This is a genomic window from Brevibacillus sp. JNUCC-41 (genome assembly GCF_014844095.1).
GTDB lineage: Bacteria > Bacillota > Bacilli > Bacillales > DSM-1321 > Peribacillus > Peribacillus aracenensis.
The window spans coordinates 3,790,933-3,906,275 of record NZ_CP062163.1; the positions used below are offsets into that span (position 1 = coordinate 3,790,933).

101 protein-coding genes and 15 pseudogenes (1 of these 116 running past the window's edge) are annotated in these 115,343 nt (G+C 37.6%); 75 read left to right on the forward strand and 41 right to left on the reverse strand.

Going from position 1 to position 115,343, the window contains the following annotated elements; all coding sequences use genetic code 11:
• Positions 1-374: 374 nt before the first annotated feature.
• Positions 375-1,241, forward strand: coding sequence for a YitT family protein (locus JNUCC41_RS18520; protein ID WP_192204265.1), 867 nt, complete (start codon positions 375-377; stop codon positions 1,239-1,241).
• A 77-nt stretch (positions 1,242-1,318) separates the two neighbouring features.
• On the opposite strand, the gene JNUCC41_RS18525 is transcribed toward JNUCC41_RS18520, so the two are convergent.
• Positions 1,319-1,465, reverse strand: a complete 147-nt coding sequence (locus JNUCC41_RS18525) for a BH0509 family protein (RefSeq protein WP_192204266.1) — start codon at positions 1,463-1,465, stop codon at positions 1,319-1,321.
• Positions 1,466-1,775: 310 nt separating this feature from the next.
• On the opposite strand from JNUCC41_RS18525, the gene JNUCC41_RS27125 reads away from it, so the two are divergent.
• Positions 1,776-1,955 carry an ATP-binding cassette domain-containing protein gene (locus JNUCC41_RS27125; RefSeq protein ID WP_286182421.1) on the forward strand — a complete coding sequence of 60 codons (180 nt, stop codon included), beginning with the start codon at positions 1,776-1,778 and terminating at the stop codon, positions 1,953-1,955.
• 1,033 nt (positions 1,956-2,988) lie between these two features.
• Here the strand turns inward: JNUCC41_RS27125 and gucD are convergent.
• The 3 genes from gucD to JNUCC41_RS18545 all read right to left on the reverse strand — a co-directional run bounded on the left by gucD (position 2,989) and on the right by JNUCC41_RS18545 (position 6,144).
• Complete coding sequence (gene gucD / locus JNUCC41_RS18535) at positions 2,989-4,386, reverse strand: alpha-ketoglutaric semialdehyde dehydrogenase GucD (RefSeq protein WP_228467368.1); 1,398 nt, start codon at positions 4,384-4,386, stop codon at positions 2,989-2,991.
• A 23-nt stretch (positions 4,387-4,409) separates the two neighbouring features.
• Positions 4,410-5,303 carry a fumarylacetoacetate hydrolase family protein gene (locus JNUCC41_RS18540; protein WP_192204268.1) on the reverse strand — a complete coding sequence of 298 codons (894 nt, stop codon included), beginning with the start codon at positions 5,301-5,303 and terminating at the stop codon, positions 4,410-4,412.
• 73 nt (positions 5,304-5,376) lie between these two features.
• Complete coding sequence (locus JNUCC41_RS18545; protein WP_192204269.1) at positions 5,377-6,144, reverse strand: IclR family transcriptional regulator; 768 nt, start codon at positions 6,142-6,144, stop codon at positions 5,377-5,379.
• Between the two features lie 645 nt (positions 6,145-6,789).
• Here JNUCC41_RS18545 and JNUCC41_RS18550 point away from each other — a divergent pair.
• From JNUCC41_RS18550 to JNUCC41_RS27355, 8 genes and pseudogenes are all read left to right on the forward strand, one after another.
• Positions 6,790-8,778, forward strand: a complete 1,989-nt coding sequence (locus tag JNUCC41_RS18550) for a YjhG/YagF family D-xylonate dehydratase (protein ID WP_192204270.1) — start codon at positions 6,790-6,792, stop codon at positions 8,776-8,778.
• Between the two features lie 277 nt (positions 8,779-9,055).
• Positions 9,056-10,507, forward strand: a complete 1,452-nt coding sequence (locus tag JNUCC41_RS18555) for a GntP family permease (protein WP_192204271.1) — start codon at positions 9,056-9,058, stop codon at positions 10,505-10,507.
• 770 nt (positions 10,508-11,277) lie between these two features.
• The gene (locus JNUCC41_RS18560) at positions 11,278-12,756 is read left to right on the forward strand and encodes a spore germination protein (protein ID WP_192204272.1); all 1,479 of its coding nucleotides are present in this window, start codon (positions 11,278-11,280) and stop codon (positions 12,754-12,756) included.
• 20 nt (positions 12,757-12,776) lie between these two features.
• Entirely contained in the window at positions 12,777-13,871 is a 1,095-nt protein-coding gene (locus JNUCC41_RS18565; RefSeq protein ID WP_192204273.1) for a GerAB/ArcD/ProY family transporter, read from the forward strand.
• Entirely contained in the window at positions 13,868-14,944 is a 1,077-nt protein-coding gene (locus JNUCC41_RS18570; RefSeq protein ID WP_192204274.1) for a Ger(x)C family spore germination protein, read from the forward strand. Before JNUCC41_RS18565 ends, JNUCC41_RS18570 begins: the two co-directional genes overlap by 4 nt.
• A 562-nt stretch (positions 14,945-15,506) precedes the next feature.
• Positions 15,507-15,734, forward strand: a complete 228-nt coding sequence (locus tag JNUCC41_RS18575; RefSeq protein WP_192204275.1) for a helix-turn-helix domain-containing protein — start codon at positions 15,507-15,509, stop codon at positions 15,732-15,734.
• Between the two features lie 75 nt (positions 15,735-15,809).
• Entirely contained in the window at positions 15,810-16,097 is a 288-nt protein-coding gene (locus JNUCC41_RS27350) for an IS3 family transposase (RefSeq protein ID WP_192204276.1), read from the forward strand.
• 376 nt (positions 16,098-16,473) lie between these two features.
• Positions 16,474-16,566: pseudogene (locus JNUCC41_RS27355) on the forward strand (IS3 family transposase); the annotation flags it as partial.
• Positions 16,567-16,738: 172 nt separating this feature from the next.
• Here the strand turns inward: JNUCC41_RS27355 and JNUCC41_RS18590 are convergent.
• The 3 genes from JNUCC41_RS18590 to hxlA all read right to left on the reverse strand — a co-directional run bounded on the left by JNUCC41_RS18590 (position 16,739) and on the right by hxlA (position 18,805).
• Positions 16,739-17,455, reverse strand: a complete 717-nt coding sequence (locus tag JNUCC41_RS18590; RefSeq protein ID WP_063593819.1) for a 3-ketoacyl-ACP reductase — start codon at positions 17,453-17,455, stop codon at positions 16,739-16,741.
• Positions 17,456-17,592: 137 nt separating this feature from the next.
• Entirely contained in the window at positions 17,593-18,150 is a 558-nt protein-coding gene (hxlB, locus tag JNUCC41_RS18595; RefSeq protein WP_192204277.1) for a 6-phospho-3-hexuloisomerase, read from the reverse strand.
• Between the two features lie 7 nt (positions 18,151-18,157).
• Entirely contained in the window at positions 18,158-18,805 is a 648-nt protein-coding gene (hxlA, locus tag JNUCC41_RS18600) for a 3-hexulose-6-phosphate synthase (RefSeq protein WP_192204278.1), read from the reverse strand.
• 222 nt (positions 18,806-19,027) lie between these two features.
• Between hxlA and JNUCC41_RS18605 the strand changes: the two genes are divergently transcribed.
• The 4 genes and pseudogenes from JNUCC41_RS18605 (at position 19,028) to JNUCC41_RS18620 (ending at position 22,231) form a co-directional block, all read left to right on the forward strand.
• Positions 19,028-19,393, forward strand: coding sequence for a winged helix-turn-helix transcriptional regulator (locus tag JNUCC41_RS18605; protein WP_098186912.1), 366 nt, complete (start codon positions 19,028-19,030; stop codon positions 19,391-19,393).
• Positions 19,394-19,866: 473 nt separating this feature from the next.
• Positions 19,867-20,276 (forward strand): annotated as a pseudogene (locus JNUCC41_RS18610) (DJ-1/PfpI family protein).
• Between the two features lie 99 nt (positions 20,277-20,375).
• Positions 20,376-21,116 carry an SDR family oxidoreductase gene (locus JNUCC41_RS18615; protein ID WP_192204279.1) on the forward strand — a complete coding sequence of 247 codons (741 nt, stop codon included), beginning with the start codon at positions 20,376-20,378 and terminating at the stop codon, positions 21,114-21,116.
• 224 nt (positions 21,117-21,340) lie between these two features.
• Entirely contained in the window at positions 21,341-22,231 is an 891-nt protein-coding gene (locus JNUCC41_RS18620) for an aldo/keto reductase (protein WP_228467369.1), read from the forward strand.
• A gap of 294 nt (positions 22,232-22,525) precedes the next feature.
• On the opposite strand, the pseudogene JNUCC41_RS27455 reads toward JNUCC41_RS18620, so the two are convergent.
• Positions 22,526-22,636 (reverse strand): annotated as a pseudogene (locus JNUCC41_RS27455) (recombinase family protein); the annotation flags it as partial.
• Positions 22,637-22,777: 141 nt separating this feature from the next.
• Between JNUCC41_RS27455 and JNUCC41_RS18625 the strand changes: the two are divergent.
• Positions 22,778-23,212 (forward strand): OsmC family protein, encoded by a 435-nt coding sequence (locus JNUCC41_RS18625; protein WP_192204280.1) that lies wholly within the window; start codon positions 22,778-22,780, stop codon positions 23,210-23,212.
• A 257-nt stretch (positions 23,213-23,469) separates the two neighbouring features.
• On the opposite strand, the pseudogene JNUCC41_RS27460 reads toward JNUCC41_RS18625, so the two are convergent.
• A pseudogene (locus JNUCC41_RS27460) lies at positions 23,470-23,544 on the reverse strand (6-phospho-3-hexuloisomerase); the annotation flags it as partial.
• Between the two features lie 489 nt (positions 23,545-24,033).
• Between JNUCC41_RS27460 and JNUCC41_RS18630 the strand changes: the two are divergent.
• The 6 genes and pseudogenes from JNUCC41_RS18630 to JNUCC41_RS27130 form a co-directional block, all read left to right on the forward strand.
• A complete protein-coding gene (locus tag JNUCC41_RS18630) occupies positions 24,034-24,357 on the forward strand; it encodes an ArsR/SmtB family transcription factor (RefSeq protein ID WP_192208221.1) in 324 nt (107 codons plus the stop codon).
• A 20-nt stretch (positions 24,358-24,377) separates the two neighbouring features.
• Positions 24,378-25,343: a TIGR03571 family LLM class oxidoreductase gene (locus JNUCC41_RS18635; protein ID WP_192204281.1), complete on the forward strand. Its 966-nt coding sequence runs from the start codon at positions 24,378-24,380 to the stop codon at positions 25,341-25,343.
• Between the two features lie 29 nt (positions 25,344-25,372).
• Positions 25,373-26,374 carry an LLM class flavin-dependent oxidoreductase gene (locus JNUCC41_RS18640; RefSeq protein ID WP_192204282.1) on the forward strand — a complete coding sequence of 334 codons (1,002 nt, stop codon included), beginning with the start codon at positions 25,373-25,375 and terminating at the stop codon, positions 26,372-26,374.
• A 161-nt stretch (positions 26,375-26,535) separates the two neighbouring features.
• Positions 26,536-27,561 (forward strand): LLM class flavin-dependent oxidoreductase, encoded by a 1,026-nt coding sequence (locus tag JNUCC41_RS18645; protein WP_192204283.1) that lies wholly within the window; start codon positions 26,536-26,538, stop codon positions 27,559-27,561.
• A gap of 280 nt (positions 27,562-27,841) precedes the next feature.
• Positions 27,842-27,979 (forward strand): hypothetical protein, encoded by a 138-nt coding sequence (locus JNUCC41_RS18650; protein WP_192204284.1) that lies wholly within the window; start codon positions 27,842-27,844, stop codon positions 27,977-27,979.
• Between the two features lie 269 nt (positions 27,980-28,248).
• Positions 28,249-28,359: pseudogene (locus JNUCC41_RS27130) on the forward strand (SDR family NAD(P)-dependent oxidoreductase); the annotation flags it as partial.
• A gap of 74 nt (positions 28,360-28,433) precedes the next feature.
• Here the strand turns inward: JNUCC41_RS27130 and JNUCC41_RS27465 are convergent.
• Positions 28,434-29,081: pseudogene (locus JNUCC41_RS27465) on the reverse strand (IS3 family transposase); the annotation flags it as partial.
• 531 nt (positions 29,082-29,612) lie between these two features.
• On the opposite strand from JNUCC41_RS27465, the pseudogene JNUCC41_RS18670 reads away from it, so the two are divergent.
• Both JNUCC41_RS18670 and JNUCC41_RS18675 read left to right on the forward strand, forming a co-directional pair.
• A pseudogene (locus JNUCC41_RS18670) lies at positions 29,613-30,737 on the forward strand (IS3 family transposase).
• 654 nt (positions 30,738-31,391) lie between these two features.
• On the forward strand, positions 31,392-33,332 hold the full coding sequence (locus JNUCC41_RS18675) for a PhoX family protein (RefSeq protein WP_192204287.1): 1,941 nt from the start codon (positions 31,392-31,394) through the stop codon (positions 33,330-33,332).
• A 644-nt stretch (positions 33,333-33,976) separates the two neighbouring features.
• On the opposite strand, the gene JNUCC41_RS18680 is transcribed toward JNUCC41_RS18675, so the two are convergent.
• Both JNUCC41_RS18680 and JNUCC41_RS18685 read right to left on the reverse strand, forming a co-directional pair.
• Positions 33,977-34,711: a glucose 1-dehydrogenase gene (locus JNUCC41_RS18680; protein WP_192204288.1), complete on the reverse strand. Its 735-nt coding sequence runs from the start codon at positions 34,709-34,711 to the stop codon at positions 33,977-33,979.
• A 113-nt stretch (positions 34,712-34,824) separates the two neighbouring features.
• A complete protein-coding gene (locus tag JNUCC41_RS18685; RefSeq protein ID WP_192204289.1) occupies positions 34,825-35,454 on the reverse strand; it encodes a TetR/AcrR family transcriptional regulator in 630 nt (209 codons plus the stop codon).
• A gap of 798 nt (positions 35,455-36,252) precedes the next feature.
• Here JNUCC41_RS18685 and JNUCC41_RS18690 point away from each other — a divergent pair.
• A pseudogene (locus JNUCC41_RS18690) lies at positions 36,253-36,447 on the forward strand (ABC transporter substrate-binding protein); the annotation flags it as partial.
• Positions 36,448-36,665: 218 nt separating this feature from the next.
• On the opposite strand, the gene JNUCC41_RS18695 reads toward JNUCC41_RS18690, so the two are convergent.
• The 4 genes from JNUCC41_RS18695 to JNUCC41_RS18710 all read right to left on the reverse strand — a co-directional run bounded on the left by JNUCC41_RS18695 (position 36,666) and on the right by JNUCC41_RS18710 (position 41,116).
• The gene (locus tag JNUCC41_RS18695; protein WP_192204290.1) at positions 36,666-37,256 is read right to left on the reverse strand and encodes a hypothetical protein; all 591 of its coding nucleotides are present in this window, start codon (positions 37,254-37,256) and stop codon (positions 36,666-36,668) included.
• A 103-nt stretch (positions 37,257-37,359) separates the two neighbouring features.
• Complete coding sequence (locus JNUCC41_RS18700; RefSeq protein ID WP_192204291.1) at positions 37,360-38,682, reverse strand: CitMHS family transporter; 1,323 nt, start codon at positions 38,680-38,682, stop codon at positions 37,360-37,362.
• A gap of 401 nt (positions 38,683-39,083) precedes the next feature.
• Complete coding sequence (locus tag JNUCC41_RS18705; protein ID WP_192204292.1) at positions 39,084-40,208, reverse strand: AbrB family transcriptional regulator; 1,125 nt, start codon at positions 40,206-40,208, stop codon at positions 39,084-39,086.
• A 41-nt stretch (positions 40,209-40,249) separates the two neighbouring features.
• Positions 40,250-41,116: a LysR family transcriptional regulator gene (locus JNUCC41_RS18710; RefSeq protein ID WP_192204293.1), complete on the reverse strand. Its 867-nt coding sequence runs from the start codon at positions 41,114-41,116 to the stop codon at positions 40,250-40,252.
• 268 nt (positions 41,117-41,384) lie between these two features.
• Here JNUCC41_RS18710 and tcuA point away from each other — a divergent pair, with 268 nt between their 5' ends.
• Positions 41,385-42,896 (forward strand): FAD-dependent tricarballylate dehydrogenase TcuA, encoded by a 1,512-nt coding sequence (gene tcuA, locus JNUCC41_RS18715; RefSeq protein WP_192204294.1) that lies wholly within the window; start codon positions 41,385-41,387, stop codon positions 42,894-42,896.
• Positions 42,897-43,728: 832 nt separating this feature from the next.
• Here tcuA and JNUCC41_RS18720 read toward each other — a convergent pair.
• The gene (locus JNUCC41_RS18720; RefSeq protein WP_096340736.1) at positions 43,729-44,856 is read right to left on the reverse strand and encodes a 2-methylaconitate cis-trans isomerase PrpF family protein; all 1,128 of its coding nucleotides are present in this window, start codon (positions 44,854-44,856) and stop codon (positions 43,729-43,731) included.
• A gap of 148 nt (positions 44,857-45,004) precedes the next feature.
• Here JNUCC41_RS18720 and JNUCC41_RS18725 point away from each other — a divergent pair, with 148 nt between their 5' ends.
• A complete protein-coding gene (locus JNUCC41_RS18725) occupies positions 45,005-45,868 on the forward strand; it encodes a LysR family transcriptional regulator (protein ID WP_076368767.1) in 864 nt (287 codons plus the stop codon).
• Between the two features lie 250 nt (positions 45,869-46,118).
• On the forward strand, positions 46,119-47,429 hold the full coding sequence (locus JNUCC41_RS18730) for a CitMHS family transporter (protein WP_192208223.1): 1,311 nt from the start codon (positions 46,119-46,121) through the stop codon (positions 47,427-47,429).
• Positions 47,430-47,522: 93 nt separating this feature from the next.
• Here the strand turns inward: JNUCC41_RS18730 and yyaC are convergent, their stop codons facing one another.
• The 3 genes from yyaC to JNUCC41_RS18745 all read right to left on the reverse strand — a co-directional run bounded on the left by yyaC (position 47,523) and on the right by JNUCC41_RS18745 (position 50,338).
• Positions 47,523-48,053 carry a spore protease YyaC gene (gene yyaC, locus JNUCC41_RS18735; protein WP_192204295.1) on the reverse strand — a complete coding sequence of 177 codons (531 nt, stop codon included), beginning with the start codon at positions 48,051-48,053 and terminating at the stop codon, positions 47,523-47,525.
• Between the two features lie 376 nt (positions 48,054-48,429).
• A complete protein-coding gene (locus tag JNUCC41_RS18740; protein WP_192204296.1) occupies positions 48,430-48,849 on the reverse strand; it encodes a hypothetical protein in 420 nt (139 codons plus the stop codon).
• Complete coding sequence (locus tag JNUCC41_RS18745; RefSeq protein ID WP_192204297.1) at positions 48,836-50,338, reverse strand: FTR1 family iron permease; 1,503 nt, start codon at positions 50,336-50,338, stop codon at positions 48,836-48,838. Before JNUCC41_RS18745 ends, JNUCC41_RS18740 begins: the two co-directional genes overlap by 14 nt.
• A 786-nt stretch (positions 50,339-51,124) precedes the next feature.
• On the opposite strand from JNUCC41_RS18745, the gene JNUCC41_RS18750 reads away from it, so the two are divergent.
• The 4 genes from JNUCC41_RS18750 (at position 51,125) to JNUCC41_RS18765 (ending at position 54,396) form a co-directional block, all read left to right on the forward strand.
• Positions 51,125-51,478, forward strand: a complete 354-nt coding sequence (locus JNUCC41_RS18750; protein WP_192204298.1) for a hypothetical protein — start codon at positions 51,125-51,127, stop codon at positions 51,476-51,478.
• A 61-nt stretch (positions 51,479-51,539) separates the two neighbouring features.
• On the forward strand, positions 51,540-52,043 hold the full coding sequence (locus JNUCC41_RS18755; protein ID WP_192204299.1) for a hypothetical protein: 504 nt from the start codon (positions 51,540-51,542) through the stop codon (positions 52,041-52,043).
• 244 nt (positions 52,044-52,287) lie between these two features.
• A complete protein-coding gene (locus JNUCC41_RS18760) occupies positions 52,288-52,521 on the forward strand; it encodes a hypothetical protein (RefSeq protein WP_192204300.1) in 234 nt (77 codons plus the stop codon).
• Positions 52,522-52,707: 186 nt separating this feature from the next.
• Positions 52,708-54,396, forward strand: a complete 1,689-nt coding sequence (locus tag JNUCC41_RS18765) for a hypothetical protein (protein ID WP_192204301.1) — start codon at positions 52,708-52,710, stop codon at positions 54,394-54,396.
• 621 nt (positions 54,397-55,017) lie between these two features.
• Here the strand turns inward: JNUCC41_RS18765 and JNUCC41_RS18770 are convergent.
• The 3 genes from JNUCC41_RS18770 to JNUCC41_RS18780 form a co-directional block, all read right to left on the reverse strand.
• Complete coding sequence (locus JNUCC41_RS18770; RefSeq protein WP_192204302.1) at positions 55,018-56,376, reverse strand: IS1182 family transposase; 1,359 nt, start codon at positions 56,374-56,376, stop codon at positions 55,018-55,020.
• Positions 56,377-56,680: 304 nt separating this feature from the next.
• Complete coding sequence (locus JNUCC41_RS18775) at positions 56,681-56,950, reverse strand: hypothetical protein (protein ID WP_192204303.1); 270 nt, start codon at positions 56,948-56,950, stop codon at positions 56,681-56,683.
• A 271-nt stretch (positions 56,951-57,221) separates the two neighbouring features.
• A complete protein-coding gene (locus JNUCC41_RS18780; RefSeq protein WP_192204304.1) occupies positions 57,222-58,439 on the reverse strand; it encodes a cytochrome P450 in 1,218 nt (405 codons plus the stop codon).
• A 539-nt stretch (positions 58,440-58,978) separates the two neighbouring features.
• Between JNUCC41_RS18780 and JNUCC41_RS18785 the strand changes: the two genes are divergently transcribed.
• The 4 genes from JNUCC41_RS18785 to JNUCC41_RS18800 all read left to right on the forward strand — a co-directional run bounded on the left by JNUCC41_RS18785 (position 58,979) and on the right by JNUCC41_RS18800 (position 63,209).
• Positions 58,979-60,040, forward strand: a complete 1,062-nt coding sequence (locus JNUCC41_RS18785) for an ABC transporter substrate-binding protein (protein WP_192204305.1) — start codon at positions 58,979-58,981, stop codon at positions 60,038-60,040.
• 27 nt (positions 60,041-60,067) lie between these two features.
• Complete coding sequence (locus tag JNUCC41_RS18790) at positions 60,068-60,883, forward strand: ABC transporter ATP-binding protein (RefSeq protein ID WP_192204306.1); 816 nt, start codon at positions 60,068-60,070, stop codon at positions 60,881-60,883.
• Between the two features lie 20 nt (positions 60,884-60,903).
• Positions 60,904-61,728 (forward strand): ABC transporter permease, encoded by an 825-nt coding sequence (locus tag JNUCC41_RS18795; RefSeq protein WP_098372876.1) that lies wholly within the window; start codon positions 60,904-60,906, stop codon positions 61,726-61,728.
• A gap of 584 nt (positions 61,729-62,312) precedes the next feature.
• Positions 62,313-63,209: a DMT family transporter gene (locus JNUCC41_RS18800; protein ID WP_192204307.1), complete on the forward strand. Its 897-nt coding sequence runs from the start codon at positions 62,313-62,315 to the stop codon at positions 63,207-63,209.
• A 178-nt stretch (positions 63,210-63,387) separates the two neighbouring features.
• Here JNUCC41_RS18800 and JNUCC41_RS18805 read toward each other — a convergent pair whose 3' ends face one another.
• Positions 63,388-65,175 (reverse strand): laminin G domain-containing metallophosphoesterase family protein, encoded by a 1,788-nt coding sequence (locus JNUCC41_RS18805; RefSeq protein WP_192204308.1) that lies wholly within the window; start codon positions 65,173-65,175, stop codon positions 63,388-63,390.
• 436 nt (positions 65,176-65,611) lie between these two features.
• Between JNUCC41_RS18805 and JNUCC41_RS18810 the strand changes: the two genes are divergently transcribed.
• Together JNUCC41_RS18810 and JNUCC41_RS18815 are read left to right on the forward strand one after the other, a co-directional pair.
• Entirely contained in the window at positions 65,612-66,373 is a 762-nt protein-coding gene (locus JNUCC41_RS18810) for a class I SAM-dependent methyltransferase (RefSeq protein ID WP_192204309.1), read from the forward strand.
• A 148-nt stretch (positions 66,374-66,521) separates the two neighbouring features.
• Positions 66,522-67,091, forward strand: a complete 570-nt coding sequence (locus JNUCC41_RS18815; RefSeq protein WP_192204310.1) for a GNAT family N-acetyltransferase — start codon at positions 66,522-66,524, stop codon at positions 67,089-67,091.
• Between the two features lie 365 nt (positions 67,092-67,456).
• Here JNUCC41_RS18815 and JNUCC41_RS18820 read toward each other — a convergent pair.
• Positions 67,457-67,782 (reverse strand): annotated as a pseudogene (locus JNUCC41_RS18820) (antibiotic biosynthesis monooxygenase family protein).
• Positions 67,783-68,067: 285 nt separating this feature from the next.
• Here JNUCC41_RS18820 and JNUCC41_RS18825 point away from each other — a divergent pair.
• The 7 genes from JNUCC41_RS18825 (at position 68,068) to JNUCC41_RS18855 (ending at position 73,999) form a co-directional block, all read left to right on the forward strand.
• Entirely contained in the window at positions 68,068-68,844 is a 777-nt protein-coding gene (locus JNUCC41_RS18825) for a nucleotidyltransferase domain-containing protein (protein ID WP_228467370.1), read from the forward strand.
• Positions 68,845-68,904: 60 nt separating this feature from the next.
• Positions 68,905-69,456: a dihydrofolate reductase family protein gene (locus JNUCC41_RS18830; RefSeq protein WP_192204311.1), complete on the forward strand. Its 552-nt coding sequence runs from the start codon at positions 68,905-68,907 to the stop codon at positions 69,454-69,456.
• A 186-nt stretch (positions 69,457-69,642) separates the two neighbouring features.
• Complete coding sequence (locus JNUCC41_RS18835) at positions 69,643-70,608, forward strand: alpha/beta fold hydrolase (protein WP_192204312.1); 966 nt, start codon at positions 69,643-69,645, stop codon at positions 70,606-70,608.
• Positions 70,609-70,626: 18 nt separating this feature from the next.
• Positions 70,627-71,298, forward strand: a complete 672-nt coding sequence (locus JNUCC41_RS18840) for a response regulator transcription factor (RefSeq protein ID WP_192204313.1) — start codon at positions 70,627-70,629, stop codon at positions 71,296-71,298.
• Positions 71,295-72,293: a sensor histidine kinase gene (locus JNUCC41_RS18845; protein ID WP_192204314.1), complete on the forward strand. Its 999-nt coding sequence runs from the start codon at positions 71,295-71,297 to the stop codon at positions 72,291-72,293. Before JNUCC41_RS18840 ends, JNUCC41_RS18845 begins: the two co-directional genes overlap by 4 nt.
• 206 nt (positions 72,294-72,499) lie before the next feature.
• A complete protein-coding gene (locus JNUCC41_RS18850) occupies positions 72,500-73,369 on the forward strand; it encodes a cation diffusion facilitator family transporter (protein ID WP_192204315.1) in 870 nt (289 codons plus the stop codon).
• Between the two features lie 435 nt (positions 73,370-73,804).
• Positions 73,805-73,999 carry a P-loop NTPase family protein gene (locus tag JNUCC41_RS18855; RefSeq protein WP_192204316.1) on the forward strand — a complete coding sequence of 65 codons (195 nt, stop codon included), beginning with the start codon at positions 73,805-73,807 and terminating at the stop codon, positions 73,997-73,999.
• 248 nt (positions 74,000-74,247) lie between these two features.
• Here JNUCC41_RS18855 and JNUCC41_RS27375 read toward each other — a convergent pair whose 3' ends face one another.
• The gene (locus JNUCC41_RS27375) at positions 74,248-74,355 is read right to left on the reverse strand and encodes a hypothetical protein (RefSeq protein ID WP_353618272.1); all 108 of its coding nucleotides are present in this window, start codon (positions 74,353-74,355) and stop codon (positions 74,248-74,250) included.
• A 439-nt stretch (positions 74,356-74,794) separates the two neighbouring features.
• Here JNUCC41_RS27375 and JNUCC41_RS18860 point away from each other — a divergent pair, with 439 nt between their 5' ends.
• Complete coding sequence (locus JNUCC41_RS18860; protein ID WP_192204317.1) at positions 74,795-75,214, forward strand: VOC family protein; 420 nt, start codon at positions 74,795-74,797, stop codon at positions 75,212-75,214.
• Between the two features lie 334 nt (positions 75,215-75,548).
• Here the strand turns inward: JNUCC41_RS18860 and JNUCC41_RS18865 are convergent, their stop codons facing one another.
• Positions 75,549-75,815, reverse strand: a complete 267-nt coding sequence (locus JNUCC41_RS18865) for a ribbon-helix-helix domain-containing protein (protein WP_192204318.1) — start codon at positions 75,813-75,815, stop codon at positions 75,549-75,551.
• 358 nt (positions 75,816-76,173) lie between these two features.
• Here JNUCC41_RS18865 and JNUCC41_RS18870 point away from each other — a divergent pair.
• Together JNUCC41_RS18870 and JNUCC41_RS18875 are read left to right on the forward strand one after the other, a co-directional pair.
• A pseudogene (locus tag JNUCC41_RS18870) lies at positions 76,174-76,314 on the forward strand (PTS lactose/cellobiose transporter subunit IIA); the annotation flags it as partial.
• A gap of 178 nt (positions 76,315-76,492) precedes the next feature.
• Positions 76,493-77,395, forward strand: coding sequence for an aldo/keto reductase (locus JNUCC41_RS18875; RefSeq protein ID WP_192204319.1), 903 nt, complete (start codon positions 76,493-76,495; stop codon positions 77,393-77,395).
• A gap of 548 nt (positions 77,396-77,943) precedes the next feature.
• Here JNUCC41_RS18875 and ftsZ read toward each other — a convergent pair.
• Positions 77,944-78,894 (reverse strand): annotated as a pseudogene (ftsZ, locus tag JNUCC41_RS18880) (cell division protein FtsZ); the annotation flags it as partial.
• A 586-nt stretch (positions 78,895-79,480) separates the two neighbouring features.
• Here ftsZ and JNUCC41_RS18885 point away from each other — a divergent pair.
• The gene (locus tag JNUCC41_RS18885) at positions 79,481-80,767 is read left to right on the forward strand and encodes a M14 family zinc carboxypeptidase (protein WP_192204321.1); all 1,287 of its coding nucleotides are present in this window, start codon (positions 79,481-79,483) and stop codon (positions 80,765-80,767) included.
• A 498-nt stretch (positions 80,768-81,265) separates the two neighbouring features.
• Here the strand turns inward: JNUCC41_RS18885 and JNUCC41_RS26840 are convergent.
• A pseudogene (locus JNUCC41_RS26840) lies at positions 81,266-81,386 on the reverse strand (succinyl-CoA--3-ketoacid-CoA transferase); the annotation flags it as partial.
• 478 nt (positions 81,387-81,864) lie between these two features.
• On the opposite strand from JNUCC41_RS26840, the gene JNUCC41_RS18890 reads away from it, so the two are divergent.
• The 5 genes from JNUCC41_RS18890 to JNUCC41_RS18910 all read left to right on the forward strand — a co-directional run bounded on the left by JNUCC41_RS18890 (position 81,865) and on the right by JNUCC41_RS18910 (position 86,891).
• Positions 81,865-82,458 (forward strand): nucleotidyltransferase family protein, encoded by a 594-nt coding sequence (locus JNUCC41_RS18890; RefSeq protein WP_192204322.1) that lies wholly within the window; start codon positions 81,865-81,867, stop codon positions 82,456-82,458.
• Between the two features lie 128 nt (positions 82,459-82,586).
• Positions 82,587-84,746, forward strand: a complete 2,160-nt coding sequence (locus tag JNUCC41_RS18895; protein ID WP_192204323.1) for a xanthine dehydrogenase family protein molybdopterin-binding subunit — start codon at positions 82,587-82,589, stop codon at positions 84,744-84,746.
• Complete coding sequence (locus JNUCC41_RS18900; protein ID WP_192204324.1) at positions 84,743-85,210, forward strand: (2Fe-2S)-binding protein; 468 nt, start codon at positions 84,743-84,745, stop codon at positions 85,208-85,210. The genes JNUCC41_RS18895 and JNUCC41_RS18900 overlap by 4 nt, the downstream gene beginning before the upstream one ends.
• Entirely contained in the window at positions 85,204-86,070 is an 867-nt protein-coding gene (locus JNUCC41_RS18905) for an FAD binding domain-containing protein (RefSeq protein WP_192204325.1), read from the forward strand. Before JNUCC41_RS18900 ends, JNUCC41_RS18905 begins: the two co-directional genes overlap by 7 nt.
• A 26-nt stretch (positions 86,071-86,096) precedes the next feature.
• Entirely contained in the window at positions 86,097-86,891 is a 795-nt protein-coding gene (locus JNUCC41_RS18910; protein ID WP_192204326.1) for an XdhC family protein, read from the forward strand.
• 352 nt (positions 86,892-87,243) lie between these two features.
• On the opposite strand, the pseudogene JNUCC41_RS18915 reads toward JNUCC41_RS18910, so the two are convergent.
• Positions 87,244-87,336, reverse strand: a pseudogene (locus JNUCC41_RS18915) (IS6 family transposase); the annotation flags it as partial.
• Positions 87,337-87,433: 97 nt separating this feature from the next.
• Between JNUCC41_RS18915 and JNUCC41_RS18920 the strand changes: the two are divergent.
• Complete coding sequence (locus JNUCC41_RS18920; protein ID WP_192204327.1) at positions 87,434-88,546, forward strand: DNA alkylation repair protein; 1,113 nt, start codon at positions 87,434-87,436, stop codon at positions 88,544-88,546.
• 141 nt (positions 88,547-88,687) lie between these two features.
• Here the strand turns inward: JNUCC41_RS18920 and JNUCC41_RS18925 are convergent, their stop codons facing one another.
• Positions 88,688-89,242, reverse strand: a complete 555-nt coding sequence (locus JNUCC41_RS18925) for an HPP family protein (protein WP_192204328.1) — start codon at positions 89,240-89,242, stop codon at positions 88,688-88,690.
• Positions 89,243-89,363: 121 nt separating this feature from the next.
• Entirely contained in the window at positions 89,364-89,948 is a 585-nt protein-coding gene (locus tag JNUCC41_RS18930; protein ID WP_192204329.1) for a CGNR zinc finger domain-containing protein, read from the reverse strand.
• A 366-nt stretch (positions 89,949-90,314) separates the two neighbouring features.
• On the opposite strand from JNUCC41_RS18930, the gene treP reads away from it, so the two are divergent.
• From treP to JNUCC41_RS18950, 4 genes and pseudogenes are all read left to right on the forward strand, one after another.
• Positions 90,315-91,766, forward strand: a complete 1,452-nt coding sequence (gene treP, locus JNUCC41_RS18935) for a PTS system trehalose-specific EIIBC component (RefSeq protein WP_192204330.1) — start codon at positions 90,315-90,317, stop codon at positions 91,764-91,766.
• A gap of 80 nt (positions 91,767-91,846) precedes the next feature.
• The gene (gene treC, locus JNUCC41_RS18940) at positions 91,847-93,517 is read left to right on the forward strand and encodes an alpha,alpha-phosphotrehalase (protein ID WP_192204331.1); all 1,671 of its coding nucleotides are present in this window, start codon (positions 91,847-91,849) and stop codon (positions 93,515-93,517) included.
• Between the two features lie 30 nt (positions 93,518-93,547).
• Positions 93,548-94,261, forward strand: coding sequence for a trehalose operon repressor (gene treR, locus JNUCC41_RS18945; protein WP_192204332.1), 714 nt, complete (start codon positions 93,548-93,550; stop codon positions 94,259-94,261).
• 175 nt (positions 94,262-94,436) lie between these two features.
• Positions 94,437-94,634 (forward strand): annotated as a pseudogene (locus JNUCC41_RS18950) (IS1595 family transposase); the annotation flags it as partial.
• A 34-nt stretch (positions 94,635-94,668) separates the two neighbouring features.
• On the opposite strand, the gene JNUCC41_RS18955 reads toward JNUCC41_RS18950, so the two are convergent.
• From JNUCC41_RS18955 to JNUCC41_RS18965, 3 genes are all read right to left on the reverse strand, one after another.
• Entirely contained in the window at positions 94,669-94,893 is a 225-nt protein-coding gene (locus JNUCC41_RS18955; RefSeq protein WP_192204333.1) for a hypothetical protein, read from the reverse strand.
• Positions 94,894-95,034: 141 nt separating this feature from the next.
• Positions 95,035-95,382 (reverse strand): DMT family transporter, encoded by a 348-nt coding sequence (locus JNUCC41_RS18960; RefSeq protein WP_192204334.1) that lies wholly within the window; start codon positions 95,380-95,382, stop codon positions 95,035-95,037.
• Positions 95,383-95,407: 25 nt separating this feature from the next.
• Positions 95,408-95,734 carry a DMT family transporter gene (locus JNUCC41_RS18965; RefSeq protein WP_286182152.1) on the reverse strand — a complete coding sequence of 109 codons (327 nt, stop codon included), beginning with the start codon at positions 95,732-95,734 and terminating at the stop codon, positions 95,408-95,410.
• Positions 95,735-95,998: 264 nt separating this feature from the next.
• On the opposite strand from JNUCC41_RS18965, the gene dnaN reads away from it, so the two are divergent.
• Both dnaN and JNUCC41_RS18975 read left to right on the forward strand, forming a co-directional pair.
• Positions 95,999-97,129: a DNA polymerase III subunit beta gene (gene dnaN, locus JNUCC41_RS18970; protein ID WP_192204335.1), complete on the forward strand. Its 1,131-nt coding sequence runs from the start codon at positions 95,999-96,001 to the stop codon at positions 97,127-97,129.
• 769 nt (positions 97,130-97,898) lie between these two features.
• Positions 97,899-98,042, forward strand: a complete 144-nt coding sequence (locus tag JNUCC41_RS18975) for an exosporium protein G (protein WP_192204336.1) — start codon at positions 97,899-97,901, stop codon at positions 98,040-98,042.
• A 439-nt stretch (positions 98,043-98,481) separates the two neighbouring features.
• Here the strand turns inward: JNUCC41_RS18975 and JNUCC41_RS18980 are convergent, their stop codons facing one another.
• Positions 98,482-98,838: a hypothetical protein gene (locus tag JNUCC41_RS18980; protein WP_192204337.1), complete on the reverse strand. Its 357-nt coding sequence runs from the start codon at positions 98,836-98,838 to the stop codon at positions 98,482-98,484.
• A 246-nt stretch (positions 98,839-99,084) separates the two neighbouring features.
• On the opposite strand from JNUCC41_RS18980, the gene JNUCC41_RS18985 reads away from it, so the two are divergent.
• On the forward strand, positions 99,085-99,546 hold the full coding sequence (locus tag JNUCC41_RS18985; protein ID WP_192204338.1) for a GNAT family N-acetyltransferase: 462 nt from the start codon (positions 99,085-99,087) through the stop codon (positions 99,544-99,546).
• A 68-nt stretch (positions 99,547-99,614) separates the two neighbouring features.
• Here JNUCC41_RS18985 and JNUCC41_RS18990 read toward each other — a convergent pair whose 3' ends face one another.
• Together JNUCC41_RS18990 and JNUCC41_RS18995 are read right to left on the reverse strand one after the other, a co-directional pair.
• Entirely contained in the window at positions 99,615-99,917 is a 303-nt protein-coding gene (locus JNUCC41_RS18990) for a CotD family spore coat protein (protein ID WP_192204339.1), read from the reverse strand.
• A 135-nt stretch (positions 99,918-100,052) separates the two neighbouring features.
• Positions 100,053-100,973, reverse strand: coding sequence for a phosphotransferase family protein (locus tag JNUCC41_RS18995; RefSeq protein WP_228467371.1), 921 nt, complete (start codon positions 100,971-100,973; stop codon positions 100,053-100,055).
• Between the two features lie 159 nt (positions 100,974-101,132).
• On the opposite strand from JNUCC41_RS18995, the gene JNUCC41_RS19000 reads away from it, so the two are divergent.
• Positions 101,133-101,363: a hypothetical protein gene (locus JNUCC41_RS19000; protein WP_192204340.1), complete on the forward strand. Its 231-nt coding sequence runs from the start codon at positions 101,133-101,135 to the stop codon at positions 101,361-101,363.
• A 405-nt stretch (positions 101,364-101,768) separates the two neighbouring features.
• Positions 101,769-102,458, forward strand: a complete 690-nt coding sequence (locus JNUCC41_RS19005; RefSeq protein WP_192204341.1) for an N-acetylmuramoyl-L-alanine amidase family protein — start codon at positions 101,769-101,771, stop codon at positions 102,456-102,458.
• Positions 102,459-102,822: 364 nt separating this feature from the next.
• Here the strand turns inward: JNUCC41_RS19005 and JNUCC41_RS19010 are convergent, their stop codons facing one another.
• On the reverse strand, positions 102,823-103,461 hold the full coding sequence (locus tag JNUCC41_RS19010; protein ID WP_192204342.1) for a LexA family protein: 639 nt from the start codon (positions 103,459-103,461) through the stop codon (positions 102,823-102,825).
• Positions 103,462-103,596: 135 nt separating this feature from the next.
• Between JNUCC41_RS19010 and JNUCC41_RS19015 the strand changes: the two genes are divergently transcribed.
• Both JNUCC41_RS19015 and JNUCC41_RS19020 read left to right on the forward strand, forming a co-directional pair.
• The gene (locus tag JNUCC41_RS19015) at positions 103,597-103,824 is read left to right on the forward strand and encodes a helix-turn-helix transcriptional regulator (protein ID WP_192204343.1); all 228 of its coding nucleotides are present in this window, start codon (positions 103,597-103,599) and stop codon (positions 103,822-103,824) included.
• An 878-nt stretch (positions 103,825-104,702) separates the two neighbouring features.
• A complete protein-coding gene (locus tag JNUCC41_RS19020) occupies positions 104,703-106,235 on the forward strand; it encodes an esterase/lipase family protein (protein ID WP_192208228.1) in 1,533 nt (510 codons plus the stop codon).
• A 335-nt stretch (positions 106,236-106,570) separates the two neighbouring features.
• Here JNUCC41_RS19020 and JNUCC41_RS19025 read toward each other — a convergent pair whose 3' ends face one another.
• The gene (locus JNUCC41_RS19025) at positions 106,571-106,858 is read right to left on the reverse strand and encodes a hypothetical protein (RefSeq protein ID WP_192204344.1); all 288 of its coding nucleotides are present in this window, start codon (positions 106,856-106,858) and stop codon (positions 106,571-106,573) included.
• Positions 106,859-107,233: 375 nt separating this feature from the next.
• On the opposite strand from JNUCC41_RS19025, the pseudogene JNUCC41_RS27380 reads away from it, so the two are divergent.
• Positions 107,234-107,389 (forward strand): annotated as a pseudogene (locus JNUCC41_RS27380) (glucosaminidase domain-containing protein); the annotation flags it as partial.
• Positions 107,390-107,770: 381 nt separating this feature from the next.
• Here JNUCC41_RS27380 and lexA read toward each other — a convergent pair.
• Positions 107,771-108,394, reverse strand: coding sequence for a transcriptional repressor LexA (lexA, locus tag JNUCC41_RS19035; RefSeq protein WP_098372919.1), 624 nt, complete (start codon positions 108,392-108,394; stop codon positions 107,771-107,773).
• Positions 108,395-108,549: 155 nt separating this feature from the next.
• Here lexA and yneA point away from each other — a divergent pair, with 155 nt between their 5' ends.
• From yneA to trxA, 9 genes are all read left to right on the forward strand, one after another.
• The gene (gene yneA / locus JNUCC41_RS19040) at positions 108,550-108,861 is read left to right on the forward strand and encodes a cell division suppressor protein YneA (RefSeq protein ID WP_192204346.1); all 312 of its coding nucleotides are present in this window, start codon (positions 108,550-108,552) and stop codon (positions 108,859-108,861) included.
• Between the two features lie 19 nt (positions 108,862-108,880).
• Complete coding sequence (locus tag JNUCC41_RS19045; protein WP_141995055.1) at positions 108,881-109,537, forward strand: YneB family resolvase-like protein; 657 nt, start codon at positions 108,881-108,883, stop codon at positions 109,535-109,537.
• A 65-nt stretch (positions 109,538-109,602) separates the two neighbouring features.
• A complete protein-coding gene (locus JNUCC41_RS19050) occupies positions 109,603-109,836 on the forward strand; it encodes a DUF896 domain-containing protein (protein ID WP_076368840.1) in 234 nt (77 codons plus the stop codon).
• Between the two features lie 234 nt (positions 109,837-110,070).
• A complete protein-coding gene (gene tkt, locus JNUCC41_RS19055; protein ID WP_192204347.1) occupies positions 110,071-112,074 on the forward strand; it encodes a transketolase in 2,004 nt (667 codons plus the stop codon).
• Positions 112,075-112,372: 298 nt separating this feature from the next.
• Positions 112,373-112,813, forward strand: a complete 441-nt coding sequence (gene sirA / locus JNUCC41_RS19060) for a sporulation inhibitor of replication protein SirA (RefSeq protein WP_192204348.1) — start codon at positions 112,373-112,375, stop codon at positions 112,811-112,813.
• Between the two features lie 84 nt (positions 112,814-112,897).
• The gene (locus JNUCC41_RS19065) at positions 112,898-113,113 is read left to right on the forward strand and encodes a YneF family protein (protein ID WP_034312934.1); all 216 of its coding nucleotides are present in this window, start codon (positions 112,898-112,900) and stop codon (positions 113,111-113,113) included.
• A gap of 987 nt (positions 113,114-114,100) precedes the next feature.
• Complete coding sequence (locus JNUCC41_RS19070) at positions 114,101-114,520, forward strand: RrF2 family transcriptional regulator (protein ID WP_192204349.1); 420 nt, start codon at positions 114,101-114,103, stop codon at positions 114,518-114,520.
• A 100-nt stretch (positions 114,521-114,620) separates the two neighbouring features.
• A complete protein-coding gene (locus tag JNUCC41_RS19075; RefSeq protein ID WP_192204350.1) occupies positions 114,621-115,007 on the forward strand; it encodes an IDEAL domain-containing protein in 387 nt (128 codons plus the stop codon).
• Positions 115,008-115,054: 47 nt separating this feature from the next.
• A protein-coding gene (gene trxA / locus JNUCC41_RS19080) for a thioredoxin (RefSeq protein ID WP_098372925.1) crosses the window boundary here: on the forward strand, positions 115,055-115,343 show its 5' portion. Its footprint extends 26 nt past the window's final position; 289 of the gene's 315 nt are visible here — the first part of the coding sequence; its start codon is at positions 115,055-115,057; its stop codon lies beyond the right edge, outside the window.

Sequence of the window (115,343 nt, forward strand, 5' to 3'; positions counted from 1 at the left end):
TGCAAAATATAGTTTAACTATGTAGTTTATCGGAGACGTTCAGAACATAAATAATACTTACTTGTTCCTCAGATTTATGATGAGGATTAATTTTTGATGCCATGATTGCAGTAATACCATCAATGGTAGTTAATTTTAAATGATTTGTCAGAAGAGGTAAATAAGGTTCTGGTTCGTTGATAAAGCATTCAAACTTGGATATGCTGATACAATTACTCAAAGGGGTGTACAGTGTAGAAAACCAACATTTGTTATAATCATTATCAACCTGACCTTATTTACCCAAATAAGTTTACTTTATCGTATTTAATCCCGTTGCACGTAAATAACATGGATTTTATGGTGTCAAATTTAACCGATTGCAGGAGGCTCAAATGTTTAAAGGTTTAAAGGTCACAAATGTCTTTTTTATATTGATTGGTTCAGCTATTTTTGCCTTCGGGCTAATTAATTTTAATATGCAAAATAACTTAGCAGAAGGCGGCTTTACAGGGATCACTTTGCTTTTATATTTTTTATTTACTTTTGATCCTTCCATTACAAACCTAGTCTTAAACATTCCGCTGTTTTTGGTCGGCTGGAAGCTGCTTGGACGCATATCTTTTTTCTATACGATGTTCGGTGTATTCAATTTATCCCTATTTATGTCAATATTCCAGCGCTACCCGTTGAAAATGTCATTACAAGACGATATGATACTTGCTTCGTTGTTTGCAGGCCTGTTTATCGGCATCGGTTTAGGGATTATTTTTCGAAACGGTGGTACAACAGGCGGTGTTGACATAATTGCTCGTCTAGTACAAAAGTACATGGGATGGAAAATAGGAAAAACTATATTTTTATTTGACCTTGCTGTCATAGGCCTTTCTTGGATATTATATCTCGACTATAGAGAAGCAATGTATACACTTTTGGCTGTATTTGTGGGGGCCAAGGTAATCGACTTTATGCAAGAAGGGGCATATTCTGCTAAAGGTGCTACGATTATGTCGAACCGAAATTCTGAAATTGCTGAAAATATTATGAAAGAGATGGAGAGAGGAGTGACCATTTTAAAAGGGAAAGGCTCTTTCTCTAAACAAGAGTTGGACGTCTTGTACTGTGTGGTAAGTCGGAACGAAATCTTTCATTTAAAACAAGCAATAACTTCTATTGATCCCCATGCTTTTGTATCTGTAAGTGATGTACATGATGTGATGGGAGAAGGTTTTACACTAGATGAAAATAAAATGCCCATTTGAAAGAAAAAAACTAAAGTAAAAGCGGGAAACCCTGAATTATCAATGTTTTTCCCGCTTTTTATCATTTTATATTTGAGTTACATATAATCATAAACAGAGTCATCAAAATAGAGCCAGTGATAATATTCAATCTGTGAATCTGTCATCCTGGAAATTTCTTTCTCATTGAATTTTTGTTGCTCAATTAATTTCTGCAATTTGGAATTTCTTTCTACTTGGCTCATCTTAAATCCTCCTTATAGTATGAGAAGTAACGAAGTATTTAAATATTGAAAACGCTTTCTTTTCTTATTTTTATTATATATCTCAATGTGAGATTAAACAAATATCAAATATAGATGAATTTTCAGGAAATAATATAGAAATGTTATTTATCTATCTACTTTGAAGCAGTTAAAGAGGCAAGGTCTAATTGCCGAAGCCTGAGTTTTGTTAAGGATTAGGGATTTGATTCAATAAGTTGGACACAAAAAAGTGGGGATTATGCTGCTTTTAGAGTTTGACCAGCGAAAGCTTAGGGAGTCAGCGTAATTCATCCACACACTCTCTCAAGGTAAAAATAGAAAAGTAATGATTGCAAGGGCCCTCATGTCTTCACCACAATTATTAATCTTAGATGAGCCTTGCAATGGAATGGATATTTATTCTAAAGAAGAGCTGTTAACATCTGTTGAAGAGATGTTTGCTGCACCGAACGGCCCAACCATTTTATAAGTTACTCATCATATTGAAGAAATTGTACCATCTATAACCCATGCTATGTTAATCAATTCGGGGAACGTTATGGATAAAGGAGAAAAAAGGGACGTATTAACCGAATCATTATTGGAAAAGACCTTTCGTGTCCCAGTCAAAGTAGTATGGGAGAATGAGCGTCCCTGGATCCGTTTTAAATCCCTGTTATTAACTGAAAAAAAATAAACCTAGTATGTTGAAAAGTAAAGCAGAGCAGTCGTAATGGTCTACAAGATGGATATAGATTGCTTTCCATTGGAGGGCTTAATTAAATAACTTAATATAGCTAGTCATAATACTGATAGCAACAGTAAACAAATTATCACGAACTAACCTAATGAATAATTTGAAAATTATTTATAACCAAAAAATATAGCATTTAAATAAAGTAGGGAACTTGGCGATGGATGTATAGATTATAGATGAGGGTGATGCTTCAATAATGGTAAAAAATATTCGTTGTGCAGTTTTAGGGTTAGATTAGGTTAGGTGCATGCAAAAAATATTGCGACACAAGTAGAGGGAGCTTCTTTAACTAGTGTAGTTGATCCAATCCCTGGTCTAGAAAACAAGTAGCAAGAGAATTTGAGGTTGAGAATACGCAAAACGTGTATTTGCTTTTCCTCAAAACCCCCTTAGCCTTAAGTTGGATAACTTTTAACCTGGATTCCGCTTCCTAAGAAGAGCGATAAGAGTTAAATTCTTTTTCTGATTTCACACCCTTTTATCCTATTAATTCGATAACATTGGAGGAGAATGGATGTAAAGGGGGTGAGTTTATGACAGCTATTATACGCCTTATTTTTTTATTTATGCAGGTTTTTATACACTTTGATTTAGCAAGCTTTGTTCTATTCTCCACTATAAAAAGTGCATAAGAGCTATAGCTCTTATGCACTTTTCTAAGTATCAATTATAAGTTTTTGAGAGTACGTTTTTTAATTAGGTTTAGTTCATGAGAACATCATTAATAGCTAGAACATATCTGGTATATACTCTTCTAAACATTCATTTATGCCTTTACAAAAACGGTTTTAATAGAAGTGAAAAACTCAATTGCAGCTTCTCCTTGCTCACGAGAGTGGGAGCTAGATTGTTTCATTCCCCCGAATGGGGCTTGCAGTTCAACTCCCGCAGATTCAGCATTAATACGTACGAGACCAGCATCCATCTCATTAATAAAAGAGAGCATGTGACCAATATTTTTAGTGAAAATAGAAGCACTTAGTCCAAATTTCACGTCGTTTGCAATTTGTAATGCTTCTTCTAAAGTCTCAACTTTGATAAGGGCAAGCACTGGTCCGAAAATTTCCTCTTGGGCAATAGACATTCTATTACTTACATTTTCAAAGACAGTAGGTTCCATAAAGAATCCATTGACTAATTCATCTTCCTCCAAACGTTTACCGCCATAAATCAATGTCGCGCCCTCTTCAATTCCTTTCTTTACGTAAGAAAGTACTGTATTCAACTGGTTCTCACTTGCACATGGCCCCATCCATACATCTTCTTTTAAACCATTCCCAATTTTTATTTCCTTTATCTTTTCAATAAGTTTATTTTTGAACTGCTCGTAAACTTTACTTTGTACGATTACACGACTTGTAGCTGTACATTTCTGACCCGTAGAACGGAGGCCTCCACTAATAGTTGCTTCTACTGCCTCTTCTAAATCGGCGTCATTGGCTACAATGACAGGATTCTTCCCACCCATTTCTAACTGATATTTAGCACCACGCTTTAGAGCTCCTAGTCCAATTAATTTACCAACCGCATCAGATCCAGTGAATGTAATTCCATGAATATCCGGGTGATTAGTAATCGCTTGACCAATGACAGACCCAGGGCCTGTCACCATATTAATAGTACCCATTGGAAGCCCTGCCTCGTCAAAGCATTCTATTACTTTGGCTGCGGTTACTGCGGCTTCTTGAGCTGGTTTAAGAATAACAGTATTTCCATAGATGAGTGCCGGCGCTATTTTCCAGATGGGGATTGCCACTGGGAAATTCCAAGGGGTGATAACACCTACAACTCCAAGGGGAGTACGAGTAGTGAACATTAGTGCTTCGGAATCCGATGAAGGAATCACATCACCTATTTTTCTCATTCCTTCTCCTGCATAATAACGAAGGATAGCGACACCTCTAGCTGTTTCCCCTTTTGCTTCCAGAAATGTTTTTCCCATTTCACGAGTCATCGTTTCCGCAATTTCATCAATACGTTGCTCGAGTGCATTCGCGACCTTATACAAATACTCTCCACGGGCAGCACCAGATAGCTTCCCCCAGAAAAATTGAGCATCCTTCGCAGCAAGAACAGCGTTATTTAAATCTTCTTTTTCAGACTGTTGTACATAACCGATGATTTCATGACGATTGGCTGGATTGATACTAGTATCTTTTTGCATGATTAGTGTGTTATCGGTTTTACTCAAACTAATATGTGTTTTGGTAACTTTACACTATTTTTTAAGACACCAATATTAGAGACTTCAATTTCAATCTCATCGCCATCTAATAAGGTAAAGTCATTTGGTGGAATTATACATGTACCAGTCAATAATACAGTACCGTCAATAATTTCATTGTCGCGTATGAGGAAAGATATTAATTCATCAAATTTTCTTTTTAATTGGTTAGTATTCGCTTTTCCCTCTACTTTAAGCTCGTCATTGCGGTAGATTCGACATGTGATGTCAAAATTGTAGGGGTCTTCCACGGACTCTGCAAGGAGAATGGCAGGTCCAATGGAACAAGAATTTTTCCACATTTTTGCTTGTGGTAGATAAAGAGGGTTCTCTCCTTCAATGTCACGACAACTCATATCATTTCCAATCGTATATCCAAGGATTTGACCATCTCGATTAATAACAATGCCCACTTCTGGCTCAGGAATTTGCCAATTAGAATCACTACGTATGTAAACGTCCTGTCCTGGACCAACCGTACGGGCAGCCGTAGACTTAAAGAAAATTTCTGGCCGTTCAGCCTCATATATCTTGTCATAGAAAGTGGTTGCATCAAGCTTTCCACCCGTTGCTTCATAGTTACGTGCATCGCGACTACGCTCATATGTAACACCGGAAGCCCATACTTCTTCAGCTACGATAGGAACAAGTAACGATAAATCTTCTACAGAGTATGGAATGGGCTTTGAATTGGAAATAGTAAATTCTACAAAAGAGAGGGGAGATACATTTTGTTCGTTTGCCTGTTGGATTAATTCAATCAATCCTTCTTGAGGAAGAGGGTATACTTTTCCCTCATTTGTAACAGCTGCTAGAGTTGCTTTTGAATGCTCATTTAAATATCGGATAATACGCATAAAAATAGCCTCCTGGTGTTTTATATTATAAAACTGAGTTTTTATATATAGACAAAAGAGAAGGGAACCATCTCTATGAAATTGGTATCCCATTTCCCATTTGTTCTGATAATTGGAAAGCTGCCTGTTTCAGTTGTTCAATAAAAATGTCTAGCTGAGCCTCATCTATACGAGCTATAAGTGTAGAAAGGCTAATAGCGGCAACAACTTTGTTCTCATGATTTCGAATGGGTGCTGCAATACATCGAACACCTGGCTCGTTTTCCTGATTATCAACTGCGTACCCTTGAGATTGAACTTGTTGAAGCTCACGCAAAAATTCAGATTCACCTGAAATGGTAGATTCAGTTTGTTTAAAATAGACATATCCATTTAGAATTTTTTTAATTTCTTCTTGATCTTTAAAAGCTATTAAAGCTTTACCAACAGCGGAGCAGTGAAGTGGGATTCGTTTCCCTATTTTTGAATAAAGAATAACAGCCATAGGACCTTCAACTTTATCAATATAAACTCCCTCTTTGCCGTCTAGTATAACCAAGTGGGCAGTCTGTCCGGTTTTTACCGATAAATCCATTAAGAATTTTTTTGATAACTCTCTAACGTCTAAAGACTGAATGACATAGTTTCCTCTTTCAAAGAGCTTCATTCCCAATCCATATTTCCCATTCTCAGGATTTTGACTGATATAGCCATGAATTAAAAGCGTTTTCAATAAAGAATGAACAGTGCTTTTGTGAAGTCCTAACTGATTACTTATATCTGTTATTTTCAATTCTGCTGTATGTTCGTCAAACAAATCAAGAATACGAATAGCACGATCTACTGATTGAATAACAGGCATGAATTTCACCTACTTGTTTTAAATTATAAAATCCGTTTTTACTATTACAAACATTCTTACAATTCAAATATAATACTAGTTTTTTTAAAATGTCAAGAAACATATAAATACATGGATATCTTTTGTCCAAAGATAAATTATAAAGAATTTATTTATCATTCTCATTCTACAAAGCGAAGTTATTAAGTCATACAATTATCTACGTAAGATTTATAGGAGTTAATATCTTGTACAAAAACTAGTATTTTTTTAGAATTATACCCTCTGTTTAGATTCCTTACGTAGATATAAGTAAAATATAGAGGTTTCTTGTATATAACATGAAATCCTACTCTAAAATTGGCTTTGGAAAGTTGATTGACTTTTCAGAAAAAATATGATTATTTTAAATGGCAACCAAAGTTCAATATAGATAAACTCAGTTTTATAATATAAAACTATAGGAGGGATTTTTATAGTGAGTATTCAAAGATAAACAGTCCTAAAAATATTCAATATTTCAGATGATAAAAATTGAAATAGCAATAAGCAAGCATGATAGTAATTGCTATAAATTCAGGTCAAAAATTAGCAGTTAATTATGTGAGCAACATAATTATATTTCTTTTTTTGAAATAAAAAAATCTTATTAACGGAGGAATACATATGTCATTGCAATCGATATTTGGCGAAGAGGATGTATCTTTTTACAAAGTTCAAACTCATTCAAAAGGGGCAGATGGTTCACTCCCACTTACATCAGAAATGTTGCTAGATTCACCAAGTGGTGACCTTTTTGGATTATCCCAAAATGTTGGAATGGGATGGGCACCTTCAAACCTCCTTGGAAAACAAGTTCTAATCCTCGGTACTCAAGGTGGAATTAGGAATCATGATGGTACTCCCATTGCATTAGGCTATCATACTGGCCATTGGGAAATAGGTTTATTAATGAAGGCGTCAGCTGAAGAGATTAGTAGACAAGGAGGGGTTCCTTTTGCAGGATTCGTAAGTGATCCATGTGATGGTCGTTCTCAAGGAACTACCGGTATGTTTGATTCCCTTCCTTTTCGAAACGATGCAGCTATAGTTTATCGAAGATTAATTCGATCATTGCCTACGCGTCGTGCAATTATTGGGGTAGCTACGTGTGATAAGGGTCTTCCAGCAATGATGGTAGCTCTAGCGTCAATGCACAACTTGCCAACTATCATTGTCCCTGGAGGTGTTACTCTTCCACCTACAAATGGAGAAGACGCAGGAAAGATTCAAACAATAGGGGCAAGATACGCAAACAACGAAATTACTTTACAAGAAGCTGCTGATCTCGGATGTCGTGCTTGTGCTACACCGGGAGGAGGATGTCAATTTCTTGGTACAGCTGGCACCTCCCAAGTAGTTGCTGAAGCCATTGGAATGGCCTTACCTCATTCGGCACTAGCACCTTCAGGTCAGCCAATATGGATGGAGATGGCTAGGCAATCAGCACGTGCAGCTTTAGAGTTGGAGAAGAAAAAGATATATACCAAAGATATTATTACGGATAAAGCGATAGAAAATGCTATGGTGATTCACGCAGCTTTCGGAGGTTCAACAAATTTATTACTTCATATCCCAGCAATTGCTCATGCAGCTAATTGTAAGATACCCACTGTTGAAGATTGGACTAGAATCAATAAGAAAGTTCCTCGCTTAGTCGATGTACTACCAAATGGTCCTGTTGGTCACACAACCGTTAAGGTATTCCTAGCAGGTGGGGTTCCAGAGGTTATGCTTCATCTAAGAAAATTAGGTGTCTTGCATGAAGATGTACTAACCGTTACCGGAGAAACCCTTGGTGCAAACCTCGATTGGTGGGAAAAATCAGAAAGACGTACAATGATGAAAAAGCAATTGTTGGAAATCGATGGAATTAATCCTGATGATATTATCATGGATCCAGTCAAAGCAAAAGAAAAAGGTCTAACTTCTACTGTTACATTCCCGAAAGGAAATATTGCTCCTGAAGGATCAGTAATAAAATCAACCTCCATTGATTCATCTGTAGTAGGAGAAGACGGAGTGTATCGACATACAGGAAAAGCTAAAGTCTTCACTTCAGAAAAGACAGCTATAAAAGCTATTAAAACAGGGGGCATTGAAGCAGGAGATATAATGGTTGTTATGGGCGGTGGTCCTTCAGGAACCGGGATGGAGGAAACATATCAACTAACATCGGCTTTAAAACATTTGTCTTTTGGCAAACATGTCTCCCTGATTACAGATGCGCGTTTTTCGGGTGTTTCTACTGGCGCATGCATTGGACATATTGGACCTGAGGCATTGGCTGGGGGAGCAATTGGGAAATTGCGTGATGGAGACGTTATTGAAATCATTGTTGATCGCAATCAGTTAGTGGGTTCCGTTAATTTTGTTGGAACTGAGAATGAAAGACTTTCTTTAGAAAAGGCAACTAAAGTCTTGAATGAACGTGACCTTCATCCAGACCTCAAACCGGATCCTGGTCTTCCAGATGATACTCGTTTATGGGCTGCGCTTCAATCAGTAAGTGGAGGAACCTGGCGCGGAAATATCTATGATACAGATCGAATTATTGAAGTTCTAAATGCGGGAGTAAAAGCATTAGGTGAAGAAAAAACACTAGTTCAAAATTAATCTATAATTGTACAACTTTAAAGCACATTTATGACCTTACTTTTTAAACTTAATCGTTTATTCTCCCATTTTATTAAATAGTAGTGCACGCTAAATTTTGTAATTGCTTCAAATGAAAGCGATTACTATATTTCGTTTTTTCAAATATCTACACTTTATGACTAGTAAACAAAATAGCATAAGCATCCTAGAGTTACTTACTAATTAAAATATAGGTTCGGTATTTTTGTGAGTTGAGCAAATAGAAATATTTTAATTATTTTTTTGGAGGTTTATTATGCCATTACTTATCGTAGCGATTGGGATTATCCTGTTGCTAATTTTGATTACTGGATTCAAATTAAATACATTTGTTTCATTAATTATTGTATCTTTTATTGTATCTTTAGCACTAGGAATGCCACTTGAAAATGTTGTTGCATCAATTGAAGGTGGATTAGGAGGTACACTTGGTCATATAGCTTTAATATTTGGACTTGGTGCAATGCTTGGTAGGTTAATTGCTGATGCAGGGGGGGCCCAGCGTATTGCAATGACCTTAATTAATAAATTTGGAGAAAAAAGAATTCAGTGGGCTGTTGTAGTTGCTTCGTTTATTGTGGGCATAGCACTATTTTTCGAAGTAGGGTTAGTTTTATTAATTCCAATTGTATTTTCAATTGCGAAAGAATTAAGAGTTTCTATTTTGCACCTAGGTATTCCTATGGCTGCAGCCTTATTAGCAACTCATAGTTTCTTACCCCCACATCCAGGGCCAACAGTAATAGCTGGTGAATATGGTGCAGATATTGGATTAGTTTTACTTTACGGTATTATTGTCGCAATACCAACCGTCATTATAGCAGGCCCTCTATATACTAAGCTGGCTAAAAAAGTTGTACCTGATGCATTCAACAAAACAGGTAATATAGCTTCTTTAGGAGAACAAAAAACATTCCAGCTTGAAGAAACACCAGCTTTCGGTATAAGTGTATTGACTGCAATGTTCCCCGTTTTATTAATGGCTATATCTACAATTGTTGATATGATTCAAAAATCAATTGGATTTGAAGGGAATACATTATTAGAAATTGTTCGTCTTATAGGAAACCCTTCGTCTGCAATGTTAATATCTTTATTGCTTGCATTCTATACAATGGGAATAGCAAGAAATACTCCAATAAAAGAAGTGATGGATTCTTGTACGTCATCAATTGCTGCAATTGGTATGATGCTATTAATTATTGGAGGTGGGGGTGCTTTCAAGCAAGTACTAATTGATGGTGGTGTTGGGGATTATGTAGCAGAATTATTTACAGGAACTTCGATGTCACCTATCATACTTGCTTGGTTAGTTGCTGCGATTTTACGGATATCTTTAGGATCAGCCACAGTTGCAGCTATGTCCACTGCAGGATTAGTTATTCCAATGTTGGCTCAATACGATGCAAACTTAGCCTTAGTAACTCTTGCAACTGGAGCAGGCAGCTCTATTTGCTCGCATGTTAATGATGCAGGATTTTGGATGATTAAAGAATATTTTGGGTTAAGCATGAAGGAAACATTTTCAACATGGACAATACTTTCCACTATTACTTCTGTAGCAGGATTAGGGTTTATTTTATTATTAGATGCATCCTTAATTATCTCGGGAGCAGTAATAATTCTTATTAGTTTAGTAGCAATATATCTCAGTATGTTTGACCGATCTAAGGATAAAAGAAACGCTTTGGGGGATATAAAGGCATAAAACCTTCTGGAAAACTGGGGAGGGTTTGAGACCAGTGATACAGTCTATTTAATTAAGAAAGGGAAGTTGATAACCTACGATAATAATGTAAGATGGGGGAGGAAATGCTCGTAGTGATTGAAGAACAGCGAAATAAATTTATAAAGCTCGTCCAATAAGATCTGCTCGATGAACAATTTCCGGGAGATTTACATAAGAGTAGTTTTTTCGAGGCCTTCATTGTGAGGGCTTTTTTTGTTGCAAATAAAACGCTCAATTCTAGGAATTTTGGACGAAATGAGCGTAATAGGGCGCATATTCGGAATAAGGATTAGCGTCCTTTTTTGCATGAAGGGGCAGATTATTGAATAACACTGGGTTATATTTATGTGAAAAACGTAATCCCGCTTCCCCGTTTTTTTGATAGTTTTCTAATACAAATAAGGAATGCTTAGTTTAATGGGCCTTTTTGAAAATTATTAAAGAAAAAAGGGGGCTTTTAAACAGCCCCATGGATTGGAAAAGGTATTAATTTTGATATTTCCATTTAGGTCCAACCTTTTTGGCTGATTTAGCTGCATGATGAAGGGCAGCATGGGACGAAGTCGTTGAGCCATCAAATGCTACTAAGATTAAAATACATATCTTCCTTTCATGTGTAGTTTACCTAGGCAACTCGCCCTTATTGTTATTCAACATTGAGAAGTGTATAAGTTTTGTTTGCTATACCCATATTAAAATTATTGAATTACTTTTCCCTAGAGTAATATCAAAGGGAGGTTAAATTTCCAATGCGGAAAACAGATTCAGCTTTTCAAAAAAGCGAGCTTGCCAAGCTTTTAACAGCGTGCGGAGAGTCATCAGACTTTCTTACTTTCAGGCTTCATGAAAACTCTCCCTTTTTCATTGCCTATTTTAAAACTTTAGTTAAACAAGAGATTATTCACCACGATATTCTCCCTGCAGTTAAAGAAGGTGAGCTTTATACTTTAGGAGAAATAAAAGAAAAGCTATCAATCGAGGATCTTTCAATTACGGACAATATACCGGATATTCAAGATAAATTAATGACCGGAAATTTGATTTTTTACAAGAAAGAAGGGCAGCCTGTCTGCCTGCCAGTTCCGGCACTAGCCGTCGAAAAGCGGCAAGTAGCTAGTCCGGAAACGGAATACTCAGTGGTTGGGCCGAAGGAAGCTTTTGTTGAATCACTCGATACAAATTTAAATCTTGTGCGTAAACGCCTGCCGATTCTCGAGCTGCAGGTAAAAGAACTGATGGTCGGAAAGTTATCAAAAACCCGGGTCGCGGTCGTCTACGTGAATGGAATCGCTGACCCGGAAAACGTGAATACGGTCATCCAGCGGATTCAAGGGATTGAATACGATGAAGTTGCCGACAGTTCGTTTCTCAGCCAAATGATCACCGATAATAAAAACTCGCCATTCCCACAGTTACTTGACACAGAGAGGCCTGATCGGCTTGCCGCAGTACTAGCTGAAGGGAAAGTTGCCATCTTTTCGGACGGATCGCCCACAGCGATATCAGGTCCCGTATCATTAGTTACATATTTCGCGGCATTTGAAGACTATCTTTCCATTTGGAATGTCGCATCCGCTTTCCGGCTTCTCCGGCTCTTTTCGGTTATTTTCTCTGTTTTAGCCTCATCTACTTATGTAGCCGTTTTAACTTATCATTATGAAATGATCCCCCGGGATGTCCTGAGCTTGCTGATTACATCAAGGGGCAGTATTCCGTTTCCACCCTTTTTGGAAGCTATTCTTCTTGAATTGGCGATTGAGCTTTTGCGGGAGGCAGGCGCTCGGCTGCCGACAAAGATTGGCCAAACGATTGGGATTGTAGGCGGAATTGTGCTCGGAACAGCAGCTGTTCAAGCAGGTTTGACAAGTAATGTACTTCTTATTGTCGTGGCCACAGGCGCGCTTGCTTCTTTCACTACGCCAATTTACCAGCTCAGCAACGCGATCCGCTTGATTCGCTTTCCATTTATCCTGCTTGCCCAGCTGCTAGGCCTTGTTGGAGTCGCCGTCTGCTTTGCTTTTCTTATGTCTCATTTATTAAAGCTGACTTCTCTCGGTCGTCCTTTTCTTGAGCCGATCTATCCTTTGCGCGTGGAGGATTTCAAAGACTCTATTATTCGACTGCCGTTCAGTAAGCAAGCACTACGTCCCCTCCAAATAAGAGCAAAAGACCGTGTGAGATTTCAGCAGGAGGCTCCGCAAAAAAAAGAATGGGATATTGACGACTAATTTGCATATGGAGGTGCTGTATGCTGCCTTTACCGCCGGAGAGCCGGAAAGTCTCTCCTTTCTTTGTTTTTTATCTTATCGTCGCGGCGCAATTTGGCTTGAGCGTTTTCAGCTTTCAACGGTATATTGTTCAAGCCGTGGGCAATGATGCCTGGATTGCTGTTATTATCGCCGGTCTCTCGATTCACATTGTCTTGTGGATGATTTATCAAATATTAAATAAAGGATCGAATGATATTACTGTTATCCACAAGGAACTATTTGGGAAAGGGCTTGGAGGGCTCCTCAGTTTGGCTTTGATTGTTTATTTGCTGACTTTGGCCGTCTCTGTGTTCCGTAATTATATCGAATTGATTCAAGTCTGGATCTTTCCGCAATTGGAAACGTGGTATATGGCCCTGATTCTCTCTTCGCTCGTTTATGTATATGTAATCGGAGGCTTTAGAGTCGTTGTTGGGATTTGCATCCTCAGTTTCATCTTAACGACTCCTATATTTTTTATAATGTTAGAGTTCCCTTTACGGCACGTGAAGTTTTCTCATCTTTTGCCTATTTTGGATCATACCGCAGTTGAGTTCTTATCCGCCTCTAAAAAGATGACGTATAGTTTAACGGGATTTGAAACACTTTTTTTCTTTTATCCTTTTATAAAAAATGCTCCACGATCGCAAAAGTGGGTACATTATGGAGCGGCGTTCAGTACTTTTAGTTATTTAGTAATAATGGTTGTTTCCCTTATGTACTTTACTAAGGCTCAATTACTTGAGTCGATTTGGCCGACATTAACTTTTTGGAAAATTGCTGATTTTCCTTTTCTTGAAAGGTTTGAGTATATGGGGCTTTCCCTTTGGCTGTTTAACGTTCTTAATAGTGTTTGTTTGCTTATTTGGGCCGGCACAAGAGGACTGAAGCAGCTGTTTACAGTGAAGCAAAAACATAGCCTTATTGTAGTACTCATCATAACAGCTGTGGTGGCTGTTCTCCTGAAAAACCGTGAGCAGATCGAGCAGCTAAATACAATTTTAACCTTCGTGAGTTTTTACGTCATTTATGCCTACATTCCATTTCTCTTCTTTTATCAAATGATTAAAAGTAAAATGAGGCGAACGTCATGAAAAGGTACCTCTTTTGGAGCATTTTTACGCTCATCTTGCTGTTCAATTATTCCCTTGAAACAAAGATACTTGAAGATATCCAGCACGTTTCCGCCATTGGTTATGACTATGTGGATGGGGACCGGATGAAGGGAACAGCCGCCGCTCCTTTTTATCCTGCGGGGATGGATGTTAAGCCACTCAATGCCTTCTTTACGGCGGTCGGACATACCATTCTAGACATCTTACAAAAGCAGCAGATGGAGGCCCAAAGAAAGCTCGCCACGGGACGTTTGCAAAATTTTTTGATTAGTAAAGAGCTGGCAAAACACGGAGTATCCGAGCTTATTGATCCGCTTGGACGCTCTACAAATATTGGCAGAGATGTTTACATGGCGGTCGTCGACGGCAGTGTAGAGGAGCTGTTAACTTTTGAGTATCCTAATGCGCCGACATCTGCTGAATATCTTTCCGATTTCATGGAGAGAAATCTGAAGGATATTATTCCTCAGCCAACTGTTCATGCTTTCCTGAATCAATATGACGGGTTCGAACAAGATCCTTTTCTACCTATTATCGGGAAAAAAGACGATCATATTCAATATAAGGGTCTCGCTCTTTTTAAGGATGATCTCTACGTAGGAGAGCTTTCCAATAAGGACAGTTATGCATTTAAACTCTTTTACGAAAAGACTAAGACAGGCACATATGAAATAAGCTTCAAAAATAAAAAGTACATTGCTACTGAAAATATTCGGTCCAAAGTGAAATATAAAGTGTCCGGCAGCCAAGACAACCCGCGGGTGTCGGTTCATGTCTCGGTGATAGGAGAGGTTAAAGATTCTTCCAGAGTGTTGAAGAAAGGGATCACCATGAAAGAAGTGGAGCAGGAATGGAGCAAAGAGACGACGAAAAGGGCGGAAAAAATGATGAGAAAATTTCAGGAGCTAAAGATTGATCCGCTCGGAATCGGCGAAAAAGTCCGGAGCCATTTTCGGAACTTTGATAAAAAAGCATGGGAAGGCCACTACCCAACCGTTCCAGTTGAATTTGATATGAAGGTACGTATTGTGGACACCGGCATCACAGAATAGAGTGACGTCAAAAAAGGGAGCGACTCAAAAGGATCTAAAATCGTCCCATTGAGGCGCTCCTCTTTTTCCCTCACTTACAATTTAGTTCAAAATCATTTCCTTGGAATCGTTCATTGTTATACCGCCTAGTATATTATTTTTAGGTTCTTAATTGTTCAAATTTACTAAGAAGTTCTTTGTTATCAGCGATATGGCTTTTCCCTTAGTTTTCCCCTTGTTTTATTGTTTGATTTATCTGTAAATAAGTAAAATCCTAAGCACCTTCTATATAAATTTGATGCAAATCAAAAAACACAAAAATTGTCCATAAACTGGAGCTTGGGCAGCTGATCCAGCCCAGGGTAACATGATCAAACGTGCTCATAAGATAATATTGGCTATACCGGTTTATACTAAATAATTGGAAGGATAATGGAGGATGTTCAGCTTGTAGAAATTGGGCCATTTTAGGGTCTGAATTTGCAAGTTTTTTTGTGATCAAAAATAACAGATTAAGTTAATAGTTGGAGTTAGTATAGTTTCATGGACACATTTTAGTTAAGTCCTTACAATGATTTTGATTGTGTCAGTCTTGGAACGTAAGAATACAGGTGAAAAATATAATAATGAATTCAAGAAGACTATTGTAGATCTTTATCACTCGGGTAATTCGGTCAAAGAATTATGCGGCGAGTATGGCGATTCAGAAGACAATTATAAATGGATTAAAGAATTTACTCCAATCGGTTTAGTCCATGACTCCAAAGGAACTAGCCGCCAACGGGATATTGTTTCTTGTGTTCCTCAATAAACTCGGTAAGATCTGTTTCGGTTACTTTTTCCGAATATGGCCATAGTCTTTTTTAAGATTCATAAGATGTGTGAAATGCTAGAAATCCCAAGAAGCAGCCATTATCAGTCCCTCCAAATAGTCGTATCAAATCGCGAACAGGAAAACCAAGAACTCACGAAGGAAATTGATCTCATTTACCTGGAAAGCAAGGGACGATACGGGGCTCCAAAGATTCATGAAAGCTTATTAACCAAATGGTTTTCCCTAAGTCTAAAGCGTGTTCAACGCTTAATGAGCAAGTCGAGAATTCGTTCTATTACTAAGAAAAAATACCGTCCCATCCATCTAAAGAAAAGGTTATTCAATTGGATAATTTGTTAAAACAAGACTTCACTACTCAGACCATTAATGAGAAATGGGTAACTGACATTACATGTTTGATTTTTAATAGACAGAGACTTTTTCTATCCGCCATAAAAGACCTCTATAACAATGAAATCATTTCTTATCAAGTCAGCTGGAGAAACGACTTAAAACTTGTAATAGATAACAATAGAAAAAAAAACGGAATGTTTAAGGAACTCTACTACACCTCCCACTAATACAATAACCTATTTGAAAAAATATAAAATGCAATCCAGTATGTCAAGAAAGGGAAACTGCTGGGATAACGCTTGTATGGAGAATTTCATAAGTCATTTAAAATCGGAGTCTTTCTAAAAGAACTCTTTCGGTACCTCTAGAAGTTAGAGGTGCTGTAAGTATGTATATTCGATTCTATAACCATCATGGCTTCCAGAAAAAATTAAACAACCTGAGTCCATATCAATATAGAACTCAGGTTGCTTAATTGGTCTTTTTTATTTCTGTCTATTTGATTGGGGTCACTCCACAATACAGAGATCATCTTCTTTAGGCTGCCTAATCACTTTTTTTAAAATGTCCTTTACAAAGGGTACACTTTACAACTAGGTTCCCACTTCTTAACCAATATAGACAAGAAGGGTCGATCGCTTCTCAAATTAAGGATTAGTTGACCATAATCCTGAAGTCTTTACTAGGACTCTTGGATGAAGCTTTAACCCGGCTACGAGCAGCTCTGCTAAATCCTCTGATTGCATAACATTTTCAGGATTTCCACTAATAAGATTGGTTTCAATGGCCAAATCAGTTGCAACTGTACTTGGTGTTAAAGCCGTTACACGGATATTATGCTTTCTTACCTCTAGCATGAGTGATTCCGTTAGTCCTAAAACTGCAAATTTAGAAGCACTGTAAGCACTTGTAACAGGTGCTCCTTTTTGGCCCGCAGTTGAGGAGATATTCACAATATCTCCTGATTTTCTTTCAATCATATCAGGTAAAACGGCTCTTGTTACATTATATACACCCATCAAGTTTACTCGGATGATGTTTTCCCATTCTTCAGGAGTTAAATCAAGAAAACCGCCAAATTTAGCTATACCTGCATTGTTGATTAAAATATCAATAGAACCTAGGTCTGATTTGATGTGTTCGACAGCTTGATGAACTGCTTCAAGATCGGCTACATCTGCTGTTGCTGCTGAAACGTTCACATCATATTGCTCTAGTTCCGCGGTTACCTTTTCAAGATTTGACATCGTTAATCCAATCAATCCTAAATGAACTCCTTCTTTTGCTAAAGCAATCGCAGTAGCACGCCCGATTCCTCTGCCTGCCCCAGTAATTAAAGCAGTTTTTCCTTTTAATGAAATCATGCTATCATTCCTTTTTAAAAAATTTTAGAACAATTGTTATTAATAACAAAATAATGTTTTAAAGACTAACCAAAAGACCGCAAAGTTTCTTTAGTATGTCTGCGGTCTTTTGGTTATTACATTCTTAGAACTATGTTTTATTCAAGGTTGGCATGTCTGCCATACATCTTATTGGTATCTAATCCCTTTTTCTCCATGAATCTCAAGATGACGGCATCATAAAAAAGTAAAAGGGTCTGCTCAAATAGTGAGCCCATTGGTTGGATGGTTTTATAATCGCCCTCTGATTGGTCTTTCGGGGATCCAGGCAATTTAATGGTGATATCGGCTAACTGTCCAATAGTGGATTCAGGAAATATCGTGACAGTTGCAATTTTACCACCAATGCTTTTTGCTTTTTCAGCCATGGAGACTAAGCTTTTTGTTTCCCCGGATCCGGATCCGATGATTAAGATATCCTCTTTTTCAAAGTTGGGAGCTACAGTTTCACCGATTACATAAGAATCAATTCCCATATGCATCATCCGCATGGCGAAGGATTTGGCCATGAATCCTGATCTGCCTGCACCGGCGACAAAAACCTTTTTCGATTCAAGTATCCCGTTGACGAGTTTTTCAGCTTCTTCATCTGCGATTAAGTCAGCTGAATGATTAAGCTCTTTTAAGATTTCTGCTAAATATTGAGTCGTCTGCATCTTAGGATTAACCTGCTGTAACCATTTGTTCTTTGATCATTTGTTGCATTTTGGCAGCAGCAGCTTTTTTATCAGCTTGTCCAGTAATCCCGCCGCCTACAATGACAAGGTCTGGATTTACTTTAATGACTTCTGGAAGTGTTTCTAATTTAATGCCGCCTGCGATGGCCGTTTTAGCATTTTTAACCACACTTTTGATGGTTTGTAGATCTTCAAAAGAATTTTTTCCGACTGCTTGAAGATCGTAGCCCGTGTGAACACAAATATAATCCACGCCCATAGTGTCCACTTCTTTAGCACGTCCAGCAAGGTCTTTTACCGCAATCATATCGACAAGGACTTTTTTACCCTGTTTTTTCGCTTCTTCTACAGCACCTTTAATCGACATATCTTCAGCCGTTCCAAGAATAGTGATGATATCAGCACCTGCTTCGGAAGCTTTCATCACTTCATATCCAGCAGCATCCATAATTTTCAGGTCTGCTAATACTTTTAAGTTAGGGAATGCTTCTTTTACTGCCTTTACAGCATGGAGACCTTCGTTGATTACAACCGGTGTTCCGATTTCTACGATATCAATATGCTCCTCTACTTCTTTTACCAATTCGATTGCTTCTGGAATGTTGACTAAATCTAATGCTAATTGTAATTCCATCTATGTTTCACTCCTCAGAATTTTTTAAGTTTGTTGCACAGTAGTAATTATGCTCATTGCTCACTTTCGTTTCTCCTGGCAACTGTAACCAATGCTCTTGTTAACAATGGTACAGTGTTAGTATAATGTGTATATTAAAAGTGTGAAAGTACGCACTTTATTGTTACATAGTGTTAAAAAGTATACTATGTGTTATTCTATATATAAGTGGAGGTAAAACAAATGTCACGTATCCAGGAAAAAATGTTTAACTGTGAAAAAGAATTAACGCTATATGTTATTGGCGGTAAATGGAAAATGCTGATTTTGTGGCATTTAGGAAAAGAGGGAACGAAGCGATTTGGTGAGCTGAAGGCTCTTATGCCGGGCATTACCCAACGAATGCTTGTTAACCAATTACGCGAGCTAGAAGAAGACCTCATTGTTGAACGAAAAGTCTATCCTGTTGTTCCGCCAAAAGTGGAATATTCATTGACCGAACAAGGAAAAAGCTTAATGCCAATACTCGATTCCATGTATGAATGGGGTAAAAACTATATGGAGAATGTGATGGATACTCCTGCCAATAAAAGTGCACCTATTAAATAGCAATCGTTCTAAAAAGAGGGGATTAAAAACCACAAGTAGACTTTTAATAAGTCAAGACTTGTGGTCTTTTTATTTGCAATGATCCAGTTCATAAAGGAAATTAAGGAGTACATTCTGGAAAAAGGTAAATAATATTCCTGTGTTGTAAAGGATTTTAGCTGAACTGTTTTATAGTAAGGAATCAAGAATAATACATATTGTCAGGTGAGATGATGAAAAAATGCCATTAACAGTAAAGGAATTTGGTGTGGGAGAAGCAGAATTTGAAAAACACCTGAACCAGATGGCAGCAGGAGCTTTTGAGGATCCTTGTACTCCGTCCAATCCACGAGAAGTATCGTGGAGGATATGAAAAAAATCTATATTGCGGCTTACAACGGAGATAAAATCAACTTCTAATGAAGATAATCAGAACATGGTACGAAAATGAATATTTTTACTTCTGTTCTATGATTTTAAGGAGGTTAATGGACATGAGCAAAAAAATCGCTACGCTTATAACAAACCTATTTGAAGATGTGGAGTACACTGAACCAGTACAAGCCTTTAAAGAAGCTGGTCATGAAGTTATCACGATTGACAAACAATCAGGTAACGAAGTAACTGGTAAAAAAGGCACAACCGTAAAAATTGATAAATCCATTGATGAAGTTCATCCTGCAGATTTTGATGCGTTGCTTATCCCTGGTGGATCCTCTACCGATTTATTGCGTGAGAAGGTGTCGACATCACTGGCTATAAATCCATTCGCAACGATTTGAAAAATGATGGTGCAAATTATAAAGACGAAGAAGTTGTCATCAGCAAAAATATTGTAACAAGTCGAGAACCAAAAGATATTCCAGCATTCAATCGTGAAACACTAAAACTTTTAGCTAAATAACAATGGTGATGAAAAAACTTAAATATATCTAACTTGCGGATGCTTTTATCAGAATCCGCAAGTTGGTTAAACAAACGTATGAATAAAGGAGGAATTGCGTTGTCATTAAAAGGTAAAAGAGTGGTTGTTTTAGGAGGTACATCTGGTATTGGTTTTGCCGCTGCCAAGGCGTTTATCGATGAATCCGCTCAAGTCATTATTGCTAGCCGTTCTGCTTCAAAATTATCTGACGCAGAAGTGAAGCTTGGTGGTGACGTAGAGGGCTATGAAATCGACTTTCGCAGCGAGGAAAAGGTTGCTGGCTTTTTCAAGAAGGTTGGAAAATTTGATCACCTAGTGGTCACTGCAGGTGAAGGCGCAATGGGTCACTTTAGCGAACTGCCTGTTGCAACCGTAAGAGAGGCTTTTGATAGTAAGTTCTGGGGGCAGTATATTTCGGTTCGTGCTGCTCTTCCATACTTGAATAATGAAAGTTCTATTACATTAACTTCTGGTGTATATGGTGTGCGTCCTCCTCAAGGTGCAACGACTCTAGCTTCCATTAATTCAGCAATCGATGGATTAGTAAGAGGACTTTCAGTGGACCTGGCACCTATCAGAGTAAACGTGGTATCACCTGGTATCGTTGACACTCCTCTTTACGGCGGAATGCCAGAAGATGAAAGACAAATTATGTACCATGGGATAGCTAAGCAATTACCTGTTGGACGTGTTGCTCAACCTAGAGATATAGCTGAAACCTATGTTTACCTAGCGAAAAATGGGTTTACAACTGGCACATCGGTTCTTATCGGCTCATTTGATCTAATCCATGGATATCAAAGTCGATTGATAAATTGATTTAGAATAGAAGTGGTGAGGTTGACTCAAAGTGTCCGACACTTACAGACCATCCTCACTTTCTTTGTTTTTTTGCACAGACGGAAGCAGAAATGGCCATATCATGCAACAAAGAAGGATTTTTTTGGTTGCGTAAATTCTAAATATATGCGTACTTTATACGAAGAGACTTTAACATTTTGCTTCTATGATACCCAAATACATAAAAGAAAGGGTCGAGCCTAATGGATGAAAAGAAAAGAGCGGAAATTAAAAGTGCATTAGCCAAACACGTGGTAACCCTGCCTGATGGCACTTCTTTACCTAGTTTAGGACAAGGAACATGGTACATGGGGGAAAATCCCCAAGTGAGAGACAAAGAAATAAAAGCCTTGCAGCTCGGCATAGAATTAGGCATGACACTTATTGACACTGCTGAAATGTACGGAAATGGCGATTCTGAACGCTTAGTTGGCGAAGCCATTAAAGGACGCAGAAATGAAGTCTTTTTAGTCTCAAAAGTGTATCCCCATCATGCAGGTTTAGATATGATTTCAAAAGCATGTGAAAACAGCCTAAAACGACTCGGAACAGACCAATTGGACTTATATCTTCTCCACTGGAGAGGACATGTTCCTTTAGAGGAAACAATTGAAGGAATGGAAAAACTACGTGAAGAAGGGAAAATTTTAAGATGGGGCGTCTCTAATTTTGACACGGCTGATATGGAAGAGCTATGGTACATTACGAATGGAAAAAATTGTGTGATGAACCAAGTGCTATACCATTTAGGTTCAAGAGGAATCGACTTCGATCTCTTACCATGGCAACGTGAACATAACATGCCAATCATGGCCTACAGTCCCCTTGCCCAAGGAGGCTCTTTAAGAAGACAGCTATTAAACGATCCAACTATTCAGGATATTGCTGACAAATACAATGCCGAACCATTACAAATCGCTCTCGCTTGGACCATCCGTTCGAATAACGTCATCTCTATTCCAAAAGCGGTTCAAGATGAACATGTTTTAGCAAATGCCGAAGCAGCAACAATTGAGTTAACTGAAGAAGATCTCAGTAGAATTGATCAAGTGTTTCCTAAACCTACTAGGAAAATGCCATTGGATATTATTTGAAAATTCACTTTAAAGAGGGAATATTGTTGGAGTTGCTGACAATCTAATAGGAATTTCAAAAAAACTGTGTAGAATTTATTCCATACAGTTTTTTTTCGGGGAAATTTAATATCCTTTCCGAATTATTCTCGCATAACGGAGTAGTGCTAATTGGACGGAAAAGCTTAATCGGTTGTAGTCCGGTCAATGACAATGAATGATTTCCAAATCATTTTGCGAGAAGGTATAGTAAGTAGCAAGTCCTCTTTCACCATTGGGAGGTACCATCCATTCTAATCGTTGGTCTGTTGTAAGAAGTTCTTTTCCACTTTGTTTATCAATGAAGATATAACGTTCTTCAATTCTAAGTTCATGAAATTTCTTAAGCTGTCGTTCTGGATTTTGATCCTTAGCTGAATCACGAACCTACCCAAATTCCAAAAATAGCCACGCCCTCCAAAATGCTCTTCTTGTCTTTTAACGAAGTGTTTTCGATACCCATCGAGTAAAAACATACGTGAATAGGCAAGATATATATGCATTTAATATATTGAAGGAGTGTTAATTATGGCTGATATGAAAATAAATGTGAATGCAATTTGGGATGGTGGGGTAACAGGGAATGGAACCCTTAAAGCGGAGTATCTGGATACAAAAATCGCTATTCCAACATCATTAGGAGGTAGTGGTAACGGAGCAAATCCAAAAGAGGTTCTCGTTGCTTCTGTAACAACTTGTTATGCAGCAACACTAACATTTGTGCTTGAAAGCAGAAAACTTCCTGTGGCGGAACTTACAGTGAACTCTGAGGCAAGTATATCTGATAATGAGTTTAAAATTATCCATTATCCTCACATCGTTTTATCTGCTGGCGCGACAGAAGAACAAACTCAATCTGCACAAAGAGCGACAGAAGAAGCAGATAAAGGGTGCGATGTCGGAAATATATTGAAAAAAGCAGATGTTAAAATTGAAGTTCAAGGTAAAGTTTCTGTGAAATGATATGCTTCACCCAAAGATATAGAAATATTCACTTTTTTGTTCAAATTTATCGATCTTCCACAATCGAGGCATTATCTACAGTATGGAAAAAAGCCCAATTTCTCAATTTAATGCTGAGAAATTGGGCTTTTTAATATTAGTATTTCCTTAAAGTTGTAAATTTGCGTTTTGCTGGTGGTACCCCTTTATAAAAAATAAAAAGGAGCTAGTGTTATACAGTTACCTGAAGACTTTAAAAATTTTTTAGGCATAAACCCAGCTACTATCCCCATGTGCATCATTCGCATGGCAAAGGATTTACCATTTGGCCCGGATCTTCCTGCACCCGCTAGCTTCTTCGTTGGCTTTTAAGTCTAATCTACACTTGTTAATCCATTTTACAATATCATCCTGAGATGGTTTACTCTTTGACACAATAAAGACTGCTTCAAAACGTTGTTTACAAGGATTCCAAACGAAGCAACAAATCCATAGACCTTGTATCGTCATCTATAACATCATCTTCATCAGAAGTTTCTTCACCTATCCTTTTAAAGTCTTGGTTTTCAAAGCTATATTCCAACTCAAACCATTTAAAAGATGGGCAAAATAATCCTCATCTCTTTGCCACCTGTCCTCTAAGCTAATTTGTGTAGTTCCTTTAAAGCCGTTTCCTAGCCCTGTCTAAAGCATAAAATTTGATTTTGGGTATAAAGGAGAATAATATAGAGATATCGCAAATTATCAATTTCCTTTTGTTCGATTAGTTTATACGCATTCCAAGCAAAATAGATTTTAATAAGATCAGAAAGGGGCGGGCACCGTTGAATCAGGAATCAAATATGATAAATGACGAACAGGCAGTTGAAATTTTCAAGGCTCTGTCAAATCAAATAAGGGTAAATATTCTGCAAATGTTGAAAGAACCTGATAATAACTTTTCCCCGCAGGCCCATGTCATCAAAGAAAAAGGCTTTGATGGCGGGATTTGTGTTAGTGATATTCGCAGCAAAGTAGGACTATCACAGTCCACTACCTCCCAGTATTTATCTATCCTATTGCAAAGCGGTCTGGTGGAAATGAAACGAATCGGACAATGGACTTATTATCGACGCAATGAGGAAACCATTAAACAGTTTGAAAAGTATATAGGCTTAAAAATATAACCTTTTAAGGAGGACCAAAAGTGAGTTTTCAAAATCATCGTGCCTATAACAGCATGTACCAGAAAGACAAAATGACACTCGGATTTGTCCTCCCGACTGCCAAGATGTCTAAAAATCCGATTATGGAGAATCAGCTGGAGCTTGCCCGTAAAATTGAGGAATATGGCTTTGCTTCATTATGGCTCCGTGATATTACGATGCAGAATTTGAATATTGATGATAACGGCCAAAAATTCGATTTATGGATTTATTTGACGTATCTTGCTGCCTATACGAAGCACATTGCGTTAGTAACAGGAAGTGTAGTTCTCCCTTTGCGCCACCCCGTCAGGGTAGCTAAGGAAGCTGCATCAATAGACCAATTGTTTCCAGGTCGATTGATTATGGGAGTGGCATCAGGGGACAGGGAAAAAGATTTTACAGCTTTAGGGATATCTAAGCAAGAAAGCGGTCCGTTATTTAAAGAAAATTTCGAAATTCTCGACCGGCTGTTAAAAGAGGATCAGCCGACAATCCACAGCCACGCCGGGCTTATCGATGGTACAGATATGAGGTTAATCCCAAAGCCTGTATCTTCGATTCCGACCATGGTGACTGGATTTAGCAATCAGTCTATCAATTGGATAGCCAGGAATGGTGATGGGTGGCTTCAATACCCAAGAAGCATTATTCAGCAGGCGCAGCTTATCCAGGATTATCGTGCTTTAACTGAAGTTCAAGCTCCAGAAGATTTTAAACCCTTCTCTCAAAGCTTGTTCATCAATTTATTGGAAAATCCCGATGAAATGCCTGTACCCATACCCTTAGGCTATTCCGTGGGAAGAAACCGTTTAGTTGATCTACTTCATCAATTTCAAGAGATTGGTGTCAACCATTTGGCGTTTGTTCTGTATTTTTCCAAGCGCCCTCCAGAGGAAGTAATCCAGGAGCTTGGAGAATTTGTTTTACCCAACTTTCCAACCCATAAAGGTACAGGCCAGCTATAAAAAATTCAATTGTATAAAGGGGAAGAATTATGACAAAGAAAATAGAACTTTCAGTACTAGATCCCTCCCCAATAGTCGAGGGGGGATCAGCCGAACTTTCCCTTCAAAACACGCTTGATCTAGCAAAGAAAACAGAGCAGTGGGGATATAAACGGTTTTGGCTTGCTGAACATCATAATTGGGCAGGAATGGCGAGTTCAGCATCCCCAATCGTAATTGGACGAGTAGCCTCTGTCACGGAAAAAATGCGTATTGGATCAGGCGCAATGCTGCTTTCCCATCATTCTCCGCTTTCCGTGGCAGAGCAATTTGGAACATTAGAAACCTTCTTCCCTGGCCGGATCGACCTTGGATTGGGGCGGGCACCTGGCACCGACCAATATACAGCAAATGTATTGCGGCAGCGGGTTGCTGGTGAACCTGAATTTGATGCCCGGCTTGAGGAGCTTATCGCATATCTTTATGGTACAGGAACAGCCACTAAGAATGGTTCATTTAGCATTCACGCCATTCCCGGCGAAAAAACAAATGTGCCAATTTGGCTGTTAGGTTCAGGGTTTTATAGTGCACAATTGTCTGGGATGCTTGGGTTACCATTCTCTTTCGCGGGACATTTTGCTCCAGGTAACATGATGGAGGCCATAAAACTATACCGGGATTATTTTCGTCCGTCTCAATTTTTGGAGGAGCCTTATGTACTGTTAGCCGTTCAAGTGGTGGCTGCTGATGAGAAACAGGAGGCACAAAGGCTTGCCACTTCGATGTATCAAAAATTTCTTTTGTTAACCCGTGGACAGCCTTCGCCCATTTTGCCACCAGTTGATAATATGGACAAACTTTGGAACGATAATGAACGCAGGGCAGTTGAAGAACAGCTTTTCACTTCCATCATCGGGGACCCTGCAGGTGTGAAGCAGCAGCTCCATGAGTTAATAGAAAAGACTGACGCTGATGAAGTTATGGCTCATACAGAGATCTTTGATCATAAGGCACGGCTGCGCTCTTATGAAATTTTGGCTCAGGCGCAGTAAATTAAACAGTGTCTAGTCTAATCAAGGATGTATTTTCTGCAGATATTAAATCAGTTAAATTAATGTGATTTAGATTGAAGCAGTAAAAGAGGACAAAGAATAAAACCTATAAATTCTTTTATAGGTTTGAAGCGAAATTTTTAAAGAAAGAAGATGAGCATATGCCTGAAAATGATACAAAACAAATTACGGATATTCCATTCTCGGTCCTCGATCTCTCTCCAATTGCAGAAGGAAGGACGCCGGCTGATTCTTTTCACAATACTTTGGAGCTGGCCCAGCTCGCTGAAAAGCTGGGGTATAACCGATATTGGCTCGCTGAGCATCATAATATGCCATTTATCGCCAGCTCTGCAACATCGGTAGTCATTTCCCATGTTGCAGCAGGTACATCAAAAATCCGGGTTGGTTCAGGCGGCATTATGCTGCCGAATCATGCACCTCTTGTTATTGCTGAGCAATTTGGTACTCTGGAATCATTATATCCAGGACGTATTGATCTTGGCTTGGGCCGTGCACCAGGCACTGATCAGCTTACCGCACGTGCATTAAGACGTGACTTGAGAAGTTCAGGAGAAGATTTCCCTGAGCAGCTGGCTGAGCTCCGGAATTACTTTGACCCTTCCCTGGCACAAGGATATAGTCATGTTAGAGCAATTCCGGGTGAGGGATTAAACATACCTATTTGGCTGTTAGGTTCGAGCGGATACAGTGCCCAACTGGCAGGAGAGCTTGGACTGCCGTTTGCATTTGCGAGCCATTTCTCGCCGCATAACACACTGCCGGCTATCCAGCTGTACCGCCGTTCGTTTAAGCCTTCTAAAGTACTGGACAAGCCGCATGCAATGGTAGGGCTAAACATCATTGCGGCCGATACAGATCAAGAAGCTGAGCGGCTCGCTACAACATTGCAGCAGCAGTTCCTGAATTTGATGCGCGGGAAGGAAGTCCCATTGCAGCCGCCAGTGGATAATATTAATGATATAGCGAGCGACTATGAAATAGCTGCCCTTGAGAATCAATTAGGAACTTCGATTGTCGGCAGTCCTCAAATCGTAAAAGAAAAGCTGGAAAAGGTTCTGGATGAAAGTCAAGCCGATGAAATTATGGCAATCGCCCAGGTTTACGATCATAAGGCCCGCCTCCATTCCTATGAAATATTGGCAGAAATTACTCAGCTAAAATAGGTCAAAACTGGCATCACCATGGAAGAAACGTTGCAATTAGTTACAAGTTAGCGGACCAGGACCTGGATTATCTCCATATTTCTGTCGGCGGCTTTTGGAACGGATCAATCTGTGATGATAACAATCAGACATCCCGAGTTGTTATGATCCATGAGCGTGTCGGCGATCGTGTTCCTGTGATGGGTGTTGGGATGCTGCGGACACCCGATGAAGTGATGAAAGCATTTGCAATAGGTGTACCTTTAATCGCTTTAGGGAGGGAGTTGATAATGGGACCTCAGTGGGTACAAAAGTACAAGCCAGTGAAGAAGACGAAATCCTTACAACATTATCTAAAAAAGATCAAAAAGAACTGGCTATTTCTGATAAAATGTGGGAGTACTATACTGGCATCCCTGGCTGGCTTCCTATTGTATAAGGAGTTCACTTATCTCATTTCATCTTTGCTTCCTTGAATTGTTCAACAAAAAATGGGAATCATGATGATAATTGTCCTTGCTCAGCAAGTATAAGAATATACCTTATACTAAACAAGACGGAACATTTTAAAGGGAAACCATCTTAGTGGTTTCCCTCCTTTATTGAGTATTAGAGCAGAAAATCAGCCATAGTTCATTTGTTTATGACTAGAAATTATTGTTAATATATAATCAACAATAGACGCCCATAGAAAGGATTGTATCTAAAGTGAACCTGGGATTAAAAGATAAAAAAGCACTCGTGACAGGCGGCAGTAAAGGTATTGGAAAAGCAATTGCTGTCGCGTTTGCCAAGGAAGGCACCAACCAATGTTGTAATTTGTGGTCGTGGTGAAGAAGCATTAAAAGAAGCAGCAGCAGAAATTGAAAAGCTGGGAGGCAATAGGTTTTAATATGGAGAATGGGTGAATCTTTCGATTCCAAGCGATCAAAGGCTTTATCCAGCATTTTGGAAACGAGGATAAACAGGCCGAGATTCGATATTATAGGCGATGATTTCTCCATTAAACAGGTCAAGAATAGTCGATAAGTATAGTTTTTCCCCAGCTAGATGGAATTCCGTGACGTCTGTCACCCATTTTTCATTGGACTTTGCCGCCTTGAAATCACGTGCTAGGATGTTGGGCGCAATCTTGCCGATTTTCCCTTTTTACGAACGGTATTTCTTCATGCGAACCAATGACTTCAATCCTAGTTCATTCATCAATCGGAGAACTGTTTTATGATTGATGTGAGCACCTCGGTTAAGTAATTCTAGGGTAATACGCCGATACCCATAACGCCCTTTATACGTATGTAAAATCTCTTTGATAAGGGATTTAATTTCTGTGTATTTATCCTCACGCTCGAAGGCGTTTACCCAATAAATAGGACTCCGTGCCATTTTAGAAATGGATAGAAGCAGACTTAAATCATGGACTACTTTCGCTTTTTCTTTCTTTGTAAGGCTTCCTTTTCTTGAACTAAGGCATTCAACTTTTTTAGATAGGCATTCTCCGCACGTAAGTATTCTAATTCGGCAATAAGTGCTTCTTGAGAGCCATTAGCTGGTGATTTTTTCTTAGTATCTTTTTTCATGGATAGACGCCCCTTTCTCTTTGGTTTAAGGGCGCCTATATCTCCTTTCTTAAACTGATTTGTCCAGTTAAAAAGTGTAGGCTCGGAAGGAAGGTTATAGTGTACAGCGGTCTCGTTGATCGATGCCCATATTCGTTCATATATTTTAGTACCTCTAGTTTAAAGGGCAGAGTGTAATTTGTATAGGATGAAACAAGTCCTTCCATCCCATGTTTTAGATAGCGTGCGACCCATCTTTTCAGAGGGGATACTCTAAAACTGCATTTGATTTTTCATCTATCGTATATTTAGTCAAAAAAACTGCACCCCAATTGTTTTTTTGATACAACTTTATTGTCAGGTAAAGTACCATAATTGAAACCGAGAAATAAGATGGAAAACTGATGTATTTACTGTTTTTATATGGATCTGTTGGATTGGTGATGGAGTTAGTATAGTTTCATGGACACATTTTAGTTAAGTCCTTACAATGATTTTTGAGAGGATGTGTCCGTCTTGGAACGTAAGAATACAGGTAAAAAATATAATAATGAATTCAAGAAGACTATTGTAGATCTTTATCAATCGGGTAATTCGGTCAAAGAATTAAGCTGCGAATATGGCGTATCAGAAGTTACCATTTATAAATGGTTTAAGGAATTTACTCTTATCGGTTTAGGGGAAGATTCCATGACTCCAAAGGAATTAGCTGCCATACAGAAGGAAAACCTTCGGTTAAAGCAAGAAGTTGAAATCTTAAAAAAGGCTATGGCCATATTCGCGAAAAAGTAACCGAGACAGATCATACCGAATTTATTGAGGAACACAAGAAACAATATCCCGTACAGAAGATGTGTGAAATACTAGAAATCCCAAAAAGCAGCCATTATCAGTCCCTTCAAATAGTCGTATCAAATCGCGAACAGTAAAACCAAGAACTCACGAAGGAAATTCATCTCATTTACCTGGAAAGCAAGGGACGATATGGGGCTCCAAAGATTCATGAAAGCTTATTAACCAAAGGATTTTCCCTAAGTCTAAAACGTGTTCAACGTCTAATGAGCAAGGCGAGTATTCGTTCTATCACGAAGAAAAAATACCGTCCTTATCCATCAAAAGAAAAGGTTAGATAATTTGCTTAAACGAGACTTTACTACCCAGACCATTAATGAGAAATGGGTAGCTGATATTACGTATATCCACACATTAAAAGACGGATGGTGTTATTTAGCTTCGGTATTGGACCTTCATTCTAAGAAAATAGTAGGGTATTCATTTTCTCGTTCAATGACGACAGAACTGGTCATAAAAGCTTTCAATAACGCACACCTATCACAAAAGCCCTCGGAGGGCTTAGTTCTTCATACAGATCTTGGCTCATAATATACAAGCAGTGAGTTTACTCAACATTTCCAAAACCATCATATTAAGCAATCCCTAAGTCAGAAAGGTTGTCCGTACGATAATGCTTGTATTGAATCCTTTCATGCCCTATTAAAAAAGGAAGAAGTCAACCACGTACAATATCTAGACTATCAAACAGCTAAATTAGCTATGTTCCAATTTATTGAAGGTTGGTATAACCGAAAAAGAATTCACAGCAGCTTGGGCTATCAAACCCCACAAGCCATTGAAGATTGAATTAGGAATACAGCTTAAGATTTAACTTTTTAGTGTCCAAAATATTGACTCAAATCCAGTAGTTTAGGATTACTAGTGATGAACCGTATCATAAATAAATGAGGTTTCTAGTTAAAAGTTAAAAAGTATTTAATTCTTTGAATTCATTATTATCTTAATAAAAATAAGCACTCAGTCAAAAAAGAGTAGAATGCTGAAATTAATCTTAGCATTCTACTCTTTTTTTTGTCTCTAATATCACCAAAATCTATTTGATGACCGCCGCCAAAGTTGATTCACTCCATTTGTGATGACCGCCGCCAAAGTTGATTCACTCCATTTGTGATTACCGTGGCCAAAAAGTAAGTTTTCACCTTTTATAAGTTTGTTTATTTTTGTTAGTAAATTAATATAAGGAAAAAAGACTTCAAAAGACAACTATCCCCTACTTTCAAACCATATGACAATTGCCAACTACTTTCAGAAAAAGATTATAAAAATTCAAAAGCAAGTGGAGAAAAACAACCTGTTTTTCTCCACTTGCTTTATTTTATGGACTTATCGGACAGCCCCCTTGTGGAATTAATAATATTAATATAAAAAATTAACATTATATTTATATAATTTTGGTTTAATTGAATTGTAAAATATAAATCTCCTTGGAGGAATCATTAGATGATTAATAAGAAAATTGTGAAAACAGGAGCTACTTTAGCACTTGCCTTAGCTATTACAGTTCCAGCACTATCACCGACAGCAGCTACTGCGAAGGAAAATAGTAAAATTGAATCTGTTAAATTTAATGGAATGAAAGCACCAGCTACCATCGATGAAATGGTAAAAACATATACAACTGCAACCGTTGATGTAAAATATAGCAATGGAAAAGTAAAAACATTTCCGTTGTCCTACAACTACCTTTTTAAATCGGAAGATAAGGTAGCAACCGTTAAAGGTGAAAAAATTCCTGCAGGTACACCAATTGATGTAAAAGGAAACCCAATTAAGGATCCAAGCAGCACAGACGGAAAATATTTTGTTTCAGATGCTCCGGATTCAAATAGCTTATTAATGCCAATTGACGGCAAACTTTATATGGTTACACATTATGAATATCAAACAATTGATGCTGCTGGTCAATCAGCATACGGTTTAGTCCCAGCATCTATGTCTTTAACTGAGTTGGAACAGGACAAAAAAACAGGTGAACTTAAACCTGTTAAAGTAGAAAAAATCGATTTTTCGGCAGTAAATGGACTTTGGATTCCATGTAATGGTTCTTTATCACCATGGAATACACATTTAGGTTCAGAAGAGTATGAGCCAGATGCTCGTCAATTTGCGGACCCTACATCAAAAACAAGAAGTCAAGTTGAAACATTTGCTCAATTCTATTTTGGAAATAAAGCAAAGGCTAATCCTTATTTCTATGGCTACACTCCTGAAATTACAGTAGATAAGAAGGGGAAAGCATCGGCTGTAAAACATTACAGTACAGGGCGTTTCTCCCATGAGTTAGCTAAAGTAATGCCTGATAACAAAACTGTATTTTACGGTGATGATGGTGGTAATACAGGAATGTTTATGTATATAGCCGATAAAGCAAAAGATTTATCAGCGGGTACACTATATGCAGCTAAATTTAAACAAACAGGTACTGAAAATGGTGGTTCAGGAGACTTAGAATGGATTAATTTAGGACATACAACGGATAAAGAAGTGGAAAAAATTATTGACAGCGGCATTACATTCAATGATATTTTTGAAACTTCTGATGTACCAAAAGAAGGTTTTACAGCGATTAAACAATATTCATATGGTAAAACAGAATATCTAAAACTTAAACCTGGTAAAGAAAAAGCAGCTGCCTTCCTTGAAACACGCCGATACGCAGCAATGCTTGGTGCGACTACTGAATTTAACAAAATGGAAGGTTTAGCGCTTAACGAAAAGGATAAAAAAGTATATATTGCTATTTCCGATCAAAGTAAGAGTATGGAAAAAGATTCAACAGGAAAAGACCCAGCAGACCATCTCCAATTACCAAAAATTAAAGCTGGTGTAACCTATCAATTAGATTTACAAGGTGGTCAAAAGGATAGCGAAGGAAAGGCTATTCATAGCTCTTATGTAGCACCATCAATGTATGGATTGGTGGTAGGCGAAGACATTCCTAATGCTGATGCATATGGAAACACTGCAAATGTAGACAAAGTAGCTAATCCCGATAACTTAAGTTATTCTGAAGCAATGAGAACCCTCTTTATTGGTGAAGATAGCGGTGCTCACACAAATAACTATGTTTGGGCATATAATGTTGATACGAAAGAATTAAATCGTATTCTATCTGTTCCAGCAGGAGCCGAAGCAACTGGATTATTTGCTGCTGATGACCGCAATGGATTCTCATACATTTTCAGTAATTTCCAACATCCTGGTGATGAACTAGATGGTAAGTCAATTACAGCTGTTAACAAAGATGAATTACTTAAAGCTGTTGACGAACAAATTGGCATTAATAAAACAGGGGGGATTGGTTATATCTCTGGTATACCTTCTTTAACAAAATATAATAATGGTAAATATCAAAAAAGTTTAGAAATTGATAAAAAATGATAAGTTTAAATTAGGTAATGAACCTAAATGAAGGAACACAAATTTACGTAACGGCAACTGATGCAGCCGGACATATAAGCGCTTATAAAGTTACTAAGTAATGGATAAACTGGCTCCTAAAATGCCTTCAGTAAATGAAGTTTTGTGCTTATAAAAATGAAAAGGGCTGTCATAAAAGTGATTTAAAAATGACTTTTGTGACAGCCCTCATCCATTTTAATTTGGCTCTGTATTATTTGTTGGGGTTAAGACACAATTTTGAAGCAATAAAAAAACGTAAACATCATATTTTTCTGAAGGTATAAATAATATAACAAGGGTTCTGAATGAAAAGCCTATGGGTTTAGAAGGTTTAAACGCTCTCGAGCAAAAATTTTAATGGCAAAACAGTAAAAGAAATTGGGTCACATATTGGATATGGGTGATAACATTTATTCATCATCGCAACATTTGACGGAGAAAGTTTTATTGTAAAGTTTACTGAGGAAGTTAAGTGGAATAAAAAGCCTCATTTAGATACATTACGGTGAACCGTATCATAAGTAAGTGCGGTTTTAAATTAAATAAAAAACTAAGGCCGATTTTCTTTACTAATAGAAAATCGGCCTTTATAAATCATATACAGATTTTTTCATGTACTTTTATTACTGTGCAGTTAATCCGCCATCGATAACGAATTCTGAACCTGTTGAGTAGCTAGCCTCATCAGAAGCCAAGAACAATACCATATTAGCTACTTCTTCTGGTTGTGCTACTCGTTTTAATGGAATGTGTTGAGAGAATGCTTCTACAGCTGTTTTTGTATCTTCTTGTACAACCATTGGTGTTGCGATAACGCCTGGGTGTACAGAGTTTACGCGAATGCCCATTGGTGCTAGGTCGATCGCAGCTGCTTTTGTTATACCACGTACTGCGAATTTTGTATCCGTGTAACCTACAGCACCAGCAACTAAGCCGTTTATTGAAGAAATGTTGACGATTGAACCGCCACCAGCTTTCATCATTGAAGCTGCTACAGTTTTCATACCTAAGAATACAGACACTTGGTTAATGTCTACGATGCGACGGTATTCTTCTACTGTAATATCAAGCATATTTTTCGCCATAGTAATACCGGCGTTGTTTACTAATACGTTTACTGGACCGAAAGCTTCTTCTGATTTCGCAATAACTGTAACCCAATCTTCTTCAGATACTACGTTTTGTTTAATGAAAAGGGCATTTTTACCTAATTCAGCTGCAAATGCATTGCCTTTTTCTTCATTTAAATCTGTTAAAATAACTTTTGCACCGTGCTCTACGAATAATTTTGCGTGTGCCGCACCCATACCTTGTGCTGCTCCTGTAATAATTGCTACTTTACCTGATAAACGACTCATTTAAAAAGCCCCTCTGAAATATATTTATAAAAAGTGATAGTTAACTATCACTTTTTATACTTCCTAGTAAACAACTTTCCAGTTCGAATGTCAATCAAAACGGCCGTTATTTATTATGGATGAATATAGGATAAAAATACATCCTTCATCATCGTGAGCTGCTTGTCCGCAGAAAGCAACGTGGAGAGGTTGGTATCATGGGTTGTCAGGCTTGATTTAAATGTGAATAAGCTGAAATTTTGCACCATCGTCATGATAAATACATCCAAATCAACATCTGGTCTTAACGAGCCGTCCTGCTTGCCATGCTCAGCCAATGTTAATAAAATACTGGCTAATTTGCTTCGTGCAAATAAGTATTCCGTATATTGCTCAGTCGATTCCGCAGCTATTTTTTCATATAAATCAAAGGACTCGAAAAACTTCGCTAAACGTAGCTGTGGATCCTTCGTTCCGTCTATATAATAATCCAAAATTTGCTCGATTTTTTCATATGCAGGCATCGTCTGCTCGACAATCTGCCCTATATTCGTGGCCATTTCATCAGTAATGACATTCGAAGCCGCAATCACTAAATACTCTTTTTTAGGGAAATAGCGAAATATCGTCGCAATCCCAACGCCAGCAGCAGCCGCAACATCTTGCATTTGTATATTTTGCACGCCTTGCTCCAAAAATAAATCCTTTGCAATCTGGATAATATTTTGACGGCGTTGTTGTTTTTGTTGTTCTCGTTTACTCATTTTCGTCACTCCAACTGTTCTTCATACATTGATTGTAACATGTTTAACAGGTACCAACTTGTATTCGCATCGCGGGAAAATCATTGGTGAAAATGCTGAAATTCTAGAGTTTACTTTAGTCTTCTTTAAAACCTAAATCATTCAGTGTTAAATCTCTATAAGATGCGATTGAAGGGAATATGCTGATGATTAGCGAAATAACCCACTAATGAACAGTGATTTGCAGCTGACAATGGATGGTGATAATGTTTTCGAGATGTTGGTCCATCCTGCTTGATGCTCCTGTGAAACGTCTGGAAGATAGTTCCCTATTAAATAGGGATGCGGCTATACTCGTTGTTTAATAATCGAAAAAGTCATTTCTTTTTCAGAAAAGTCTGTTACGATTGTAGCTCAGAAAACAGTTCTTTACTAATATCAAAATTAGTCCTCAGTAGAAAACCTTATAATAGATAAAGGATAGGCGAGAAAAGGTTCATTTCTCGTCTTATACTATTTTATGTAGTTTAGGTGCTGTTCAACCCGCAATTTCCATTCCGAGAAACCGTTCTTCTTCCTCGTAGACATGATTTGTAAAACCTCCTGTAACAATACCTGTCATTAATACAACTGTGAAATTCCTCTTAACTTTATATATGGTAAGTAGTGAATTTCTTTAAGAAAGATTTTAAATTATTAGGTGGGAACAAATGAGAAAAAAATGTTTGGAATTATATTATTAATTACTTTATTTTCTTCTTTTATGTTAATGGGTTGTAATCAATTGAAATCCGATTAATCTAATGATTCAAATGGTGACGTTATGACTCGCCGCTATTCCAAAGTACTCTTCTAAAAAGAGATAACAAGCTTAACATTGTAAATGATCTTGCAACAAGTTATAAAGTCAATGAAGATGGAAAGGTTTGGACAGTGAACTTACGTAAGGGTGTGAAATTTTTAGACGGTGAACCATTAACCGCCGACGATGTAGTCTATACATTTGAAACAGCTACCAACATTACACCATAAAATTCAAGTTGTTAGTTTTTTATCCTAAGAGGGGTACAGCCAACATTTCGGAAATTTTGTACGATAAGCAAATATTTCACTTAAAAAAGCCGATTTCCAATAATTGAAGAATCGACTTTTTATTTTGTCTCACTCTACTAAATGCATTCATTAAGGACCAAGTTACTATACATATACCTTTTCTTACTTTCCATTAATCATTAAAAATCTATTTCTGTACCATCAATATTGATTGATTCAATTTTTGAAATATCTAAAGGCAAAGAAGATAAGAATTTTGCTTTAACCTTTTTGTTCTCACTAAAACTGGTCATAGAATCCAATGTTTGAACACTACCATCATTCATTTTAGCACTTACTACGATTTTACTTGAATTATTAAAATCTCCGTTTCCATACAAAGTTATTCCTAATGGTGAAACTGTAATTCTATTCGCCCTCCACGTCCCAAAGTTCTTACTAAAGTCCATATTTTTTTCTTTACCTACAGACCGTATTTTAAAGGTAGTATTCCAATTACCTTTTGTATGATTGCCATTGGATACAAAGTCCCCCATTAAATTTAGCCTATTTATTTCTAAATTATCAATGTCAAAGATGTATTCTATATATTCGTTTCCGTAATTTGTATTACCTAATTTAACTACTCCGAAATAAATGTTGGAAGCGTGTATTTTATTTCCTGAAGTATCAATTAAATAAAAATCTCCATGACTATCTATATCATCCCCTGTCCATTTAGTTTGGATGTGAAGGCGATTGTTAATAAAACCTAAATTTGATATATGCATAAATTTTATTTTTTGAAGGTAGAGCTCAGTTTCATCAAAAGACTATCTAGCTGAAAAACGCCACAAAAGTCCTTGCAAACAAGTATACAAGGACTTTTATAATTTACCTAAAAGAAATAGCACCACTAATTATAGCTAATACTGTTAAGATCAACGATGTCAAGATGGCCCATTTGTATGCGAATTTCTGATATTCTCCAAGGTCTTTATCAACCATACCAACTAATAGAATGGTTGATGCAACAAGTGGACTCATTAAATGAGCGGGTTGTCCCAATATAGAAGCCCGAGCAATTTCCAATGGGCTAATACCATAGGCTGATGCTGCTTCTGCAAGGATAGGGAGGACTCCAAAATAATAGGCATCATTCGATAAAACAAAAGTGAATGGCATACTTGTAATGCCAACAATGACAGGAAAAAACTGTCCTAATGAAGCAGGTATTATCGCAACCAGTCCATTAGCAATAGCATCAACCATTTTTGTACCGGAAAAGATTCCTGCAAATACTCCTGCGGCAAAAACTAAAAGAACAACAATTAAAGCGTTTCCAGAATGTGCTAGGATACGTCTTTTTTGCATTTCCAGATTGGGGTAGTTAACCATTAAAGCAATGGCGAAACCGACCAAAAATAAAATGGGGGAAGGTACCAATCCCATAATAAGCATGACCATAATGCCTACCACAATTAATAAGTTAACCCACAAAAAACGAGGACGTTTAATGTCAATATGAGGAAATGTTTCAGTGGCTTCATTTTCAACAGTAGCAGCTATTTCATTTTTGAACTCTTCTATGTGTATTACACCAAGTCGTTTACGTTCTTTTTTCCCTAAAATAAATGCGACGAAAATAACCCAAAGAGCACCACCGATCATGGTAGGAATTAGTGGAACAAAAAATTCGGATGCATCAAGTCCCAATACTGCTATTGCTCGGGTAGCAGGTCCACCCCATGGAGTCATGCCACTCATAACACTTAAAGCTAGCATGGCTACTGTGGCTAAAACCAATGGATTCATACCGATTCGTTTATAAAGTGGATACATAGCTGAAACAGTAATGATATACGTTGTTGTACCGTCTCCATCTAGGGCCACGAGTAATGCAAGAATTGTGGTACCCATCGAAATTTTGACAGGATCTCCCTTGACAACTTCTAATAACTTTTTGATAAGTGGGTCAAATAAGCCCGTGTCTATCATAATGCCAAAAAACAATATGGCGAATAATAATAGAGCTGCAGAAGGAGCGACTAGCTTAATGCCTTCCATCATCATAGTGCCAATTTTACTTCCAAAACCACCAACTCCTGCAAAAACGATCGGAACTAAAGTTAAAGCAACAATGGGTGATAAACGTTTGGACATAATTAAATAGGTAAAAACGGTAACCATGGAGATGCCTAAAATTGTTAGAAACATTATTAAATCCCCTCCCAAATTTTGAATGCGCTTTCAAATTGATCTCTGGATGACTAAGAATTAATTTTGTGACTCTTCAGAAAAAATAACTGGTAGATTAATAAGTTTTACACTATGCTTGTGCGCTTTTCTTTATTAAAGGTAATACAGGGAGAACAATAAGTTAAATACATATTTTTTTTGTATTGGTATCAAAATAATTTATTCTTAAAAAAAGTTTGGAGGGAGGAGAGCAAAGAAAGCCAAGGGATAAGTGATACAATTAAGAACTTTTTTAAAATTTAATGCTATTTTTAGTATTTAAAAAGAAGGTCATCATCTAAATATTGTGGATGATAACCTTCTTTTCTTTATAAATCAGACTTTTTCAGTGTTCTTGAGCAAAGCTCTCTCCTTTTTTATTAACATTTAGTTTTAACGTTACTGTTCTTGTCTTTTTTTCTTAAACTTAATTTTAATACCAATCTTAGTAATGGAGGCACTGCGGCATAAATAAAAGCCATCCGAAATAGTTGATAGCTGGTAACAGTAGATACATCAGCATTTACTTCTTGTGCAATGATTCCCATTTGATCCATTCCACCAGGAGCTAAACTTAAAAAACCCGTAATAGTCGATAAATCATAATACTGGGTCAGTAGAAAACTAAAAAACATTGTTGTGCAGATCAAAATCAGTCCGTTCATCAAAGCCAATAATAGTGTTTTTCTTTTGTTGTCAAGTTGTTCCGGTTTTAATAGTAAACCGATATAACCGCCAACCATAAATTGAGATATATCAAGAAGTGAAGGAGGAAGTGGTGGTCCCTGCAAACCAAAAAGGCCTACTGCAGCAACAGCGATTACTGGTCCTAAAAAGTAAGGAGCTGGTAATTTAAATATTTTACCTATTCTTGCTGCGAGGAAACAAATAAGTGCGAACAGAAAGATAAGAGGAAATAAATCACTCCACTCTGGAATAACGTTATCCATTATTTTAGATGAGTCATTGGTACTTTTCGCTGCAAAAATAGGACTGAAAATTAAAAGGGGAACTAAGAAAACAACCATTATCACCCTTGTAACATGGAAAAAGGTTACTGTCGTAATATCAATACCTTTCATTTCTTCTGCAAACACAACAATTTGTGACAAACCTCCAGGAATACTACTCGTTAAGGAGGTAGGATAGTCAACGCCGGAATATTTTGACATAACAAAAGCTGAACATACACACACAAGGACAATTAAGGTTGTAAGGATCAACATTGAGGGAAGGTGACTAATCATGTCAGACAGTGAGCTCTTGGTAAAAGAGATGCCAATTGAATAACCTACAATAATCAATCCAGTATTTCTCATCGAAACGGGCCAAATTAATTTAACGTTTTTGAAACGTGATGCAATTAATAGGGCTGCCATTGGACCTAGAAGCCAGGGGATTGGCAACCCGACAAGAGAGAAAAGGCTGCCTCCAATAATAGCAGTTAGAAGTGCAGCTGAAAATTGGATTGTCTTGCTAGCATTATTTAAATCCCACTTTTTCATATTAATTCTCTTCCTTTGTACTAGTTTTATTTCGATTCGTCTTATTTCTTTTGTTTAGAATCATTAAGAAAATCAATAAATGCTTTTACTTGTGCTAAATCCGTAGTCACATCCCGATAAAAAACCCAAGTCTCTCTATGCAAATAGCTATTATCGCTTAATACAATGGGGAAAGTATACAGTGGTTCATCATTTTTAATACAGATTTCTGGTAAAATGGCATATCCTAAACCATTAAGAACCAGTTCTTTACATGTTTCAATCCGATCTACTTCCATTGAAATCTTAGGTGGTACCGCAAATGTTTCCTGCCACCAGTTCTCAATAGTATTCCTTAACGATTGGTCTGTCTGATAATTAACTCTAGGAAGAAAAGGAAGTTCTTTTAATTCAATTTTTTTACTGGAGGCAATACAAATCTTTTCTTCTTGAAATAACACTTTATTTTCCTGCCATTTGTAAGGACCTCTAACTATCCCGAGGTGTGCTTCTTCTTTTTGAAGCATTTGATGAATTTGAGAACTCCATCCAGTTTTCAAACTAATTTCAACATCTGGATATAGGGTTAGAAATTCTTTTAATAATACTGGTAGTTTATAACGGGCAAACAAGCCAGATACACCCAATCGCAAAGTTCCTTTTACTTTTTTATCCAAATTTGAAATATGTTCTTTTGCAGCTCCTAATTGCTTACGCATATTTTTCGAATATTGAACGAGGTATTCCCCTTCGACTGTAAACTCGACACCTCTTTTGCCTCTAGAGATTAAATTTGTTTTGAACTCTTTTTCCAGCTGTTTTATACGATAGGATAAAGCTGGCTGAGAAATAAATAGTCGTTGTGCCGCCTTAGTTATATTTCTTTCTTCGTAGAGAGTAATTAAAATAAGCCAGTCTTTTTCATCCATAAAATTTTTCTCCTTTAACCATAAAAAATATTTATGGGTAATTATAAATAATAATAATTTCTTTGATTTCTAAAAGTATAATACAACTAATTAATAAAAGAAATCTATCTTTTTATGTAAAGCAATAGACTCACTATAGTTCGCGTTTACTGCATTTTTTCATAAAATTTTTTTATGGCAATGAATAAAAAAACAATATTATTTTTATTCATTATTTTAACTTATTATTTACATGAAGAGTTATCACTACTTAACAGGAGGGGTAAAAATGTCAAATGCACAAAATTATGATGTAGTTGTAGTAGGGGCAGGAAACGCAGCTTTATGTGCCGCAATCTCAGCAAAAGAAGGCGGTGCTAGAGTTCTTGTATTAGAACGAGGACCATTGGAAAAGCGTGGAGGAAACTCTTTCTTCACAGATGGAGCCATACGTGTTGCCTACAATAATTTAGACGCAATCAGAAAAGTAATACCAGAATTAACAGACGCAGAAGCCGAGTTAATTGTTATGCCTGAATACACTGAATCTGATTATTTAGATGATTTAATGCGAGTAACAGGTGGACAGAGTAATCCTGAATTAGCAAAACAGCTGGTTACTAAATCGTATGAAACAATTGCGTGGATGCGTGATCAGGGAATAAAATTTGAATTGAATTTTGAAAATCAATCTTTCGTACAAGATGGCAAGCGCAATTTCTGGGGAGGACTGCCTATCAAAACGGAAGATAAAGGCGTTGGCTTAATGAGACAGCTCTTTGCGCGGACAGAAGAAATTGGCATCGACGTTTGGTACGATTCACGTGCTGTGGAGCTTGTATCAGAGAATAACACTATATCCGGTGTCGTTGTTGAGAAGGATCATACAATGGTAACAGTTCGGACGTCCAGTGTGATTTTGGCTTGTGGCGGCTTTGAAGCCAATAAGCAAATGAGAAGTGAAAATATTGGTGAAGAATGGGAAGCGGCAATTGTTCGTGGAACCGAATTCAACACAGGAGACGGCATTTCCATGGCTATGGCAGTCGGGGCTCAAAAATTTGGGCAGTGGTCTGGATGTCATTCGATAGGGACAGATTATAACGCGCCAAAAGTAGGAGACTTCACGAAACCGGGAGATATTTTTAAAAAGCATTCTTATCCGTACAGTGTCATGCTTAATAATGAAGGGAAACGTTTTGTTGATGAAGGAGCAGATTTGCGAAATTACACCTATGCCAAATACGGCCGTGAGGTATTAAAACAGCCTGGACATGTGGCATATCAAATTTATGATGCACAGGTACGCCCGATGCTGCGTAAAGAATATGACCTTGAAGAAGCGACTATTTATAAAGCAGATACACTTGGAGAGTTGGCTAGTTTACTGCCGGTCAATCAAACACAATTCCTTAAAACGATCGAAGAATATAACAGTGCCGTACAAGATGGCGAGTATAGACCCGCAGAGAAAGATGGCAAAGGAACGAAAGGAATTACTCCTCCTAAATCCAACTGGGCACTTCGAATTGAGCAAGGGCCATTCTATGCTTTCCCTGTAACGTGCGGAATCACCTTTTCGTTCGGTGGTTTGCATGTAGATGCTACGGGTCATGTGTTAAACAAAGAAGAACAACCGATAAAAGGTCTCTTCGCGGCTGGTGAAATGATTGGGGGGATATTTTATGAAAACTATCCTGGTGGATCCGGGATAATGTCTGGCGCAGTCTTTGGAAAATTAGCTGGTTCATCCGCAGCCCACTATATTCAAGAAGTGGTTGAAGCGGTCAATAATCATTGAGTCTTTTCCGTGCATAGTTAATTAGATAAGAATGTGTCCAAAAAGTCTAGGGATACATTAAATAGAAGAATGAAAAACAGCCAAGGCTTAAAATAGCTCTTGGCTGTTTGGTACTTCAAATATTAAAAGTCTTTATGCATTGACTAAAACTCATATCATATAGGGATATGAGTTTTAGAGTATGGCTTTAAGCGTCCTGGTGGCCAGTCATTATGATTTTTTCCTCTATTATAGCTATTCAACTTTAGCACTAGCTGAATGGATCAGCTGGGCACTAATGCGCATGAAGTCAGTGCTGACTTATCAACAGTTACCAGATATCAACTATTTTGTATGATAATATTTATATAGCTGTTCTTCCTATGCTCCGATTGATGATGCTAAAATTGAGCCTGTGAAAAAGGGTACCAGTCAATAAATAATGGGTTGGTTTGTGGATATATAACAAGGATGATAGATAACAATTAGTTTTCTTTTTGCTTAAATACTCTAGTAACCATGAAAATCTGGATTCAGTATCCATATCCTAACTTGTATAAGTGTGAGCGCTGTCTATTCCCAATCCTATTTTATAATTGAATTTTATAGGCATCGGATAGTTGGAGATACATTAGAGTCTGGGCTCTCTTGAAAACTCACTTATACAAAACAAGGATCATTGAAGTAAACTATTTCGGAAAGAATTTTAGTGCCTTTCATATTTTTGAATAGTTCTTTCACTTCTTTTTCTGTGTCAAATTCAAAAATTTTAATATTTCCTTTTAAAAAGACAGTGATGACCCACATTGCAAAGCTTCCAAGAGATATTGCGTAATTTGCAAATCAATTCAAATCAAGCTAATTGATAGGTAAGTTCGTAATTATTTTTCGTGTACACGTATCCCTCTAAAATGATTCTTGCTGTTCGTACCACTTTAATAGCACGAATGTGTCCTGCCAAAAAATCAACTTTTGTTTCCATTATCCCCGCCGGGTGGGCTAATCGAAAAATTTCCTGTTTGATGTCCACCATATCCGATAAAATCGTTTCTTGTAAGTAAGCTCCTGCAGTTGCACAGATTGCCCCTGTAATAGCAAGCGCTTGATGGGGCTTTTGCATCGACATCATTCTGATCATCAAATCCATCTCTGACGCTTTTCTTTCCAATCCGTTTAAATCGACGTAATCCATAGGAGGAGCAATTAGAGTCATTTTAGGCACAGCAGGAGATTGGACAGTTGCTGATTTCTTATCGGAAAATTGACACATTTCAGCTGCAATTGACCGGATTTCTTCTAGTTCATTTAATTTTTCCGGTGAATATTCAGTGGGCAATTCGCTTCCGTTTAGACCAATATCCTGTGCCCTTACAAAAACAAGTGGATTAGCAACATCAATGATTGAAACTTGAATCAGTCGATCCTTCGTTTTAATCATGTCAATTGGATTTCCTGTAGGGAATAGTTTTCCTGTAACTGCTCCTTCAGCACGAGTAAAAGAAAGATAGATAGGTGATCCTTTACCAGGCACGCCTGGAATTGAGCAGCTGCCTTCTGTTTTCACTTGTCCATTTTCAACCTCTACTTCTGCAATAATCAATTTCTGTGTATTCGTGTTAAAGATTTTCACCGTTGTAACAGGTTCTTTTGCCGGAACTAATCCGTGCTCAATTGCGTAAGGTCCTACAGCAGATGAAATATTACCACAATTCCCTTTAAAATCAACCATTTGATTATCGATGCTGATCTGCGCAAATGTATATTCCACATCGAATTCTGGTGAATCCGATTTTTTGATAATCGCAGCTTTACTTGTCAATGAATTGGCTCCTCCAAGACCATCAATCTGTCTCCGATCCGGACTGCCCATCACGTCAAGTAAGAAACCTTCCCAGTGTGAGCGATTCGAAGGCATATGTTCAAAGTTAAGGAACACACCTTTACTTGTCCCGCCGCGCATTACAACTACTGGTACTTTCATTGTATAACCACCTTTTCTCAATACAATATTTATAGCACTACCGGTTCCATTGAGAATATAGTATGATGAGTTATGTAATAAGTAAAATACATATTTTTTTAATAAAAATGATAAAAAAACTTATAATCTAAATGTGGGGGATGGTTAAGTGGACGAAAAAGATTGGATTGCGATAAGGATACTATATGAAGAAAAAAACATTAGCCGTGCCGCAGAACGTTTATATATATCGCAGCCGGCGTTAACGTACCGGCTTAAAAATTTAGAAAAAGAATTTAGCACGAACTTATTTTTCAAAATAAAAGGGGGCATTGAGTTTACTTCCGAAGGGATACATTTAGCGGGCTATGCGGAAGAAATGGTGAAAAAGTTGCAAAAAACGAAAGATTATATGCTGAATATGAAAAATGAGGTTAGAGGAACTTTAAGGCTTGGCGTTTCCAGCAACTTTGCCCAATATAAACTACCAGAAATATTGAAAAAGTTTTCAACACAATATCCTCATGTACAATTTAATGTGAATACAGGCTGGAGTACAGAAATCATGCATCTTCTGGATTCCTCTAGTGTTCAATTAGGCATTCTGCGTGGAAACTATGAATGGTATGGAATCAAATCGTTACTGCATAAAGAAAGACTTTGTTTAATCTCTAAAAAAGAGGTAGACTTAGATGATTTGCCACAACTTCCATTTATAAATTATAAAACAGACAGTTCTTTAAAAAACTTAATAAATGGCTGGTGGCATGATAGATTCCCGGAGCCACCATTTGTAACTATGGAAACAGATCGGCAGGAGACGTGCAAAGAAATGGTCAAAAATGATCTTGGTGTTTCTATTTTGCCGGAAATATGCCTGCAGCCTTCAGATAACTTGCATACATACGGGTTATCTTACAAAAATGGGAAGCCAGTCTTAAGAAATACATGGTTAATGTATAACCAGGATTCTTTAAAACTATCTACTGTGAAAAACTTTATTGATTTCTTGAATAAAAATTCCAATCTTTAACAAAAAAGCACAATGAAATTTATTGATAATTTCATTGTGCTTTTTCGATTTCTTAATTTAATATAAAATGGATTATAAGTTTTTTTTTCGAAAAAGTAAAAAAAATATGTATTTCACTTATTTTAGGAAATGAACTATTCTAAAAATAGAAACCAAATCAACAGGGAACAGAAAATATTATATAATGTTTTTTAACTATTCAAACTTTTCATCTGATTGTAAGCGGTTTCTTTAATAGGAGGGGATTCATATTCTTACGTTACTTGGGATTTCAATGGTCGTTGTCTTTACTTATTTAATCATGTCTAAAAAGTTATCACCTGTTAATTCTCTTGTGGTCGTTCCAATTATCTTTGCATTAATTGGCGGATTTGGTCCAGGGCTCGGAGATATGATGCTCGATGGAATAAAGGTTGTCGCACCTTCAGCCGCTTTGCTATTGTTCGCTATTTTGTTTTTCGGAGTTCTGATTGACGCGGGATTATTTGATCCACTTATTAAAACTATGTTAAAAATCGTAAAAGGGGATCCGGTTAAAATAGCGATAGGAACAGCAGTAATCGCAATGACCGTTGCCTTAGATGGTGATGGTACCACGACTCACATGATTACGATTTCCGCTATGCTGCCTCTTTACTTACGACTTGGTATGAATCCACTTATTCTTGCCACTATTTCTATGCTGGCTGTCAGTATTATGAGTGGTATGACTTCTTGGGGAGGACCTGCAACAAGAGCAATAGCATCTTTAGGTCTCGATGCAAATGAATTCTTTGTCCCGATTATCCCAACACTATTCGCAGGTATTGCAGCTATTCTTTTTACCGCTTATGTACTTGGGAAAAAAGAGCGCAAAAGGCTTGGTGTTGTTCATATCAAAGCTGCACCAGAAATGAAAGGGGCTCTTGCTGAAGCAGCGGTAGCTTCCGCCATACAAGACGATTTAAAGCGCCCTAAATTAATATGGGTCAATCTTTTGTTGACGCTCACGGTTATGGTCATACTTGTAATGGGCTTCGTACCAGTACCTGTGTTGTTTCTAATCGGGTTTGTGCTTGCTTCAATCATTAATTACCCTAATCTAGAACAGCAAAAAGAGCGAATCGTGTCACATGCAGGAAACGCTATAACCGTCGTCACATTAGTATTTGCGGCTGGTATTTTCACAGGGATCTTTTCTGGAACGAAAATGGTAGACGCCATTGCCAATTCATTAGTGGCCATCATTCCGGATTCTTTAGGCTCTTTTTTACCGATGGTCGTTGCGTTCACCAGCATGCCATTTACGTTCGTTTTATCCAATGATGCTTACTACTTTGGTGTTTTGCCAATTCTTGCCGAAGCAGGGGAAGCTTATGGAGTGAGTCCTTTAGAAATTGCCAGAGCTTCCGTACTGGGCCAGCCTGTACATTTCTTAAGTCCACTCGTGGCATCGACTCTTTTACTAGTAGGGATGGTAAAAACAGATATCGGGGAACTACAGCGGTATGCATTTAAATGGGCTCTGATTTGTTCATTAGTCCTTATCATTGTTGCTTTCTTGACAGGGGCTATTGTTTAAAATGTTATCTAACCAAATTCTTCGGACTTAAACGAAAAAGGGCAGTGGCAAAACCAATTATTAATAGTGGTTTTGCCACTGCCCATTTTTTTATTAAGTACCAGGATCCTCGCCGGTAGCTTGAGTAATTATTTTTACGATTGTTTTCGCAAGGTTCATAACCGTGTATAGACGAGTATCATTTAAAAATTGCATGGTTGGCAGCGGATCTATATAATTGACCATTCCTGTAATATGATAATCTCCCACTTCCGGCAATACTTTTTTTAAAGCTTTCCCAGGGACAAGAGGTCCATCCTTCAAATAAACATAGCCGACCTGGTTTTGATTCCCTAAACAAGCATCCACACTAAAAATAAGAGGCTTTTTGAATTGTTTTTTAATTTGTTTCAACGTGTCTTCTAAATTAAATGCATGAACGGGATTTTCTAAAGTACCGTAAACACGATAAGGCACCGTATGTTCTTTAAGCATTGTCCCGACTAAAGGGCCTAATGAATCCCCAACTGATCGGTCCGAACCAATGCACAGAAAGATTACATCTTCATTTTGACATTCAGAAGATTGAATAATCTCTTTGACTTTTAATGCTAAGCAGTTTATTTCTTCGCCTTTTGGTTCCACTGAACAAATTGCTCCTCTTCTTGTAAATTAGACTCATCTTAATTCCCTTTTGTTTTATTATACGAACAAAAAGGACATCATGCATGTAAATATAAGCATATGCTTGAGAATGATAGTTAAACACTCTAAAAAATGGCAGTAATTCAAAACATGCCAGTTAAGTTATTTGGCGAGGAAGTGGGAGTTGGTTTACAACTAGAAAACGTAACGAATTTTATTTTAAAACTACAACTAAGTACACCAATATAAAAATTAATTAACATAATACTGATTATTTACAGTCAATAACTATGATTCCCACCTAAAAAAAAGGATAGAGCCTATAGGCTCTATCCTTTTTTGTTCTATGGTTTAACTAAAATAAAATGATTACCTGTTATTTTAAATTTTGAACTTCAGATAAAATACCATCTAACTCTTTTGCCGCTTTTGTAAGTGTTGGCGCATCAAGAGGGGAAGACGTTGCACCAGCTTCTATTGTGTGAAGGGGAGTTTCGACCTTACCATATAGATCCGGGCTTTTAGCTTTCACGTCGTCTTCAAATGTTTGCCAATATTCCTCAAGCTTCGCTCCACTTTCTTTTACTTTTGTAGCATCCTTGGCTTTTAGCTGTGCATTTAGGTCAGCAATCGTTTGTTTCATATCCTTCACGCCATCACTAATGGAAACAGATTTTGGAGAGGACTGTTCGGTTTTCTTGGTTTCATCAGCTTTCTTTTCGTTATTGGTACCGCAAGCAGTTAAGCTTAATGCAGCTACTACGATGATAGGAACTAGTAATTTACGAGATTTCAATTTTGTTACCTCCAGTATGTACTTTTATTTTACTATCTTTTCTTTTATTTAAAAGTGCTGCAATAACAGCAATTATAAGTAAGATCACCTGAGGGATAATACTTTCCCAGGTTGAATATACACCGAAAAAGTCAATGTTAGGGATGGGTGCTTGAGTTGCCGGTAATAACCCGGCAAGCTGCAACCCATGAATCCCCATGCCTGCAAATTTAATACATAGGTAGAACATCAAAATGCTTGATACGAGGAAGAATGGACGCATTGGAATTTTCAAACCTACCTTGAGTATGAGGTATGAAACAATTACAAGGATGATCAGCCCAATGGCAATCCCAAGTAAAAGCGTTGCTAACTTAATGGAAGCAGCCATCCCGATAAAGAATAGGACAGTCTCTGTTCCTTCACGGAAAACAGCCAGGAACGAAAGAATGGCTAGGGAGAACAAGCTACCGGTATCAAGTGCTTTTGTACTTTGTGTGCGAATATATCGTTGCCATTCAGCAAGACTTGATTTACTGTGAAGCCAATAACTCATATATAGAAGCATCACTGCTGCAAATATCCCTGTCCAGCCGGATATCAAAAAATTGTTACTGCCAAATGCACCAGCAGAAAATAATAGGTTTACAATTACGGCAAGTACAAGGCTTACTCCAAGTCCGGCTCCTACTCCGTACCAGATCCATTTACTTTTCGCTTCATGGCCAGCTTTTCTCAAAAATCCAAGCAAAGCCACCACTACAAGCAATCCTTCCAATCCTTCGCGAAGAAGAATGGTCGTTGCATCAAGCATCGTATAACTTGTCTTTGCTACCAGTGGAGAGAGGTAATCACGCATACCTTCAATCGTTTTTTTTGCACCTGGTACATCTGGGTGATTGGAGGATAGCATGGCGTAGCTAGCAACCATATCCCTTTCTGCATTACCATATATCTTTGAGGATTGAGTAAGGACAATTCCCTCGACATTCAACCATGATTTTCGGAACTTCTCTATGTCCCCTCTTGCGCCTTCGATATCATTATCATTAATCTTCGAAAGAGACTGATTTAGCAGTGTCACAAGTTCTGCTACATTTCCAGTGGTACCTGAATTTTTACCACTTTTAGATGAAGAAGAATACTTACCCTCTATAAACTTTTGATTGGTCTCTTTTAATCTAATTAGTGCATTTTTTAATTTCTCATTATCCACAGGCTGCTGAGCAAAAGCGAACTGAGCTTGACCCATGTTATCTTCAATATCATGATAGGCTGGCTGAGAATGGTTTTTCACTCCATCTTCAATAGAAATCCAAGTAGATGTAAAGGTTTTGTATTGCTTAAAAGCTTCCTTTGTGTCCCCCTTATCCACAGATTGGATAGATTCTACAATTATCTCATTTGCCTTTTTCATATCATCGGATGCATTAGCTGCAAAACTATTTATTGGTAAAATGACAAAAGCTGTGAGTAAAATTAAAAAAGTCGTAACTAACTTGATTTTCATAAAGGCCCCCTATGGATTGAAAAGTATCTTGTTATGTAAAAAAAAATTTGTAATCAGTAATGAAAATCACTATCAATTATATTCATAGAAACTATACGTTCTTTATTAATGGATGTCAATAAATATTCTGATATGAAGGGGTCGATTTAAAACAAGAAGGATGACATGGAGAAGCCAGCAACATTACTAAACTAAGACCAAGAGTCCCCGGGGCAGCTTAGCAGGCCTCTGCCTTATGAATAGACCGAACGAAGGAATGTAAGCGCAAATGACGCTAAGAGACATGGGAGGGTACGTCATCATAAGTTTCGCAGAGATCTATTGTGCATCACATAGTGGAGAAAATAGCTAATGATTTCCATTAGTTTTAGCGAAGTGTACCCTCAATTTAGTAATAAAAACCAGAATTTCAATACTCTGTTTAAAAGTAGGATAAAAAAATAATTCCCCTAATACACTGAGTGGTGCAAACCGTTGATACATCAATGTTCATAGAGGGAGGTTAGTTGAACAACCGCCCCTTTTAAGCATGGTAATAATAAAATGTATGGAACATTACGGCAGCTAGTGCTGCAATTTCTTCCGTGGTTGATTAAATTTAGAGTAGTTTTTTTTCAGGTCCTCATTGTGAGGGCTTTTTTTGTTGAAAATGTAAACACCCGTGTATATTGTATCGGATGAAATTCAAAAGGATTATTTTGAAAATAAGCCCATTTTACTAGATTGGTTAGATATACTTGAAAAGCAAAATTGAGAGGGTCATTTAATGAGTAGGGAAGTGTAAAAATGCTCTGGAAAATTTACTTTTGGCTAATTATAGCTATATCGATAGCTTCAATGTTTGTAGAAGCGGTTCATGGTCCGGTGATAGAAACTACGGATACTGTTATCAGCATTATTTCCACAATTGGATTATTTGGTTATGTATATAACAAACAATTGTTATCAAAGTCATTCTGGAAATTCGTATTTATAATAACTGTAATTGAAGTGCTTGCATACACAATGTTGGATGTGCTTAATGATCCAGAACTTGGAGTAGGGGGAATGATTTTCGTTACAGCTTTCACGCTTATCATAATGTTTCCTTTCTTTTTAGGTTTATATAGATATGGATTCCGTAAGCAAAATTTAGCTTAGTGTCTTCATAATAGCAGGTGCATTTGTTTGAATAAGGCATTAAAAAAGGAGATTACAACATATGTTAACAGTCGATAATTATATTGAGTCTATTAAAGATAACCTTGAGAAACATTCAGATCTTATAGTAGGTAAGCTTAAAAATATCATTACATACAACTTTTTTTCTGAAATAGATTTGTTGGATTTTACCGCATTTATTGAGCCTGCAAATTTTGGAATTTCAATAAGGATGTTCTCTATGGATAGAGAAGCCAATGAAGTTTTTTATGAAGGTAATGACTCAACAGTTTTCGCAGGTAGTGTTGATATAGTTTCTGATGTTACATACTATCAGTTAATCGAAAATTCATTGGATGATTTTATTGATAATTTTTACGAAGAAAACTATCCAGCAATATACGAGTTAGAACAAAAAGCGTTTACAGGTTGGTTTAGTCAATGTTGGAAAAAATCAGGTGGAGATATATTGAAATTACCATCATTCTTTGTTTTCCACGATGATACTAAATCATATGAGTTGAAAAATAATCTATGGATTGATGATGAAGAAAAATGGTTATAAAAAACGATGAAGAATGCCTATATATAGGCATTCTTTTTTATTATCGAGATATCAGCATTAACGAGTAACATAGCTTATTTTTAAACATCTCATATTTGCACCCAAAGCTTTGGCAGATTTAGTAACAAAATTGAATACTGAAACATAATCATCAGGCCACTAAGGATCAGTTGGCCATCAAAACAGCTGAAAATTACGAATAGGTTAAAGAGCTTGCTGCAGCTAACAAAATACAATTATAAACTTGAATGCTACGCTTAAATATGGGGAAGAAAAGGCTGGAAAAGCTGATAAATTAGTCACTGAACTTGAAAAGGAAATTCAAAAGGCTAATAAAGAAGTGGAGAAACACGGCAAAGAGGTTGAAAAAGTGAAAACTAAAACTGAGGCTGCTGAACCAATGACAAAAGAAGAAGTGGATGCAATAGATATCACTATAGATAAAGTAGATACAACATCAACAGAAGATCTACATTAAGAAGAATATCAATTTTAGTGAAATTTGTTTTTTGTCTCAACTGTTCTTTACGATTGAGGAATTAACAGCTTAAGTACGACTGACATCTAGCTAAAAAAATTCCAAAAGATTAAAAAATTAGGAAGATTATTTGTAAAACATGGTAGAATAACATTCTAGTAAAAATGTCATAGGAGGAATTTATTAATGAAAAAATACTTAATGGCAGCAAGTGCTTTTTTGGGGGTAATATGTCTCATCTTGGTTAGCGGAGTCTTGAAGGTTTCAGCAAACGTTGGACTGGATTCCATGCAAGCAGCAAAGCTAATTAATGTAAATGCTGTTAATCATGCAATCCTTAATGGAGATGGAGATTACGAAGATTATTGGAAGTTCACGCTGAAAAAACCAGGTCAAGTCACCTTTAACATTAATAACTATCCAGGATATGCATGGGATTTTGAAATCCTGGATGGTAGTGGAAATGAGTTTACAGGTGGAACTACCGATTACAGCAATAAAGCCATGGGTGTAACGGCAAGGAAAGTAGGATTGCCAGCTGGTACATATTACATACATATTGAAGATTATACTAATTCTATTAACAAAACCTATTATTTTGCTGTTAATTTTGAAGAAAATGCAAATGTGGAATACGAATTCAACAATAGTTCAAGTGCAGCAAATAAAATTAAATTAAATACACCTTACGTGGGTGAGATACAAAATTATAGTGATGAGGATTATTATAGATTCACCCTTCCTGAAAGTGGAGCTGTCACTCTCAATATGAGTCAAAAAGCTGGCATCGGATGGAGTGCGAGTATTTTAAATTTAGAGGGTGAAGTGCTTAGTGAGTTGACGACAGAATATTCTTCGAACGTCACAAAACCGACGGAACGGACGGTCGGGCTACCTAAAGGAGAGTACTTAATCCATATTGAAGACTATTCCAGTTCAACTCACCAGCCCTATGCCTTTAACGTGAAGTTTGCAAAGTCAACTGCCTATGAAAAAGAATTCAATGACAACGCCCAGCAGGCAAACAGTATTGGATTGGGCAAAAACTATTATGGGCATCTCCAAAGTTACAATGACGCTGATTATTTTACGTTTTTTCTATCAAAACCATCAAGTGTATCTCTAGAGATGGGAAGGAAGCCATTTGTTAGTTGGTATATGAGCCTCTATAATTCAAACGGTGATGAAGTGGGATCCTTTAATACGAAGTATGACCAGTTTGCAAATGGAATAGAATCGAAGAGGTATTCCCTTCCTGCAGGGCGGTACTATATATCGGTGAATGATTATACAAACACTCGCAATCATAAATACCAACTGGTTGTAAAAGTTCCAACGCCGTCTATTAGCAGTAAGTCGGTACAAATAACAAATTATGTAGGCAAATCGGATAGCGTGAAAGTGAGTGCCCTGGCTAAAGGCGATGTAGTGAAGTTGTTCGATTCGAAAGGAAAGCTATTTGCTACATCTAAACCAGTATCAGGTACCTCTACAACTTTTAGCATCAAACAATTAGGAAAGAATGCCGGTTTTATCTATGTGTCGAACACCCGAAGTGGAATGCTCGAGAGTTCTAGAGTAAAGGTATCGTTTAAAGCAGAACCGAAGACACCTAAGCCAAGCGCTTCCAACATTATGATTAAGAATAATAAGGGGAAGTCAGATACAGTAATAGTCAAAGGATTGAAAAAAAGCGACGTTGTTAAACTCTATTCATCCTCCGGGAAGTATCTATCTAGTAAAACATCCACTTCTTCCTCTGCAACCCTTACGGTTAAGCAGTTAGGTAAGGGTTCAGGTTCTGTTTATGTAACAGTGACACGCCCTGGAATGAATGAAAGCGACAAAGTGAAGAAAACATTCAAAGCAGAATAATGCATATTAGAGTTGGGACAGTATATTAAAGAAAAGGGGGCGGCACTCAAATTGAGAGCCGTCTTTTTAGTAAAAAGAAGAGAATTAGTTATTCTTAAATAGGATGGGAAATTTGCATTGGAATTTTGGTTTATCTCATCTTTTTCATCTCATAAGTTAAGATTTCTCTTAATATATAGGCTATATATTTTGGGGTTTTATTACATGTAAGATTTTTTAATGACCGTTAATGTGGATTATTTTCAGAAATAATGCTGTTATTTGTAAAATACATACTTTAAGACGGGACGCTTATGAAAAAAAACGCAACTAGCTTTAATGTTTCTCTTAATACCTCTGGCAATATTAATTTCTTTTTGGTTTTCGGAAGCCTTATTACGAGGGGAATATGATTTAGCTATAGATGGTTTTGTTGTAGCCAGAGCCTTAATAATTATTTACACATTACATTTATTAGGGGAATTAGGAGAATTAATTATTAAAAACAAAAAAGATTAGCCATGAGCTAATCTCAGTTTATAGACAAAAGGGGTTCGGAATTAAAAAATTCTGAACCCCTTTTGAAATTTCATTTAAATTTTCGCCTAAAGTTAAGAGATTGGGCTCTTCGAGCCCACTATGTTATGCCATTTTTGGACCTCGCCATGTCCAATTGGCCATCTTCTTTAAATTAATGGCAGCGAAAGTAAGCATCGCCTGCATCGACAATTTTTTAAGTCCCCTTAAAGTAGTCCAACGCATACCATGCTTTTCTTTTGCATCTGCGAATACACGCTCAATCGTTTCTTTACGCTTCGCATATATAGGTTTTACATCTTGATGATGACGCAGATGATCTGCTTCTTCCACATGTGTTTGCCAGATATGCCGTGTCACCACTTTTTGACAGTCTTTGCTTTCTGTACACCGAGATAAAAATGAGCACGTTGCACAGATGTGTTTGGGGGATTTATACTCGCGATAGCCCTCTTTATTTGTTGTTGAGTACTTTAATAGCTCGCCCGAAGGGCAAAGGTAACAATCAAAATGTTCATCGTATACATAGTCCTGTTTGCGGAAAAATCCTTCTTTAGTGCGAGGACGTGTATAAGGTAAAGCCGGTATGATTTCTTTGTTAAATAGGTAGCTTGTAACCGCTGGTGTTTTATAAGCTGCATCTGCGGCAACGGCTTCCGGTTTTCCAACTTTCTCAATCACTTGTTCAACTAGTGGCTCTAAGATCTGGCTGTCATGTATATTTCCAGGTGTTACAATCGTTCCCAATACAAAACCGTTGCGGTCTGCGGCCGCGTGGAATGAATAGGCAAACTGTTTTGTTCGTTCATCTTTCACATAGTAGCCACTCTCAGAATCCGTTGTACTTTCTTTAATCTCTTTGGTCTCTTCTTTATCAAATTTATCTGGTGGAAAAGGCTTTTTTCCATGGTTTTCACGATCTTGATTGATTTCTTCTTGAAGACGTCCTTGATACGCTCGTGTTTCTTTACGAACGATTTTCTTTTCAAATTTCCGTTTATTCGCACTGGCCTTCACATGTGTGGAATCCACGAAAACGTGTTCAGCACTTATTAACTTTTTATTAGCAGCTGTCATTAAAATGCGATAGAAAATCTGTTCAAATAGGTCTGTATCTTTAAAGCGTCGTTCATAATTTTTCCTGAATGTAGAGAAATGAGGTAATTTTTCATGGAAACCATAGCCTAAGAACCAACGGTAAGCCATATTGGTTTCAACTTCTTCAATCGTTTTACGCATGGAACGAATACCGAAGGTATATTGAATGAAAGTCAGTTTAACTAAAATAACGGGATCAATACTTGGGCGTCCTATCTCTGAATACATATCTTTCACCAAGTCATAAATGAAAGTGAAGTCAATGGCAGCCTCTATTTTACGAACCAAATGGTTCGTTGGCACCAGTTGATCTAAAGTAATCATTTCAAGTTGATCTCGCTGAATAGAATCATGTTTAGAAAGCATCCTCATCACCTCAAGTTTTAATACTTCTATTTTAAAACAAAAATGACTCCAGGCAAAAGGTTCTATCTAAAAGGTAAGACAAAGTTGATTGGAACGGAAGGTACGAGACTCCTGCGGGAAATGCGCGTCTAGGAGAGACCCCGTAGGCGAAAGCCGAGGAGGCTCCCCGACCGCCCGCGGAAAGCGAGTGCCTGGAGTGGAAATCAAGGTCCAAATTGTACAAGCCATAAAAATAGACAAACTCGATTTTCATCGAGTTTGTCTACAGTCTGAGATTAGCCATGAGCTAATCTTTTTTTATGGATTAATAGTTGACCAGTCCGTATTCACCGAACTTAACTTTTTTGACTTTATAATTCTTCTTTGTAATGGTATCCCCATTGTAGATATTAATGGTGTGGTTTTCTCCTGTTTCAACAGCATATTTCACTCTATATCCCATATAGACTCGTCTATTAGGACCAACATCTAATGAATAGTTATTAGCACTTGATTTAGAAAATCCTAGACTGATGCTCAATCCTTTTATACTGCCAGATACAGTCGGACTAAACAAAACAAAAATGGAAATCATTTTGTGATTTCCATTTTTGTTTCTGTATTTTTTAGGTCATAAAATTCGTAGATTAAGTTTTGATCCACCTATTGCAGTTGAATTTCTAATAACTGGAATAAATATAAGGTTAAACATCTTCTCCAACAAATGCTTGCCAAATAATCAATTTTAAAAGGCCGTAATTTAATATACTCCCTTTTTCATTGAGATTATATTAAAAAATTCATTTTTTGTTATTGATAGGTTTTTGTATTACCTAATCTATATATTCTTAAGGTAGCAAGGCTCATTATCTTGTGAGTTTTAAAGGAAGTCTTTTCACTCCAAAAACGAACGGACTTGGAATCGCCTCCAGCTCAGCCCCTTTTACACCCTCCAATTTTGCAAAAGTACTTAAAAGTGTCACCAGAGCTACTTCTGCCTCTAGACGTGCAAGCGGGGCACCTAAACAAAAATGAATACCAAACCCGAAACTCAAATGAGGATTTAATTTCCTTTCTAACGTAAACCGATTAGGTTCTGCAAACTTTTGTTCATCCCGGTTTGCCGAACCGACCCAGCAAATTACTTGTTCCCCCTTTTGGATTGTTTTGCCCCCAACTTTGACATTTTCCTTTGTAACACGGCCAATTGCCTGTATTGGAGGATAAAAGCGTAGTGTTTCTTCTACCAATTTTGGTATTAAAGGCAGATTTGTCCTAGCTTGTTCTTGAATGTTTTTATCTTCTGTCATGTAGCGTACGGCATTTGTAATCAAATTAGTTGTAGTTTCATTGCCCGCAACTAATAATAAAACACAGAAAGATAGTACCTCTTCTTCTGTTAATTTTTCCCCATCAATTTTTGCTGCTAATAATAGCGAAATTAAATCTTCTTCAGGCTTATTTTTTCTCTCTAAAATTATTTTTTTGAAATATTCTTTAAGAAACTCGTTTCCTTCCTTGCGTTTTTGTGTCATTACTTGGAAGGCTTCACTTGAATTGTCTTTGGCCCCTTCCACGAGAACATCGGAATAGGTTTTAAAAAGATCGCGATCCTTAGTAGGGACCCCCAATAATTCGGCAATTATAATGACAGGCAACGGACCAGCAAGATCATGAACGAGATCCATGGTTTCCTTCCCATTAACTTGATCGAGAAGATAAAGTGTCACTTCTTCTATTTTATTTTTTAAATCCTTCACTGCTTTAGGAGTGAATGCCTTGTTCACTAAGTTTCTCATTTTCGTGTGTCTAGGAGGGTCCATTGTCAAAATGCTTCCTTGAAGAGTTCCAGACCCTCGTTCCGATGAAAATAGTTTTGGGTTTTTTAGAATATAATGAACGTCTTCATATCGAAACACATCCCAACAGCTTCGAGCCTCGTCGTACCTTACAGGAGTTTCTTGTCTTAAACTATTAAAGATTGGAAAAGGAAATAATTGATCTGTGTTCAAAGCAATTTCGCTCATGGGGATGAGATTAGCATACTGCTCCACTGCGCTTGTTGATTTACGTTCTTGTTTCATGGTTTCATCTCTCCTTTTAATGTGTCTAATATTCATGCAGAAAATAGTGATGAACCGGTTCATTAACTAAGATAACAAACTCGTAATTTGGTTTCAATTGACATAAATTGAGAAATTTTTCAATAAGAAGAAAGTAATAACTCGGGAAATTTGATTCACCACCTATTGAAAAACTCTTTTGAGTTTCATAGCTTCTCGTTTAAGGTCATGCCAGCAGTATAACTATATATACTGCACCCTTATCCACTATTATTTTAAGTCTGCCGCTGAAGTTTTTTATTTTACTGGAACAGAAAATTGTATCATAAGAGTTAAAAGACACTCACTCTTATAAAGGAGTGTTTTTTTGTGCAGAAGCCCACCTAATTATCTAAATTTTCCGAAATTACAATTGACCATAACGAGATGATTGTTTTAGAATTGATATGTATATGAAATTATGTTTTATATATAAAACGAAGAAGAGGGAGGAACGGTAATACCTTATGGACAATCTTCAATTGAAATAAAAATATATTTGATTTGGGGAGGTAAGTAATATGTTTAAGAATAAATTGGCGTTCGTTCTGCTTTGTTTAGTGTTTATAGTATCTGGATGCAGTTCAAGTGAAGAAACAACTACAGAAAATAAGGGGAATTCAGGAGGGAAAGCGATTAAGCTTACTTTTACGGAACCTGCACGGTTGTTGTCAGTTGCCCCATTATATGTAGCCATCGAGCAAGGATTTTTTGAAAAAGAAGGAATTGAAGCTGAGATTGTATCTGGTGGTGGAGGAGCACAAGTCATTGCTTCTGTATTATCGGGAGAAGCTCAATTTGCCGTCTCAGGTCCTCGAAGTATGTTCACTCCTCTTGACAAAGGTGAAGATTTAATGGCGATTCAATCTTTAAATTCAGCGCTTACCTATCAAATTACACTCTCTAATCAATATCTAAAGAAAAAGAAAGTTTCTAAAGACTCATCACTTGAAGATAGAGTTGCTTCATTGAATGGCGCAACCATCGGTACAAATCTTGTTGGCGATTCTGGAGACGTATACACCCGATATTTAATGCAAATGCATGGTGTTGATCCCAATACTTTTAAAGCAGTCAAATTAGCAGGGGATGGATCGAAGATTGGCGGTATGCAGGAGGGAGTTGTTGACGGGGGGATAGCATCACCTCCGATGGGTTTACAAGCGGAAAGTAAAGATGTTGGTGAGATTGTAATCAATACAAGTGAAGAGCCAATGTATGGGAATATGGTCTGGGAAGCTGTTTTTGCTAAAAAAGAATATTTAGTAGAAAATCACGAAACATCTTTGAAAGTAGTTCGGGCAATAGGGAAAGGTATGGAATTCACACGTAATCATCCAAGAGAGGCAGCCGAATCAATCGTATCTTATTTTGATGGAATTGATGTCGATATTCTAGAGGAATCAATTATCGGATTGAAAAACACTTTTAAAGGCTATGGAGAAATGAATCAAGAAGCTTGGGACAATGCTCAGGATCCATTAGTTGAATTTGGTAAGTTGTCAGGCGTTTCTACTAAACAGGATACTACTGAAGATGTTATTTGGACAAATGGTTATATAGAAGAAGCTTTTAAAAAATAAGTAGATAGAAAGGAGATGATAGTCAAGATGGAAAACGCACAAAAGGGAAATTTCAAATTGTCCACTCGTTTTTTGGATGTTACTTACGTAAACAATAAAACCGGTGCAGAAGTGATTGCCCTGCAGAATATAAACCTACATATCAAAGATGGTGAATTTATATGTATTGTAGGGCCGAGCGGCTGTGGGAAAACCACTTTTTTAAATACTGTAGTTGGATTACTGAAGCCAAGCAAGGGAGAAATTCTATTAGATCAGCAAAAAATTGATGGTCCTGGAAAGGACAGGGCAATGGTTTTTCAAAACCCTAGTCTATTACCTTGGAGAACGGTTATGGAAAATGTTCTCTATGGAGTTGAACTGCAAAAGCAAGTAACCGCAGAGAAAAAGAAAGAGGCCAAAGAATTTATTGAAATGGTCGGTTTAAAAGGTTATGAAAATCATTATCCCCACGAATTGTCAGGAGGGATGCAGCAAAGGGTAAACTTGGCTCGAGCATTAACGGTAAACCCGTCATTAATATTACTGGATGAGCCATTTTCGGCTTTAGACGCACAAACCAGGGAATTTATGCAAGGTGAGTTACTTAGAATATGGGATGAGACAAAAAAGACAAGTCTTTTTATTACACACCAAATTGATGAAGCGGTATTTTTAGCTGATCGAGTTTTTGTTTTTGGGGCAAGACCAGGCCGTGTAGTGGAGGTTGTGGATGTTGATATACCTAGACCGAGAGATCTCCAGGTGAAGCGGAGCCCGGAATTTTTAGAGTTTGTAGATCATATATGGTCCATTATTGAACAGGAGTCTTCAAAACAAGGCTTCGATAATAAAGAAAAATAATACAGGGAAAGGAGAATAATATGACAAAGGGTACTATCCAACTTACACAATCAAAGCACAAGATAAAAAAGGCGAAGAAAATAAAAAAAGAAAAGAAGTCATTTTTTATCAGTGTTGCTTCTGTTTTAATATTCCTGTTGCTTTGGGAAGTTGCTTCTCAAAATGAATGGATAAATCCATTGTTCATTAGCTCACCAATTGAAATTGCACAAGCGGCAGTTTTAATGGTCCAAGAAATTTCTTTTTGGGAAAATATGAAAGTGAGTGGTTACGAATTTATTGCAGGCTTTGTTTTAGCCATACTTATTGGAATTCCAATTGGTGTGTTATCGGGCTGGAATTCCAACTTTAATGCTGTAGTTAATCCTTTCATTTCAGGATTATATGTAACTCCTAAAGTCGCCCTTTTACCAGTGATCATAATTGCGTTCGGTATAGGCCCAGCATCAAAAATTGTTATAGTATTTTTGATGGCCTTCTTTCCAATAGTGATGAGCGCTCAAAAAGCAATGTTAACATTAGATCAAAACTTAATAAAAGCAGCAAGAACATTTAGTGCAAGTGAATTTCAAATTTTTAAAACGATTGCTTTGCCTTCGACGGTACCATTCCTTTTAAACGGTATTCGCTTAGGTATTGGTCAAGGATTAATTGCTGTAGTTGTAGGTGAATTATTCGCTTCGACAGCTGGTATAGGATATCAATTGACAAGCAATGGTCAAAATCTGCAAACAGATCGTATGTTTGTTGGAGTGTTGGTCATTACGATTACGGGAATCATTCTTACTTCATTATTAGGCATTATTGAAAGACGCTTTTCTTCTTGGAAACCAGAAAATAGTTAATTTGATTTACACTTTAAACGTCATTATTAAGTATAGCTGCGCAAAACTGTTACAGTGTAAAAGCCTCAAGACAATATTTCAAGTAAGCTTAAATATGGAAAAGGTAATTGTACACGAGTTTGTAGACAAAAGGGGTGCCGTGTGAATATTTAAATAAAGTTGATTGGAACGCAAGGTACGAGACTCCTGCGGGAAAGCGAGTCCAAGGGGGATCCCACAGGCGCCAAGAGTGCCGAGGAGGCTCCCTGACCGCCCGTGGAAAGCGAGTGCCTGGAGTGGAAATCAACATTCATATTTTAACTCCCAATCTTAATATCGAGTTTGTCTACAGTCTGAACAAAAGGTGCTTCCTATACGAAGCATCTTTTGTTTAGCATGCTTTTCAAACCTAATCCATCTTTAATTGAAGATTTCCTTTCCAAGTCCATCTCTTATTTACTTTATTCAGCGATGATTACATCTCAGAATGTACTCTGATTCGTTATTTTTACTGTTTCACTTCACAGCGAGATAGAAATTTTATTGAAGTTCTCACGTATCCATGATACCTTCAGTTTATAGTGAATGGTTGGGAGGAATAGGTTTTGAACACTAAGGCGTTTTTATTGGCATTTATTACTGTTATTATTTGGGGATCTACATTCGCTGCTATTCGTGCAAGCTTGCATGGCGGGTATTCAGCCGGCCATTTGGTACTTGTTCGTTATCTTATAGCATCAGGGATTTTTGTCCTTTATGCTCTATGGCCTGGGGTGAAATTTCGACTCCCGAAAAAAGAGGATTTACTGAGGATATCGATCCTTGCATTTATTGGTATTAGTATTTATCATATCGGGGTGACATTCGGGGAACAAACCGTTTCGGCGGGAACGGCTGGAATGCTGATTGGTTCAGCACCTGTTTTCATCGCGATCATTGCTTCGTTCGTATTAAAAGAACGCCTCGGCCTATTCGGATGGATTGGTTTAGGTATAGGATTCACAGGGATCACTTTAATAACATTAGGTACTGCAGGCCCTTCCTTGAATATTTCTGAAGGTGCATTTTTAGTGCTGATGTCTGCTATTGCTTCTGCGGTGTTTTTTGTTTTCCAAAAGCCGCTGTTTAGCCGCTATAATCCGATTGAATTGACAGCTTATTTCACATGGATCGGTACAATACCCTTTTTCATATTTTTCCCTGGGTTATTTCAAGATATTCAACACGCTACAATGGAAGGTCATTTATCAGCGATATTTGTTGGTATTTTTCCTGCAGCCATCGGTTATGTAACTTGGGCAGTCGCACTTTCATTAGGAAAAGCCAGTTCCGTTTCCAGCTTGTTATACCTTGAACCCGTGATTGCCATTTTCGTCGCTTGGGTTTGGCTGCGGGAAGTGCCTAGTACTCTTTCAGTCATGGGCGGCGGAATTGCGATATTAGGAGTTCTCGTCGTTAATGGGTTCGGAAAGTATAAATCAGTAATGAAAAAAGCAGCATGATAGTTGTTTAAACTGAAGACAATTGCAGCATTTTAAATCCATCATGAAGAATGAACGTTTATCCTTCTTGAACGACTCAACACATAGGAGGGCACCCAATAAAGGAATTCACCCAGGTTGCAGAGATCGATCAGTTACACCTTACACCTGGGGAATTGGATTTTTCCTCCTCTTTTAATTATTTAAAATTAAATCTATTCTTAAAGTCCCAATCCAATTTAAATGAATTGTTTTCACTTGTTAAAAATTTAAAATCGATATAGGACTTTTCTTTTTTAGACATTTCGTCGACAAATGGCGAATAAGTACGGAATACCAATACATTTTTCTTTTCATCAAACTCTACAAGTCTTAGCCAGCCATTACCCCCTCGATAATTCGTTTGGTAATTGACCAGCATTTGAATGACATCATTTCCTGAAGAATTATGTTTTACCCGATGTGCTATCCCAAAATAATGCCCATTAACCGTCATGAACACTTGATTATGGTCCTTTACAAGTTCATTCCAAATCAGCCGTCCATTAGACGACTCGACGCCGATGGTGGTTTTATCATCCTTAACCTTCGGAAATATAATATCATGTGAGACGAGGATTGTCGGTTTATCTTTATGCAGATCTAGAACCTTTTTTGCCCATTCCAGGTCCTTATGCAGATTTTTCATATCGACTATCAAGACTAAGTATTCATAACTCCCTGCCTTAACAATTGCATATGAGCTATACCCAGAGGGAGACGACCCCTTATAGTATGTTTTATTCAAAAAACGCTGCGGCCCATAATGTGTTAAGAAAGGGTCTCCGGCCGCATAGTCATGATTCCCGGCCGCCATCATATATGGAACATCCTTTTTATCCAAAAGGGAAATGGCACCGAGGGAATTCTGCCATTGTTTTTCTAAATCACTATCGACTATGTCCCCAACAAATGTATTCATGATAATATTGTTCTTCTTAGTGTTATTGGAAATCCAGTTCATTTGGCTATTGAATATCTCTGGATTTTGACTTGAATATTTCTGGGTATCTGGAACAAAAAGAAAATTATAATTCTTCTTATTCGTTAGAAAGGGTAAAGCTTTGTTTGATCCTTCGAATGGTTCATCGTCACGGGCATCTTTCACAAGCCATTCTTTTTCGGTTAAAGCCTTTCCAGCAATTCGGATTTCCTGAATATTCCCTTTGAATAGTGCATTAAACTTATTTCCCCACTCAGATGCCCCGATGTTCCAGCCTTTACCTTTAACTGCTGCAATACCTATTACTTTTTCTGATTTTCCGTAATCACTTATGCCATTCAACGTTAAAGTCGTCGTGTCACCATCATTAACAACTGCCAAATGGTACCATTCATCAGCATTTAATGATCGAGACCAATTGCTTACATTATAATTTAAATTAGATGGATGACTTGTCCAGTGGATTTTTTGATCACTGGATACAGTTAAAGAAGAAAGGATTTTCTTCTCGCCTTCCATTTTATTAAGATCGGCAGCCTGTCCTTGTCTAGAGAAAAGCCCCATGAGACTCTTGGAATCACTTGGCAACTTAAAAATCGCTTCAATGGTAAAACCCTTATCGAATTTCTCCGAATTGATAGGTGCATCCTTTTTGGTTTTGAAATACCTACCTGTAGGGGCATTTTCATAATTAGCGAACTCCAAGCTATTCACTTTTTCTTGATCATGATAATCTTCTTCAGACCATTGAATCATTTTATTTAATTCAGGCGAGGCAGGATCACCAATCGTCACCAACTCTAAATCATTTCCATGCTTGCTTGTATCTTCTATAATTAAATTACCTTTATCGATTGAACCGCTTTTAACATGTTGTTTTGTGAATTTCCAATTTGCTACGATATTGCTTCGATTATTTTCAGCAACGGAATCAGCCGATTTGGCAATGCCAGGAACAATCATACATAAGAGTGAGAGACCTATTAATGCTTTTTTCATTCTCATAAAACATTCACCCCAATACATTTTGATTAAGCGATATACATTTATCCTTTTAGACTACCTGGATTAATTTGTAGCGAACTAAGCCTAGGTAGAATTCCGTATGGCTGCAATATGGTATAGTTTGCTTATCTTCTCGATAACTTATTAAGGTTGAGTAAAAAAGACTTATTCTTTTCAAGGGAATTAGGAGATAAGTCCTGATGTGCACAAATTATCTTGTTGAAATCAAGGATTACAACTAATTGTCAATAGAGGTTTGCAGTAATTTGAATTTCAGATGGCGAGGTAGGAAATAAGCAACGTGTTAGTATAAAGACAGTGATTTTTATCAAGAAAATGAGGTGAATAAAATGGTGGGAAGGAGATAGGTAGCCTCCTGTAATAGAAATGGTATTAATCTTAGGAGGCAATCTTGAATTATAGGAGATGTATGACTGTGAAACAAAACAAATACGATGATGCAAATTTCTTTTCTGCGTATGAGCAAATGCCACGATCGGTCAAAGGACTTGAAGCTGCTGGAGAATGGCATGTACTAAAAGAGCTAATGCCAAATCTGCATAACAAGAGTGTACTTGATTTGGGGTGCGGTTTCGGCTGGCATTGCCGATTTGCCCGAGAGCAACAGGCCAGTTCCGTCGTAGGTGTGGATATTTCCGACAACATGCTACAAAGAGCACGCGAAAAAACGGATGATCCTTCCATTTCATATATGAAAATGCCCATTGAAGACATCGATTTTTCCGGCTTTGAATTTGATGTGGTTATCAGTTCGTTGGCGTTTCATTACATTGAGTCCTATGAGTCAATCTGTAAAAAGGTCCATGATTGTTTAAAGCCTGGAGGCACTTTTGTATTCTCGGTTGAACATCCAATCTTTACTTCCCGTAAAGAACAAACTTGGTATGTAGATGTTCACGGAAATCATCTGCATTGGCCAGTTGACAATTATCAATTCGAAGGTGTGAGAGAAACAACCTTCTTAACCGAAAACGTAGTCAAGTATCATCGTACGATTTCAACATATATAAATGACTTGATTGGTGCTGGATTCAGCATAAGAGCCGTAAAGGAACCGATGCCATCTGATGAATTGTTAAAAAGTGTTCCTGAAATGAAAGATGAAAATCGAAGGCCGATGTTTTTAATGATTTCAGCAGTAAAGGAACCGAATTCTATGAATGAAGGAATCAAGTAAACGGCAAAAAGGCGTCTCTGCGAAAGTAGGGACGCCTTTTTACTATTATCATTATTTCTTTATACAATAAAGCGTTGATTAACGGCTTTAATTAGGTAATGATTAAATCAGTAACGTATGGAAAAGGGACTTTGGGGAGGGAAATTGGTTGGAGAAGGTATTTCCGCTTATTGAAACACGACGATTGATCTTAAGGGAAGTAACAATAGAAGACGCGGGTGATATGTTTAACTATTTATCTGATATAGATGTAGTGAAGCCAATGGGGTTAGATCCGTGCCAAACAGTAAATGACGTATGGGATGAAATTAAATGGTACGAATCTATATTCCAGGAAGGTACGGGAATCAGATGGGGAATTACATTGAAAGATTCCAGTAAGGTTTTAGGAAGTTGCGGTTTTCTGAATATGGTCACCAAGCATCATCGAGCTGAAATTGGATATGAGTTAAGTAAGGATCATTGGGGGAAAGGCATTGCTAGTGAAGCATTGGAAGCAGTTGTTAAGTATGGTTATCGCCACTTTCACCTGGAAAGGATTGAAGCGTTAATTGAACCTGATAATCTCCCATCCCAAAAACTTGTGGAAAAACAAGGATTTAGAAGAGAAGGATTGCTAAGGCATTATGAATATACTTGTGGTAAATTCGATGATTTATATATGTACTCACTCATAAAAGGAGATTTTAATGATATTTCCTTTAATTCTTTATCATGATTTTAAAAGAAAATTTGGTAATGTTTTTTACTTTTGTTTATAAAATTTGTACGTAGGGAACTCGCTTTCCGTGGGCGATCGGGGAACCTCCTCGGCGGTCTTTGCGCCTGTGGGGTCTCCCCTAGACACGCTGTCCACGCAAGAGTCTCGAACACACGATCCAATCAACTTTGATTTGAAATTTAGAGAAACCCTTTTGTACATAAAATGGAATCGGATTTTGAAATCGACTGGATATTTTAAAACTGAAGGCAAATCTGCTTTTATTCGAGTTTGTCTACATCAGAGACCGCTAAAAAAGCGGTCTTTTTCTATAGCTGAAAATTTCATGAAAAACCATTTATGTACATGAAATCTTAGTTTCCTCACTTGCTTGTATAATCTCTTTCAACCTTGCAAATTTGTGTTGAGTATGACGAGTACCAATCTTTCATCCCTTTTTCTTGTGCTTTTTTGTGAGCGGCATTTTCTTTCCAAAGCTTTATGGCATCCAGGGACTTCCAATAGGATACGGTAATTCCTGACCCGTTTTGATCTCTTACGCTTTCTACTCCTAAATAGCCATCTTGTTGAGCGGCAAGTTCATCCATCAATTCCGCGGTTGAATTATAGCTTTCGGCATCCTTAACGTTTCTTTGAGAAGTGAAAATACAGCGTAATAGGGTGGTTCAGGAGTTTGTGCAAGAAACATGAGATGATGCCTCCTTTTAACGTAATATTCAAAATATTACCACATCGGCGAGAACATGGATAGATGCCAGGTAAAGCGGTTCCTTGATATCCGCCAAGAAAACAAGGAGCTAAGAAACGGTATAGATCACTGACACGGCAATTCTTCGGAAGGGATTTTATTCTTGATGCACGAATATATATTACTTTGATGGTTTTACAAAAAAAGGAGATGGTTTTGTGTGCGGGATTCGTTAGCAAACATATAGAAAGGGATGCATTATTACCGAAACAACGAGTTATTCTTTTGGAAAATGCATTAAAAGATTTATCAGCAGATCCTGATGTTTTGGCTATTTACATAGCCGGTTCATTAGCAAAAGGAAACCATGATAACTATTCTGATATAGATTTACACACCATTGTTATTCCAAAACGGAAAGCGGAATTTTTAAAGGGAAAAAGGGATAGAGCCAATAATTGGGGAGATGTTTCCTTTCATGAAGACTACAATCCTTCCTCACCGTATGTGGTCACTCATTATGATACATTTGTGAAAGTGGATAGCTGGTATCACGCACCTGAGGAAATTGTACCCTCCATTTGGTTAAAAGAGGCTGAAGTTCTTTATGATCCTTTTAATATTCTGAGTCATGTTATTAATGAATCCGCAAAACAAGTGTATAAACCTTCACCGGATGAAGTTGAACATTGGAGAGGAAAGCTGCTTGCCTTTGTCCATGAAACCTACAGAGCCGTCATGGGAAGAGAAATGTTATATGCACTATCCAATCTTGATAAGATACGATGGCTGATTGTGTCTGGGTGGTATATGGAAATGGAAGTACATGTATATGTGCCTTTTGGAGTATGGACAAAAATCGAAGGCAATAGAAGTATTTTTGCTAAAAAGCAATTATCCCTGTTGGAAAGTTGGGATTGTGGCCGCGATTCAAATGAAATGATAAAAACGTTGAGACGTATGATCCCAGAATTCCTTAGACTAAATAAATGCCTATGTACGCAAGTGGGTGTCGAAATAAATGAAGGCCATATCAAGAGAATAATGGATATGGTTATCTGAAAGTTATAAGACACTCGTTGTTCGTGTGAAATGTGTAATCACTTTTGGAGGGATGACTAAGTGGCAGAATTGGTATATCATGTGGCTGTTTCACTGGACAATTTCATTGCCGATCAAGCAATGTTGGATGGGGATATCAATCAATCCTTTTTCTTATTTGAAGGAGATCATGTCCCAGACTTTTTATCCGATATCCAGCAATATGAAGCGGTGTTGATGGGAAGGAAAACATATGAATTTGGATTTCAATTCGGAGCTAAACCGGGTGAACCAGGTTATAAGGGATTGAAACATTATATATTCTCGAGCTCCCTTCAGTTTGAATCGAATGAGGAAGTAGAACTTATCGAAGGAAATGCCGTAGCATTTATCGAAAACCTCAAGCAGCAAGGTGACGGAAAGCTATGGCTTTGCGGGGGCGGAGAATTGGCTGGAACGTTATTAAAACATAAACTCATTGATCAATTGGTGCTGAAAGTGAATCCAGTCATAATCGGTGAAGGCACTCCTCTTTTCGGCAGCGTTAAGCCAAGTCTAAAATTGGATTTAGTTGACATGAAACAATATCCAAACGGAGTGATTAAACCTACATATAATATTATTTATACTTAGGAATATGGTGGAGGGCGGCCATTACTTCATTCGTAAACACTTTCCTTCAATAGTTAGGGCTGCTTTGGCGCAGCTTTTTTTTGATGAAATTCACTCGTCATTAAAAGTAAAAATATATAAAGAAAATTAATTAGAAATTTATTTTTAACATATATCCTTTCAGTATCACTTGAAAGGAGTTTTTCTATGAGGAAAATGTTGAAAGTATCAAAGAATATATTTTTTATCTTCATTGCGATTATCATATTTATAGCAATAGCTGTTTTTATCTACCATAATTATCAAAAGGGAAAGGAATCATCATTAATTAGAGAAGGAACAACGGTTGATTTTAATAACAAAGGAATTAATGTATATACGGAAGGCAGCGGTGAGGATACATACGTTTTTATGTCCGGTTCCGGGATTGCGGCTCCAGTTTATGAATTGAAAGGATTATATAGTAAGTTTGCAAAAGAAAATAAAATTGCAGTCATTGAGAGAGCTGGATATGGATACAGTGATGTTTTTCACGATGGTAGGGATATTGATACAATATTGGAACAAAGCAGGAGATCATTGATGGAAAGTGGAAATAAACCTCCTTATTTTTTGGTTCCACACTCAATATCAGGTATCGAAGCTATTTACTGGGCACAAAAATACCCAAGTGAAGTAAAGGGAATCATTGCTTTGGATATTGGTTTACCGCACCAATATGTAACTCATAAAATGGGCATGGTAGATTCATTGACTGTAAGAGGAGTGAATATTTTAACGAAAATGGGTTTGCACCGTCTTTTTCCTTCTGCTGTTTATAATCCCGAAGTGATTCGGCAATCATTCTTAAGTGACTATGAAAAGGAAATGTATAAAGCACTATCATATAAACAGTTTTTTAATGATGATATGGAGCAAGAGCTTTTACAAAGTTACAGTAATGGGAAAAAATCAGTGAACTTGCCGATTCCAAAAGGTACACCCATTTTATTTTTAGATGCGATTGCCGATGAAAATAAGGACTCTAAATACACAAAACAAAAAAATGAAGATTATGAGAATTTTGCACAGAAGCTATTAAAGGCCGATGTAATAAAACTAAAAGGGACGCACAGCATATATTTATATGCGCCAGATGAGATATATGATCTTGCCATGGAATTTATCAAATGAATAAAGAAAGGCTTTGTGATGAAAAGATATAATATTTTAATAGTTGAGGATGACTTGATGATTGGTGATTTATTGAAAAAAATTCTGCAACGCGAAGAATACAATGTACGTTGGATGAAAGAAGGAAAAGATATTATAGATATAATCCATGAGATGGATTTAGTCATTATGGATGTTATGCTGCCAGGAGATGATGGTTATCAAATTACCAAGAAAGTAAAAAGTCTAGGATTAAATATTCCAGTTATTTTTCTATCTGCCCGAAATGATATCGAAAGCAAACTCCAAGGTTTGACAATGGGTGAGGATTATATGACTAAGCCTTTTGATCCCAGGGAGCTATTGCTAAGAATGCAGAAATTGCTGGATAATCAATATGGTACTTTCACGCAAATAAAGCATATATATATAGATGCCGAACATAAGAAGGTATTCAATAATGACTTGCATAATGAAGTGGTTTTTACTGCGATAGAGCGTAAACTATTTTTCTATTTATATGAAAATAGGGATCGGATCTTAACGAAAGAACATTTCTTTGAATATTTATGGCAGCTTGAAGATAGGAATCAAAATATCATTAATGTACATATAAAAAAAGTCAGAACCAAAATCAATGATAACAACGGTGAGATCATCCAAAATATATATGGGGAAGGGTATAGATTGAATACCTATATAAAGAAATGAAATTAAAGAAAAAATACCAGCTATTATTATTTATCGCCGTTATTAGCGTGCCATTTATATTACTGGTAATCAGTATCCTTATGTCAGTCATTTATGATTTTGCCTTTAAAACCAAAAACGATGACATTCCTTTTCATCAATCTTTTGCATATCCAACAATGCTTGGGGTATTCATTTTATCATTATTATTGTTAGCCTTCTTATTTTCCAAATCTATTAACTCGCTATTAAATAAAATAAATATATTGAATGAAACCATCAGGAATTTAGCTAGTGATAAGGAGATTCCGAATATCTTAGAGATTAAAAGCAATGATGAAATCGGGAAATTAACTAAATCTGTGAACTTATTGATAGAAAGAACGACCTTTCGGGAATTGGAACTAAAACAACAGGAGGAAATGAAAAAGGAACTCTTGAATAAATTAAGGCATGACATCAATACACCTTTAACAGCTATAAGATTACAATTGTTTTATTTAGAAGGTCAATATACGGATCAAGTTCCACTATTACAATCACTATATCAACAAATTGATTATATTTCCGAATTAACAAATGAATATAATATTCAATCCACAGATACGTTAGATAATTCATATATCTTAAATGATGAAGTGAATATACACGATTTAATAGAAATGATGGTTAAAAAATGGGGCTATTTGTATAACATGCATGGTATTGAATTAATATATCATCCATTACATGGTGAGTTGGAATGGATAAGTAATGACTTGTGGCTTCAAAGGTTATTCGATAACGTTTTCCAAAATGTCTTGAATCACTCGAGGGCTGATAAACTTGTGATAACCATTGAAAATAATGGAGTCAGTATCAAGGATAATGGAATTGGTTTTGATATCGATAGTAAAAGTAAGGGGCTTGGCTTAAAAATAATTGAGGATATAGCCAAAACACTACATATAAAATATGATTTGCTATCAAACGAAAGCGGAACTTCATTTTGTTTTACAGTCGAAAAAACGATATAAATCTCAATTGATTCATTATTTTTGCGGCATTAACATACGGGGATTTTGTCAAGGATTCATCAATATCATTCTTTTCAGATAGTTTGCCCTATGCAACATAGTTATATATCACTTACTTATATAAAGCGATACAAAAAGGTTGCTATAGACCCACCCATTTTTAAGTTGGTATGATATTCAGGTACTTAATTGTGGGGGGAAGTTGAATGGAAGAACAAAAATATAATGACCTCAAATTAGGCGAACGTGGTGCAATCATTAGTATCATTGCTTATATTTGTCTATCAATCATGAAACTTGTTATAGGATACATAAGCGACTCAGCGGCCTTGAAAGCGGATGGTTTGAACAACACGACTGATATTATCGCGTCCATTGCCGTACTGATCGGTTTAAGGCTAGCTCAAAGACCCCCCGATAAAGATCATGGTTATGGTCATTGGAAAAGTGAAACGATTGCATCGATGGTAGCTTCATTCATCATGTTTGCTGTTGGTGTACAAGTTTTAATAGATGCCGTTACATCCATGCTTGAAGGTGGAAAGGAATCACCTGACATTATTGCTGGGTATGTAGGTGTTTTATCAGCAATAGCCATGTATTTTGTATACCGATATAATAAAAAGCTTGCTATAAAAATTAATAGTAAAGCCGTTATGGCAGCTTCAAAAGATAATATTTCCGATGCTTGGGTAAGTATCGGAACAGCTATTGGGATTTTTGGTTCCCAATTAAATATGCCTTGGTTGGATCCACTTACTGCCATCATAGTCGGATTATTGATATGCAAAACAGCCTGGGAGATTTTCATTCAAGCCTCGCATGAACTTTCTGACGGTTTCGATGAAAATAAAATTCATCTATATAAGGAAGTAATTACAAATGTCAATGGAGTCAAGGGGATAAAAGAAATTAAAGGGAGAAATTACGGGAACAATGAAGTGATTGATGTTGTAATCCTTGTCAATTCTACCTTGGATATTAAAGAAGCACATGATATAGCGACCCATGTCGAGAAAGTGATGATGAAAGGTCATGGAGTGTATGATGTTCATGTCCATGTTGAGCCCAATTAATTCTTTCCCTTGAGCATTAATAAAAAGGGAATAAAATCGTTTTCAAACATATGAATAATATGCAATCATTCATTACATTGGAAGGAAAGGGTACCTTATACAATGAAGCAGTAATCTTATCAAATAAACAGTAAATCTATATCAATGGGTGTAATCGGTTAGATATGTTCAAAAAAATACGTGTCACTTTGTTTGCTTACCGGATTTATTGGTGAGTAACGTGAATCACCATTTCATTTGAACAAGAATCTTTTGAGATATCCTTGTGAGATTTTAATGATTATGTTTAGAGATGGGATTCGTCTGTTCGTTTATAAGGACTAATCCATATACAACTGCTTTATCTGTTATCAAATCAGATGAGGTATATTTGGTTTATGTATATTAATTTAGTAACAGGCGATCTCTCTCTAGAAAAATAGAGGGGGATTTTTCATGTTATTTTTAAAAGCGAATGATTTAAAGAAAAGTTACGGGAACCGTGAAGTTCTTTCCGTTGACTCACTTCATCTTTACAGCCATGATCGTGTTGATCTGGTTGGTAGGAATGGAGAAGGTAAAACGACTTTGCTTTCTTACAAGCTGCCCAAAACCTCCAAGCCAAATCTGATTCAATTAGGAAAGCCCTAAACGAATGGGCAATTCAGAAGCAAGGCTCCATAAACGGAGCTCCGGGAAACAGAAGGCGAAATTGAACCGTTCCTTCAGAAGCGATTGAAACTAGAATCGAAAAATTAGCAAAAAAAGAAAAATAGAGGAATAAAGGTCCTTGCTCAAAATTCAGTAATTTGAGGGATAACCTTCACTTGGTCGTTTGAACGGCGATTATTTACACCAATCAAAAAGGAATGCCAATTATTTTAAGCATTCCTATGCATTCAGATTTTTCTGCTGTTGCTCTCGTTTTCCGGTTTCTTTATGATTGCGTATGTAAGGTAACTTATTAAGCCCAAAAATAATCCGGTGCCGCCTACAATATAAATCATTGTAAACACTTTTCCTAATGTTGTCTGCGGTTCAAAACTTGGATGCCAACCCTACTAGGAGTAACAACACATAATTAAAGGGATTCAATCACAGTCAGACCTTCCTGCTTAACATAGAAAATTGTGCCGGAAAGTAACCTAATCAGGACCAATACGAATAGGACCTGGAAGTTCTTCAATTTAAATGCGGAACATAGCGCTTTTAGAAAACGTTTCAAGGTGAGGATAAATGAAATCATTGATAATTTCTTTTCCTTTCGGTTTCATTCCATTTTAAGTAAAGTGAATTAGTATATCCTGATATCGAGCTTGATCAATTAATCATTCTACTATACAGGAATTCCTTTTAGATTGACAAAAAAAGGTATTGATTTTAATCTGGTATGAACTAAAAGCGTTGGTAACCAATAGAGGGTAAAAGTAAAGAAGGAGGTCAATCATGAAACCACGTATTACTGTCATAACATTAGGTGTGGATGATTTGGAAAATTCGTTGAAATTCTATCGGGATGGCCTGGGATTTCAAACAGAAGGAATAGTGGGCAAAGAATTTGAGCATGGAGCCGTTGCTTTTTTCAACCTGCAAGAAGGCTTAAAGCTTGCCATATGGAATCGCAGGGATATAGCTCATGAGGCCAAGGTTCCTCTATCTCCGGCAAGTCCTACTGAATTTACCCTTGGTCACAATGTAGGTAGTAAAGAGGAAGTGGATATTGTGTTGGAAAAGGCAAAAAAAGCTGGCGCGATCGTAACCGATCCGGCACATGACACTTTCTGGGGAGGATACTCCGCACACTTTCAAGACCCTGATGGACACCTTTGGGAAGTGGTTTGGAATCCGCAGTGGGACATCATTTAGATCCATTTCAAGTTGATCTCGCAGGATAGAAACATGTTTAGAAAGTATCCTCACCACCTCAAGTTTTAATATTTCTAAAAAGACTCTAGGCAAAAGGATTCTATCTAAAGGTTAAAACCAAGTTGATTGGAACGGGTGTTCGAGACTCCTGCGGGAACAGCGTGTCTACGGGAGACCCCACGGGCGAAAGCCGAGGAGGCTCCCGGACCGCCCGCGGAAAGCGAGTGCCTGGAGTGGAAAGCAACGTCCAAATTGTACAAGCCATAAAAAACTGTAGACAAACTCGGTTTTCATCGAGTTTGTCTACAGTATGAAAAAACACTTTACCTTGGGGTTAAGTGCTTGTTTTTTTATTAATGAATTCTCTACTTTTTGCAATCATTTCTTTATTCTTTTCAATTGCTTCGTTATTACTGTATTTAACCTGACTAACAGTCTCACAATCTTCCATGTATTCAAGCAACAAATCTACAGCTTTATCCATCAGTCTTTCGATGGGGATATTTTTTTCTTCAGCCAGTTTAGTGAGTCTATTATTCAAGTACGGATTGAGGGTAATGTTTATTGGTTTTCTCGTTTCAGAATTAATAAGTTGTTCCACCTACAGTCTTTTTATCTATCATATACCTTTAATTGAAGTTAAACAAATATGTGTAGGGAAATGTATATAGGCTTGTACAGAATTGAAGAGGCAGGGAGCTTTCATTTTGCCGTTCTAGGTGAAGCAAGGATTTTACACTTCTATGATATAAAAGTTTGTAACACAAACCATATTTTCAATAAAATTGTTGGTATAATCAATATAACGTTATAATATTTACTTATTAGAATTGTTTGTTTTTTCAGGCTCTTATTCAAAAGGGGGAAAGGTTATTGCTCCAATTAATTTCAAAATAACATACTATTAAAAGAGATGTTAATATGGCGAAAACGAAAGAGGACCTTCATTATCATTTCAATTAATTCTTCATAGCGGGAATGCCCGCAGCTGTGCGATGGAAGCCACCGCCTTGCAAAAACAAGGTAAATCAGGCGATGCCCAGGATAAATTAAAGGAAGCGGAACATGAGTTTGTTGCTGCGCATAAAATCCATTCATGAACCTAAGCAATGGTATTTAAGTCACCCAAGATTAGGATTCTCCGGAATTTTAAATTATACTAATGTTCATGGCACTAGCAAATGATGCTGATATAAATTAACGAAGGATAAACATGATGGATAACAGAACAAACAACTGATTAACAAGATTATTCACGGTATAAAAGGGGAGAAAAACATGCAAAGAGTCAATCTAACTGAAGATTTTAGTCTTTCACGCATTGTTCACGGTATGTGGAGGTTGGCAGATTGGAGATTTTCTACAGATGAAATCCTATCTCTTATTGAACATGGAATGGATCGGGGCATCACTACATATGATCACGCCGATATATATGGCAGCTATACGTGTGAGGAGATTTTTGGGAAAGCACTTTCATTAAAGCCATCTTTACGCGATAAGATGGAGATCGTTACGAAATGTGGCATAGTTCTTAAATCCGAAAACCGTCCTTCTCATAAAAGTCACCATTATGACACTAGTAAAACCCATATAATAAAGTCTGTTGAACAATCTCTTATGAATCTTAAAACGGATTATATTGATTTATTGCTTATCCATCGTCCGGATCCCCTGATGGACCCGGCGGAAACAGCTGAGGCATTTAATCAATTAAAAGAATCAGGAAAGGTCCGTAACTTTGGCGTATCGAACTTCAAAAAACAGCAATGGGATATGCTTCAATCTTATCTTGAATATCCCCTTGTGACGAATCAACTGGAACTTTCCGCATATAATCTTGAAAACTTCGAGGACGGAACCGTTAACCTATGTCAACAAGCGGGCGTGGCTCCTATGGCTTGGTCCCCTCTTGCAGGAGGAAGCATCTTTGAGGAATCGAATGAAAAGGCTGCCCGATTAAGAAAAACGTTAGAAATCGTAAAAGAAGAAATCGGTGCTAACGGAATAGATGAAGTGATGTATGCATGGCTATTGAGACATCCTACAAAAATCATTCCGATCGTTGGATCGGGTAAGAAAGAACGGCTGGACAGCGCCATTGATTCACTAAACCTAAGCATGGAAAAAGAGCAATGGTTCAATATTTTAACTAGCTCGATGGGACATGATATCCCGTAATGAATTATACCGTTGAACAAGAAACCTTGCCGTCATTATTGGGGACCTCCGTGAAGAGGTCCCCATTCTTAAATTGCAAACAATGACGAGATGGACTTTCACTTTTCAGACCATGGTTTTTTGGTGAATTTTTTAAGTGCTAATAAGATTCTGCCATATAATAAAAATACTTTTCATTTTCAAAGTGAAACAACATGAAAATCGGGGTAATAGGCTCAAAGGATTTTTTTGGAATCCATATCAACCCATTTTCCGATGTTTCCTGAGGTACAATTCATTTCCTTTCAATATGAAATACCGGAAGAAAGCAGTCTATTAATAGAAAATGCGGGAAAACAAACCAATCTAGTACTGTTTTCAAGTTCCATACCTTATTTATGTCCCATTTTCTGGAGTTTCTGATGATTCTTGCTCCATACCTTCTATTTGACTTTCACTAACAGTGGTCTTGGTGAATTATAATAATCGTATTTTGCATCAAAACTCTTGTGACAGTCGTTTTTCCATTTCTGTTATTGAAGGGCGGGCAGACATTTTCAATGATGAACCTCCGGATCATTCAAGCCAGTAGCAATGATAATTACTATAATTTCATCTTTTAAGTTTTCATTAATAACAGAACCGAAAATCATATTTAACTCGGAGTCTGCCTCAGAAGTAACAATGTTTGCTGCCTCTTGTACTTCATAAAGACTTATATTGGCGCCTGTGAGTTTCATTAACACACCTTGGGCTCCGTCGATGGAAGTGTTAAGTAACGGACTGGAAATGGCTTTCTTTGCAGCTTCCGTAGCGCGATGTTTACCTGTTGCTCTGCCAATGCCTATTAAGGCAGATCCTTTATTGGACATGATTGTTTTCACGTCTGCAAAATCAATGTTGATTAAACCTGGTACAGCAATTAAATCCGATATACCTTGGATACTTTGGCGAATAACATTATCCGCTTCAATAAATGCATCAAGCATGGGTGTATTTTTATGTAAAATCTCCAATAAGCGATCATTTGGAATAACAATTAATGTGTCCACTGCTTTCTTCATTGAGGCGATTCCGTCTGCTGCTTGTGTTGCACGCTTATTGCCCTCAAACGCAAACGGAAGTGTTACAACGCCAATGGTTAGTATATCAAGCTCACGGGCAATTTGAGCAATAGCAGGGGCAGCACCCGTTCCTATACCGCCGCCCATTCCGGCTGTAACGAGTACCATGTCTGTACCTTTTAATGCTTCTTGGATTTGCTCTTTGCTTTCTTTAACCGCTTGTTTACCTACTTCTGGATTTGCCCCTGATCCTAAACCTTTTGTCAATGTTGCACCGATTTGTATCTTGACCTCTGCTTTTGATAAATTAAGTGCTTGTGCATCTGTATTTACAGCTATAAATTCTACACCTTTAACTCCATGCTCGATCATACGGTTAACGGCGTTATTTCCTCCGCCGCCAATACCAATTACTTTAATATTGACTGATGAGTTTACACTTGTAACAAACTCCATTTTATAGGACCTCCTAGTTCATTGAAATTACTTGTTTCAAACTATTCAAATAAATAGCGGAAATACTCATTCATTTTATTCGAAATGTTTTATCTTTCTTATATTTAGATTTAGTTAAAGAAAAAGGCATTGTCGTTAGAAGTCCCGTAAAGGAGACTCCTAACGACAATGCCTTTCATTGAACCCTTCCATTCTTTGCTAAAGGTGGGTGGGTTCGATATCCTAAAAAGGTAATCTTTGTTTTTATTCTAAGGTAATTCCTCTTTTATATCAATATATATACATTATTACAAGCAAATACGTATCTATGAAGATGGCTCTGATACTTTCCGCTTAAATACATTTTCCTTTTCCATACTGACCACTTCCATTTTTAAGAGTACTAATATCAGTGTGTCCAAGATTTAGAGACTACCAGAGGAGAAAGAAGAAAAGCGGAACTTTGACAACTCTCTTCACCAGAACAAAATACCCTTTTATCTTCAATTCGAGATTGAATTTTCATAATTTTCAAATATGTTATTTCGTAAATAGTCAGAATATGCTAATATTTGTCTTGTTATATAGATATAAGGGGGAGAAAAGATTGAAGAAAAAAGCATTAAAGTACATTCTCACTAGTGGTATTTTGGCTTCCACTCTTGTAGGAACCACAGCTTTTGCTGAGCCTGTCACGACTCCAAATGGTCCTTGGGTACAGGATGGACAGAACCTTTCCTTATCAGGTCTGATGTCAAATGAGCAATTGGAAAGCAAATTAAAGCAGATCGAAAAGGCAGCAAAAGGGAAGATGGGGCTTGAGCAATTTGGAACATCCAACGATGGGTACCCACTATATGTAGCGAAATTTGGTGACAATGATCCAAAGAAGAAGAGGGTCCTTGTTTATACTCAAATTCACGGAAATGAGCCGCTCGGCACAGAAGCAATTGTTGAGTTAATGCAGCAGCTATCATCGGGCAGTAAAGAAGTAAATGATATTTTGGATGAGGTGAGTGTTTGGTTTGTGCCACGTTTAAATCCTGATGGAACAGCGAACCAATACGAGGGCAAACCATTTCCAACCAGGTATTCTCATCAAACATGGAATCCAAAAGAATTAGGCCTTCCAGCTGATACAAAAGCACCTTGGTATTACAATGCAGAAGGAAGCGAGAGAGCCCAAAACAATGATGGAAGCGTGGTTTACGGGATCCCTGGTTTCGACTTAAATCGTGATTTCCATCCGAATTATGATTTTGACATAATGGAAGAGATTAAAAAGGATCCACAGAAAGTGGCAGAAGTGTTAAACAATAGTGCCACAAATAATGGAGCAAACGCATCACTTGTCTTTTCACCGGAAACACGTGCACTTACAGAATTGACCCAAGAACTAAATCCTGATGTTGCCATTGACATTCATCACCGAGGCTTTAACCGCTTGTCAGAAGAGGACAGCCGTTCAGTTTCCATCCAGCTGCTTGCCCAATTTACAACCAAGCCTTATATAGACCCGTTCAGCGGGAAGAACTATGTGTTAGACGAGGATGTCCTTACCTTGAGCAAAAAAGTCAATGCCGTCGCTTATGAGTCGTTGCAGCTCGGAAACTCCTCTTTCGGCGCGATTCAAAAATATCCGACCGTGAACTACCCAGGCTCTGGGCTTGGGTCCATCCAGTTAAATGGCACAGCCACGATGTTAATTGAAATAAAGGGACAAACCCAAACGCTCGGTCAGAAGCAAAACGGAATGCTTAAAAAAACAGCAAAGGTTCCAGTCATAGCGGTTCTTAACGGATTAGCAGACGGTTCCCTTGAAAACGCCGATCCTGCTGTTTATGATGCCATCCCAAGCACTGCCCTAGGAGTAAGCCCTGGGAATAAACATTAATTTTATCGGTTGTTGTGAAGCAGTTGATTTTTAAAGGAAGTACCATAATAGGAGAGTTATCCATAGTGATTAACTCTCCTATTTGTTGTTTTAAATAGATTGTAGGGCTCTAGAGATTTGGGGGATACAGAGGCTCATTAAATTTTTGTTACATCTAAAATTCTATTAATTGTGGTATTGAGTCGGTGCCTGTCACGCCTTGGATATGCATTTGAAAAAAGAAGTGGAGAAGATTTATGCCGATTCCATGTCCATCGAGATCACCTGCCAAAATAAGGATATTTGTTTCATTTTCATTTTTAAAAGTTTCCTGCTTGTTTTTGAGGGGGCATGAAAATTTCTACTATATTGGTTTTTGTGTGTACCTCTTCTTCTCTAATTCAAGGCTACCTAAATCTATTATTTTCATAATATGGATTAATGATGTGCTCCGCACCACTGTCATCGATTTGACCGTCATTAAAAAACAATTTTTTCTTCCGTATCAAAGGTGTTTTAGGGTCCAATTCCAAGCAGTCCATTTTTTAAATTGAAGGACCTCTTGTATATTTTCTTCTATAAAGTTTGCAACAAGGGTAGGCATAACAATTCCAAGGTTAACATAGCTCCCTGATTGAATTTCTTATTCCGCTCTTTTTGATAATTTCTCCTTCTCCCTAATGTCTAGCTCTTTATCTACATGGATACTCATCTAATCACCCAATTAATTGAGTTGTGCTTCTTTCAATTCGATTTTCTTTTTTCCTTTTTCCTTGAATTACTCGTTGTACATAAATCCCAGATGAGTGGACATGTCCAGGGGCAACTTGGATTATAATCTTGAGTTGGGGAATTTAGCTTACAGAAGAGTCGAAGGACTAAGTATGTAATTAAATGAGCGTTTAAAAAACCTCATTTAGAAGCGTACACTAAAAGCGTACCATAAGTAATATAATGAGGCTTTTACGCATATAAAGAAAAAACGCTATCCAGATTCTTTAATTAAAATTCATAGCATAAACAATCAATGATCTCTTAATAGTCCATACCGCAAATCCTTACTCCGCTTGTGCTTTTATTGTGAGAATTAAGAAAAAGATAGGTAGAAGGTGACAAACATGGAAGCAATCGTCCTAGCTGCTGGATATTCCAGCCGAGCGAATGCATTTAAAATGACTTTGCCGATGGGGCAAATGAGCGTGTTGGAGCAAACGATTTCTAAATTTGAAGGATTATGCAGCAGGGTCATTGTCGTAGCTGGGTTTCAAGCGGAAATCATCCAAGAGGAAATTGCCAAAATCATCAGTAAAAATGCCTATTCATTTCAGATCAAGTTTGTTTATAATGAAAACTTTAACCAGGGAATGTTTCATTCAATTCAAAAGGGCTGCAACGAAGTAAATGCCCCAACCTTCTTTATAACACCTGGAGATTGTCCGCTTGTTAAAAAAGAGACTGTTCAGCTACTAGCAAAACACAAAGGAAACGTGGTTATTCCCAGCTTTGACTATAAAGGTGGCCACCCCATTAAATTATCAAGCGAAGTGAAACAGAAAATTCTCGAAACCAATCCAGATAGTAACTTGCGTGTCGTCCTTGGTGGTTACGAAAAGCAATACTTGAATGTAGAAGATGTGGGAGTATTAATGGATGTTGATACACCGGAGGATTACCAAAAAGCCATGATTATGATAAGCGAAGTAAAAATATAATTAAAAACTAGAAAAATCTTGAATAGAAATGAATCATAAAAGATCATTCTCATTGATAAAATCATAGGAAGAGGTTTCTATTCAAGAATATGTCCCAATAAAAAATTGAGTCGAAGGGTGTTGTTGCAATGAATCTCAAAGACATAAGCACCTCAGTGCCCAAAAAGGACCATAAAGGTAAAGTATCGGGCCAGTTGCCCTATATTAGTGACGTGAAATTGGAAAATATGGTTTACGGTGTTTTGTATCGATCGCCAATTGCTTATGGAAAAGTCATATCCATTCAATTACCTAACCTTCCGGAAGGGTATGAAGCTGTTGGAGCAGAGCATATCCCCGGACCGAATTATGTCAAAATTATCAAAGAAGATCAGCCCATTTTTGCCAATGAGTGGGTCAATTATATTGGTGAGCCGATTCTCATGCTCACGGGCAAAGACCTGGATATCCTGTACAGTTTGTTAAATGAAGTGGAGATTGAATTTGAAGAACATCAGGCTATCTATACATTGGACGAAGCGATCAAGCAAAAATCGGTATCCTTAGTTTTGGCAAGCTATGAATTTGGGGAAAGCTTAGAGAACATTTCAGCTATCGAGCAGGGAGCCCATCAAATCATCGAAGAAGAATATGATACGGGTTATCAGGAGCATGTCTATCTTGAGCCGCAAGGAATGCTCGCCGTTTATAAGGATGATGAAATTGTCGTCCAGGGATCGATGCAATGTCTTTATTATATAAAAAATGCTTTGCTAAGCGCATTAGCCTGTGGTGACGATGAAGTTAGAGTTGTTCAAAGTCCTACCGGCGGAGGTTTTGGCGGCAAAGAAGATTATCCTTCGATGATGGCTTGTCACGTAGCCGTTGCCGCAAGAGCAGTCAAAAAATCGGTAATGCTCGTGTTCGACCGTTCTGAGGATATGCTGGTTACGACGAAAAGACATCCGGCCAAACTTAAATATCGAACGGCCCTTGATAAGGAAGGAAATATTTTGAGCATGTGTGTTGACATCTTTCTCGATGGAGGGGCAAATGTGGGATTGAGCTCTGTCGTACTGCAGCGCGCATTAATAAACGGTGCCGGTGTTTATAAAATTCCGCATTTTCATGCAAAAGGCTATGTCTTAAAAACCAATACCGTTCCGAACGGCGCCTTCAGAGGCTTTGGTGCTCCACAAAGCTTTGCCGGAATCGAAAGTCATATTGGACATCTTAGTAAACTGGCAAAAATCGACCCGCTTGAATATAAACGAAAATACCTCGTCAAACAAGGAGACCCCACCATCACCAAAGGTAAATTCCGCGACCCGATATTAGTGGAAGAAATGATTGAGGACGTACTTAACGTGTCAGAATACAAAAAGAAAAAAGAAGACTTTCAGCGCTTAAATCAACAAAATCAGCGCTATAAAAAAGGCATAGGAACTTCGTTGTTCCTCCACGGCTGTGGATTTACAGGCAGTGGCGAAAGAGATCATATTAAAGCAACGGTGAAGCTGGTTAAATCAAAGGACGACCAGGTATCACTAAAAATCTCAAACTCTGATATGGGACAAGGTATTTTGACGACGTTGTGTAAAATTGTCGCCAAAGAACTTAACCTCCCGTTCGAAGATATTTTGTACCCTTATCCCGACACAAAACAGGTTCCCGACTCGGGTCCGACCGTAGCTTCCAGGACTACGATGATTGTCGGAAAATTGCTTGAACGAGCCGCAAAAAAACTTAAGGATCATTGGCAAACAGGGGTGGAACAGGAAGTAGTTGAGCACTATGTTCACCGTGAAATGATTCCTTGGGACGAGAAAACCTTCACTGGAGATGCCTACCCGGCTTATTCATGGGGCGTTAATATCGTTGAAGTAGAAGTTGATACGTTAACAGGAAATATAAAGTTAGAAAAAGTATACGGCAATTATGAAGTTGGGAAGGTCATCGATGAACGGATTATGAAAGGCCAAATTGACGGTGGTTTGGCTCAAGGGCTAGCATACGGTTATCTAGAAAAGATGACGTCAAAGCAAGGTAGAATCCAACAAAAAAGCATATCGGATTATGGACCGCCGACTTCAATGGATGTTGTTTCAATTGAAAGCAAGGTCTTTAATAACCCCTATGCTGATGGTCCATACGGGGCGAAGGGCGCAGGTGAATTGACTTTAATCGGAGGCGCACCAGCAGTCCAATCTGCGATAGAGGATGCCCTGCAAACTTCTTTTCAGCAAATTCCGATTACACCGGAAGTCATTATTGAAAGTCTTTGGATGAAAGAAGGTGAAGAGGGTTGATTAAATTCACACTAAATGGAAGAACGGTAGAAACTGACGCCCCTGCTACAGCAAGATTACTAGATTTATTAAGAGATGAGTTTGATTTAATCGGAACAAAGGAAGGCTGTGGTGAAGGGGAGTGCGGAGCCTGCAGTGTTTTTGTGAATAACCTTCTGCAAAACAGCTGCCTTATTCCAATTGGGTCGATTGCTGGTGCCGATATTCATACGATCGAAGGCATCACTGAAACGGAACAATTTAAAATTTTAGATGAGAGCTATTCCATCGCCGGGGGAGTGCAATGCGGGTATTGCATTCCAGGGATGATTATGGCCAGTGCAGCTTTGTTATCTAAAAATCCTCATCCTTCAGAGGCTGAAATTCGTGAAGGCATCTCCGGAAATCTGTGCCGATGTACGGGCTACAATATGATTGTTGAGGGAATTAACCTAGCAGCTAAAAAAGGTGATGGCTTATGGTAGAGAAAATAACAGCGAATCGCTTCGAGAGTTTAGACGAAACGTTGAGCCAATTGAATAGAGAAGATTGTTCAATCATAGCCGGGGGCACCGATGTTATGGTCCTTCACAAAAGTAGAAGGGGAGTACCTCCGAAAATCCCTAAACCGATTGTTTTTATTAATCATCTTTCCGAATTAAAGCAGGTGTATCAACATCATAAGGATCTCCACATCGGGGCCTGCTGTACCTATAGTGAATTACTTGAAAATCCTTTGATTCCTTTTGCTTTAAAGAATGCAATTAAAACAATTGCTGCCCCGGCAATTAGAAACCGGGGAACATTAGGCGGTAATATTTGCAACGCCTCTCCTGCCGGTGACATGCTTCCTTTATTATATGTATACAATGCAAAGCTTCTGTTGCGCTCTGTAAATGGTGATCGCATGGTTGCGATTAGCGATTTTATTCAAGGTCCACGACGGGTTGAACGCTTTCACAATGAAATAGTAACGGAGATTATCCTGCCGTACGTATTAGAAGATTCACATGTCGTTTTCGAGAAAGTCGGCAACCGCAACGCAGATGCCATTGCGAAGGTATCGTTTGCGGGTTTCGTCCGGATAAGCAAAGATCGAATCGATGACATTCGATTTGCCTTCGGGGCGGTCGGACCTACGATGGTTCGTTCCATTGATATTGAGAAGAAGCTAGTTGGAAAAACGATTCCATTGGCCGAAGCAGACATCGCTGCGATTGTGGCAGCCTTCGATAAGATCATTAGACCAATCGACGATCAACGCTCCACTGCGGCTTACAGAAAAACCGTTGCGTTACATCTTTTACGTTATTTTCTTAGCATGAAGCAATATCAACCGAATTAATGTTTAAAAATAGGGGGGAGCTTTTCATGCTGCTGATGGAAAAAGTGTCCATGCTGACGTGTCAAAACGAAACCTTTGCTTTAGCCATGATTATTGAATCAAAGGGCTCGACTCCCAGGCATGTTGGAAAAATGATTGTCTACCGTGATGGTACCATTGAAGGGACTGTCGGTGGGGGCTTGGCTGAACACTATGTGATCGAAGACAGTGTAAAGGCGATCCAAAATGGCCAATCGAAAATCGTTGAATATAAATTGAATAAACATGCAAAAGACGGAATTCAGATGAATTGTGGCGGCACGTTACGGGTCTTTATTGAAGTCTATACAAGCAGGCCTGAACTCATTCTGGCTGGGGCCGGTCATTTAGGCCATGCGTTGGCAAAGCTCGCAGATTTTCTCGAATATCCTTATTGCATTGTCGATGATCGCGTTGATTATTGTACGAAGGAACGCTTTCCTAATGCGACAAACCTTTTTGTGAACGAGGATATTGGAAAGGCTTTGCTCGCAGCCAATCTAAATGAAAAGTCATATGTGGTAATTGTTACAAAAGATTGTGATGATACTGTATTAAAAACGGCACTGCAATTTCCGATTGCATATGCTGGGATGGTAGCCAGTAAACGCAAGGTCATAAGCATATTTGAAAAGTTAAAAAGTGAAGGGGTCACGCAAGAACAGTTGGAGCAGGTCCATTCTCCAATCGGATTGGAAATTGGCTCGGAAACATCAGAAGAAATTGCCATCAGTATTATCGGACAAATCATCAAAGTAAGCAAGGAAAAAAAGCCTGTAAAAGTGAAACAATTAAATAGATAAGTAGAAAGGTATAACACCTGAGGCAGATAAAGCTAAAATCAAAATGTCTAATAGACAATGGGGTCAGTCCCCGCTGTATTAAAGTATTAACTCAGTGGGACTGACCTTTTTTCTTAGATAAAAGCTAGAAGCTGGCTCTTGCTCTTCAGAGTGGGCTTTTTGTCGTTTTAATTAATTCATTAATATGGTAGGAATATTTTACTTTATATGCTACTACTATCATACTATACACAAAGGAAAATTTCGGGAGGGATTTTGTATGGGGATATTAGATGGACTTATGGGAAACGGATTCTGGTGCAAAGATTACATCCATGGGAAAGAGGCATATAGATTCCTATAGAATCAGCTCTTATGCATCCAAATAGTGATGAATGAACTTCACTTGATTTTGGACAGACTTGTTCTGTAAAGTAAGCTGTCCTTTTTTAGTGATATGCATCGCTCTACAGATGAGAGTACATAATTAAGTTGAAATGATAGCTGATAGGTAATGCAAGTATCCAAAAGCTAATTTAACCTGAAGAAAAGAAGTGAAAAAAATGGCTGAACCCTTAAAGGATTTATATAATGAAACGTTCATTCGTGAATTCAGTGAAAAAGTAAGAGGCGTGTATCTGTCCTTTTCTACTGAATCGTTCATTGGAGAAGTTATGGATGAGCATTGGGACGAAAGAAAGTTAAAAGAACGGATTAGGCACATTTCCATTACTCTTGGAAAGCATCTTCCAAGTGATTATCAAGAGGCTTTGGATATTTTGTATCGACTTGATAAGGATTGCGAAGGGTTTAGATATTTATTTTTCCCGGACTTTGTCGAGGTACATGGATTGAATAAGAAAGATTGGCCTATATCGCTAGATGCGTTGGAGCGTTTTACTGCAAGGTCATCCTCCGAATTTGCCATCCGTGCTTTTATCTTGCGTGATCCCGTTTTAATGATCGAGAAGATGAAGGAATGGACCAATCATGGTGATGAGCATGTCCGCAGGCTGGCAAGTGAAGGATGCCGGCCAAGGTTACCATGGGGGCAAGCTTTACCGATGTTCAAATCCGATCCGGCACCGGTCTTGGAAGTACTAGAGAACCTGAAAAACGACCCGTCCCTATATGTTCGCAAAAGTGTGGCCAATAACTTGAATGATATTGCCAAAGATCATCCTAAAACCGTAATAGAAACTGCCAAGCGCTGGCATGAAAGCGGAGAGCCCAATACGATTTGGATTGTCCGACGGGGATGCAGGACTCTAGTTCGTCAAGGAGATCCAGAAGTCCTTTCATTATTTGGATACACGGATGTATTGAATGATCCGAATATCATTACAAACGCATTTATAAGAAATGAAGCTGACTCGATTTATATCGGGGAAACCAGTGAACTTCATTTCGGGTTTCAAGTGCATGCGGAGAAGACAGCGAAACTTCGCATTGAGTATGCCATCGATTTCGTAAAAGCCAATCAGAAAACGTCCCGGAAAATTTTCCTTTTGGCAGATAGGGATTTCTCGGATGGTGAAAGAGTTGAAAGAGTGAGGATTCACAATTGGAAAGACCTGACGACCCGTCGACATTATATGGGAATCCATCGAATAACACTCCTTGTGAACGGAGTGGAGGTTGCAAAAACGCATATCAAACTAAACGCTGAAGGATAACGGAAATTAAAAAGTATGGGAGTCCTTGATTAGTTACAGGAGTACCAGCACTTATAACTAACAAAAACGAGGAGTCGAGAGTTCCTCGTTTTTAATTCTTTCATGAAAGTGAAACATTGCAAGTAACACATTTAAAATCAATCAAATCCAAAAAGTTGGATAGCTCCGATTGCTGCGCAAATTATTAATGAACAATGCCAGTAAAACGATTATCACGGAACCAATTAACACAGGCGTAAATAAATAGCTCCAGCTATAATGACCTAGCATAACAACAAGTGGGTCTGCCCCTGCTGGCGGGTGCGTCGTTTTTGTCAGCATCATGACGGCAATTGCTAATCCCACAGCCAAGCCAATCGCCCAAGGCTCATCGCCAAAAAAATGATAGGAGGCTAAACCAACGAATGTTGATACGAAATGGCCGCCAATAATATTTCGTGGCTGTGATAACGGCGCGTTCCATAAACCGAAAGCCAGTACACAGCTGGCACCAAATGGAGCCATTAACCACACTGCTGAAGTTATTTTTGTTAAAAGAATTAAAGCGAATATCGTTGAAAATCCCCCAATCAGTCCCGTTATTGCGTCCTTTACATTTATCTGTAAAGGGCTTCTTCCTTTTCCCTTCATCTTCGTTAAATAACGTAGGTGAAAAAAGCGTTTTTCTTTATTCCTCGCTACTGCAATACGGTCCAATATTATCACTCCTTTTTTATATAATTAGATTTTATACGAATCAAACTAACCTGTCAAAACCATTTTAATGGTTAGTTTGAGATTTCATAAAAAAAGCCAACTTATATAATAAGTTGGGACTTCATTCATCATCAGATTTTCGGTGTTGAAATCGGGCAACCTTTTTTCTATTCCCGCATATTTTCATTGAACACCACTTGCGTCTTCCGCTTTCATCGATAAATAACAGGACGCAATCATCATTCGAGCATCGCTTTAGTGATGACAGCTTATTTTCTTCGATTAATGTTAATGTGTTAAAAGCAATATAAGATAGCAGGATATCTTCCGCTTCTCCAACAGGTATGGGAACAAGTTTTTGATCCATTAATTTATAAGTAAAAGGTGATTTTTCGATTTTATTTTCTAAAAAAACGATAAACTCATCAGGAATCATATTTCCATCTGCTATTAACTCAAATTGTTTTCTTAAAATAGTACGCATTTCTAAAATGCCTACAAATACCTGCTGAATTCTCTCTTTAATTTTCAAGAATAGCTGATTATCCCAATATGAGTGTTTCCCTTTTATTACAGCAAGCCAGTCCAACACATCCCGTTCTGAAAGTAATAAGTCTTGCCGTTGACCTCGACTGACTAGTTCCGTGTTCACTAAGTCCAGAGAAAGATTACCTGATATAAGTGGAAATTTATTAGTTTCAGACATATGTTCATCACTCATTTCTCTGTTAAATGCTAACCTTTAAAATGTTGATTTAGAGGTTATGTCAACATTATACCCTATTTCGGGGTTTTTCAGCTAGTTATTCATGTTAAGAACCCCATAGCCAATCATCTTACATGAGAGATTGTTGATAGATACGGCGATAACATGAATCGTGTTATCAACCACCCATAATAGCAATAACAGTATAGTAAATGAAATCACATGATAATCAATCCTATTAAAGTGAGGGAAAAAGCTCTTGACATAACCTGTACGTACAGGATAATATGAAAGCGTATACAGAACCTATACGTACAGGTTATAAAAACAACTATATTTTGCTTTCTAGGGAAAGGAAGTAGTGAAATGGGTAAATACACAGAACCAGCAACGGATTTGCTTCAACATGTCGGAGGGAAAGAGAATATTGCTACGGTTACGCATTGTGCGACAAGAATGCGTTTTGCTTTGAAAGATCCCTCCAAAGCGGATGTAACGAATATCGAATCGATTAAGCTTGTGAAAGGAACGTTTACACAAGCTGGCCAGTTCCAGGTCATAATCGGGAACGAAGTATCATCGTTTTATAATGAATTCGTTTCCATAGCTGGACTTCAGGAAGCGTCAAAAGAAGATGTGAAAAATGCAGCTAAACAGAATATGAGCTGGCTGCAGCGTATGATTGCCCATCTTGCGGATATTTTCACCCCGCTGATTCCTGCCATTGTCGTTGGCGGACTCATTCTTGGATTCCGCAATATCATCGGCGATATTAAAATGTTCGATGATAGCACAAAGACCCTTGTGGATATTTCCCAATTTTGGGCAGGGGTCCATGCCTTCCTTTGGCTGATAGGTGAAGCTATTTTTCATTTTCTTCCTGTTGGCATTACATGGTCGATCTCGAAGAAAATGGGCACGACTCAAATTCTCGGCATCGTCCTTGGTTTGACCCTGGTTTCCCCACAACTTCTTAATGCATATGCAGTGGCAAACACAAAGGCAAGTGACATACCTTTTTGGGATTTCGGTTTTGCCCAGGTCGACATGATCGGATATCAGGCTCAAGTCATCCCAGCGATACTTGCAGGGTTCGTCTTGGCATATTTAGAACGGTACTTGAGAGATAAAGTGCATAATTCCATTTCCATGATCGTCGTTCCATTTTTCGCTTTACTTCCAACTGTTATCATTGCCCACACCATTTTGGGGCCTTTAGGCTGGAAAATAGGTTCTGTCATTTCTACTGTTGTATATTCAGGATTGAATTCATCAGTTGGCTGGCTATTTGCTGCAGTTTTCGGCTTTGCCTACGCACCGCTTGTCATCACGGGACTGCATCACATGACAAATGCAATCGATCTTCAGCTCATGAGTGAACTTGGCGGTACGAACCTATGGCCGATGATCGCATTATCCAATATTGCACAAGGAACGGCAGTGCTTGCAATGATTTACATCAACAGAAAGGACCAGGAGGAAAGACAAGTTTCCATCCCCGCTACGATTTCATGTTATCTAGGTGTAACCGAGCCAGCCATGTTCGGGATTAACCTGAAATACGGCTTTCCGTTCTTAGCCGGTATGATCGGTTCACTTTTCGCGGGCATCGTTTCAGTCGGATCAGGAGTAATGGCAAATTCCATCGGTGTTGGGGGGATCCCGGGTATTCTATCCATCCAGCCACAGCACATGGGAATGTTTGCACTCGCGATGTTGGTTGCTTTCGTTGTGCCATTCATTTTGACTATTGTATTCTCCAAACGTCCTAAAATGAATTTGAAAACAAGAACGAAAACAACGAAATTAAATGCTTAATAACGTGGAGGGGGAGCATTCTCCCTCTTTTTTACCATACTGGCAAAAGAGACATCAGGGATAGCAGAGGAGGAATCATAATGAAGGATTTTAAAAAAAGTACCATCTATCAAATTTATCCGAAGTCATTTAAGGATTCGAACGGTGACGGCATCGGGGACATAAATGGTGTTATTGAAAAACTTGATTATCTGAATGAACTGGGAGTGGATTATATTTGGCTGACCCCTTTTTATCGTTCCCCTCAGAATGATAATGGATATGATGTAGCGGATTATACATCCATTGATCCTGTTTTCGGGACGATGGATGATTTCGAAAGATTGGTGAAGGAAGCTAATTCGCGGGATATCCAAATCATGTTGGATATGGTATTCAACCATACATCAACAGAGCATGAATGGTTCCAAAAAGCATTGTCTGGAGATAAAGAATATAAGGACTATTATATTTTCAAGAAATCGAAAGATGGAGAGCCCCCTACCAATTGGATTTCGAAATTCGGGGGCCCTGCATGGGAATATGTAGCGGAACATGATGAATACTACCTTCACTTGTTCGATCGGACCCAAGCTGATCTTAACTGGGAAAATCCCAGAGTAAGGCAGGAAATCTTCAATGTAGTTAACTTCTGGATGGATAAAGGTGTCAAAGGCTTCCGTTTGGATGTGATCAATCTTATTTCGAAACCTGACTTCTATGAAAATGACGATGATGGAGATGGACGCTGCTTTTATACAGATGGTCCCAAAATTCATCAATTCCTTAAAGAGATGCATGAAGAAACATTTGGGAAGGATGTAGAGGTGATGACTGTAGGGGAAATGTCATCGACGACCATTGACCATTGCATCAAATATTCATCTCCAGTTGAAAAGGAGCTGTCCATGGTATTCAGTTTCCATCATCTAAAGGTGGATTATAAAGATGGGGAAAAGTGGTCACTGGCAGATTTTGACTTCAGGCAGTTAAAGGAGATCCTAAGCAGCTGGCAGTATGGGATGCAAGAAGGAAATGGATGGAATGCCCTGTTCTGGTGCAACCATGACCAGCCGAGGATCGTATCCAGGTTTGGGAATGATCAAGAGTATCATAAGGAATCTGCCAAGATGCTGGCAACAGCCATTCATATGCTTAGGGGAACCCCTTATATTTATCAAGGGGAGGAAATAGGAATGACCAACCCGAAATTCAATGATATTGGTCAATATCGGGATGTGGAATCGATTAATTATTATAATATTTTAAAAGAGGCAGGCAAGAATGAAAAGGATATAATCGAAATTCTTCAGGCTAAATCCCGTGATAATTCTCGAACTCCCATGCAGTGGGAAGATACGGAGCACGTAGGCTTTACAAAAGTGACGCCATGGATTTCAGTGCCTGAAAATTCTAAGGTAATAAACGCTGAACACGCATTGAAGGAACGGGATTCCATTTTTCATCATTACCAAAAACTTATATTCTTACGCAAGAAACATGATATCATTGCATATGGGGATTACCAGGAAATTCTTGGCGACCATGACCAATTGTTCGCATATGTTCGCAGTTATAAAGATGAGAAACTTTTGGTCATCAATAACTTTTATGCAAAAGAAGCGTCCTTCAAGATTCCAAAAGATATGGTCCTATTTGGATACAACTCAGAGCTCTTGCTCTCAAACTATATCGATTCGAAAGAACTTGCAGGTGATTTTATCCTTCGTCCCTATGAATCGGTTGCCTATTTGTTGAAAAAGGACAAGTAGCAGACAAGAAAAATATATTGTGGTGATGAAATGAACAGCAAATATCTATCGCTATATAGTGATATCGTTTCAAAAATTGAAGAAGGAACCTTTCCGACAAATTCAAAGCTTCCTTCCGAAAGCAGCTTCATGGAAGAGTATGGCATATCCAGGGATACTGTGAGAAAGTCATTACAGTTGCTTGAACAAAATGGATATATCCATAAAATCAAAGGCAAGGGTTCATTTGTCTTGGATTTCAGCAAATTTAATTTTCCTGTAGCAGGGTTGATTTCCTATAAAGAAATGGTGGAAAAGTTGAATTTGCATTCCAGAACGATCATCCATAAGTTGGAGCTTGAGACTCCTGACGCAAACATGTCAAAGCTTCTGGACTTAACGGATGGTGGTAAAGTATGGAAAGTGTTTCGGGCACGGCAAATCAACGGCAAGAAAATCATACTGGATAAAGACTATTTCAAAAGCGAGTTCGTAACCAACCTGACGAAGGAAATTTGTGAGGATTCGATTTATGGATATATTGAAAAGGGACTCGGACTCCAGATCGGTTTTTCCAATAAGGAAATTACCGTGGAGCCATGCAGTGAAGAAGATAGACAATTATTGGACATTGAAGACTTCGATATGGTGGCAGTTGTGAAAAGTACGGTCCATTTAATCGATGGAAGCTTGTTTCAGTATAGTGAATCCAGGCATAGACCCGATAAATTCAAGTTCACGGACTTTGCACGAAGAACTTGGTGAATGCGAAAGGTAATTGATGAATGGCAGGCTAGAGATGAAATGAAAAAACAATTAGATTGCCAAGGGAAATGCTGCAGAATTATATGGAAGAGATGGAATGATTCATGAAAGGTCAGCTCCATTCAAAAAGAGAAGGTCGCCGTGGCGGCCTTTTTGACTGCTGTTCAATGTATCCCAGCACGTAAATGGCTGCCACAAACGTTTGTAAATGCAGATGGACCGTTTTTCAAGGAGTGGCCACTAAGTACATTGATAATTACCTTTTCTGGCACCAATTTCTTAGTTGAATAAAAAAGTGCCTTTTCAAGAACGCCTAAAAGATTTGTTTCTTACACCCTGTAAACGAGTATATTTTTCAACCGCTCCAAGTTAAGAGCGTAAAAAACGTGGCATTATCAACCAAGTTTTTATCGGAACTTGTAACTATAAATCTTTTCTGCAAAAAAGCATACAATCAAACCGATAATTAATGGAACCAACGAACCAGCTGAAATGAAGAAGCCGTTTCCGTTCTCTGTATATTCGTGATGGAACATTAACCAAGGAATAGTAAACATATTACCAACCAGATAAAGCATTCCTGTCGTCAATACAAATGAACCAAAGGTAACTATGAAGCTCTTTAATTTCATCTAAACACCTCCTAATTAGATATTAACAGACCTTTCAGTTATTTCTAATATTATACAATTCATTTTTCTGGTAGCAACAATCTTTTAGAAAAGAGCCTTTTATTTTTAAACGAACGGGGGGAGAGGAGGATCATCAAACCATTAGTTTGACGATCCTTCTGCTTGTTTGGGAGTATGGGAAGCATTTAGTAACACCACTCCACCAATGATTAATACTAAGCCACCTAATGTAGTGATACTAAATGGCTCACTCCATAATAGTACGCCAATTAATGCAGTTAAAGCTGTGCCTATTCCTGACCAAATGGCATAAGCTAAGCTTAACGGAATTGTTTTAAGACATATAGATAAGCTATAAAATGCAATTCCAAATCCTATTATAACCCCAAGTGAAGCGAATAAATGCGTGAATCCTTCAGACAACTTAAGCATGGTCGTACCAAAGACTTCGCTTAAGATGGATATTCCTAAAGCCATGTATCCTTTCATACTATCACCTCCGATTACTAAATTGTTAATTGCCTCCACTTGAGAGCTTCAAAACCACCACTCCTCCAATGATCAGGACTAAACCTAAAAATTTTTTCACGTTAAAGCTTTCTTTATAAACGATAACTCCTACTAAAGCAGTTAAAGCTGTGCCTATTCCAGACCAAATGGCATAAGCCGTTCCTAGCGGTATGGTTATTAATGATAACGATAGGCAATAAAAAGCCAAACCCATTCCAATTACCACACCTATGGAAGGGAATAACCTTTTAAACCCGTTTGATATTTTTAACATCGAACTGCCAAACACTTCACTTAGGATGGCTATTGCCAAAAATGCATAAGGATTCAAGATGAACTCCTCCTAAATATTGATCTATTTTTTCAATCACTTCCCCAAGAATCTTATCATCTAAAGGACTCATATAAAACTAATACTGCCTATAGTCAGTTTCATATTTACTGTCATTGCAGTACACGCTCAATATTAGGCTGAAGGTGATGCAATAAGCCGCTTCTTCGGACCTGACGGCAACATATAAGTAGGGCGAACAGGAATTTTCAGGAATTTTGTCGAATTATTCCTTTAACGATTATATTGGGGTGAACTTATTTCATGGAATTTATAATAAACAAAGAATGCTTTAATAAGGCGATTACAGATGTCAGCCATGCCGTTTCCATAAAAACACATATTCCCATTTTATCAGGAATAAAGATAGTGGCTAATAGCGATTGCTTAACCCTTCTTGGCGGTAATTCCGATATTGTCATTGAAAAAAACATTCCTTTAACGATTGACGGTGTAATGAAATTGGAGGTTTTTAAAAAGGGCACGGTTGTATTATCGGCAAAATATTTAAGTGAAATCGTTAAAAAATCACCTGATGTCATTCATGTAAAGATGAACGAAAATCAATCGGTTACAATCCAATCAAATGAAATAGTAACAAACCTAAATGGGTTACATTCCGGGGAATATCCAAATCTTCCTCAAGTGGAGGAAGCTGGTTATTTTAATATCCCAAGTGTTGAATTATTGGAAATCATAAAACAAACAGTGTTTGCCGTTTCTAAAAGCGGTGTAAGACCTGCTTTGACAGGAGTCAATTTGTCAATCAAGGATAACAAGCTTTCTTGTGTTGCAACAAATTCCCATCGTTTAGCGTTAAGAGAACTTCCGTTAGAATCGAAGGTGAATGGGTCATTCACCGTTCCAAGTAAATGCCTTAATGAATTAACCAAGTTAATTAATAATGAAGCAGGTATCATACATATTTTCATCACAAAAAGTTATATCGTCTTTAAAGCAAATACTATCTCACTGTATTCAAGGCTGATTGAAGGTAATTACCCGAATGTATCAGGATTGCTGCCCCAAGATTTGAAAACGATCATCACCATGGATACCAATGCACTATTAAAGGGTATTGATAGGGCCTGCCTTTTTGCAAGTGAATGGAGAAATAACAATGTTCATTTAGAAATCTTGGATAATAGTAAGCTAAGGATATCTTCTAATTCATCGGAATTAGGGAAGATAGAAGAAACGCAAAGCATCAAGGCAATCAGAGGTGATGCGGGGTTAAGTATATCACTGGATGGAAGTTTTTTATTGGATGCCTTAAAAGCGATAAAAGAAAAAGAGGTAAAGCTAAGTTTTGGTGGTCCAATGAAACCTATCTTAATCGAGCCAAGCGATAATTCCTCCTATCTTCATCTAATTTCACCAGTGAGAACATACTAAAGCGGAAAGACTGTAGGAAAAGAATAACAGGGGTGAATCGCCAACCGGTAACATCGGATTAATGAAATGACTTAAGACCCCAAAAAAGTCGGATTTATCCTTACTGAGTTTATTGATGTGAAATGAAGCCATGCGCAATTCCATTTCATCCATGGCGATTTGTACAAGTGACTTGAGAATATCCTACTCTGCTTCTGTAATCGCACGCGCCTTATAATCAATGATGCACATCTAGGTAACAGAATTCTTTTAATAAGAACGTCAGGAAAAAGCGAATGTAAGATTATGTATTTATCAGTCGTATTGCCTTGCTTGAGTACTGTCGGAAGATTTTATTTTAAAATAAACCACGGTAGAATATATGAAATAAATATGACCCTATGATAGCTAAATACTCACGATTCGTTTTGCAGTAGTGATTATTCTCCTATATCCAGTAAGGAACGCACCAAGTACAATACCTGAGCATTTAAGCCAATGGAGCTTCATTTTATAACATGGGAAAATAAAAAGATGAAACAAAATAAGAAAGGGGGAGAACAAGTCATACTATGACTCGCTCTCCTTTTTGTTCTTAGTAAACCGCCACTTCAATCATACAGTAAGATCGAAACTACTGCTGGGTAGTTCTTTTTCCAAATGCAAAACTAATACAATAACTGCTAAAATGCCTTATTTTCATGTGTTCTGATTGTTCTTTATCTACATAACAACCAAACATACTATTTCCTCTATTACTATATCTTTTAATAGAAAGGGGGAAGAAAGAGTGCAATCACCTTGTATCTTAGAAGTTGATGATCAATTCTTTTTAGTCACTGAAATTGATGATGTATCTACACTTAGAATCCGTATTTCCGCTCTATTGGCATCATCTTTAATAGGATTAGGATTCCCAGACTGCGGCGAATAGGTCAATTTCCCAACATTTTTCAGGTATCCCACTTCAATAATGCTTGTGCATAAACTATACAAAACTAGTTAATCAGATGTATCGGCATGTAAAAAAGGATCTACTATAGGAAGATCCCTTTTTACTACTTCTTCACTAACAAAGTTCTTTAACTTCAGCACATTTGAAGCTTTCTGATGAAATACGTACTTTTTCAAAAGCCACTCTTGTCTGATGCTGGCTTTCTTAGCCAAATAAACGTGCCGGTCTAACAAAGGTTTTGTTTAGCTTTTAATTACGGGCACTATAGAGTTAATCTTCCCTTATTTAGGTAAGTTCTTCATTATCCATTGTTTAATTAACTTAGCGACTTGGGGCGGCGAAGTGGTAGAAGTGTCTAAAGTAGGTTTTGGTGGAACTGATGTTTTGGCTTCTTGAACTAACTTCTCAGATAGTGCATTCATATAATTAATGCTGTCAGCCGTCCATTTGCCACGAGCCGATAATCGTTGTGTACGAGCTTCACCGTTACAATAAAGATGCAGGTAATGACTGGATTAAAGAAAGGGAAATGGTCGCAAATTTCAACATTATATGGATCGGGTACTTTGCCGAATAATACGGAATTACGTCCGGAATAAGCACTATAATAGGCAACTTTCAACCAATTATCACAAGCTGTTAGATAATCGTCATTGTTAACGATAAGATCTATATCAAATACATTGAAATCCACCATGAGTTTCTGCAATTCCAGTGAGGTTGCTGATTTTCCTGAGCCACTAATGCCAGTTACAATAAAAAGAGGGAAAGTCATGATCATCACCTTCCAGTATGTTGAGGAAATAGGTTACAAATATCATAAAGATATTTTCACTATATTTATTAGTTTTTTGAAACTGTTGTTTCGCGCCTTTTTTACCCAGATGTAAAAAGAAACTTGAAGGCATATGTATGTTTTAGGAATGGGGTTCTTCTTTACGGCTAGGATTGTACTTTTGGAATTTGGACGTTGCTTGGTTTGTAATATAAAAATACACAGGTTTATAGAAAGGGGATAATTATGATTGTTAGTCAAACCTGGGATCATGAAGTGATTGCAAAATTAAATCAAAATGTTCACAATCTGCATGCAAAACTATATCCGAGGTATTTTAAGGAATATGATTATTGTGCAATGAAGGGAACTTTCGAAAGGTTGGTGAAAAATAACAGTTTTGTTTTTCTCGTTTTAAAAGAACTTGAAGAACCGATCGGTTACGCATGGATTGAATTTAAAACCTATCCAGAAAGCGCTTTTAAAAATGAGTATAAATCAGTATATGTGCATCAGCTTAGTATCACTGAAAGTCAAACCCAAAAAGGTTACGGTAAAAAACTAATGAATGAGGTCTATGAAATGGCTAAAAAGAACGATATAGATTTAATTGAACTGGATTATTGGTGTGAAAACATTGCTGCAAAAGAGTTTTATAAGAAACAAAACTTTAAAATGTATAGGGAATTTGCATTTAGACAGTTGTAAACCCTTTGAATGTCAATTTCAAAGGTTGATGGAAGGAATGAATAAAAACCCCGAATCGGGGTTTTTAATTAATATCTTAACATTCTCCTCGAAAGACTGGGGGGTTGAGGAACTCCACAAACAAAGCTTTGGCTATAACACTCTTTCACGATACTTCGGGTATGCGGAATATATGTGGTGAAATGTTTATTCACGGTAGTTGTATGTGTCGGATGAAAAACTGGAATCACGTTGTTAATGACATTAGTTTTAACATTTTGCTTTGTCGGGGAGATTTGAGGTGGATTATACTGAGTAGGCATTCTGTGAGGCGGGAAATATTGTGGTGGACATTGACCGCCTTTCGGATGCCCCCAGGGCTTATTATACATTTAAACACCTCCTGGATTTTTTTGAGAGTCATTGTTAGTTTATGAAAAAAATTGATAAAGGGACTGGTATAGATGCCTTTATCAAAAGTTCATATACATATTATAATTTTCGATCAATTAAAAAATGAATAAACATTAATTTAAACGAATTTGGTTAATTGCTTGGCGAACAAATGACTCGTGTCTTTTCCTCCAGCTATTTTCCTTGCTTTTTTCCAAGCCCCATTCAGGAAATGTAGATAACCGTAACGCGGCAAATAATTGCCAGAATGGTAAGTTTGTAAAATTCAACTCCGGCATCATGGATTTATATTGATGGGTGAAGTCATCCATCGCTTGCATTCCAAAATGATATGAAATTTCGAGTTGACTATTGGCAAGGTCAGCCAAAGGGTCCCCTATGCCTGAGTCTTCCCAATCAATTATGGAAACTAGTTTATCCTCTTTCCATAATATATTTCCTGGCCAATAATCACCATGAAGGATCACTTTTTTATTCATGGAGGGTAATGGCATGAAAGATTTTAACAAATCTCTAATCATGCTTAGATTTAATGTTTCGTCCAAGAGTACCCTTTCTTTATTATTTAACATCTCAACATATGTATTTTCTACTTTAGGCAGGAATGATAAAGATAGATCTGCACAATCAACACGGTGGATTTTTGCTAGATTGATTGCCAATTGTAAGATATGATCATTAAGATTTGAGGGGGAGAATTCTGACTTACCCTCAATAAATTCGAGAATTATGCATGGCTTGGAAAATATCTCGCAGGATTTCTCAAGGTAATATGGCATCGGTACAGGCAAACCGGCAGCTTTCAATATCCCTAAGAGCTGGTGTTCATCTGCTGCAATATTCGGATTCCGTTTCAAGTCATTATCACCGTGCTGACGAACGATCATTTTTACGATCCGCCCTGACGATTGTAATAGTTCTAGTCCTGTCACCTGTGCAGAAATACCGCCTTTTAATTCCCATGCGCGAATTAGCTTGTTTCCTTGATCAAACTTTTGAACCAATCGTTCAAACTTATCATATTCGTTCATCATATGTCATCTCCTAATCCCGTTCATTGTTAAGGAATTTAAGTTCACATTTTCCTATAACTTTCGCGAAAAATTCAAAGGCCTCATTGCTGCAAATTCAATAAATGAAACCAATAGCTTGTTACAGTAATTTAAACAAGTGAGGTGTGCTGAAAATGAAAATTGGAAAATATAAAGTGGATGCACCAACAGGGACGTTACAATATCATATTACTGAAAACGGAAATCCAAATAAAGTTTTTTAACGGTGGTGCTGGACCGATAGAGGGGTGGATGAAAATCCTCCCGGCAATTTCGGAATCTGAATCAGTATTTTCCTATTATCGTTTTGATGTTGCTGGCAGCGATAAACCGAAGGAAAACCAAGACGGGATAAATATTGTTAACATTTGAGCCCCCTTATTTATTGGTGGGACATTCCCCAGGCGGCTTATATGCTAGCAATAAATAAAATAAACCATCAACAATTAATTAAGCTTTTTGTTTGAGCATTATTGTTAATGCTGACTTTTTCTTAAATCGCTCAATCTCCTCCACCACTATTTTTATAGATGGGTTATTCCCCATTAATTCCTGCTGATGCCTAAGTGAAAAAAAGCAGATAGCTTTTTCAAAAAATTCTCGTCCATTGGGCGAATGTCATAATATAAAAGGCAAAAAACACCTAATGGTGTGTATATTTTTGGAATCCAGGCGAGATGAAGAATACTATATCTTTTGAAACTTCTTTAATAATCCGATAGTTATATGTACAAGCATTTGTTCTTGCTTAACATAAGATTAATAGAGGTGATAGAAATGGTGAAAGTATTTATTGATCCCGGCCATGGAGGTACGGATCCAGGCTCGGTGGGGAATGGATTAAGAGAAAAGGATTTAACTTTATCCATTGCAACTCGAATTAAAGATATCTTATTAATAGAATATAATAATGTTTATGTAAAAATGAGCAGGACCCAAGATACGTACCCCTCCTTAAACGATCGTACGAATGCAGCGAACGCGTGGGGAGCGGACTTTTATCTCTCCATCCACATAAATGCCGGCGGCGGAACCGGGTACGAGGATTACATCTATACGTCCACTAACCAGGTCACGAAAACGTATCAAGATCATATTCATTCAGAGGTCATGAAGCTTATCAACATCCAAGACAGAGGACAAAAAACAGGAGATTTACATGTACTTCGTGAAACGGACATGCCTGCACTCCTGTCTGAAAATGGATTTATCGATAATGTCAATGACGCAGCCAAATTGAAAACGGCTTCCTTTATCGAATCACTCGCTCGCGGACATGTAAACGGTTTAGTTAAATGCTTCAATCTTACAAAGAAAAGTATAGCTGTATACCACACTGTCGTTAGTGGGGATACCGTATACTCCTTAAGCATCGCTTATGGCAGTACGGTTCAGCAAATTAAAGATTGGAACGGTCTTGACAGTCAGTACAACATTACGGTAAACCAGAAGTTGCGTGTTAAATGAATAATTAATAATTGACTGGTTAAATTATTTATAACTTCCAGAAGCACTCCACGCAGGAAGCCCTTCTCAAAAAGAGAGGGGCTTTTCCAGGTTCAAGAATATGTATGTAATGAAATCATCATGTACATTCTACTGTCCTGTTTTGTCCATCACTTGGATAATAGTGGAGGGTGTGAAATGTAAGCTATGCTTTTTCATATAGACTGACACAAATTTAAATGGATTCTTTGTAATGGCATATAAAAAGCACAAACCATAATGGCTTGTACCTAAAATGTATCAGCAAATAACTGAATTGAATCTATGTATTGTTGCTCATTAACCTTTTATTTTCCTTTAAGTAAAGTAACCCTCGAGATGGATATTAATCGTATATTTTAATGGCTTGAACCACTTTTCCTAAAATACGGACTCTATCATTTTTGATGTTATAGGTTTTGTCTTCATAAAAAGGATCCGTGCTGCAGGGAGTGAGGGTGATGTTTTCTTCATTGATATTCACTTTTTTGACTGTTGCATCGTGACCATTTACTAAAACGACACCAATTTTTCCGTTTTCAACGAAGTTCGTTTTTTCAACGAGAATCAATGATCCGTCACTGAATTCTTCGTTCATGCTATTGCCATTCACTCTAAGGAAAAAATATTCTTTATTCGATTTTAGCATCGAATTTAATGTCGGCATATAGGCTTCAATATATTCATTGGTAAAATGAGGATCTCCAGCAGGGATATTTCCGTAAACACCAATTAATCTTACATTCTTTTCATTTAGGAATTCCATTCCAGGATTATTTCTATCGGCAGGTGCTCCTTCAATCAGGTGGGATAGCGGTATTTCAAAGCATGTGGACATCATGCTCAATTTATCCATTAAAGGTTTATTCCTTCCGGATTCCCAGGCCGATACTGCTGTTGGGGCCACTTTTAAAATATTTGCCAAATCTTCTTGTGTCATTTTTCTTTCTTTTCTTAACATTTTAATCCGTTCACCAATGTGCATATTTCTTCACCTCTTACTTGAATATACACTATGAGTGAAAGTGAGTAAACTTAAAGAGCGTGAATTTTGCGAAAAGTTGTTGGAAACTATACTTCAAGTGTGGTATTATTTTTTTAGACAGGTGGTGACAAAGATATGACAAACATTAAATTCACACTTAAACAAGCGAGGAAGTATAAAGGATTGACTCAAGATGAAATGGCTAAAGTGCTGAAGATGGCCAAGAGGACTTACATTGACTATGAGCAATATAAGATTCCTTTGCGAATCGATAAGGCTTATTTATTTGCTGAATGTGTAGGATTCTCAATCGACGAGATCATTTTTTTTGACCCTCACCTACACTTCAAATGTAGTTCATAGTTCAAGTGTACCAGCGTTTCTTCAACAGACTGACCATTCGTAATGTAAAGTCCAATCCATACACTCTTAACTTCCGTTGGAGAAGATTCAAGGAATGATGGAAAGAAGGTGAACAAAGTGGAAAGGGAAGTTGCAGTAGGAGCTGCTGCCGTTAGCACATATTAGATTGGAAGGAATTTCGTGGGGAGGCCATTGAGGATATCATTGTACACGACGGTGTTGTCAAATTGGATTATCATTGAAATTATTGATCCTAATTCTCAGGATGAAATACACGTATGTCGGAGGAAGAGGGGGAAGTATTTTTAAGGAGTAAAAATCCAAACTTCTTGATGTTCCTTAATAAAAAGGCTGTATGCTGAAAAATAAATTGAGATCCCACTGAATGACAGCCAATTGCTGTGAAACACTTTTATTTACTTAATGTATAGGACGGATTTTCAAAACACCATGAATAGGAGCAATTGGACAATGGCAAATTCGAAGGAAAAGTTAATATGGATGAACAAGCCTTTATCCTTTGCAGGATAAAGGCTTGTTTTCATGTTTGTAAACTTGGGGCATTCCAATTTCCTTCGTAAGTTCGTATTCATAAAATGAAAAAGACTGCAAACCTAAATGAATTGAAAGCGGATCTTCATACTTTATCTCCATTTTTAATGAACTTCGTCTAGTTTTTTTCTCCCATCTTTATGAGGATGGCAGGTAATGGTATGCAAAAGTACAATTATATAATAATGAAGGCTATGGAAGTCCTGGGAAGGGGGGCATTGATAAAAGGATGAGTTCGAAAAAATACCATTTGGAGGAGATAACAATTGAAAAGGAATGTATTCAATTATGTCGTTTTTCTTGTCCTCATTCTAACGATATTAATTATGGCTAAGCCAGGCATTTCCTCAGCAGGGAAATTGAAGCCGCCCTCCGAAACCTTCAGTCCAGGGGATTGGTTTCTTGGAGGCATTCCTCCCAATCTTGACAAAGAGAAACCACCAATCGTGTTTGTACAAGGGAGAAACAGCAGTTCAACCAGCTGGTACGGTGAAACTGAATATCATGGGATCAATGATATGTATACCAAGGCGTATGAAGCAGGCTACCAAACGGTTTTTGTTCAGCTTCATGATTCGGCTGGAAATGGATCAGCGAGCCAATATGATAACGGAAGGCTTTTAGCTCAAATGCTTTCACAAATCAGTAACCATTTCGGGGGCGAAAAAGTAAATATTATAGCTCACAGCAAAGGGGGGACAGACACCCAAGCGGCTCTAGTACACTATGGAGCGCACCAATATGTTGGAAGGGTGATCACTTTAGCTTCCCCTCATCATGGTTCATACCTTGCTGATTTGGCTTATAGCTGGTATGCGGGCTGGCTTGGTTCCCTATTAGGTCAAAAAGATGATGGAACTTATTCTTTACAAGTTGGTAAAATGGCGGAATTTCGTTCTGTCACGGATAACCATCTTAACTCTCGTAAAAACATGTATTTCACTGTGGCAGGTATGAACAGAGGCCCGGTTCTTTCAGCTTTATCAATGGGTGGACAATATTTATCTTCATATGGGGAAAATGATGGTCTAGTAAATGTTTGGAGTACAAAAATACCTTACGCAACACATTTATTTACGGATCCAAACTTTGATCACGACAATATCCGAGTCGGTTCAGCTGTATTTTCAAGAATTGAACCCTATTTAAGGAGTGCTACCACCGCTGGGATTCCTGGATTTAATGTCAATTATAAAGAACGAGTTGAAGATGATGTCATTACAACCGCACTTGCTCAAACCGTAATGGGTGATGCCCTGAAACAACATGTTTGGATTGAACAAAGTTTCCATGTAAATGAATCAGCCCCGGGTAATATAACTATATATACAGCCTCAGATGATGTCGAGGTTGAATTGATTTCTCCATCAAATAAAAAATATTCACCTTCCTTAAAGGTTGATTCAACCCAAAATGAAAGTTCCTTTTTTAATGGTGCAACCATCCAGACATTCAATAGAAACAACCTCGAAATCGGTGACTGGAAGGTGCGAATGAAGAGTAAATCGCCAAAAGACGCCTACCTGTTCACGGCTCAATTTAACGAAATGAATCCCATTACATTAAGTATGGCCGGAAAAGTTAAGGAAAAAGATGCAAAATTTTTAATAAAGAATCCAATGAATGATAAAAAAACGCCAAACAGCACAACTTTTTTGGTTCGCTTAGTAGATGAAACCGGTAATGAAATTAGTGGGAAAAGCTCAATTAAGGTACTGGAGACCGAAAATTTTACTGGCACCCTTCCAGAAGTGCCTAAGTCAGGTGTTTATAATGTAACCATTGATGTCAAGGAAAAAAATGTGGATGGCACTGAAAGAACCCGGACTCTGGTTCGTTCGGTCTATATCGAGAAATAGTGAAATGCCATCTTATTGAGAAGGTATCAAATTCGAAGGAAAGTCAGTTTGAGTACGTTTTTTTCCTATAAGAACATTCAGTTTTTCATTAAAAATCATAGTTCGGGATAAGTGCATTCCGAACTTCATTTTTACCAACTAATACCTTATTAATTGAAAAGGTATTTTGTGGGTAATGTATAATGGTATGGTTAACATGAGAGTTGGTGATTCAGCCAAAGTTAAGGTCTTAATTGTTAATTTAGATTTTAATTTAACGGATGTTCAATGGGGATAGAAGCCACTCGGGCTCGTGGCAATACAAGAGATTGATGAATTGAAACGAGACAACGGGTTTAATCTGTCTTTTGATAAGATTCTCTATAAGACAAAATACCTGTTTTAAGTGCAGCATAATTGCCAATGCTGGCATAGCCATAAAACCAGCCCATGAAAATCCCTGCAACCAAGTGATGACGATGACTGATGAAAATGGAAATGAACAAGCCAAGACCCAAAGCGATGGTAGGGATGAATTTTGGGCGAATATGAAACATGACCTTAATTAGTTGAGTAAGAATCATGATGATAGGAATGGCTATTACTGCATCCCAAAAGTTTGTATGGATGGTTGGGAAGTCCATAATTTCACCACCTTAAATAGAAGTTTTCAAAATTAATTTTTACTTTTTATCAAGGCTTTATACTATAATAAAAAAATTCATATTTAAAACTAATATATAAAAGGTTATGCAACCAGGTTTTGAAGATTTTCAGAGTTTAATTTTAAAGCCGTCAATCCATATAATTATATGGATTGACGGCTTTTTCTGGTTGGCCGCGGGAATGGTTTAAAACAACTCGGAAAGAGCCGACATAATGAAGATAAACAGTAAAAAACGTCTATTAATGCGAAGATCTAATGAGCAAGGAAACATTTATTAAGGAGAATGCTCCTTATGCCCAGAAAATTCAAAAGGAATTAATATTTTACCTTTGTTGTTATTGCACAAGCTTGCTTGGAGAGTGGATATGGGAAAAGCTTATTAGCAAGTCAAGGAAAAAATATATTCGGTACAAAAGGTGACTTTAAGGGCGAGTCTGGCATTATCCAAACAATCGAATACCTCACCGGTGTACCCGTTCAAGTATGGAACAAATTCAGGAAATACCCATCTTGGGAAGAAAGTCTTCGAGATCTTGCCAATCTATACGTAAACGGGACGTCATGGAATGGAAGTCGTAATTGTCAAAAAAAGGGATTTCATCTCTGCTCTTGTAAAGCATATGGTTCTACAAAAGTACAGATTCAATAGTGAAATGGATTGGGCGATCTTTACCTAAAGTGAACCAAATATTAAGAATGAAATGGAATTTTTAACTGGCAACGGTATTTCAACACTCTCCTTTTTTTGAATGAGCTTCTTTCCAAAAGATGTAATATTCACATGAAAATAGATTCTATTAAAAAATATATTAAAACCTACTCTTCCATATGCATAATGAGAGAATTCGGGACATAAATTAAACAAACAAAAAAAGCGCGGTTAGCGCTTTTAGTGTATTTGTCTATATAAGCCTATTACTTTTCCAAGTATCGAAACATCTCGTAAAATAATTGGTTCCATATTTGAGTTCTCGGGCTGAAGCCTTATGTAATCCGGTTCCTTAAAGAATCGTTTTACAGTGGCTTCATCATCTTCCGTCATGGCCACGACGATATCTCCATTATTGGCATTGCTTTGTTGTTTCACGATGACATAGTCTCCATCATGAATTCCAGCTTCGATCATACTTTCACCCATGATTTCCAGCATGAATACATGGTCATCATGCGGAACCATGCTTTCGGGAAGCGGAAAGTATTCTTCTATGTTCTCGATTGCCGTTATAGGCATGCCCGCTGTTACTTTTCCAAGTAACGGAACGTTCACGACATTGGCTTTTGGAATATTGTTCGCTTCCTCCGAATTCATTATTTCAATGGCCCTTGGCTTGGTTGGGTCACGTCTGATCAGGCCTTTACTTTCCAGGCGGGATAAATGTCCGTGTACTGTTGAACTTGATGCAAGTCCCACTGCTTCGCCAATCTCCCGTACGGAAGGTGGATACCCTTTTTGGCGAACCTCTTCTTTAATGAAATCAAGAATATCTTGCTGCCGTTTTGATAGTTTAGTCATTAGTGCACCTCTTCCCCAATGTTCTTTGCTATATTATAGCATGGCCCCCAACTCTATACAAACATAAGTTCGAATTTTGTTGTTGACTGAAACAAACGTTCGTATTATAATTTGGTCATAACATACGAACGAACATTCGCTTTGGAGGGATATTTATGAAAAAATTATACAAAAATTATATTTATACGATTCTATTAGCGGGATCAGTATTTATCTTTTCAATTTTATTCTCTTGTACATTGAACAATGATCAAAAAAATGATTTCCTTTCTATAGAAGTAGGTGAAGGTGACACCCTATGGGGAATTGCCGAAGAATATGAAGAAGCAAATTTGACAAAAAAAGAATTCATTGGTTGGATAGAAGAGCATAATGGAGTAAGGGCGGATTCGATTAAACCTGGTCAAGTCATCGTCATACCGGTTAAAGGGGAAGAACTTGTCCAGAATTTGGCCAGTGAGCAGTAAGCAGTGAAGGTAGGGTATTATGAAAGCGGTAATCTATTGTAGGGTCAGCACAGAAAAAGAGTCACAGGAAACATCATTGGCAAGGCAGGAAGATGAATTAGTCAAATTGGCAGAAAAGATGGATGTTGAAGTCATTTCCATAATAAAAGAACAGGCTAGTGGTTATGAGTTGAATAGGGATGGCATTTTTGACATGCTCGAACTATTTAAAACCAAAGAAGCTGAAGTACTATTAATCCAGGACGAAACGAGGCTGGGAAGAGGGAATGCCAAAATAGCCCTTTTCCATGTCATCCTTAAAGAAGATGTGAAAATTTATACGCTCTCACACGATGGCGAACTTGAGCTATCGGATTCGGATGCGATGGTCATCCAGATTGTCGGAATTGTAGAAGAATATCAAAGGAAACTACATAATCTAAAAATAAAGCGCGGGATGATAAGGGCCGTTGAAAAAGGGTATCGTCCTCAAAAAAATCTTCAGAATCAAAGGAATTCCACCGGAAGGGACCGTAAGGAGATTCCTATAGAAGAAATTATTAAACTTCGGGCCAATGGATTGACATTTGCAGAGATCGCAGCAACTTTGAGGGGCTTTGGATACAATGTATCTAAGGCTACAGTGAACAGGCGTTTTCTCGAACATCAATTGAATACACTGGAAAGTCAATCATAGAACTTGTAATTTCGCTATTTTTTTAATACCATGACAATATCCGCAGATTATGAAGGAGCGAAATTATGTTATCAAAAGAAAAATTAGCCCGTATTAATGAACTTTCTAAAAAGGCAAAGGCTGAAGGTTTGACGGAAGTTGAGGCGAAAGAGCAAACCCAATTGAGAAGTGAGTATTTGGAAACATTCAGAAAGTCCATGACCAATACGTTGGAGCATGTGAAAGTCGTCGATCCAGAAGGTAATGACGTAACTCCTCAAAAGATAAAAAATATAAAAGAAAAAAGAAACTTACATTAATAATGCTTGGATTCTTCTGATGGAACATCCATTTGAAGATTCTATTAGCATTTAGGAGTAAAAAGAGAGTGCATTCATGTATGTATTCTCCTATTTAGTTTAATCTAAATAGGGGGCTTCTCTTATTTCTAGAAAATTGTAATATTGAGGCAGTAAATAGTGATTTTAGTTGTGATATTAAGCTTGTCACTATAATATAAAGAGGTACATTACAGGAAGGGATGTTTTTACGATATGTTAGATAAATTAGATGCACTTTCTATTAATACAATTCGTACATTATCGATTGATGCAATTGAAAAGGCTAATTCTGGCCATCCAGGTATGCCAATGGGTGCAGCGCCGATGGCGTATAAACTATGGACCGAATATATGAACCATAACCCGAAAAATCCAGAATGGTTTAATAGAGACCGCTTTGTTCTTTCTGCTGGTCATGGGTCTATGCTGTTATACAGCCTTCTTCATCTATCCGGCTATGGCTTATCTATCGATGATTTGAAAAGCTTCCGCCAATGGGGCAGTAAAACTCCAGGGCATCCTGAATACGGACATACGGCTGGTGTAGATGCAACTACTGGGCCGCTTGGACAAGGTATCGCAATGGCAGTCGGAATGGCAATGGCAGAACGTCACTTGGCAGAAAGCTATAACCGCGATTCTTATAATGTGGTCGATCATTATACATATAGCATTTGTGGAGATGGGGATTTAATGGAAGGTGTTTCTGCAGAAGCGGCTTCATTAGCTGGACATCTACAACTCGGAAGACTTGTTGTTTTATATGATTCTAACGATATTTCACTTGACGGAGACTTAAGTCAATCATTTAGTGAAAGCGTAGCAGACCGCTTCAAATCTTATGGATGGCAATATATCCGCGTTGAGGATGGGAACGATCTTCAGGAAATCGCCAAAGCGATTGAAGAAGCGAAAACTGACGATGCACGCCCAACATTAATCGAAGTGAAAACGGTTATTGGTTACGGTTCACCAAACCGTTCAGGTAAATCTGCTGTTCACGGAGCTCCGCTTGGTGCAGATGAGCTGAAATTGACAAAAGAAGCATATAAATGGACATTCGAAGAGGACTTCCATGTTCCGGAGGAAGTGTATTCACACTTCAATGAAGCTGTTGTTGATGCAGGCGCTCAAAAAGAAGAAGCTTGGAATGAGTTGTTTAAAAATTACAAAGAAGCGCATCCTGAGTTAGCAGAGCAATTGGAGCTTGCCATCAAAGGTGAACTGCCTGCTGAATGGGATCAGGAAATTCCAGTCTATGAAGAAGGTAAGACATTAGCTTCCCGTGCTTCAAGTGGGGAAGTACTAAATGCAATTGCCAAAAAGGTACCTAGCTTCATTGGAGGTTCTGCAGATTTAGCTGGATCGAATAATACTGCCATCAAAGGTGAGACAGATTTCTTACCTGGTAATTACAGTGGGCGTAATATATGGTTCGGTGTACGTGAATTTGCTATGGGTGCGGCTTTAAATGGAATGGCACTTCATGGTGGTTTAAAAGTATACGGAGGAACATTCTTTGTATTCTCTGATTATCTGCGTCCAGCCATAAGAATGGCAGCACTAATGGGACTGCCGGTAAACTATGTGTTCACTCATGATAGCATTGCTGTAGGGGAAGACGGACCTACTCATGAGCCAATCGAACAATTAGCATCATTGCGTGCAATGCCTAACCTAGGGGTAATACGTCCAGCTGATGGCAATGAAACGGCAGCAGCCTGGAAAGTGGCAATGGAGTCTACAAATAAACCAACTGCTCTTGTACTGACTCGTCAAGGATTGCCAACAATAAAAGACACTTCCGAAACTGCGTATGAAGGTGTTTCAAAAGGTGCTTACATCATCTCTGCTTCTAAGAAAGAAGTAGCTGATGCATTACTTCTTGCGACTGGTTCCGAAGTGAACTTGGCTGTGGAAGCACAGAAAGCTTTAGCGAACGAAGGAATTGATGTTTCGGTAATCAGTATGCCATCATGGGATCGATTTGAAACTCAATCTAAAGAATATAAACAAAGCGTAATAAATCCGGCAGTGAAAAAACGTCTAGCTATCGAAGTGGCTTCACCATTTGGCTGGGATCGTTATGCAGGTGATGAGGGTGAAATATTGGCCATCAATCATTTTGGAGCTTCTGCACCTGGCGGTAAAATCATGGAGGAATTCGGTTTCACTGTAGAAAATGTAGTTGCTCGAGTTAAGGAAATGATTAAATAATAGTAAAAAAAACTGACACCAAATGGATTGGTGTCAGTTTTTTTTACCAAAAACAATCCTATTTTAAATTGAATGTGTTCCTATTCGAAAGGAAATCTTCCATTCGACAAAAAAAGAAGAAAATTTCTCCAGTAAACAACATATCTTTTTAGTTTGTCAATATATAATGAGAATAAATAAATTTCGTTTAATTGTGTCAGTTAAAGGGGAAAGTCATCAATAGTGGAAAATAGTGGAGAGTGTCCTGGTGGTTAGTTGTTTTCGTGATCAAAATAGGAGAGCTAGGAGGCATTGGCTGATGAGAACCTATCAAATTTATTTAATCGAAGATGAATTTGCCCATCATTATTATGGAAGAGAAAAGCTATTTTTCAATTTGTTTTTGGAGTATATTCAAGCAAGGGGCAGACTGAAGAGTATTTTGCAAAAACAAATCGAATATGTCACCAAAACAGTCCCGATATACCAATTACAGGTAGCTATTGAACAACGTTTGCAAAAAAAGATGAATTATTGGACTCAAAATGGAAAATACTATTTAGAAAAAACAAATGGAACAAGTAAAGCCGTTCTAATCATTCAAAATGAGTCCATTACTCTTAAAGCTGAAGGAGATTATGAAGCGGAGACCGCTTTCTTTGAAAGTATTCGAAAATATGAAGCGAGTTTTCTGGCAATTGATTTTGAACATGAAAAATACGGTTGGTTAAAACCGATAAAAGAAAGAAAATTTGTCTAAATGGGGGACTTTTCGGTAGCGGGTATTGTATAATAACCTTTGGTCTAGTACACTGATGTTAGACAACATGAAGGAGGAAATAGTATGTGGGTTTACATTCTAGTTGGCGTACTGGCATTGATTGCTGGAGTAGTGCTGGGATTTTTCATCGCTCGTAAATACATGATGGATTACTTAAAGAAAAATCCGCCAATTAACGAACAGATGCTGAAAATGATGATGATGCAAATGGGTATGAAACCATCCCAAAAGAAAATTAATCAAATGATGAGCGCCATGAATAAACAACAAACAAAATAAGATAGCATGAAACCTTGATATATCAATGTTCTTGGAAGATTGTATTCATAATTTTATATAATATCGAAATAGTTGATCCATTTAGACTGAATTTTTCCACCGATTTTATTTAAGATTTTGTTTTATCTTTCATTTATGTTTCTTAAGCCACTTTTTCTGAATGATTCAGTAAAGGTGGTTTTTGTTTTGGAATTGAAAGGAAAGTCCTCCTCGTTTTATGTGAGCGCTTTTTTATTTTGAAGGTAAAAACGCAAACTAAAAACAATACTTGCCCACACCTTCCATCTAAAGATGTATATACAGTATCAAGGAGGATGTTAATATGATAAATGATTTTGTCAAAAAATGCTTCGAGGATACTTGTAAAGGTATGGTTTTCTTTATGTGAACATACATTTGAACACAAAAGTGAATTTAAAGAGAACAAATAGGAATCCAAATTCAAATGCTATTAATCTTTTTATTTAGGCACTTAGCCAATAGAGAGTCAGTTAATATATTGGTTAATGGTTAGCATCCTTGAGTTGAATGAAACTTATAAAAAGAAAAGCAATTAACCTGAATTGGTCGAGTGCTTATTTTTTTATATAGGAATATTTACACCAGGACCACCTTCCTCGACAGCCTCCATTGGTTTATTTGGAATCTTTTGTGGAATCATACTCAAATCCCAACCGCAAATGGCTGAAGTTGTAACATTTACGATAATATCAGGGCTTGGTATAGGGGCATTTAATTTCTTTTGGGTTAATGGGTGATTATATGGTTATATCCTCGGGATAAAAGTGAGCAATCCAGGTTAATCTAATATCGGCATATGCATTAAATCTTTCTCAACAATGAGATATCTCGCTAAAAATCTCCTCTATCTTTTTTAGAGTGGATTTCATTAAACAAAATAGTTGTGGAAGTTGTTGAGTTTTTTGGCTTGACTTTATCAACTGTAAATATTATTATTACAGTAATCTTCTTGAGGAGGATGCGAAAGTGAATAGTGATTTTACAATAGCTGTGCATAGTTTGGTCTATTTAGCTTATCTACCAGATCATATGGCTAGCAGCGAGTCCATCGCAGAAAACGTTTGTACAAACCCGGCAAGGATTCGAAAGATGATGAGCTGCTTAAGAAAAAAAGGATTTGTAAGAACTAAAGAAGGTGTTGGCGGAGGCTATATTCTAGACTGTAACCCTGAAGAGGTAAGTTTGGCGGATATTTATATAACTGTTTCACATGGGACTTTGAAACCAAAGTGGTGTACAGGTGATCCGGAGAAAAAATGTGTCATATCTTCCAATACCCAGATAGTCATGAATCAAATATTCGATGAAGCTGAATTATATTTTGAAAAATATTTAGAAGATATAACTCTCAGCACTTTTTTGGAAAAAATTAAACAATGTCCGTGATATTGATTTAGTTTTTTCTTTGGACTAAATGTATATTTTATTATTACAGTTATTAACTATAGTTTAAATATCAACTGAACATAAAAGGGGTGTTAAGGAAATGGTTGAAAACAATCTGTTCAAAAATGGGGATTGGGTAAAGGGAAAATCAAGAGATGGGGAACTTATCCATGGTTTCATTGAAACGGTAAGTGATAATCGAGAAATCGTTAAAGTGAATGTGGTGGAAAGTGACAATGAAAAAGCGATTGGGAAATCGATTTGGATTCCGAGTAAATGGACTGAAAAACTGCCGGATTTAGAAATCAGTAACGAAAATCATCTTTTGGCCTTAATTGATTTAGCGTTACTTTCTAAAGATGAAACATGGTTTATGGAGTTATCCGGTAAATTGGAATCCATCAAAATCCATCCTAAAATAAATGCTAGGAATTCAGAGTTTCTTATCTCGGGAAATAGAATCGCTAAACTTGATTTAAATAGATGAAGAATAAAGACTATAAATATTTCGGATAATACAAGGAGGAAATGATCATGACAATAGAACATGTAACAGATGATAATTTTGCTAGTGAAATCAAGGAAGGTTTAGTATTGGTTGATTTTTGGGCACCGTGGTGCGGTCCGTGTAAAATGATTGCCCCAGTGCTTAATGAAATTGATGTGGAAATGGGTGATCGGGTTAAGATCGTAAAACTTAATGTGGATGAAAATTCAGATACCACAAGCGAATATGGAGTGATGGGAATTCCAGCTCTAATTCTATTCAAAGATGGAGAAAAGGTAGATCAAGCTATTGGCTTCCAGCCAAAAGAAGCCATTT

What these genes read in the sequence shown, in the direction of transcription:
- JNUCC41_RS18520 (WP_192204265.1), top strand. Translation starts at nt 375, where the DNA reads ATGTTTAAAGGTTTAAAGGTCACAAATGTCTTTTTTATATTGATTGGT.
- JNUCC41_RS18525 (WP_192204266.1), bottom strand. Translation starts at nt 1,465, where the DNA reads ATGAGCCAAGTAGAAAGAAATTCCAAATTGCAGAAATTAATTGAGCAA.
- gucD (WP_228467368.1), bottom strand. Translation starts at nt 4,386, where the DNA reads ATGCAAAAAGATACTAGTATCAATCCAGCCAATCGTCATGAAATCATC.
- JNUCC41_RS18540 (WP_192204268.1), bottom strand. Translation starts at nt 5,303, where the DNA reads ATGCGTATTATCCGATATTTAAATGAGCATTCAAAAGCAACTCTAGCA.
- JNUCC41_RS18545 (WP_192204269.1), bottom strand. Translation starts at nt 6,144, where the DNA reads ATGCCTGTTATTCAATCAGTAGATCGTGCTATTCGTATTCTTGATTTG.
- JNUCC41_RS18550 (WP_192204270.1), top strand. Translation starts at nt 6,790, where the DNA reads ATGTCATTGCAATCGATATTTGGCGAAGAGGATGTATCTTTTTACAAA.
- JNUCC41_RS18555 (WP_192204271.1), top strand. Translation starts at nt 9,056, where the DNA reads ATGCCATTACTTATCGTAGCGATTGGGATTATCCTGTTGCTAATTTTG.
- JNUCC41_RS18560 (WP_192204272.1), top strand. Translation starts at nt 11,278, where the DNA reads ATGCGGAAAACAGATTCAGCTTTTCAAAAAAGCGAGCTTGCCAAGCTT.
- JNUCC41_RS18565 (WP_192204273.1), top strand. Translation starts at nt 12,777, where the DNA reads ATGCTGCCTTTACCGCCGGAGAGCCGGAAAGTCTCTCCTTTCTTTGTT.
- JNUCC41_RS18570 (WP_192204274.1), top strand. Translation starts at nt 13,868, where the DNA reads ATGAAAAGGTACCTCTTTTGGAGCATTTTTACGCTCATCTTGCTGTTC.
- JNUCC41_RS27350 (WP_192204276.1), top strand. Translation starts at nt 15,810, where the DNA reads ATGCTAGAAATCCCAAGAAGCAGCCATTATCAGTCCCTCCAAATAGTC.
- JNUCC41_RS18590 (WP_063593819.1), bottom strand. Translation starts at nt 17,455, where the DNA reads ATGATTTCATTAAAAGGAAAAACTGCTTTAATTACTGGGGCAGGCAGA.
- hxlB (WP_192204277.1), bottom strand. Translation starts at nt 18,150, where the DNA reads ATGCAGACGACTCAATATTTAGCAGAAATCTTAAAAGAGCTTAATCAT.
- hxlA (WP_192204278.1), bottom strand. Translation starts at nt 18,805, where the DNA reads ATGGAATTACAATTAGCATTAGATTTAGTCAACATTCCAGAAGCAATC.
- JNUCC41_RS18605 (WP_098186912.1), top strand. Translation starts at nt 19,028, where the DNA reads ATGTCACGTATCCAGGAAAAAATGTTTAACTGTGAAAAAGAATTAACG.
- JNUCC41_RS18620 (WP_228467369.1), top strand. Translation starts at nt 21,341, where the DNA reads ATGGATGAAAAGAAAAGAGCGGAAATTAAAAGTGCATTAGCCAAACAC.
- JNUCC41_RS18625 (WP_192204280.1), top strand. Translation starts at nt 22,778, where the DNA reads ATGGCTGATATGAAAATAAATGTGAATGCAATTTGGGATGGTGGGGTA.
- JNUCC41_RS18630 (WP_192208221.1), top strand. Translation starts at nt 24,034, where the DNA reads ATGATAAATGACGAACAGGCAGTTGAAATTTTCAAGGCTCTGTCAAAT.
- JNUCC41_RS18640 (WP_192204282.1), top strand. Translation starts at nt 25,373, where the DNA reads ATGACAAAGAAAATAGAACTTTCAGTACTAGATCCCTCCCCAATAGTC.
- JNUCC41_RS18645 (WP_192204283.1), top strand. Translation starts at nt 26,536, where the DNA reads ATGCCTGAAAATGATACAAAACAAATTACGGATATTCCATTCTCGGTC.
- JNUCC41_RS18675 (WP_192204287.1), top strand. Translation starts at nt 31,392, where the DNA reads ATGATTAATAAGAAAATTGTGAAAACAGGAGCTACTTTAGCACTTGCC.
- JNUCC41_RS18680 (WP_192204288.1), bottom strand. Translation starts at nt 34,711, where the DNA reads ATGAGTCGTTTATCAGGTAAAGTAGCAATTATTACAGGAGCAGCACAA.
- JNUCC41_RS18685 (WP_192204289.1), bottom strand. Translation starts at nt 35,454, where the DNA reads ATGAGTAAACGAGAACAACAAAAACAACAACGCCGTCAAAATATTATC.
- JNUCC41_RS18695 (WP_192204290.1), bottom strand. Translation starts at nt 37,256, where the DNA reads ATGCATATATCAAATTTAGGTTTTATTAACAATCGCCTTCACATCCAA.
- JNUCC41_RS18700 (WP_192204291.1), bottom strand. Translation starts at nt 38,682, where the DNA reads ATGTTTCTAACAATTTTAGGCATCTCCATGGTTACCGTTTTTACCTAT.
- JNUCC41_RS18705 (WP_192204292.1), bottom strand. Translation starts at nt 40,208, where the DNA reads ATGAAAAAGTGGGATTTAAATAATGCTAGCAAGACAATCCAATTTTCA.
- JNUCC41_RS18710 (WP_192204293.1), bottom strand. Translation starts at nt 41,116, where the DNA reads ATGGATGAAAAAGACTGGCTTATTTTAATTACTCTCTACGAAGAAAGA.
- tcuA (WP_192204294.1), top strand. Translation starts at nt 41,385, where the DNA reads ATGTCAAATGCACAAAATTATGATGTAGTTGTAGTAGGGGCAGGAAAC.
- JNUCC41_RS18720 (WP_096340736.1), bottom strand. Translation starts at nt 44,856, where the DNA reads ATGAAAGTACCAGTAGTTGTAATGCGCGGCGGGACAAGTAAAGGTGTG.
- JNUCC41_RS18745 (WP_192204297.1), bottom strand. Translation starts at nt 50,338, where the DNA reads ATGAAAATCAAGTTAGTTACGACTTTTTTAATTTTACTCACAGCTTTT.
- JNUCC41_RS18750 (WP_192204298.1), top strand. Translation starts at nt 51,125, where the DNA reads ATGCTCTGGAAAATTTACTTTTGGCTAATTATAGCTATATCGATAGCT.
- JNUCC41_RS18755 (WP_192204299.1), top strand. Translation starts at nt 51,540, where the DNA reads ATGTTAACAGTCGATAATTATATTGAGTCTATTAAAGATAACCTTGAG.
- JNUCC41_RS18765 (WP_192204301.1), top strand. Translation starts at nt 52,708, where the DNA reads ATGAAAAAATACTTAATGGCAGCAAGTGCTTTTTTGGGGGTAATATGT.
- JNUCC41_RS18770 (WP_192204302.1), bottom strand. Translation starts at nt 56,376, where the DNA reads ATGCTTTCTAAACATGATTCTATTCAGCGAGATCAACTTGAAATGATT.
- JNUCC41_RS18775 (WP_192204303.1), bottom strand. Translation starts at nt 56,950, where the DNA reads ATGATTTCCATTTTTGTTTTGTTTAGTCCGACTGTATCTGGCAGTATA.
- JNUCC41_RS18780 (WP_192204304.1), bottom strand. Translation starts at nt 58,439, where the DNA reads ATGAAACAAGAACGTAAATCAACAAGCGCAGTGGAGCAGTATGCTAAT.
- JNUCC41_RS18785 (WP_192204305.1), top strand. Translation starts at nt 58,979, where the DNA reads ATGTTTAAGAATAAATTGGCGTTCGTTCTGCTTTGTTTAGTGTTTATA.
- JNUCC41_RS18790 (WP_192204306.1), top strand. Translation starts at nt 60,068, where the DNA reads ATGGAAAACGCACAAAAGGGAAATTTCAAATTGTCCACTCGTTTTTTG.
- JNUCC41_RS18795 (WP_098372876.1), top strand. Translation starts at nt 60,904, where the DNA reads ATGACAAAGGGTACTATCCAACTTACACAATCAAAGCACAAGATAAAA.
- JNUCC41_RS18805 (WP_192204308.1), bottom strand. Translation starts at nt 65,175, where the DNA reads ATGAGAATGAAAAAAGCATTAATAGGTCTCTCACTCTTATGTATGATT.
- JNUCC41_RS18835 (WP_192204312.1), top strand. Translation starts at nt 69,643, where the DNA reads ATGAGGAAAATGTTGAAAGTATCAAAGAATATATTTTTTATCTTCATT.
- JNUCC41_RS18840 (WP_192204313.1), top strand. Translation starts at nt 70,627, where the DNA reads ATGAAAAGATATAATATTTTAATAGTTGAGGATGACTTGATGATTGGT.
- JNUCC41_RS18845 (WP_192204314.1), top strand. Translation starts at nt 71,295, where the DNA reads ATGAAATTAAAGAAAAAATACCAGCTATTATTATTTATCGCCGTTATT.
- JNUCC41_RS18850 (WP_192204315.1), top strand. Translation starts at nt 72,500, where the DNA reads ATGGAAGAACAAAAATATAATGACCTCAAATTAGGCGAACGTGGTGCA.
- JNUCC41_RS18855 (WP_192204316.1), top strand. Translation starts at nt 73,805, where the DNA reads ATGTTATTTTTAAAAGCGAATGATTTAAAGAAAAGTTACGGGAACCGT.
- JNUCC41_RS27375 (WP_353618272.1), bottom strand. Translation starts at nt 74,355, where the DNA reads ATGATTTATATTGTAGGCGGCACCGGATTATTTTTGGGCTTAATAAGT.
- JNUCC41_RS18860 (WP_192204317.1), top strand. Translation starts at nt 74,795, where the DNA reads ATGAAACCACGTATTACTGTCATAACATTAGGTGTGGATGATTTGGAA.
- JNUCC41_RS18875 (WP_192204319.1), top strand. Translation starts at nt 76,493, where the DNA reads ATGCAAAGAGTCAATCTAACTGAAGATTTTAGTCTTTCACGCATTGTT.
- JNUCC41_RS18890 (WP_192204322.1), top strand. Translation starts at nt 81,865, where the DNA reads ATGGAAGCAATCGTCCTAGCTGCTGGATATTCCAGCCGAGCGAATGCA.
- JNUCC41_RS18895 (WP_192204323.1), top strand. Translation starts at nt 82,587, where the DNA reads ATGAATCTCAAAGACATAAGCACCTCAGTGCCCAAAAAGGACCATAAA.
- JNUCC41_RS18905 (WP_192204325.1), top strand. Translation starts at nt 85,204, where the DNA reads ATGGTAGAGAAAATAACAGCGAATCGCTTCGAGAGTTTAGACGAAACG.
- JNUCC41_RS18910 (WP_192204326.1), top strand. Translation starts at nt 86,097, where the DNA reads ATGCTGCTGATGGAAAAAGTGTCCATGCTGACGTGTCAAAACGAAACC.
- JNUCC41_RS18920 (WP_192204327.1), top strand. Translation starts at nt 87,434, where the DNA reads ATGGCTGAACCCTTAAAGGATTTATATAATGAAACGTTCATTCGTGAA.
- JNUCC41_RS18930 (WP_192204329.1), bottom strand. Translation starts at nt 89,948, where the DNA reads ATGTCTGAAACTAATAAATTTCCACTTATATCAGGTAATCTTTCTCTG.
- treP (WP_192204330.1), top strand. Translation starts at nt 90,315, where the DNA reads ATGGGTAAATACACAGAACCAGCAACGGATTTGCTTCAACATGTCGGA.
- treC (WP_192204331.1), top strand. Translation starts at nt 91,847, where the DNA reads ATGAAGGATTTTAAAAAAAGTACCATCTATCAAATTTATCCGAAGTCA.
- treR (WP_192204332.1), top strand. Translation starts at nt 93,548, where the DNA reads ATGAACAGCAAATATCTATCGCTATATAGTGATATCGTTTCAAAAATT.
- JNUCC41_RS18955 (WP_192204333.1), bottom strand. Translation starts at nt 94,893, where the DNA reads ATGAAATTAAAGAGCTTCATAGTTACCTTTGGTTCATTTGTATTGACG.
- JNUCC41_RS18960 (WP_192204334.1), bottom strand. Translation starts at nt 95,382, where the DNA reads ATGAAAGGATACATGGCTTTAGGAATATCCATCTTAAGCGAAGTCTTT.
- dnaN (WP_192204335.1), top strand. Translation starts at nt 95,999, where the DNA reads ATGGAATTTATAATAAACAAAGAATGCTTTAATAAGGCGATTACAGAT.
- JNUCC41_RS18980 (WP_192204337.1), bottom strand. Translation starts at nt 98,838, where the DNA reads ATGACTTTCCCTCTTTTTATTGTAACTGGCATTAGTGGCTCAGGAAAA.
- JNUCC41_RS18985 (WP_192204338.1), top strand. Translation starts at nt 99,085, where the DNA reads ATGATTGTTAGTCAAACCTGGGATCATGAAGTGATTGCAAAATTAAAT.
- JNUCC41_RS18990 (WP_192204339.1), bottom strand. Translation starts at nt 99,917, where the DNA reads ATGTATAATAAGCCCTGGGGGCATCCGAAAGGCGGTCAATGTCCACCA.
- JNUCC41_RS18995 (WP_228467371.1), bottom strand. Translation starts at nt 100,973, where the DNA reads ATGATGAACGAATATGATAAGTTTGAACGATTGGTTCAAAAGTTTGAT.
- JNUCC41_RS19005 (WP_192204341.1), top strand. Translation starts at nt 101,769, where the DNA reads ATGGTGAAAGTATTTATTGATCCCGGCCATGGAGGTACGGATCCAGGC.
- JNUCC41_RS19010 (WP_192204342.1), bottom strand. Translation starts at nt 103,461, where the DNA reads ATGCACATTGGTGAACGGATTAAAATGTTAAGAAAAGAAAGAAAAATG.
- JNUCC41_RS19015 (WP_192204343.1), top strand. Translation starts at nt 103,597, where the DNA reads ATGACAAACATTAAATTCACACTTAAACAAGCGAGGAAGTATAAAGGA.
- JNUCC41_RS19020 (WP_192208228.1), top strand. Translation starts at nt 104,703, where the DNA reads ATGGCTAAGCCAGGCATTTCCTCAGCAGGGAAATTGAAGCCGCCCTCC.
- JNUCC41_RS19025 (WP_192204344.1), bottom strand. Translation starts at nt 106,858, where the DNA reads ATGGACTTCCCAACCATCCATACAAACTTTTGGGATGCAGTAATAGCC.
- lexA (WP_098372919.1), bottom strand. Translation starts at nt 108,394, where the DNA reads ATGACTAAACTATCAAAACGGCAGCAAGATATTCTTGATTTCATTAAA.
- yneA (WP_192204346.1), top strand. Translation starts at nt 108,550, where the DNA reads ATGAAAAAATTATACAAAAATTATATTTATACGATTCTATTAGCGGGA.
- JNUCC41_RS19045 (WP_141995055.1), top strand. Translation starts at nt 108,881, where the DNA reads ATGAAAGCGGTAATCTATTGTAGGGTCAGCACAGAAAAAGAGTCACAG.
- JNUCC41_RS19050 (WP_076368840.1), top strand. Translation starts at nt 109,603, where the DNA reads ATGTTATCAAAAGAAAAATTAGCCCGTATTAATGAACTTTCTAAAAAG.
- tkt (WP_192204347.1), top strand. Translation starts at nt 110,071, where the DNA reads ATGTTAGATAAATTAGATGCACTTTCTATTAATACAATTCGTACATTA.
- sirA (WP_192204348.1), top strand. Translation starts at nt 112,373, where the DNA reads ATGAGAACCTATCAAATTTATTTAATCGAAGATGAATTTGCCCATCAT.
- JNUCC41_RS19065 (WP_034312934.1), top strand. Translation starts at nt 112,898, where the DNA reads ATGTGGGTTTACATTCTAGTTGGCGTACTGGCATTGATTGCTGGAGTA.
- JNUCC41_RS19075 (WP_192204350.1), top strand. Translation starts at nt 114,621, where the DNA reads ATGGTTGAAAACAATCTGTTCAAAAATGGGGATTGGGTAAAGGGAAAA.